The following is a 113,949-nucleotide window of genomic DNA, read 5'->3' on the forward strand; positions in this document are numbered from 1 at the left end:
CGCTATGCCGATGCGAAACCGAGCGAACTCGAATCACTGCGAACACGCCTCGACGACGAGCTCTCGACGATCGCGGGGTTCGGATTCGCCAGCTATTTCCTCACCGTGGCCGAGGTGTCGTCGCTGATGCGCTCCATGAAGGTGCGCAACCAGGCGCGCGGTTCCGGTGCGGGCAGCCTGGTGAACTACCTTCTGCGCATCTCGAATGTCGACCCCGCGCGGCACGATCTGCTGTTCGAGCGCTTTCTCGGCAACGCGAGGTCGACCCTGCCCGACATCGACATCGACGTCGAGTCCGCGCGGCGGCACGACATCTACCGGGCGATCTTCGATCGGTTCGGCCCGAACCGGGTCAGCCTCATGTCGATGCAGAACACCTACCGGGCACGGGGCGCGGCGCGCGACGCCGGGCTGGCCCTCGGGCTCGACGACGCCCAGATCGACCTCGTCGCCACCAACCTGTGGCGGTTCAACGCCCGCGACTTCCGCCAGGTGCTCACCGAGAAACCCGAGCTGCGCGAGATCGCCGCGCTCGTGAAGAACGACGCCCAGATCGACATGCTCGTCGACCTCACCGAACGGCTCGACCGTCTTCCCCGACACATCAGCATGCACCCGTGCGGCGTCATCCTCGGCAACGACGACCTGCTCAGCACGACCCCGGTGCAGCCGAGCGGCATGGGGCTTCCGATGAGCCAGTACGACAAGCACGACATGGATGACGCGGGCCTTCTGAAGCTCGACGTGCTCGGCGTGCGCATGCAGAGCTCCCTCGCCTATGCGGTATCCGAGATCCAGCGCATCCACGGCCGTCGCGCGGCCCATGCCGGCGGCCTTCCGGTCGACGCGCGCTACGTCAGCGCCGACGGCATCATCGAACTCGACGAGATCCCGCTCGACGACGAGCAGACGTTCGAGGCGATCCGAACCACCCGCACCCTCGGCATGTTCCAGATCGAGAGCCCGGGCCAACGCGAACTCATCGGCAAGATGCAGCCCACCGAGTTCGAAGACCTCATCGCCGACATCTCGCTGTTCAGACCCGGGCCGATGAAGGGCAACATGGTGGCCCCGTTCCTCGACGTGAAGCACGGCTTCGCCCAGCCGCAGTATCTGCACCCGTCGTTCAGACCCTTCCTCGAGAGCACCTACGGGGTCGTCATCTACCACGAGCAGATCCTGCGCATCTTCGCCCTGTGCATGCAGGTCACCCTCGCCGAGGGCGACGAGCTGCGGCGAACCATCGAGCATCCCGAGGCGCGGGTGGAGGAGCGGTTCCGGCTCGATACCGCCGCGAACGTCGACGCCACGGGTGTCCGCCGCTACGACGATGCAGCGATCGAACGCATCTGGGCCGTGCTCAAGGGCTTCGGCTCCTTCGGATTCTGCAAGGCCCACGGAGCCGCCTTCGCGCTGCCGACATTTCAGAGCGCCTGGCTGAAGACCCACTACCCGGCCGAATTCGTGGCCGCCCTGCTCACCCATGACCCGGGCATGTACCCGCGCCGGCTGCTGCTCGCCGAAGCCCGACGCATGGGCGTGCCCATCCTGCCCCTCGACGTCAGCGCCTCGCGCGACGTCTACAGGGTCGAGCGCATCGAGCCGCCCCGATCACACGGCGTGCTCGCCGATCCCGACGACGTGATCCTCGGAATCCGGCTGTCGCTCAGTGATGTGCACGGCATCAGCTCCGCAGAGCTCGACCGCATCCTCGCAGGCCAGCCCTACGCGGGCATCGGCGACTTCTACCAGCGGGCCGCGCCGTCGCGCGCGCTCCTCACCCGACTCGCCCTCGTCGGGGCGCTCGACTCGCTCGCAGCGCACGACGGCTCGTCGGGCGGTGCGCAGCCCACCCGCGGAGATGTGATGGCCCGGGTGCGCGAGCTGGTCGCCCGCGCCAGACGCCCGGCGACGCGCAACGCCCAGCCCACGCTGCCGATCTTCGTCGACGACCGCGAGCAGCTCACCGAGGCGAACCCCGAACCGAGCATGGTCGAGCGCGTCGCCACCGAACTCGACGTTCTGCAGATGGAGGTGAGCGAGCACGTGATCGAGAGCTACCGTCCCCTGCTCGACGAGCTGGGCGTGATCCCGGCGAGCGAGCTGCTCGGATGCTGGAACGGCACGACCGTGCTGGTGGCCGGCATCCGCGTGGCCACGCAGACACCGCCGATGCGCAGCGGCAAACGCGTCGTCTTCATCAGCCTCGACGACGGCTCCGGATGCTCGGACTCGACCTTCTTCGAGGAGGCACAAGACCGTGCGGGTGCGCTGCTGTTCGGCACGAAACTCATGGTGATCCAGGGCAAGACGAGGCGAACGGGTGAGCGCGGCATCTCCATCGAGGCGAGCAACGCCTGGGACCTCAAGGCACTCTGGGCGCAGTGGCAGCAGACCCAGCGCCATCAGGCGCGCGAAGCGTCGTAGTGCGGCGGGCGAGCCGAGGCGCACAATAGGCAGATGCGCCGCACAGACCGCACCATGATCGCGAGCCTCCGGCTTGCCGCGCAGCGCCTCTCGGGCAGCACGCTCGCCGAACCCGCCGACGTGGCCACGGCGATGCTCGCCCTGCAGGCACAAGACCTCTCGAGCGCGCAGTGGGCCCTGGCCGTGCGCAGCCCTTCCTCGACACTCGCCGACGTCGACCGGGCCTTCGATACGGGCACGATCGTGCGCTCGTGGCCCTTTCGGGGAACGCTCCACGTGACCCCGGCGGTCGATCTCGGCTGGATGCTCGAGCTCACCCGCGACAGGATCGTGCGGGGTGCCGCCACGAGGCACGCTGGCCTCGGTCTCGACGAGTCGGTCTTCGCCCGCACCACCGACGTCGTGCGCGGGGCCCTGCGGGGCGGCGCCCGGCTGTCGCGGGCCGACCTCTTCGCCGAGCTCGACGCATCCGGGGTCGCCACCGACCATCAGCGAGGCGGCAACCTGCTCTGGTACCTGGCCCACACCGGGCTCATCTGCTTCGGGCCGATGCAGGGCACGGGCCAGGCGGTGGTGCTCACCGACGAGTGGATCCCCGAGCCTCGTCGCCTCTCGCCCGACGAGGCCCTGACCGAGCTGGCCGTGCGCTACTTCACCTCTCACGGACCCGCGACGCTGCGGGATCTGCTGTGGTGGAGCAAGATCCTCGTGCCGGAGGCACGGAGGGCAGTCGAGGGTGCGGGCGACCGACTGCGCCAGATCGTCGTCGACGACACCGTCTACTACCTCGGCGCAGAGCAGACCGAGGCCCGTCCCGCTCCCCCCGTGCTGCTGCTGCCCGGCTTCGACGAGTACCTTCTGGGTTACGCCGATCGCGACGCGGTGCTTCCGCCGGAGCACAGCGAGCGGGTCGTGCCGGGGGCGAACGGCATCTTCCTGCCCATGGTCGTGGCGAACGGGCAGGTCGTGGCCACGTGGCGGCGAACGATCCGTCGCGGCACGGTCGACACGGTGGCGACCGCGTTCGAGCCGATGGCGCGAACGACCGTGGGGCGCGTCGAGAGAGCTGCCGCCGGCTATGCCCGGTATCTCGGCGTGCAGCCCGGGTCGACGACGGTCGTCGACGCGTGATCAGCGACTGACCGACTCCTGATCGGCGCCCGCCGGCCCAGGCGCAATCCGACGCCCGTGCCGCCTACGAATACGGGGAGACATGACCGATCCCGACACCGCCGACGCGCTGTACGCCCCGTTCGGCCTCGACGATGACGCGGCATCCCTGCAGTTGGTGCCGATCACGGTCGACACCCCTCTCGGGCCGGTGCGCGTGCACCGCTCGCCCACGAAGAGCGGATCGACCGCAACCCTCCTGTTGCACGGGGCGGCAGGATCCTGGACGACCTGGGCGCCCCTCATCGAGACCGCCGTCGCCGCAGGCCATCCGCTCACCGACGTCGTCGCCATCGACCTGCCGGGCTGGGGCGCCTCGCCCGGCCCTCGCATCCGGTCGCAGCTCACCCTCGACGCCCTCGCCGACGTCGTGTGGCAGATCGTGCACACGCAGCTCGGCTACGACCGCGCCGACATCACCGGACACTCCCTCGGCGCCTTCATCGCGCTGCACCTGGCAGCGACACGGCCGGCTGAGGTCGAGGCAGTGCGACTGATCTCGGCCACGACATTCTCGGTTCTGGCCAGCGTGGAGCACCCGGTGCGATCGTTCCGGGCGGTGCCCGGCTTCACGATGCTGCTCGCCGTGTTCCGGGCGCTCCGGATGGGAGGCGACCGGGGCATCCGGCTCGTGCAGGCCGTGCGGCGCGCCGGGCTGCTGAGACTCGCCGTGAGCCCCCTGTTCCGTCACCCTCTGCGCGTGCCACGCTCGGTGATCGAGGCGCTGGCCGACGAGGTTCGACCCGACAGCTTCGTGCGCGCCGCCGACGCGACGCGCGGCTACGACCCGATGAGGCGATGGCGGGCCATCTGCTGCGCCGTCTGGGCGGTGCGGGGCGACAAGGACTCGTTCGTGCCGTACCGCGACCTCACGGGCCTGCTCGGAGCGATACCGCAGGCCACGCTCGCCGAGATCGGCGACTGCGGCCATTTCGCCCATGTCGAGCGCCCGCGCGAGACGCTCGAAGCACTCGGCCTGATGGCCGCACGCCGCTAAGGTCGGATTATGGCAGCGGATCTCCCCTCGGACGCACGGCAGCCGGTCTCGACGCGACGGGTCGAGGCCTTCACCGACGGCGTCTTCGCGATCGCGGCGACCCTGCTGGTGCTCGACCTGACGATCGACGGGTTCGACAGGGCCACGACGAACGACCAGCTCTGGCGCGAGCTGCTCGGGCTGCAGCAGAACCTGCTCTCGTTCGTGATCAGCTTCCTGCTGCTGTGCTTTCTCTGGTCGGTTCACGTGCGGCAGTTCGAGTACCTCGAACGCGTCGACAGCACCCTGACCCTGCTCAACACGGTGCGGCTGCTCGGGGTGGTGCTGATCCCCTTCACCACGAGCCTGAACAGCGAGTACTCGGAACTTCTGGCGGGGCGCCTCGCCCTGCCGATCAACTTCCTGTTCGTCGTCGCGATGGGCGTGGCGCAATGGGAATACGCGACCGGCTCGAAGCGCGGACTCGTCGCGGGTCTGTCCGACGAGACCCGGCGCAGATACCGCACGAACGGTTTCGTCGCGGTGGGACTGGGTGTCGTCGTCGTCGTTCTGGCAGTGTTCGTCGGCCCGTGGGCGTTCCTCGCCTACACGCTCAGCGCGATCCTGCAGCGAGTCGTCAACAGGCCGGCACGACGCGCTCGCCCCGCACACGACGAAGCCGCCGACCGGTGATTCCGGGCGACGGCTTCGACAGGCGGACGACCCGCCGGAGAGTGACTACTTCTGGAGCGAGGCCTGAAGGTCGATCGTGATGGTGACCTCGTCGCCGACGAGGACTCCGCCGGTCTCGAGCGGCGCGTTCCAGCTGACACCGAAGTCGTTGCGGTTGATCTTGGTGGTCGCGGTCAGTCCGGCCTTGTAGTTGCCGTACAGGTCGTCCTGGAAGCCGCCGAACTCGAGGTCGAACGTGACCGGCTTGGTGACGCCCTTGATCGTGAGGTCGCCGTCGACGAGGAAGTCGCCGCCCTCGTAGCGGATGCCCGTGGACACGAAGGTCAGCTCGGGGTGCGTGGGGGCGTCGAAGAAGTCGTTGGTGCGCAGGTGACCGTCGCGGTTCTCGTCGTTCGTGTTGATCGAGACGACCTCCGCCTTGGCGGAGACGCTCGAGTCGAGGGGGTTCTCGCCGGTGGTGAACGTGGCGTCGAACTTCTCGAACTTGCCCTTGACCTTGCTGATGAGCAGGTGGCGAACGCTGAACGAGACCTCGGAGTGCGAGGGGTCGATGGTCCAGGTGCCGGCTTTGTAACCCGGGATGGTGATCGTGTCGGTCATGATTTCTCTTTTCGTCTGAGACAGAAGGGAGTGGGAGCAGAACCCACTTCGATACAAATGCATGTACCTCCGGGATTATTCCACGCCGAGGAAACGAGATCCTGAATGCGCGATGAATGTCGTCATGCGGCGACACAGTTGAGAGGATTGCACCATGACCAATGACAGAACACGCGTGGATTTCTGGTTCGACCCCTCCTGCCCCTGGGCATGGATGGCGAGCCGCTGGGTCGATGAGGTCGCGGGACACCGCGACCTCGATGTGCACTGGCACATCATGAGCCTGGCGATCCTCAACGAGAACAACGACGTCGACGAGTCCTACCGCGCGTTCTTCCCGCGCGCCCTGCGCTACGCCCGGGTGGTGGCGACCGCCGAGGCCCTGCACGGCGAGTCCACGCTCAAGCCGCTGTACGACGCACTCGGCACGCGCATCCATCTCGACGAGCGGGCGACCGACGTCGAGGCCGTGATCGTCGAGTCGCTGGCCGAGGCCGGTCTCGATGCGTCGATCGCCGATCGCGCGCTTCCGGATGCCGATGGCCGGTTCGAATTCGAGGCCGAGCTCCGCGCGTCGCACCGCAGCGGCATCGACCTCGTCGGCGACGACGTCGGAACGCCGATCATCGCGGTGAACGGCGTGGCGTTCTTCGGCCCCGTCATCTCGCCGGCACCCCACGGAGACGAGGCGCTCGCCCTCTGGGACGGCGTCGTCGCAGTCGCGTCGTACGACGGATTCTTCGAGCTCAAGCGCAGCCGCACGCGCGACCCGATCTTCTCGTAGTCGCGCTAATCCCGGGATTCCCAGACGGGTCGCCTACCCTTGAATCATGGCCCACCCCGTTCTGCGATTCCTCGGCGTGCTCGCAACGGTCACCGCGCTCGTCGCGGTGCCGTTGACGGGCGCGGCCGCGGGGCCTCTCCGCACCGCCGACTATCCGTCGTGGGACGACGTGCAGGCGGCCAAGCAGAACGAGGCCACCGCCCAGGCGGAGGCCGACCGCATCACCGGGCTGCTCGACGAGCTCGAGGCGACCGCAACCACTCTCAGCAACGAGGCCCTGGAGCGCGGTCAGGAGTACCTCATCGCGACCTACAACAGAGACGCGGCGCAGACCTCGGCCGACGACCTAGAGACCCGAGCCGATCAGGCTGCGGCCACGGCCGAGTCCACGAAGAAGCAGGTCGGCCAGATCGCGGCCCAGCTCTACAAGTCCGGTGGCGACAACGGCACGGTCAATCTGCTGCTCAACGGGGAGAAGTCCGACGAGCTCCTCTACAAGCTCGGCACCATGAGCCAGTTGACGTCGCAGACCGTCGGCCTGCGCGATGCGGCCGAGATCGCCGCGAACAACGCCTCGTCGCTGCGAGCGCAAGCCGACGCCGCGCTCGCCGAGCGCGACCGACTGTCGACCGAGGCGGAGACCGCGCTCGAGGCCGCCGAAGACGCCAAGGCGGCCGCCGACGCCCAGGTCGCTGAGGAGAAGGCGCACAGCGCCACGCTCTACGAGCAGCTGGCCTCGCTCAAGAACACGACCGCGGCCGCCGAGCAGGGCTACCGCGAGGGCCAGGCGAAAGCGGCCGAGGAAGCTGCTCGAAAAGCAGCCGCCGACGCAGAGGCGGCAGCTGCGGCGGCAAACGCCGGAGGAGACGGCAGTTCGTGGGTGCCGGACTCGTCGTCTGTGGCGTCACCGGCAGAGGCCAAGGCCTACGCCTCTTCCGTTCTCGGCAATTACGGCTGGGGTGGCGACCAGTACGGATGCCTGGTCACTCTCTGGAACGGAGAGTCGGGCTGGCGGGTGAACGCCTACAACACCAGCAGCGGCGCCTACGGAATCCCCCAGTCGTTGCCGGCCAACAAGATGGCAAGCGTATCCAGCGACTGGCCGACCAATGCAGCCACCCAGATCACCTGGGGGCTCAACTACATCAGCGGCAGATACGGCAGTCCGTGCAACGCGCTGGCGTTCTGGAACGGGAATTCGCCGCACTGGTATTGATCACCGCGCGACGATAGCCGGACCAGCCGCAGCCAGCAGGATCACGTCGACGACGGCGCTGGCGATGATGAGCTGGAACAGCAGTCGCGTCGGCGGCCTGGTCAGAGCCAGCACGATGCCGGCGACTGCGATGGCCACCCCGGCGACGAGCCCGATCACCGCCACCACGACGAGCGCGGGCGAGGCGGCCGCGATGCCGGTGCACGCCACGATCGAGGCGAGCGCGAGCGACGAGAAGGCGATCACGCTGGATGCTCCGCGCCCGAGGGCGTGAGGCAGTCCCCGCACTCCGGTGCGGGCGTCGTCGGCGAGATCGGGCAGCACATTGGCGAAGTGGGCGCCGAAGCCCAGGAGCGCTCCCACGGCGATCGCCCACCAGGCCGAGGGGCGGGGCTCCGAGAGCGACAGCGTCACGAAGAGCGGAAGCGTTCCGAAGGTCACCAGATAGGGCACTCCCGACGCGAGCGTGCGCTTGAGCCACGCGTTGTAGCTCCAGCCCGACGCGATGCCCACGAGGTTGACGACGGCCGCGAGGGGCCCGAGCAGCAGGGAGAGCGGAACGGCGATCGCTGCGGCGGCAACGGCCGCAGTTCGAACCGCAGAGCGCGTGACCAGACCGGATGCGATCGGCTTGTCCGAGCGGGCGACGGCCGTATCGCGGTCGGCATCGATCCAGTCGTTGCTCCACCCGATCGACAGCTGGCCCGACAGCATCGCCGCACCCACCAGAACCACCCGCAGCGGTTCGACACCCGTTCCGATGGCCAGGACGACGGTGACAAGGGTGACTGCGGCGGCGGGCCCCGGGTGGGACGCACGAATCATCCCCCGGAGCATACGTCGAATTATAGGTACGGAGCAGGCCCGCGCTTCACCCGCGCTCGATACTCGCCAGAAGCAGAACCAGGGAATGCTCGAGGGCCACGCGCTCTTCCATCGTGAGCCCGGCCAGGAGAGCCTCCTCGGCGGAGAGCTGCAGGGGGAACACCTCGTCGGCGAGGGCCCGACCCGAGTCGGTGAGGGCGATCAACGCTCCCCTGCCGTCCGCGGGGTTCGACGACCGCTGCACCAGGCCGCGGCGCTCGAGCCCCTTGAGCCTCTTCGTCGTCGACGGGGCGGTCGCCAGGGAGATCGTGCGCAGTTCCCCCGGCGACCGCGGCGCTCCGGAGCGCCGAAGGGCCGCGAGGATGTCGAATTCTCCCCTGGTGAGGCCGTGGGCGGCGAGCACGTCGTCGCTGTGATGCACGATGCGAGCGGCGCTGCGCAGCACGCGCCCCACGACACCGATGGCGTCGAGGTCGAGATCCGGCCTCAGCCGATGCCATTCGGCCTGGATGTCGTCGACCGCGTCCGCGGGACGGTGCGCGTCGGGCGTGCGTTCGATCATCGTGCCTCCGGGAAGTAATTTACTAGTAAACTATATCCAATGAGCTCCGCCACCCTGCCCCGCGCCCGTCATCTCGTCGCATTCGGCCCGCACAACGGGGCCCACACCGTGGCCCTCCGCGCCGGCATCTCCATGGCCGTCCCCCTGCTCGCGCTCTGGTTCACCGGCCACCTCGAGTTGTCGCTGTATGCCACCTTCGGCGCGTTCGCCTCGCTCTACGGGCGCAGCCACAGCCACCTGGCCCGGTTCCGCATGCAGTCCGTGGCGGCCGCCATGATGGTCTCGGCCGTCGTTGTCGGAACAGCCGTGGGCATCTCCGACGCGCGCGAGTGGATCGTCGTGCCCGTCGTCGCGGCCGCCGCCGCGCTCGCCACACTGCTGTCGAACGCCGTCGCGCTCCACCCGCCCGGCGCCCTGTTCGTGGCCTTCGCCGTCGCGGCGTGCGCGTCGGTGCCGAGCTCGCCCGCCACGATCGGTCTCGCCCTGGCCGTCGCATCCGCCAGCGCCGCCCTGTCGCTGGCCGTCGGCGCCATCGGCGCGATCCGGCCGTCCGCGCGGCATCGCCCTCGTTCGACCTTCGCCGTGTCGTTCCGAGACGCCCTCGCCAGGCCGGGCGAAGCATCCGCCGTCGCGCGCCTGGTCACGGGAGTCCTGGTCGCCGGAGCCGTGCCCACCCTGGCGGGCATCGGGCATCCGTACTGGGCGATGGTCGCGGTGGTCGCCGCCCTGTCGGGGCCGGATGCGACGGCGCGGCTCGTGCGCGCCGGCCACCGCATCCTGGGAACGGTCGTCGGAATCGGCCTCGCAGCCGTTCTCTTCGCACTCGACCTGCCCGCCCTCGGCACGATCGCCGTCGTGATCGCGCTGCAGGTGGCGGCCGAACTGTTCGTCGGCCGCAACTACGGCCTGACGATGGTGTTCGTCACACCCCTCGCCCTGTGCATGATCGAACTCGCGCACGCGGCCGACGGCGGCGCGCTGATCGCCGATCGGCTCGTGGAGACGATCTTCGGCGCCGCCGTCGGCATCGTGCTCACGCTGGTCTGGCGGCCGCGGTCAGCTGCGGTCGTCGGCGTGTGACCTCTCGGGAACATCCGTGGTGACCGACGAGGCTGCTCCGGCTGAGCGCTCCTCGGCCTCGAGGCGTTCGGCTTCCTCTCCCCCGACCGCCTCGCCGCGGGCCACGAGGCCGGCGACGTCGGACAGCGGGATCTGCTTGAGGAACAGCGACAGCAGGAACGCGAGTCCGATGAACGGCAGCAGGTACCAGAACACGGGCGCCAACGCGTCGGCGTAGGCCGTGACGATGCCGTCGCGCACGCTGTCGGGCAGCTGCGAGAGCGTCTGCGGGTCGAGCGTGGATGTCGAGGCCGCTGCATCCGAGGCACTGGCGCCGGCGTTCGTGAACACCGTCGTGAGGTTCTCCGAGAGGCGCGTGGTGAAGATCGTGCCGAACACGGCCACACCCAGCGAGGCACCGACCTCGCGGAAGTAGTTGTTCGTGCTCGTCGCGGTTCCGACCATCGACGGGTTCACCGAGTTCTGCGCAACGAGAACGACGACCTGCATGATGAGGCCCAGGCCTGCGCCGAAGACGAACAGGAACACGCAGATCAGCCAGATGGGCGTCTCGGCGGTCAGCGTCGTCATGGCGACCATCGCGGCGGCCGTCAGCAGCGTGCCCACGATCGGAAAGAGCTTGTAGCGGCCCGTGCGGGTGATCGCGATTCCCGAGACGATCGACGTGCCGATGAGGCCCGCCATCATGGGCAGCATCAGCAGTCCGGATGCCGCGGCGGAGGTTCCCGAGGACATCTGCAGGAACGTGGGGATGAATCCGATGGCCGAGAACATGCCGAGGCCGAGTGTGAGCCCGATCAGGGTCGCGTTGACGAAGGTGCGGTTCTTGAAGAGCGCCAGCGGGATGACCGGGTCCTTCGCGCGCGCCTCGACGATGACGAAGAGGATGGCGGCGACCAGCATGCCGCCTCCGAACATCCACGTCTCGGGGGCTGCCCATCCGTGGTCGGTCTTGTCGCCGCCGAAGTCGGTGAAGAAGATGAGGCAGGTCGTGAAGGCGGAGAGCAGGATCACGCCGAGGATGTCGATCGGCTGCGTGGCCTTCTTGCTCGGCAGGCGCAGGGCGAACCAGGCGATGGCGAACGCCGCGATGCCCACGGGGATGTTGATGTAGAACGCCCACTGCCAGGTGAGGTGGTCGACGAAGAAGCCTCCGAGCAGGGGGCCGCCGACAGCGGAGAGGCCGAAGATCGCACCCAGCGGTCCGAGGTACTTGCCGCGCTCGGAGGCGGGGACGATGTCGGCGATGATGGCCTGCGACAGGATCATGAGTCCGCCGCCGCCGAGGCCCTGCATGGCGCGGAAGACGATGAGCTGGGTGAAGTCGCCCGCGAACGCGCAGCCGACCGAGGCGATCGTGAACAGGGCGATGGCGATGAGGAACAGGTTGCGGCGGCCGAGCACGTCTCCGAATTTGCCGTAGACGGGCATCACAATGGTGGTCGCGAGCAGGTACGCCGTCGTCAGCCAGACCTGGTGCTCGACCCCGCCGAGCTGCCCGACGATGGTGGGCATGGCGGTGGACACGATCGTCTGGTCGAGGCTCGACAGGAGCATGCCGGCGATGAGTGCGCCGAAGATGATCCAGATGCGCCTCTTCGTGAGGAGCATGGGCCTCTCGGCGGTGGAAGCAGTGGTCACGGCTGGGCCTTTCGAGGAGTGGGAGCGGCCATCACGGTGCGTGCGGCGGCGAGGGATTCGGTGAGGAGTGAGGCGAGGTCGGTCGGACCGGCGAGGCCGTGCAGGCGGTCGCCCACGCTGCGTAGAAGGCTGAACAGGATGTGCACGACGGCCTGCGCCCGCAGGTCGTCGGTCGTGACACCCTCGCGTTCGGCGACGAGGGCGATCACCTGCTTCTCACGTTCGATGTTCATGCCGATGAAGCGCTTGAGAAGACGCGGTTCGCGGTCGAGGGCGGCGAAGAAATGGGCGTGCTCCTCGGCCGTGCCCTCCATGGCACCGAAATGCTGGATGGCCAGCTCGAGCAGGTCGTCGATCACCACGGGCCAGCCGCGCGACCCCCGGGCCCGGAACTGCTCGGCGAAGACCTGCGACTCGGCCTCGGGATCGGCACCGATGACGGCGTCTTCCTTCGTGGGGAAGTAGTTGAAGAAGGTGCGCCGAGAGACGCCGACCTCATCGCAGAGTTCTTCGATCGTGAAGCCGCCGAGCCCGTGTTCCGCCGTGAGCCGACGCGAGATCGAGGTGAGGCGGGATGCCGTCTCGACCATGCGCCGCTGACGCCGATCGATCGTTGCACTTTCATTCATAGAGTGCATTGTTGCACTCTTAAGCCTCTGGTGCAATTTCGTGGGCTGCCGCTACTTCCGATCGGTCAGTCGTGACTACTCGCGATCTCGTTCCCGCCGAGCAATACACCCACCGACTTTATTAACACCGGCACGAAGGGAACATCCGGATCAGTGAGCCACTGGAGTTGCAGGCCATCCCACACGGCGATCACCGCGGCCGCCGCCATGTCTGGATCGACCGACGAGTCAGTCCTGCCGAGCGCCTGATCGCGCCGAACGGCCGCCGCCATCTCGCTTCGAAGCGTGACGTACCGCCGGTGAAACCATGCATGAGCGGCATGCCCCGACGTCGATGCCTCGGCGCCCAGAACAGCGAGAAGTCGCAGAAGCTCCGGATGACCCAGGTTGTACTCGGCCAACCAAGCGATGCCGCCGAGCAGCCCCTCCGACTCTGTCCGCGACTGAAACTCTTCGCGTGCACCCTCGTCGGCGTTCTCGAGAACCGCTTCCAGCAGAATCACCTTGCTCGGAAAGTGATGCATCACGCTGGTGATGCTCAGATCGAGGTCTTTCGCGACCTGCCGAAGGGAGCCGCCCGTATAGCCCTTCGTCGCAAACACGAGCGTGGTGGCATCGATGATCTGCTGCCGCCGAGCCTCGGTATTGGCGTACTGGCCTCTCACGCTGCCGGGGGCAGGATCCTGAACGGTCATGCACGCCATGCTAGCCGCCCGCCGCTGGCTTCCTGGAGCCGTCATCACCAAACCCGAGCACGTGTAACAATTTCGTGCTACGGTCATCCTCAGCTCGATCTACGAGAGATCGTCATATCTGAAAAGGACCAAGGATGTTCCACTGGAAAAGAGCCGCGATCGCGACGATCGCTGTCGGCGCGCTGGTCGCAGGACTCGCGGCATGCGCCAGCGAAACCGATTCGTCCACCGACTCATCGACACTGACCCTGGGCATGCTCGGACCGGCGACCACATTCGCCGCCGCAGACGCATCGTGGGCGAACGAGACGCCATACCTTCAGGCCGTCTACGACACGGTTCTCAGAGCCGAACCCGACGGAACGATCATTCCCGGTCTCGCAACCGCGTGGAGCTACAACGATGACAACACCACGCTGACGCTCACTTTGCGCGACGACGTCACATTCACTGACGGCACGGCGATGACCGCCGACATCGTCGGGCAGAATCTCCTGCGTTTCCGCGACGGAACCTCGCCGAACAGCTCTCGCCTTGCCGCCGTGCAGAAAGTATCCGCTGTCACTGACACCACCCTCGAGGTGACGCTCAGCGCGCCGGATCCGGCGCTGCTCGGCTACCTGGCCCAGAATGCCGGTCTCGTCGAGAGCCCTTCCGCGTTCGACTCGGCCGACATCCAGACGGAGCCGGTCGGATCGGGGCCTTACATTCTCGACGAAGCGAAAACGGTCGTCGGCTCGAGCTACGTCTTCTCGAAGAATCCCGACTACTGGGATCCGGAGTCGGTGCACTACGACAACCTCGTGCTGAACGTGTACGCGGATCCGACGTCGCTGCTGAATGCGATCAAGGGGGGCCAGGTCAATGCGAGCCAGACCATCGACGACAATACGCTGCCCGAGATCGAAGCCGCCGGATTCACGCTCACCGCTCTGGAGCTCGACTGGACCGGCCTCATCCTCTTCGACCGCGCCGGTGAGCAGACGCCCGCGCTTGCAGACGTGAGTGTACGACAGGCGCTCAATTACGCCTTCGACAAAGAGTCGCTGCTGAAGACCGTGGGGCAGGGCCGCGGCACCGTCACGTCGCAGGTCTTCCCCGAGAACTCCTCCGGCTTCGTGCCCGAACTCGACGACGCCTATCCCTACGACCCCGCCAAGGCAAGGGAACTTCTCGCGGAAGCCGGCTATCCGGATGGCCTCACGATCTCCATGCCCACAACCGCGGCGCTGGGATCCTCTCTGTGGACGTTGATCGATCAGCAATTGAAGGACGTGGGGGTCACCGTGCAGAGCACCGACGCCGGCAACAACTTCATCGCCGATCTTCTGTCCGCGAAGTACTCCGCCTCGTGGATGCGCCTGCAGCAGGACCCCGACTGGGCACTCATCAATTTCCAGCTGACCCCGGACGCCGCCTGGAACCCGTTCCACTACGACGACCCCACGGCCGACGCCCTTATCGCGACTGTGCGCACAGCATCCGGAGACGACTACGACGCCGCCGTACAGGCAGTGAACGAGTACGTCGTCGACCAGGCCTGGTTCGCGCCGTGGTACCGCCCGGAGTCGACATTCGTGACCGACGCCAACACCTCGGTCGAGCTCCAGACGGGCAACTCCTATCCGTCGCTCTGGAACATCCGGCCGAAGGAGTAGCCGCATGCACACCCGCGAAATCGAGACATCATGACGCACCTCTCACCACGGCCTCCACGGCTGACTGCAACCGGCCTCGTCGTCGACGGGAAGCCATTCACCGTTCTCGGCGCAGAAATTCATAACTCGAGTTCAAGCACGATCAATGCCATCACCGAGTCGTTCGAGAGAGTTCGGCGGCTCGGAGCCAACACGGTCCTGGCTCCGATTGCGTGGGACCTCTTCGAACCTGAAGAGGGCACCTTCGACACCACCCTGATCGACGCCATGCTCGATCAAGCCGAGCGTCATGGACTGCGCCTGATCCCTCTCTGGTTCGGTTCATGGAAGAACGGCCAGTCCAGTTACGTGCCCGCGTGGGTCAAGCAGGACAGCGTGCGCTTCTCCCGCGCCGAATCCCTGTCGGAAGGACGAGTCGAGCACCTCTCGCCATACTGTTTGCAGTCACGTGCCGCCGATGCGCGAGCCTTCCTCGCTCTGATGGAACACTGTGCCGCCGCCGACTCGCATGGCACGATCATCATGGTGCAGGTGGAGAACGAAGTGGGCCTTCTCGGAGACTCCCGGGATCGCAGCGCTTTGGCAGAAGCCGCGTGGGAGTCGGCGGTGCCCGGGCGCGTCCTCGATGCCCTGGCCGATGCAGCCGGCACGCCGGTGCACACGGACTGGCGGAGCAGAGGCTCCTCGACAGAAGGGTCGTGGAGCGAACTGTTCGGGGACACCCCGCAGTCCCACGAGGCCTTCATGGCCCATGCTTATGCGGGTTACATCGAGGCCGTTGCGTCAGCCGGTCGATCGGCCTTCGACGTTCCTCTCTTCGTCAATGCCTGGCTCGACAACTCGGCATCAGATTCGCCACAGCCGGCGCTCTCCCGTATCGATCCGTCGGACGCCACAACCGAGGTGGCCTTCGCAGGTGGAGCCCTTCCGGGCTCCTACCCGAGCGGAGGCCCGCTCCCCCGGGTCTCATCTATCTGGCGCACCCTCGCACCGACGCTGGACATCCTCGCCCCCGACTACTATTTCGGGGACCCTCACACGATCTTCTCCGACTTCACCAGGGCGAGCGGGCATCTCCTCATCCCGGAGATGCGTCGATCGACTCTCGGTGTGGGCCACATGTTCCTGGCGATCGGCGAGTACGACGCAATCGGAGTCTCACCGTTCGGGGTCGACTCCATTCAGCACGGCGACACCGACGAAGCAGCCCTCACCGACGGCTACGCGCTGCTCTCGCACGCGATCGCGCTGCGCGACGAGGCAAAGTCGACTGAGACGCACGCGTTCGTTCTGACCGAGGATCGTCATCAGGTCTCGTTCTCGCTCGGATCGTATGTTGTGGACGTGAGCAGCAAGGACAGCTTCGGACTCTTCGAGCCGACGTGGCCGGCTTATGGCATAGTCCTCCATGAATCCGACGGGCAGCTCGTGGCAATCGGTCGAGGATTCACGTTGTCGTTCGCGGCAGCCGAGGGCAGCGACTTGAAGGCGGGGATCCTGTCTGCGGACGAGCTCTCGCAGCGACCGACAGGCGAGACGGTCGTGGCGCGTCGATGGAACGGGGACGAGACCGCATCCGGTCACGGAATCCGGGTGCCCCCACTCAGGCCGCCGGCCAGATCCGAGTTTCCGATTCCGCTGATGCACGCGAGCACCGGAGCGGTGAGGATCCGGTTGTACCACTACTAGGCATCATCGATTCGCCTAGATGTGGCTCGCGACGTTGATCGTCTGTCCCGCCGGGTCGCGGACGAAGAATCGACGTATCCCCCACGGCTCGTCGCGGAGTTCGCGGACGATCTCGAGATCCGAGTTTCGGGCGAGCGCGTAAGCCGCATCGATGTCGGCCACCTCGATGGAGACGTCGACAGAGAGCAGCTGCGGGTCGACCGCCGTCTCACTCGGCCACGCCACGATCACCTGCGTCGTGGGCGTGCTCGTCGAGGCGAGCATCAGCATTCCGTCCTCCTCCATCGCGACACGGAAGCCAAGGAACCCCTCGTAGAAACGGCGCCCTTCGGCTGGCCGCTCCGTCTTGATCACGGGCATGGCTCTACGAATCTCCATACCGGCATCCTGCCATTCGTCCTCGCGCACGGCACCTGCGGGGCAAAAGAAAAAGAACCGCCCTTTCGGGCGGTTCCTCTGGTGGAGCTGAGGGGATTCGAACCCCTGACCCCCTGCATGCCATGCAGGTGCGCTACCAACTGCGCCACAGCCCCGTTCATGTCTCCGTCTGGGCTTTCACCCGGGCCGAAACAACTTGCCTAGCTTACAACACAGATCCCGCTCAAGAAAAATCGAGAGGCGATCAGAGTGTCGTCACGCTCAGGCACTGGCCTCTGTCGAGGCGACCTCGATCGGAACGACCGGGCAGTCCTTCCAGAGGCGCTCGAGCGAGTAGTACATGCGGTCCTCCTCGTGGAAGACGTGCACCACCAGGTCGCCGAAGTCGAGGAGGGCCCAGCGGCCCTCGGAGAGGCCTTCGCGGCGCTGGATCTTGACGCCCTGCTCGGCGAGGCGGTCGATGATCTCCTCGCCGATGGCCACGACATTGCGCTCATTGCGGCCTGAGGCGAGGAAGAAGACGTCGGCAAGGGGAAGCGGACCGGAGACGTCGAGGGCGACGAGATCGGATGCCTGCTTCGAATCTGCGGCCGAGGCCGCGATCTGGGTGAGCTCGATGGAGCGTGCTGAGGCTGTCAATTGAATTTAGAAGATCCTGAAGACGAAGGCGGCGAGCAGAAGGCCCACGACGCCGATCGCGAGTACACCCGCGGTGATCGCGAGGACGACGGGCACGTTGGCCCTGCCCCGCTTGGGAGGAGCGACGAGGGCGTTGTTGGATGCGCCCGTGCTCACGGCTCGGCTGGCGCTGACAGGCGCGACGTCGTCGCCGCTCTGCTCGGTCTCGCCGACCTCGAGGAGGGCGTCAAGGTCTTTCGACTCGATGCCCGCTGCGGGAGCGCCGCTGGCGCCCATGCTCGACGGCAGGTCGATCGATCCGGTGATGATGACCTCACCGGTCTCGTCGAGCGCCGTGCCCATGTCCATGCTGCTCGGAACGGCCGGCAGCACGAGGGCGCTGGTCTGCGACGAGTTGGTCGATCCGACGGTTCGCGACGAGATGAGGTCGTCGAACGATGCGTCGGCGTCGTCGATCTTGGCGGGCGCCTGCTCGTCGGGAACGACGGCGGGCGGCTGGAAGATCGGCGCGAGAATGGGGCCGCTCGAGAGCGATTCGACCGTGATCTCGGTGACGGAGTCGCCGTCATCGGGATCGTCGTCGATCGGCACGTCGTCGGTGCGCGGGTCATCGATACGCGGTTCATCAATGACCAGCTCTTCGACGATGGGCTGCTGCTCGGCCGCCTCGGGCGCGAAGCTCGAGATCGGGTCGGATGCGCCGCGGGCTCCGACGGGAGAAGGCGTCTGCAGGGCGTCGTCGCCCTCGTCTGCCGGCACCGTCTCGGAAGGCTCGTCGACGACGACCGCGTCTTCGACGACCTCGGTCACGTCCGATGTCTGGGTGGCCTCGGCCGTAGGCTCGGCGTCGGGCGCGGCATCTGGGCTCGCAGCAGCGGGCGCCTCGGCCGAATCGTTCTCGGAGGCGCGTCGTGCAGCTTCTTCCTGCACCTTCGCGGGGTCTTGCCGGTCTTTCTTCGGCATGGTGCGCTCGAGTTCGCGCAACTGGCGCCGAGTCAGCGGCTGCTCGTCGGGAGACAACGTCATTCAATACTCCGATATAGATGGTGCTTGGTGATGTACTGTACGACACCGTCGGGTACCAAGTACCACACCGGAAAACCCCGGCCCACCCGGCCGCGTATGTCAGTGGACGATATCGCTAGAGCCGGAACTTCCAAATAGCTTACGTCTTCATGCGGCAAAGCGGAAATGGAGAGCGGATGTCCGGGCCGCGAGACGGCGACGAAGTGCGCCAGCGACCACAGTTCCTCGGCGTTCTTCCACCCCAGGATCTGCGCGATCGCGTCGGCTCCCGAGATGAAGAACAGGTCTGCGTCGGGCCTCTGCTCGTGCAGGTCGCGCAGGGTGTCGATCGTGTACGTGTCGCCGACCCGGTCGATGTCGACGCGGCTGACGGTGAAGCGCGGGTTCGACGCCGTGGCGATCACCGTCATGAGGTAGCGGTGCTCGGCCGGCGTTACCACCTTCTTCTGCCACGGCTGGCCGGTGGGAACGAAGACGACCTCGTCGAGGTCGAACGACTGGGCCACCTCGCTGGCGGCCACCAGGTGCCCGTGGTGAATGGGGTCGAAGGTTCCACCCATGACACCGATCCGGGCACGCCGGCCGTTCGTGGAGGTCACGTTCTTCGGTGCCTAGTGGTCTGCGCCCGTGCGGTCTGCGTGGCCGTGAGGGTCGTGCGTGGCGGCGTAGGCCGCGGACTTGCGCGGGTGGCGGTTGGCCACGTCGCGGTAGCTCCACATGACGGCGGCGAGGGCGGCGAAGATGACGAAGGCGATGAGTCCGAAGACGATAGCGGGGAACGGCAGCTCCACGTGGGCTTCAACTTCGGCCAGGAGGCTTGTCACAACTGACATGGTTCTCTTTCGTCGTCGGTGGCGCGCAGAACATCACGCGGTCGATCAAGGATACCGCTAAGCGCGCACCTGCCCGGTTCCCCGCACCAGCCACTTGGTGCTCGTGAGCTCCGGCAGCCCCATCGGCCCGCGCGCGTGGAGCTTCTGGGTCGAGATGCCGACCTCGGCGCCGAACCCGAACTCGCCGCCATCGGTGAACCGCGTCGACGCGTTCACCATGACCGCCGCCGAATCGACCTCGCCGAGGAACCGTTCGGCGTTCGCCAGATCGTTCGTGACGATCGACTCGGTGTGATGGGTCGAGTACCGGCGGATGTGCTCCATCGCCTCGTCGACATCGGCCACGACCCGCACGCCGAGGTCGAGCGTCATGTACTCGGTGCTCCAGTCGTCTTCGGTGGCCTCGACGGCGTCGGGGAACAGGGCGAGGGCACGCGCGTCGGCGTGAATCGTGACACCGGATGCGCGCAGCGCGGCGAGCACGCCCGGCAGCAGGCGGGCCGCCGCATCTTCGTGCACCAGCAGGGTCTCGAGCGCATTGCATACGCTCGGCCGCTGCACCTTGGAGTTGTGCACGATCGCGGTCGCCATATCGAGGTCCGCGCTGGAGTCGAGGAACACGTGCACGACGCCGGCGCCCGTCTCGATGACGGGAACGGTGGACTCGGAGACGACCGTGTTGATCAGGGCCGCGCTGCCTCGGGGAATCAGGACGTCGATGTAACCGCGGGCCGTCATGAGCGCGGTGGCGCCGTCGCGGCCGAATTCGTCGATGGTCTGGGCGGCCTCGCGAGGCAGTCCCACCGACTCGAGCGCACGCTGGATGAGATCGACGAGCACGCGGTTGGTGTTTTCAGCGGCGGATCCGCCGCGGAGAACCACGGCGTTGCCGCTCTTGATGGCCAGGGCGGCGATGTCGATCGTGACGTTCGGCCGCGCCTCGTAGATGGCCCCCACCACGCCGAAGGGAACCCGCACCTGCTCGATGCGCACGCCGTTGGGAAGCGAGCGCCCCCGCACCGTCTCGCCCACCGGGTCGACCAGGCCGACGAGCTCGAGCGTCGCCGCGGCCAGCGCGTCGATGCGCCGCTCGTCGAGCGTCAGCCGGTCGAGGAGACCGGATGCCAGACCGTTCTCCCTGCCGTTGGCCAGGTCGAGGTCGTTGGCCGAGACGATGGCCGGCACGTTGGCCCTCAGCTGCTCGGCGATGGCCGACAGGGCGCCGTTCTTGATGTCGGTGGTCGCCCGCGCGAGGCTGCGCGCCGACGTGCGCGCGGCATCCAGTTTGTCGGTGAATGCGGTGGCGGCCAGTGTCGAAGTGGGCATGACGCCCAGTTTACGACGCCGGAGCCGCGTCGAACCAGGTTCCGACGGGCTCGCCGGCCAGCGCCTGGGCGGCCTGCGGAGTCGAGGTCAGGATGACCGCCGTGCCGTTGCTGGCCGCATACCGCGCGGCAGAGACCTTCGTGGTCGCTCCCCCGGTTCCGAGACCGGTTCCGACATCGCCGACGACCACACCGTCGAGCTCGTCGCCGTAGGGAACGTGCGAGATCAGGATGGCGCCGGGCTCGAGGGGCGGGCGCGTGTAGAGCGCGTCGACGTCGGAGAGGAGCACGAGCAGGTCGGCCTGCACGAGTTCTGCCACGAGGGAGGCGAGCCGGTCGTTGTCGCCGAAGCGGATCTCGTGCGTCGCGACCGTGTCGTTCTCGTTCACGATCGGCAGGATGCGCAGCCCGAGCAGGCGCTCCATGGCGCGTTGCGCGTTCGACCGGGGCGTCGGGTTCTCGAGGTCTCCGGCCGTGAGCAGCACCTGGCCGGCCACGATGTCGAAGCGGTCGAGGCTGTCCTGGTAGCGGTAGATGAGCACGTTCTGGCCGACCGCGGCCGCCGCCTGCTGCGTCGCCAGGTCGGTGGGCCGGTTCTCGAGCTGCAGATACGGCATTCCGGTGGCGATGGCGCCCGACGACACGAGCATGATCTCGACGCCCCGGCGGTGCGCCGTGGCGAGGGCGTCGACGAGCGGAGCGATCTGGCCTGCGTTGTCGCCGGAGATCGACGACGAGCCCACCTTCACGACGATGCGTCTCGCGCGCCCGATGTCGCTGCGATCCGCCAGCCTGACGCGGGTCACTCCTCGTCGGAGCTGTCTTCGCGCCAGAGCCCCGCCTCTTTCTCGCGCACGAGCTCGGCACGCGCCTCGGCCTTGGCGTCCATGCGCTCGAAGTACTCCTCGCGGCGCTGGTTGCTCGTGCGTCGACCGTCTTTGAGCAGTCGGGGATCGAGACCACGCGGGGCGGTCACGAGTTCGGCGGTCGACGTCATGGTGGGCTCCCAGTCGAAGACCACGCCGTTGTCGAGGCCGATGATCACCGTCGAGCCCGCCTGGGCGCCCTTCTTGAAGAGCTGGTCCTCGACGCCGAGCTTGGCCAGGCGGTCGGCCAGGAAGCCGATCGCTTCCTCGTTCGTGAAGTCGGTCTGCTGCACCCAGCGCTCGGGCTTGGTGCCCAGCACGCGGTAGATGTTGCCGCCAGAGCCGCCCTCGACGCGCACGGTGAAACCGGCCTCGTCGACGGCGCGGGGGCGCATCACGAGACGCGGCTTCGGCGGAGCGTCGATGAGAGCCTGGCGACCGTCTTCGACGAGCTGCCCGAGCGCGAACGACAGGGGGCGGAGGCCCTCGTGGCTGACGGTGGAGATCTCGAAGACGCGGTAGCCGCGGGCCTCGAGTTCGGGCGTGACGAAGTCGGCGAGCTCGCGCCCCTCTGGCACATCGATCTTGTTCAGCGCGATCAGCTGCGGGCGTTCGAGCAGCGGGATCTGGCCCTCGGGAACCGGGTAGGCGGCCAGCTCGGCGAGGATGATGTCGAGGTCTGAGATGGGGTCGCGACCAGGCTCGAGGGTGGCGCAGTCGAGCACGTGCAGCAGCGCGGTGCAGCGTTCGACGTGACGCAGGAACTCGAGGCCCAGCCCCTTGCCCTCGCTGGCGCCCTCGATGAGACCGGGAACGTCGGCGATCGTGTAGCGGGTCTCCCCCGCCTGGACGACGCCGAGGTTGGGGTGGAGAGTGGTGAAGGGGTAGTCGGCGATCTTCGGCTTGGCGGCCGAGAGAGCGGCGACGAGGCTCGACTTGCCGGCGGACGGGTAGCCCACGAGCGCGACGTCTGCGACGACCTTGAGCTCGAGGCGCACATCGCCCTCGAAGCCCAGCGTTCCGAGCAGGGCGAAGCCCGGTGCCTTGCGCTTGGTGTTCGCCAGCGCGGCGTTGCCCAGCCCGCCCTGGCCGGCCTCGGCGACGACGACGCGCATGCCGGGGTCGGTCATGTCGGCGAGCTCCGTGCCGTCGGCGTCTTTGACGAGCGTGCCGATGGGAACGCTCAGCACGAGTTCGTCGGCGTTCGTGCCGCTGCGGTGGTCTCCCATGCCGGGACCGCCGTTCTCGCTGCGGCGGTGCGGCGAGCGGTGGAATCCGAGGAGAGTGGTCACGCCGGGGTCGGCGACGAGAACGATGTCTCCGCCGTTGCCGCCGGTTCCGCCGTCGGGGCCGGCGAGAGGCTTGAACTTCTCGCGCTTCACCGACACGCAGCCATTGCCGCCGTTGCCTGCGCGGAGGTGGAGTGTCACATGGTCAACAAACGTTGCCATCTGCTCTCCTTACGTTGATGTTTCTGTGAAAAACGAAGAATGGCAGGAGCGGGCCGAAGCCCGCCCCTGCCATCTGTGCGTGCGAGGTGGTGCTACTCGCCCGCCACTATGTTGATGACCTTGCGGCCGCCCTTGTGACCGAACTCGACCGAACCGGCGGCGAGTGCGAACAGGGTGTCGTCTCCGCCACGGCCGACGTTCACGCCGGGGTGGAAGTGGGTGCCGCGCTGGCGGACGATGATCTCGCCCGCTCCGACGACCTGGCCACCGAAGCGCTTGACGCCCAGACGCTGTGCGTTGGAGTCACGACCGTTGCGAGTGGAACTCGCGCCCTTTTTATGTGCCATTAGCTCTTCCTGCCCTACTTGATTCCGGTGACCTTGACGCGGGTCAGGTCTTGACGGTGACCCTGGCGCTTCTTGTACCCGGTCTTGTTCTTGAACTTCTGGATGACGATCTTCGGGCCGCGGAGGTCTTCGAGGACCTCGGCGGTGACGGTGACATTGGCGAGCGATGCGGCGTCGAAGGTGATCTTGTCACCGTCGACGAGCAGCACGGCGGCCAACTCGATGTTGCCGTCTTTGTCGGCCTTGATGCGGTCGAGGGTGACGATCGTGCCGACCTCTACCTTTTCTTGCCGACCACCGGCGCGCACAACTGCGTAAACCACTTCAGTACCTATTCTCTAGAGAGCGAATGCCCACAAAACTCGATTGACACGCGGGCTGAGCCAAGCGCGCGCCAACGGACAACTTTACGTCACACTCGAGCCCCGGTCAAACCCGGAGCACGATGATAAGCGCCTTCCCCCGAGGGTTCGGTCGGAGTCTTTGCGCTCTCGACAGCATAACAGCCTCTTGCGCCGACTACGGCCAGGTGATGCGCAGCCCCGCCAGCGTGCGCACGACGGCGCCGCTCGACCGGTCGACAAGCGAGGTGACGACGTCGGTCTGGGCCCCCGCCGCCACGGCGATCGCGAGGTACTGCGCATTCGGCGACTGTGTGATCGACACGATGCGCGCATCCTGCGACCCCGTGTCGAAGACGACCGTCGCGCCGGAGGCGTCGCTCCGCACCACGACCTGCCTCGATCCGCCGGCCGCGTCGTCGAGTGCCGCGACCGTGACGGTCGACGAGCCGTCGGCGCCCAGAACAGGAAGCCCCAGAGCCGTCGCACCGTCGGGAAGGGCGACGTCGAGGGGCGACACCTGCCCCGAGAGGAGGTCGAGCACCTTCGCCGAGCCCGGTGATCCGATCACCGACTGCGTGCCCGCGGGGGCCACCTCTCCGAGACCGTCGTAGTCGCCGATCACGGCGCCCTGCTGCAGAGCGGAGTCGTAGATCGACAGCACACCGTCGGCGACGGTCTCGACGAGGGTGCTGTCGGGGATGAATCGCCACTGGTCGACCGCGAGGGGCTGGCCGATCACCGTTCCGGGCAGCGTGAACGAGGTGTGCTTGGCGAGGAGGTCGAACAGCAGCAGAGTGTTCGAGTACCCGGCGGACGGATCCTGGCTGGTGAAGCGCAGGCCGAGCATCGCCTGCTTCACCGACGAGCCGAGCTGCGTGATCGTGCCACGCCCGGGCAACGGCAGGGTCTCGACGGCCGTCTGCCCGGGAACGATCAGCACGAGCTGCGACATGCCGTCGTCGGCCGTCGTCGACACCGCCAGACTCGAGCCGACCACGGCGAAGTCCTGGATGCCCGGGGCCGAGTACACGACGTCGCGTGCGGTGCCCTCGACCGTGGTGCGCACGATCGCGTCGTCGGCCCGGCCCGACGCATCCGGCGCACCCGGCTGCAGGTAGTAGACCGGCGGCGAGCCGGTGGTGAAGGCGTAGTCGAACGTCGACGTCGCATCCTGGAACGGGCTCGTGACCCCCGACACCGACACGACGTAGTCGGTGTCGTACAGGAGCCGCTGGTCGAAGGTGATCGAGAGGGTGCTGCCGTCTGTGGCGACCGCCAGGGGCACGCTCGGCGACACGCTGACCTGCTCGGCGTCGACCTCGGCCAGCGCCTCGTTCGAGTGCATCAGCAGCCTCTGCTGTGCCAGCTGCACGACGCTGTCGGTGTCGATGTCGGCGCGGGCCAGCCGCGGCCCCTGGCCCAGCGTCAGCGCCGCGAGTCCGCAGCAGGCCATGACCAGCACGACGATCAGCGTGATGAGGGTGCGTGCGAACGACCGGCCGCCGGTCGGCGCGGCTGCCTGCGTCTCAGTAGACATAGGGATCGCTCGGCTCATCGACCGCGGTGACCTGCTGCGGTACGAGCACCATGGGCTGGCGGCTCTTCACGCTCGGGTTGAGGTCGAATGCCCCCGACACCTCGACCCACTCGTCGAGCGTCACCGACGACTTCCAGTCGGGCTGGTAGACCGGCACGCCCACGGGCTGCGCATCGGCGGCACAGCACGTGACGAAGAAGCGGGTGACGAAGAACACGTTCTCCGGGTCGTCGGGATCGGCGCTGACGAACCCCGTGAGGTTCGCCGAGCTGCCGGCGATACCCTGCAGATCGGTGCTCTGGCGCAGCGCGGTGGCCCACTCCTTGACCCCGTAGTCCGCCGTGTCGCCCGTCGCCTGCGCCGCTCCGGAGCCCACGACCGTTCCGCTGTTCACGCTGCGCTGGTCGGCAGTGGCCGAGGTGAGCGTGGCGGGCGGAAGCAGCATGAGCGCACCCGCGCCGAAGACGCATGCGACCACGACACCGAACGACACGACCCTGCGCCAGGCTCGTCGCGCCGCACCTGTTTCGGACGCGTCGTCTGTCGGCACGCGCACGACGAAGCTCGCGACCACCACCAGGATGCCCACGATCGCGGCGATCACGGTGAAGACGAAGTAGCGCGGGTGCACATAGAGCCCCAGGTCGCCGTTCGCCCAGAACCACACGGTGGCCACGCACGCGGCGAGGGTCAGGACGACCCCGATCCAGCGCTGCTTCATCGCGTCAAACAAGGACGTTCACCGCCAGACCCAGGGCTGCCGACATCAGCCCGACGAGCACCGAGACCTGCACCAGCGTCTTAGTCGTGAACGTCGTGCGCATCAGGGCGAGCATCTTCACGTCGATCATCGGCCCGAACGTCAGGAACGACACGATCGCGCCGGTGCTGAAGATGCCCCCGAACGACAGGATGAAGAACGCGTCGACGTTCGAGCAGACCGACACGACGAAGGCCAGTGCCATGAGGGCGAGCACCGACCAGACCGGGTTGCTGCCGAGCGCCACGAGCACGTCGCGCGGCACGATGGTCTGGATGCCGCCGGCCACGAGCGATCCGATGATCAGCGCAGGCATGATTCCCGTGGTCTCCCGCACGAACATGGCCAGGCTCCGCACCGTCCGGGAGCCGGATTCGTGGTGCGCCACCTCGCATTCCCGGGCGAAACCGGGCGTCAGCAGCGCATCCGGAGCGGGATGGCGGGAGTAGAGCCAGCCGATCGTGTTGGCGATGACGAAGCCGCCCACGAGGCGAGCGACGAGGATGATCGGGTCGCCGCCGAAGGCCTGCTGCGTGGTGATGATCGTGATCGGGTTGAGGATCGGCGCCGCGAGCAGGAAGGTGAGCGACTCGGGAACGGTGAAACCGCGGATGATGAGGCCGCGGGCGAGGGGAACGTTGCCGCACTCGCACACCGGCAGGAGCATGCCGATCAGCGATATGCACGCGCGGCGAGCCGTCGGGTTCCTCGGCAGGATGCGGTCGAAGAAGCCGGCGGGAAGCCAGACCTGCACGATGACGGCGAGCACGATGCCCAGCAGTACGAACGGCAGCGACTCGACGATCACGCTGATCGAGAGAGTGACGAAGTCCTGCATGCGGTTCGGCAGGCTCACGCCGAGGCCCGGAATGAATGCACGTACGGCGAAGAGAGCGCCGACGATACCGGCACCGATGCCTATGCGCACCAGCAACTGCCTGCCGGTCACCGTCGCCGAATGGGTGTGGCCGTCGTGCTCGTCATGGCCCGCGTGCGCTCCGCGCTCCTGGTGCTCGAGCCGAGGGGAAGTCATCGCGCACCAGAGTACAAGTCGAGCGGCCCGGCGAAGCTGGGAAGCGCCGCACAGACGTACACTCGTGCACTATGACCGTGCTGATCGACTGGCCCATCTGGCCCGCCCACGACACGGTCTGGGGACACCTCGTCAGCGATTCATCGCTCGACGAGCTGCATGCCTTCGCGCGAGCCGCAGGACTGCCGCGGCGCAGCTTCGACCTCGACCACTACGACGTGCCCATCGCTCGGCACGCAGAGCTCGTGGCGGCAGGAGCCCTGCCTGTGAGCTATCACGACCTCGTGCGCCGACTCGAGCGCAGCGGACTTCGTGTGAAAGGCCGCGACCGCCCCGGGCGGGGACGGTAGCGGCCTCTCACATCTGCAGCGGCGCTGGCGCCTACTGCTGCTCGGGCGTGGGCGCCGACAGTGCGGCCGTGCTCACCCGGCGGCTGCGCGAGCGACCCTGTCCGGGCTGCTTCGGCTCCGGCAGTGCTCCGAGCACCGAGTCGAGGAGAACCTCTGCATCGTGGGTCGAGATGCGACGCTGGGCCGCCGGCGCCTTCGCGACGGGGATGTCGAGAATGTCGATCGCCGGCAGCACGTCGGCTGCCGGAGCGACCGAGGCAGGGGCGTCGGACGCGTCGGATGCATGCTCGGTCTCGACCTCGGGGGTCTCGAGCACCGGGGTATCGACCACGGGCTTGGCCTGACGTGCGCGACGGTTGCCCTTGCGCCCGCGCGACGGTGCCTGCGATTCGGCTCCCCCGGCATCCGGAGCAGCCTGCACGCTCTCGTCGCGCTCGCTCGACGCGACGGCCGGAGTCTCGACCGGCGTCGCCGTGGCGGCCTTCGCCGCCTCGGACTGCTCCTGGGTGATGATGTTCACCGCGCCGGTGTGCGTGGCGATGGTCGATGCCGCGATCTTGGCCAGGGCGTTCTTCGCGTCGTCCGTGATTCCGTGGGGCTTGGTGGCCGGTGTCGAATACGACGAGGATCCGGTGCTCGACGATGAGTTCGCGCCGTTGCCGCCGTTCGACGACCCGGTGCCGTTCGACGATCCGTTGCCGCCGTTGCCGTTCTGGCCGTTGCCCCGGCCCGAACGTCGACGCTCCTGCTGCGGAACTCCCGACGAGGCGGGCGCGTTGCCGGACGAGCGATGCTTGACGACGGGGTCGTGGTGCACGATCACGCCGCGGCCGGCGCAGACCTCGCACGCCTCGCTGAACGACTCGAGCAGGCCGAGACCCAGCTTCTTGCGGGTCATCTGCACGAGTCCGAGCGAGGTGACCTCGGCGACCTGGTGCTTGGTGCGGTCGCGGCTGAGGCACTCGACCATGCGCCGCAGAACGAGATCGCGGTTCGACTCGAGCACCATGTCGATGAAGTCGACGACGATGATGCCGCCGATGTCGCGCAGGCGCAGCTGGCGCACGATCTCCTCGGCGGCCTCGAGGTTGTTCTTGGTGACGGTCTCCTCGAGGTTTCCGCCCGAGCCCACGAACTTTCCGGTGTTGACGTCGACGACGGTCATGGCCTCGGTGCGGTCGATCACGAGCGATCCACCCGACGGCAGCCACACCTTGCGGTCGAGCGCCTTCTCGATCTGCTCCGACACTCGGAACTCGTCGAACGCGTCGCGCTCGCCCTCGTAGCGCTCCACGCGGTCGAGCAGATCGGGGGCGACCTGGCCCAGGTAGGTCTCGATCGTGGCCCGGGCGTCGTCGCCCGAGATCACGAGGCGCTGGAAGTCCTCGTTGAACACGTCGCGCACGATCTTGATGAGCAGATCGGGTTCGGAGTGCAGCAGGGCGGGAGACTGCTGCTTCTGTACGGCAGCCGAGATCTCGGACCACTGCGTGGTCAGGCGGCTGACATCGAGGGTGAGCTGCTCCTCCGTGGCGCCCTCCGACGCCGTGCGCACGATGACGCCGACGTTCTCGGGCAGCACCTCTTTGAGGATCTTCTTGAGGCGCGACCGCTCGACATCGGGGAGCTTGCGTGAGATGCCGTTCATCGATCCGTTCGGCACGTACACGAGGTAGCGGCCCGGGAGGGAGATCTGGCTCGTGAGGCGCGCGCCCTTGTGACCCACCGGGTCTTTCGTGACCTGCACCAGAACGGTTGCACCAGGCTTGAGTGCGAGCTCGATCTTGCGCGCCTGGTTGCCGCCGTTGGGGTTCTCCGCCGCCGCGGCGTCCCAGTCGACCTCGCCCGAATACAGCACGGCGTTGCGACCGCGCCCGATGTCGACGAAGGCGGCCTCCATGCTGGGAAGCACGTTCTGCACCTTGCCGAGGTAGACGTTGCCGATCAGCGAGGCGTCCTGCGCCTTGGCCACGTAGTGCTCGACCAGCACGCCATCTTCGAGAACGCCGATCTGGATCTTGTTGTCCTTGGCCCGCACGACCATGACGCGGTCGACGGACTCGCGGCGGGCGAGGAACTCGGCCTCGGTGACGACGGGGCGACGGCGACCCGCATCCCGACCGTCGCGACGGCGCTGCTTCTTGGCCTCGAGACGCGTCGAGCCCTTGATGCGCTGGGGCTCGGTGATGAGCTCCGGCTCGGGGCGAGGCGTGCGCACCTTGACGACGGTGTTCGCGGGATCGTTGTCGCCCGGCCGGTTGTCTTCACCCGAGCGTCGACGTGATCTGCGCCGCACCGAGGTGTCGGGGCGGTCGTCGTCGGCCTGATCGTCGTCGTCGCGCGCGGGCAACGGCTGGATGTCGGGGGCCTGGAAGATCAGCGACGTCGTGGGCCGGAGCACCGGCGCCTGGGCCGGAGCCTCGGACTGAGCCGCGGGCTCGAGGGGCGCGAGCCCCGGGTGCTCCTCGTCGAAGGGGGATGCGACTCCGGTCGAGCCGTTACCCGACGCGACGACGGGAGCGGCCTGCTTCTGGGGCTCCGCCACCGTCGGCGGAGTCACGGGAGCTTCGGCAGCGGGCGGCTCGACGGCCTTCTTCGCCGACTTGCGACCCCCGAAGAGGCGTTTGCGCGGTGCTGATTCTGTGTTCGATGAACCTGTGTTGTTGTTGTCTTCCACCATTGCTGGTGCACTCCTTGCCGAACCGGTGGCCGCGCCACCTGTCGGTACTCTCCAGAGCGAGCCTTCCGCGTGAGCGAAAACCTCGCCAATCCTTTACACGGACAGCCGGCGACATAGGCTCTGGCTGCCTTCACGTGTACTTCTTTTATGACTGTAGTTCTGTGTTCGGATGAGGCGGGCGGCCACTGTGGTTGCGCCTGCTTTCGCTCCGACAAGCCTTCTTTGGCGTCTTCCCGGACGCGGCCAGAAAGACTGAGACCAATTATCGCATGCATTCCCAGAATGCGTATTTCACCCCGTGCGATAATCCGACCGTGGTGAATACGACGCTCGAGACCAGACGACCCTTCATTTTCGCGATCTTCCTGATCGTGGCAGGCGTGATCGGATGGTTCGCGGCCTTCGACCTCACCATCGAGAAGATCGAGACACTCGTCGATCCCGACTACAACCCGAGCTGCGACATCTCGCCCCTCGTGCAGTGCGGCGTGAACATGGCGAGCGCCCAGGGGTCGGTCTTCGGCTTCCCGAATCCGATCATCGGCGTGGCCGCATTCATCGCGCCCATCATCGTGGGGGTCGCAATCCTCGCGGGCGCCCGGTTCGCGTCGTGGTTCTGGATCGCCTTCAACGCGGGCGTCCTCGGCGGAATCGTGTTCGTCGCCTGGCTCATCTCGCAGAGCATCTTCGTGCTGGGAACCCTCTGCCCCTACTGCATGGTCGTGTGGACCGTGATGATCCCGATGTTCTTCTACGTGACGGTGTTCAACCTCAAAGAAGGACATTTCGGCAACTCGGGCGCGTCGCGGCGCATCTTCGCCCGCATCTACTCGTTCACCTGGCTGCTCGTTCTGCTCGGGTACCTGGCGATCGTCGTGATGGCGCAGCTTCGACTCGACGCCATCACGACGATCATCCTCTACAGCTGATCTAGCCGAACCAGATCGCGAGTTCGCGCTGGGCAGACTCGGGCGAGTCGCTGCCGTGCACGAGGTTCTGCTGGACCTTCAGACCCCAGTCGCGGCCCAGGTCGCCGCGGATCGTGCCGGGAGCCGCCGTGGTGGGATCGGTGGTGCCGGCGAGCGAGCGGAAGCCCTCGATGACGCGGTTGCCGGCGATGCGGATCGCGACGATCGGGCCGGATTCCATGAACTCGATGAGCGGCTCGTAGAAAGGCTTGCCCTCGTGCTCTGCGTAGTGGGCCGCGAGCAGGCTTCGCTCGGGCTCGATGAGCTTGATGTCGACCAGCTGGTAGCCCTTGCCCTCGATGCGGGAGAGGATCTCCCCCGTGAGGTTGCGGGCCACGCCGTCGGGCTTGATGAGAACGAGGGATTCTTCGCTCGTGATGGTCACAGGGCTGTCCTTCCAGACAAAGGGGAAACGTACCGTTTCACTGTACCGAGCGGCGATGAGAGATCAGGGCTGAACGGCGGCTGCGGCGGCCTTCTCGCGATCGATTCGCGAGCCGACGACCATGCAGTAGGTCCAGAGGCCCACGAAGAGAACCCCGACGATCCACATCACCGGCACGAGGAAGGCCGACGCGATGATGGCGGCCTGCAGCACCCAGCCGAACACGTAGCCCCAGCGGAAGCGCAGGAGTCCCGCACCGGCGACCAGCGCGACGCAGAGCAGGGCGCCGCCGCCGAGGGCCGGCAGGGCGGGCAGCGCCTTGAGCCCGAAGGCGACGAGTGCCGCGAGGAACATCACGACGCTCTCGAAGCCGAGCACGATCGACCCGAGCGATCGTCGCACCGACGGGGGTCGCCCGGCGCGCGCCGGGCGCTGGGGCTCGGCTTCGTCGGGCGAGGGCTGGATGTCTGTCACGGCTTCCATTTCTCGGCTGCGGCCAGGGTGATGGCCTCGCCCACGAGCGTGATCGATCCGGTGACGAGCACCGCGCCCCGCTCGGCCTCCTCGGCGCTGTCGCGAGCGACCTCGAGGGCGCGGGCGAGCTCCGGCTCCACCGTGACTCGGTCGCGCCCGACGATGCCGACGACGATCGCCGCCAGGGAATCCGCATCGATCGCCCTGTCGCTCGGCGCATCCGTGACGACGAACTCGGTGACGACGGGCTCGAGGGCACGCACGATGCCCTCGACGTCCTTGTCGGCGAGAACACCGAAGACCGCCACGACCTTGTCGAAGGTGAAGTACTCGGTGATGGCCACCGCGAGCACCTCGGCTCCGCCCGGGTTGTGCGCCGCGTCGACGAGCACGGTGGGCTCGATGCCCACGAGCTGCAGCCGACCGGGAGACGTGACGGTGGCGAAGCCCTCGTTCACGACGTCGACGGCGAGTTCGTGCGTTCCGCCGCCGAGGAACGACTCCACCGCAGCGACGGCCACGGCCGCATTCTGGGCCTGGTGCGCGCCGTACAGAGGCAGGAACAGGTCGGAATACGTGCCTGCCAGACCCTGGATCGACACGACCTGCCCTCCGACGCCCACGGCGCTGGAGATGAGGCGGAACTGGTCTCCCTGCACCGCGAGGCTCGACTCCGTGAGCTCGACCGCGCGCTGCAGCTCGGCCAGCGCGCCGGCGGGCTGCAGTGCGGTCACGACGTTCGAGACAGGCTTGATGATGCCCGACTTGGTGCGGGCGATCTCCTCGACGGTGTTGCCCAGACGGTTCGTGTGATCGAGCGAGATGGGCGTGATGACCGCGACCTGGCCGTCTGCGACGTTCGTGGAATCCCATTCACCGCCCATGCCCACCTCGATCACGGCGACATCGACGGGCGCGTCGGCGAACGACGCGAACGCCAGCACCGACAGGGCTTCGAAGAAGGTGATGCGTGGCTCGCCCGCAGTCTCGAGCTCGCCGTCGACGATCTGCAGGAAGGGGTCGATGTCGGCCCAGTTGGCCGCGAGCGCCTCGTTGCTGATCGGCTCGCCGTCGATCACGATGCGCTCGTTGAGACGCTCCAGGTGAGGGCTCGTGAAGAGCCCGGTGCGCAGGCCGTAGGCGCGCAGGATGCTCTCGGTGATGCGGCTCGTGCTGGTCTTGCCGTTCGTGCCCGTGATGTGGATGACGGGGTAGGCGCGCTGCGGGTCTCCGAGCAGCTCGACGACCCGCCGGGTGGCCGAGAGCCTCGGCTGGGGCGCGGCCTCGCCCAGACGCTCGAGGAGGGCAGCGTAGACGGCGTCTCCCGCAGCGACGAACTCGTCGGGATCGGTATCGTCGAGCGGGCCGATGTAGCCCGACTTCTCTGGTTCGGGGGACTCGAGATCAGACATTGCGGATTCCTGACTGTCGGCTCACCGCGACGATGAGGTCGTCGGTGTTCGCGTACTTGGCGCCGCCGATACGAACGACGTGCTCGGGTGACGTGGCCACCGCGTCGCCGATCCACTCGGTGACCAGACTTTCACGGTACCCCTCGAGGGCGGGGGTGTCACGGGGGCCGGAGATCGTGAAGCCGGTGGCGAGGGTCTCCCCCGCGACGTCGACGGCGGAAGCCTGTCGCAGCGCATCCGCGTCGGCGTCGGAGAAGAAGACCAGGTCGAGCACGATGCGATCGCTGACCTCGAACCCGGCGGACTTGCGCGCGTCCTGCACCGCTCGGATCATGTCTCTCGCAAGACCCTCCGCCTCGAGCTCCGGCGTGGTCGCGGTGTCGAGCAGCGCGAAGCCGCCGCCCGGGAGCAGCGCGAGGGCCGCGTGGGAGCCGTCCCCGGCATCCTGCGCCTCGAGCACGAGCTCGTATTCGCCCTCGACCAGGTCGATACCGCCCGCCGTGACGACGCCGTTGCTCTCCGACCAGTCGCCGCCCCGGGCAGCCTTGATGACCTGCTGCACCTGCTTGCCCAGACGAGGGCCGGCTGCCCGCGCGTTGACCGTGAGCTTCGACGTGATGCCGAACTCCACGGCGCTGTTCGTGCGCTGCTCGACGAGGGTGACGCTCTTCACGTTGAGCTCGTCGGAGAGGATGCCCTCGAAGGGCCGCAAGGCCTCGACGTTCGAGCTCACGATGGTCAGATTTGCCAGCGGAAGGCGCACGCGAAGACCGTTCTGCTTTCGCAGCGACAGCACGGTGGAGGAGATCTCCCGCACCTGGTCCATGGCGTGCACCAGGCCGGGATCGGCCGGGAAGCGGTTCTCGTCGGGCCAGTCGGTGAGGTGCACGCTCCGCCCTCCGGTGAGACCCTTCCAGATGCGCTCCGTGACGAGGGGCAGCAGGGGTGCGGCCACACGGGTCACGGCCTCGAGCACCGTGAAGAGGGTGTCGAAGGCCGCGGTGTCGGTTCCCGACCAGAAGCGGTCGCGGCTGCGACGCACGTACCAGTTGGTGAGCACGTCGGCGAAGTCGCGCAGCTTGGCGGTGGCGAGCGTCGAGTCGTAGGCGTCGAGGTCTGCGGCCACGTCGTGGATGAGTTCGCGCGTCTTGGCCAGCAGGTACCGGTCGAGCACGTCGGTCGACGAGGTGCTCAGCTGCGCTTCGTAGCCTCCGGCCCCTTCGACAGGCTCAGGGGACGGCTTGGCGGAATTCGCGTAGAGCGTGAAGAAGTAGTACGTGCTCCACAGGGGCAGCAGCACCTGCCTCGTCGCCTCGCGGATCGCCTCCTCGGTCACCACGAGGTTGCCGCCGCGCAGAACGGGCGAGCTCATGAGGAACCAGCGCATCGCATCCGAGCCGTCGCGGTCGAGCACCTCGGAGACATCGGGGTAGTTGCGCAGGCTCTTCGACATCTTCTGCCCGTCGCTGCCGAGCACGATGCCGTGGCTCACGACATTGCGGAAGGCGGGCCTGTCGAACAGCGCCGTCGAGAGAGTGTGCAGCGTGTAGAACCAGCCGCGGGTCTGCCCGATGTACTCGACGATGAAGTCGGCCGGGTTGTGGCTGTCGAACCAGTCCTGGTTCTCGAACGGGTAGTGCACCTGGGCGAACGGCATCGAACCCGAGTCGAACCACACGTCGAGCACGTCTTCGATGCGGCGCATCGTGGACTGGCCGGTGGGGTCGTCGGGGTTGGGGCGGGTGAGCTCATCGATGTAGGGCCGGTGCAGGTCGATGGGGCGCACACCGAAGTCGGCCTCGAGCTCGTCGAGCGATCCGTAGACGTCGACCCTCGGGTACTCGGGGTTGTCGCTCTTCCACACCGGGATCGGCGATCCCCAGTAGCGGTTGCGCGAGATCGACCAGTCGCGGGCGTTCGACACCCACTTGCCGAACTGGCCGTCCTTCACGTTCTCGGGGATCCAGTTGATCTCCTGGTTGAGCGTCTCCATGCGGTCGCGGAACTCGGTGACGCGCACGAACCAGCTCGACACGGCCTTGTAGATCAGCGGGTTGCGGCAACGCCAGCAGTGCGGGTAGGAGTGCTCGTAGCTGGCCTGGCGCAGCAGACGGCCGTTGGCGCGCAGCAGCTGGGTGAGCGGCTTGTTCGCCTCGAAGACCTGCAGGCCGACCACGTCGGCGACGGCGGGCAGGAACCGCGCGCCCTCGTCGACCGAGATCACCACCGGGATTCCGGCGGCCTCGCAGATCTTCTGGTCTTCCTCACCGTAGGCAGGAGCCTGGTGGACGATGCCGGTTCCGTCGGTGGTCGACACGTAATCGGCAACGAGGATGCGCCACGCGTTCTGCGTTCCCCACGTCTCGGTGTCGGCGTAGTAGTCCCAGAGGCGGTCGTAGGTCACGCCCTCGAGCTCGGCCCCCAGGTGGGTGCGCGAGATCGCGGCGATGGCGTCGTCGGCGGACTCGTAGCCCAGGTCCTTCGCGTAGTTGCCCACGAGGTCGCTCGCGATGAGGTACTCGTGCGACTCCCCCTCGAGCCTGTCCTCATGCACGTCGGCGGCGCCGTTCGGCCCGCCGGGCACGACGGCATACTGGATGCCCGGGCCGACCGCGAGCGCGAGGTTCGTCGGCAGGGTCCACGGTGTCGTCGTCCAGGCCAGGGCGCGCACGGCGGTGAGGCCGAGCGCCTCCGCCTTGGCGCCGGTGAGCGGGAACGTCACGGTGACCGTCTGGTCCTGGCGCATCTTGTAGACGTCGTCGTCCATGCGCAGCTCGTGGTTGGACAGGGGCGTCTCGTCGTGCCAGCAGTAGGGCAGCACGCGGAAGCCCTCGTAGGCGAGCCCCTTCGTGTGCAGCTGCTTGAACGCCCAGATCACGCTCTCCATGAAGGTGATGTCGAGCGTCTTGTAGTCGTTCTCGAAGTCGACCCAGCGGGCCTGCCGGGTCACGTACTCCTGCCATTCGCCGGTGTAGCGCAGCACGGAGTCGCGGGACGCCTGGTTGAAGACGCCGATTCCCATCTCCTCGATCTGGCTCTTCTCGGTGATGCCGAGCTGGCGCATGGCCTCGAGCTCGGCGGGCAGTCCGTGGGTGTCCCAGCCGAAGCGGCGCTCCACCTTCTTGCCGCGCATGGTCTGGAACCGCGGGAAGAGGTCTTTGGCATAGCCGGTGAGCAGGTGACCGTAGTGCGGCAGGCCGTTCGCGAACGGCGGGCCGTCGTAGAAGACCCATTCGTCGGCGTCCGCACGGTTCTCGATCGAGGCCCGGAACGTGTCGTCGGCCTTCCAGAAGCCGAGGACCTCTTCTTCGATCGCGGGGAAGTTGGGGCTCGGCGTGACGGCGGGCGCCGCGTGGCGGTGCTGCTCGCCGGCGTTCTCTTCAGAGTTCTTGGGGTACGACATGCTTCTCCTGGACGGGCTGAATCGTTGCCTGTTCCACGAGGACGCCTGGTACGGAAACGCTCCGACCCGCGTGGTACCACCTCGCTTGCCGACCGAGGGTGTTCGCCTCGAACGGCCGCTTGTTCTTTGGCTGTGACGGGCCAGACCCGTTCGGTTCTACTCGGCCCGCTCTCGCGTGCCTTTCTTCCGAAGACTCACCGGTGATTGCCGGATCACTGTCATGCTGCTCCCAATTCTACCCGACGCTCGCGGCGGTTCGCCGCGAAGTCCGGCGAAACGGGCTGTCGCCACACGATGGGCACGTCGCGCATCACGAGAACACTGTCGAGCACGGCCGCACCCTCGGGCAGCGCGTCGAAGAAGGACGACTCGACGTGCAGCAGTCGACCCGGCTCGACGCTCCACTGCTCGGTCTCGAGCGTCAGCCCGTCGAGCCCGGCCGAGCCCCGGCGCGGCGACCACCCCGTCGACCCGGCCCGGAAGAACGCCGAGGCGTCATCGATCGTCGGGAAGAGCCCGCTCCGCCATTCGGAGACCACGGCCACATCGGCCGACACCCGGAGGTCGGACGCCTCGAGTTCGACCCGGATGCGATGGGCCGTCTCGGACCCGGTGAATCGCGCGTGCCGGTGGACACCGGGAAAGAGACGCCCTCCGACGAGAACGGGAAGACGAGACGCACTGTGCCGCACGGGGATGTACACGCCGCGCTGAACCCCGGACTCGTCGTCCCATTCGACGGCGATGCGATGGGCCGCGTTCTCCGCTCCCCAGCCGAGAGCCGCCGGCATCCACGATGCGCGCAGGCCGCCGAGCCTGATCAGGCAGACTCCCGCGACGGCGTCGCCCTGAACGAGCTGCGGGCGCAGCCCCTCGGGCAGCATGTCGGCGGCGACCGAGGCATCGAGCCTGTAGTTGATCAGCAGTCGCCGTTCGATCACGGCCGACAGGGCCGGAAGGAGGTAGCTCATGCGGTCGCCTCGATCTCGGTCGTCGCCGCGGCCTTCTGGATGCCACGCAGCACCATCTGCTCGGGACAGACGGCCGAGAGGAAGTCTCCGACCGACAGGGCGAGCCTGTCCCCCACCAGCGAGTACAGGATGCGGTTCGCATCGCGCCGCTCGGTGACCAGCCCGGCGCCGCGCAGCACCGACAGGTGTCGCGAGATCGTCGGGCCCGACACCGGGAAGCGGCCGGCGATGTCGCCCGCCGCCAGCTCGCCGTCGCGCAGTTCCTGCAGGATCTGCCGCCGCACAGGCGAGCTCAGCGCCGTGAAGACGTCGGAGGTCGAATCGTCGTTTCGCATATTCGCACTATAGCACCGGTGCTAATTAGCTCAAGTGCTAAATATGGACGGACGTCACGGCATCCGCGGCACCGCATCGACGAGCGCCCGCGTGAACGGGTGCCGCGGGTGCGCGAACACCTCGCCGATCGCGCCGCTCTCCACCACGCGGCCGTCCCTCATCACGAGCACGTCATCGCACAGCGTCGCGACGACCGCGAGGTCGTGCGACACGAACACGAGCGCGACACCCAGGTCGCGCCGCAGGCCGGCGAGCAGGTCAATGATCGTGGCCTGGATCGACACGTCGAGCGCCGACACCGGCTCGTCGCAGACCAGGATGCGCGGTTCCGACGCGATGGCGCGAGCGATCGCGACCCGCTGCCGCTGTCCGCCCGACAGCTCGTGCGGCCGCCTGCCCGCGAGCGACGCGTCGAGACCCACACTGTCGAGCAGGGTTCGGATGCGCGCGGCACGGGTGCGGGACGACAGGCGGGAGCCGCCGCGCAGCCCCTCCGCCACGATGCGCGAGACGGTGTAGCGCGGATCGAAGGATCCGAGCGGATCCTGGCTGATGTACTGGATATCGCCGCGCCGCGACCGCCTGCGGCCCTCGGTGATGCCGCTCCAGGGCTGTCCGTCGAGGGTCACGGAGCCCCGGTCGGGCGCGTCGAAGCCGAGAAGCAGGCGCGCGAGGGTGGTCTTGCCCGAGCCCGACTCCCCCACGATGCCGATCGCTGCGGCGGGGAGTACGTCGAACGACACGTCGTCGACGGCAGAGCGCACACCCCCGTCGGGGCGGCGGAAGTCGCGCCCCAGGCCGGTGGCACGCAGCACCGGATCGCCCCCTGAGCTTGTCGAAGGGCGACTCCCTTCGACAGGCTCAGGGAACGAAGACTCAGGGAACGAAGCATCAGGCAGGCGCGGTGCCGCCGCCAGCAGCATCCGCGTGTACGGGTGCCGCGGGTTCGAGAGAACCTCTACCGTCGCACCCACCTCGACGATGCGCCCGCTGCGCATCACGGCAACCCGGTCGGCGATCCCTGCGACGACGGCGAGATCGTGGCTGATCACGATGATTCCCAGACCGTCGTCGCGCAGCCCCGACAGCAGGTCGAGCACCTGGGCCTGCACGGTGACGTCGAGAGCCGTCGTCGGCTCGTCGGCGATGAGCACACCCGGCTTCCCGGCCAGCGCCGACGCGATCAGCGCGCGCTGGCGCAGGCCTCCGGACAACTCATGGGGGTACTGTCGCGCGCGTTCCTCCGGCTCCGGCATGGCGACCCGGCCGAGCTGGGTCGTGACCGTCTCGTCGAGCGCGGCCCAAGGCATCCGGTGACCCGATACCGGGTCGCCATGGATCTCGAGCACCTCGGCGACCTCGCGACCGACCCGGCGCAGCGGGTCGAGCGAGACCAGCGCATCCTGGCTCACGAGGCCCACGCGGGCACCCCGGATGCGCCGCCAGTCGGCCTCGGAGTTGCGGCGCACATCGGCGCCGTCGATCAGCAGCTCGTCGGCGGAGAGCACGGCGCCGTCGGGCAGCAGGCCCAGGAGCGCCCGCGCGGTCAGGGTCTTGCCCGACCCGGACTCCCCGACGATCGCCAGGCACTCGCCGGCGGCCAAGGAGAGCGACACGGAGTCGACGACGACGGTCGACCCGAAGCGCACCGTCAGCCCGGCCGCGCGCACGAGAACATGGGCATCCGTCATGATCGCCTGCCCTCGCCGGCGCGGCGCAGGCGACGCCCCACGACGGTCGCCGACACGACCGTGCCCGTGATCAGCACGCCGGGGAAGAACGCGACCCACCACGCCTGGGCGAGCAGATTTCGGCCGCCCGAGAGCAGGAGTCCCCATTCCGGAGTCGGGTCCTGCGGGCCGAGTCCGAGAAAGCTGAGGCCCGCCGCCGCGACGATCGTCGTTCCGATGCCGATGGTGGCGATAACGCCCAGCGGGCGAAGGGTGTTCGGCACGACGTGCGAGACGGCCACCCTGAGGGGGTGCACCCCGAGCCCGCGGGCCGCCTCCACATACCCCGAGCGCCGCACGACGAGCGTCTCCGCACGGGCGACCCTGATGTAGGCCGGCAGGGCGGCGACACCGACGGCGGTGGCCACGTTCACAGGACCCGGTCCGAGAACGGCGATGGCGAAGAGCGCGATGAGGAACTCGGGAAAGGCGAGCAGGATCTCGACGCCGCGCATCGCCACGCCGTCGACGATCCGGGGCGCGAGGCCCACGAGCGTGCCGACGACCACCCCGATGACCAGTGCTGCGGCCGTGGCGCCCGCGCCCACGCCGAGGGAGTACGACGCACCGTGGACGACCCGGGCGAACATGTCCCGCCCGGTCTGGTCTGTGCCGAAAGGATGACCCCAGCCCGGCGGCTGCAGTACTCGGTCGGTGTCCGTGGCGAGCGGGTCGAGGGGCGTGAAGAGCCCCGGGGCGACGGCCATGAGCGTGACGGCGACGAGGAAGAGCGCCGCCACGACCAGCCCCGCCCGTGCCGCGAAGCGGCCCCTCATCGCGCACCCCGGATCGCGGCGGTCGGCGCGGCGATGCGCGGGTCGATGGCCCGATAGGCCAGGTCGACCACGAGATTGACCAGAACGAAGACGATCGCGGTGAACACGATGATGCCCATCACCACGGGAAGGTCGCGGTTCGTGATCGCCGCGAGCGCCACCCTTCCGAGCCCGGGCCGAGCGAAGACCGACTCCACGATCACGGCTCCCCCGAGGAGGGAGCCGACGATGTAGCCGGCCAGTGTCAGGGCCGGGATCGCCGCGTGGCGCAGGGTGTGCCTCAGCACGAGCCGGGCGGGCCCGGCTCCCCTCGCCCTGGCCGTGGTGGCGAAGGGCTGCTGCTCGGCGTCCTCGAGCCCGGTACGCAGAACCTGCCCGAGAATTCCGGCCACGGGCAGCGCGATGGTGAGGGCGGGCAGAACGAGGCCCTGGATGCCGTCTGCGCCGGCCACCGGAAACCAGCCGAGCCCGAACGCGAACACGCTGAGCAGCACCAGGCCGATCCAGAAAGGAGGCGAGCTGATGGCCAGCAGCTCGAGCACGGAGACGATCCCGCGCGCTGCTCGCCCATGCACCACGACCGCGCCGACGAGGGCGATCGCGAGCGCCAGGGCCAGGGAGGCTGCGGCGAGCTGCAGTGTGTAGCCGAGCTGCTGGCCGATGACGTCGGTCACCGGCAGCCTCAACTGGTAGCTGGTGCCGAAGTCGCCCCGCACCAGTCGCGACAGGTACGACACGTACTGCACGGGGAGCGGCTGGTCGAGGCCCAGATCGGCCCGGATCGACTGCTTGAGCTCGGGCGAGGCCTGCGCGGAGACGCCGAGCATCACGTCGACCGGGTCGCCGGGAACCAGTTTCAGCACGAGGAACGCCGCCGTGGCCGCGCCCCACACGACCACGAGCATCCCCGCGAGGCGCGCGAGAATGCGCCGGAATACCATGCCCGAACTCTATGCCAGCCGCTGCTACTTCGTGACGTAGGCCCCGGAGAAGAGCGGCCAGCCGTGGATGTCGACCTCGATGCCGCCGACCTTCTTGCTGGAGGCCAGGATGTACTCCGGCACGTAGAGCGGAACGATCACCGCGTTCTCGGCGTTCCACTGCTGCAGCTGCGTGTACAGCTCGGCCCGCTGCGAGGCATCAGTCGTGGCGACCGCCGACGCGAGCGTGGCATCGATCTCCGGATCGCTGAGGTGCGAGGCGTTCTGGTAGCCGCCCGTTCCCAGGTGGCTGCGCAGCACGTCGGCGTCGGCCGAGAGGAAGCCCCAGTCGGTGAGGTCGTAGTCGCCCGCGAGGTACGCGTCGAGGTAGGCGCCGGGTTCGAGCTGGTCGTGTACGACCTCGAAGCCGATCTTCTTCAGCCCGTCCTGAATGAGGTTCGCGAGGTTCGCGTTGTCCTCGTTGACGGGCGTGTACGAGATCCATCGGGCACTGAGGCGCTCGCCGTTCTTCGTGCGGTACCCGTCGGAGTCGCGCTCGGACCAGCCCGCGGCATCCAGAGCGTCGTTCGCCGCGTCGGCGTCGAACGACGCGCTCGTCTCGAGGGCCGCGTCGTAGGAGTCGGGGGTCGTGGGTCCGAGGATCGAGTAGGCCCTCTGGTAGCTGTCGGAGAAGACGGCCTTCACAGCGGCGTCGAGGTCGAAGCCGCCGGCGAAGGCCTTGCGCACCTCGACGTCGGAGAAGACAGGTCGGGTGACGTTGAGGTAGAGCGAGTACGGCACTCCCGGCGACTCGGTGGAGGTGACCGTGAACCCGTCGCCGATCTGGTCGAGGCTCGAGGGCGCGGTATCGCCGATCACGTCGACCTGTCCCGAGGTGAGGGCGCTCGTGCGAACGGAGCTCTCGGGCAGGATCTTCACGTCGAGCTCGTCTATCGTCGCGGGGCCCTGGGCGGTCGCGCCCTCCGGAGCCCAGTCGTAGTCGGGGTTCCTGGTGTAGACGAGCTCGCTGCCCGGTGTGTACTCCGAGAGGATGAACGGTCCCGAGCCGACGGAGATGCCGGGCCCGCCGGCCTTCAGTTCGTCGGCGTGCTCCGCGAGAACCTTGGGCGAGTAGAAGCCGAGCTCCACCGAGGCGGCGTTCGCGAGGAACGGGGCGTAGGGCTGCGAGAAGTTCACCCGCACGGTGGTGTCGTCGATCACCTCGGTGCCGGCGTAGTACTCGCCGCCGATGAGACTGGATGCCTGGGCCGACTCGGTGGCCGGGTCGACGATGTGGTCGAAGTTCGCCTTGACGGCCGCCGCGTCGAACTTCTCGCCATCGGAGAACGTGACGTCGTCTCGCAGGTCGAACGTGTACTGCAGCCCGTCGTCGGAGACCTGCCACGAGGTCGCCAGCCAGGGCACGATGGTGCCGTCTGCGTTCTGCGACACCAGTGAGTCGAAGACGGGCCGCTGCAGGATGGCGTTGATGTCGAGCTGCGACGAGTGCACGTCGAGGTGGCCCACCGGATCGACGTCGACGCCGAACGTGATGGTGCCGCCCTCGGTCTTCTCGCCCGAGCCGGCGGGCGTCGAGCATCCGGCGAGCACGAGAGCGGCCGCGGTGACGAGTGCAAGGGAACCCGCGATGCGGAGCGGGCGAGGGCGCGAAAACATGGTGGACTTCTCTCGGGTGGGGGCGCCTCGATCGCGAGGCACGGGTTCCAGCCTAGGCGCTTTTAAATAGACTCAGCCCAATAAAGCGAAGAACGAGAGGACATGCCGTGACCGATGCGCCGCGACCCACCCGGGGGCGACCGCGACTCGGATCCGCCTCGCTGCTCGAGGAGGCCGCCTTCGAACTGTTCCTGGAGAACGGCTTCGCCGGCACCACCGTCGAGCAGATCAGCACGCGGGCCGGCGTGAGCCGCAATACCTTCTTCAACTATTTCACGGCGAAGAGCGACGTGTTCTGGGTGGGGCTCGACGCGAGCATAGACCGCGTCGAGGCAGCGCTCGAGGCGCCGCCGGAGGGCTCGCCGACGATCGACACCCTCCACGACGCCCTCCTCGGAGCCGCCTCCCTGCTCGGCCCGTCGGACGTGCCGTGGGCGCTCACCCACTTCGAACTGATCGGAAGCACCCACGAGGTCATGGCCAGCGTCATCGGGAGGGCGACACGGCTGTCGCATCTCATCGAGCGCGCGGCCTCCGCATCCGCCGAACCCGCGCTCGCCCGCAGCCTGTCGTTCGCGTGCGTGGGGGCGGTGGTCGCCGCGATGATGAGCTGGGCCGAGGCAGGTCCGGAGCGGGGTCTCCTTGCACCCCACCTCGAGAGAGCACTCTCACCTCTGCTGGCGGGATTCGCTGACGTATAGCAGAGCGCGGGTTGCCTGTGCCGAATTCAATCACTTGATCAGGTAACACAACCGAAATACGCAGGAAACCCGCGGCGCACTGCCGCTGGATAGCTTCTCTCTGGGGGCGCCGATCGTGCGAGCCCGACTCCAACGAGAAGCGAGAAGAATGAACTCCATCGCGCGTACAGGGCTGCGCAATCCCGAAGACCGCCCTCATCAGCGACGCCGCAGAACCGGCCTCGGATTCGTCATCGGAACGGCCGTCGTGCTCGGAGCGCTGGCACAGGGGCCCGCCGCTCTCGCCGTCACCTCGGTTCCGCCGACGCCCTCGGCTCCGGCGACGTCCGTGCCGCAGTGGCAGATCCAGGATGCCGTGCGCCCCGCTGTCGACACCGGAAGCATCAGGGGGGTCACCAACTCCCGCATCGACGGCTTCGGCAACATCTTCGTACGGGTGTCGAGCACACCGGAGCCGCGCCTGAACGGCGAGATGATGCGCGGCTTCGGACTGACCCTCACCGGCGACACCTTCGAGACAACCGCGGCCGTCGAGCTCGGGGCGATCGACATCACCCGGGAGGTGCGGGTCGATCCGACCCAGAACAGCGCCCGGTTCTTCGACACCTTCACGAACACATCCGACGAGCCCGTGACGGTCGACGTCTCGTTCGGCGGCAGCCTCGGCTACGGCAATCCCACCACGAGCACGTTCTCTCCGATCACCGCCACCGCGAGCGGCGACACGACCATCGGCGCCGACGACGCGTGGACCCTCTCGGCCACGTCCGCCACGAACCAGCGGCCCGTGGGCGTCGTGCTCGGCAGCCCCGCTCCCTTCGCCGGCGCGCTGACCTCGGTGGGCGACCAGCAGCTCGGGCCGTTCGACAACGCCTACGACCCCACCACGAACGCCGCGAGCTTCTACGGCTACATCCACACGGTGATCGTGCCCGCGGGCGAGACGAAGTCGCTGGCGCGATTCGTCACGGTCGGAGCGGCGGCAGCAGACTCGCAGCCCGCGGAGGCGACCAGGCTGGCCGCCCTCGCCCTCGCCCCCGACTTCACGGGCCTCGACGCCGCCGAGATCTGCAGCCTGAGCAACTGGGACCTGGCGCTCGTTCCGGGAGTCGACGCGGCCGCCTGCGTGCCCGGCGCCCTGCCGATTCCCGACTCGCCCGCCGTCGAGCAGCACTTCACGACCTCGAGCTACGACGTCGTGAACAAGTCGATCGCCGAACTGCAGGCCGACATGGTCTCGGGCGTCACGACGAGCGAGCAGATCACCCAGGCCTACCTCGACCGCATCTCCGCCTACGACGGCGGACAGCTCGGCCTCAACTCCTTCCTCCACGTGTCGGAGACCGCACTCGAGCAGGCGAGAACGGCCGACGCGGAGCGCGCGGGCGGCCGCACGGGCGACCTGCTCGGCGTGCCGATCGCGCTGAAGGACCTGTACGACACCAAGGACATGCCGACGACAGGCGGGACCCTGGCACTCGAGGGCTACCAGCCGACCACGGACGCATTCCAGGTGGCGAAGCTGCGCGAGGCGGGCGCCGTGCTGATCGGCAAGACCAACCTCTCGGAGTTCGCGAACTCGGGCAGCTTCAGCGACAGCGGATACGGACAGGTCTGGAACGTGCTCTACCCGTCGAAGACCTCGTTCGGGTCGAGTGGCGGATCGGCCGTATCGGTCGCCGCCAGCTTCACCGCGGCCGCCCTCGGCACGCAGACCGGCGTCTCGCTCTACGCTCCGACCACCGGCTCGAGCCTCGCCGCCTTCCGAGGCACCGACGGAATGGCCAGCGCGGCGGGTGTCATGCCCCTCAGCTACATCCAGGACTACGCCGGGCCGATCGCCCGCGACGTCACCGACCTGGCGTCGCTGCTCAACGCGACGGCCGGAACGAACCCGGCCGACGCGCTCACGGCCGAGGCGGACACGCGCAAGCCGGCGGACTGGAAGACGGCGCTCGACACCGCCGCGTTGCAGGGCGCTCGGATCGGCTACCTGCCGAGCGCGTTCGGCGATGCCGGTGTGCTCACGACCGAAGACGACGGCACACCCGAGGCGGCGCTCGCGAAGCTTTCCGAGTTCGAGGCCGCGGGTGCCACTCTCGTGAGGATGCCGAACGCACCCACCGCGAGCCGAGCACCCGGCGGCAGCCTGAACGCGGAGGGGTGGGCACGCTACATCGCCGACCAGGCGGCGTTCCCGTACGCCGACGGCAACGCCCTTCTCTCGTCGCCGCTCGTGCTGCCGTACAACCTGCCGTCGCAGCCGGGCACGGCGCAGCGCATGACGCCGGAGCAGGTGACCGCGTACATCCAGTGGCGCACCGACTACAAGGCGCTCATCGCCACGTGGATGGACACCAACGACGTCGACGCGGTCGTCTACCCCGGCTTCCTCAGCGACGTGTACAACAACGACGCGGCGTCCGCCGCATTGAGCTCCGACCGAGGAACGGGCGTGCTGACGTCGACTGTCGGCCTGCCGACGGTCATCGTTCCGGTGGGCGTCAACGACCGCGGCTACTCGATGTCGATGCAGATCGTCGGCAGGGCCTGGAGCGATGCCGAGGTTCTCGGCATGGGCTTCGCTCTGGAGCAGCAGGCAGACGCGCAGATCACCCCGACGATCGTTCCGGCGCTCGAGCTGCTGCCCGGCACCGAACCGCCGACGACGCCTACGACACCGGAGACCCCCGCGACGCCGGCCGAGCCGGCCGCGCTGCCCGACAACGCGGGCAAGGTCACCCTCGCGGCGACGGGCACGGACGCGGGCAGCGGCATGCTGTCGGCGCTTGCTCTCGGCGCGCTCGGAGCCGGAGTGTTCGCGCTGGCCCGCATCCGGCGACGCACGGCGCGTCGCTGACCGGCCACAGGCATCCCGGGCGCCCGGCCTCGTCGACCATTCCTGTCGATGAGGCCGGGCGCTCGTCACTGCCCGGCTCGTCACTGCCCGGAGTGCGACTCCAGGAACTCGTAGACCTCGAGGGTGTCGACGCCCGGGAACTCGCCCTGCGGCAGGGGCGACAGGATGTGGGCGTGCAGCCGCGCGCTCGGCCACGCCCTGTCCCTCCACCGCCGGGCGAGAGAGTCGTCGGGCCGACGACAGCATGACTCGTCGGGGCACCGCGACTGCGCCCTCACCGTCGTGTCCCGCCCTCGGAACCATTTCGCCTCGGCGAACGGCACGCCCACACTGATCGAGAACTCGCCCGCCTCGGTCTTGCCCGTCTGCGTCGCGCACCAGAACGTTCCGCCCGGGGTGTCGGTGTACTGGTAGAACTCCGTCGTGCGGTTCGTGCGGTGCAGCGCCGCACGCGACGCCCAGAAGCGGCACACGAGCTGCCCCTCGACCGCACCCGTCACATCCATCGGCAGCGCGAGCCCGTCGTTCTCGTAGGCCTTCTGGATCGCCCCGTCGTCTGCGACCCGCAGGAAGTGCATCTTCAGGCCGAGCTGCTCCGTGCTCAGGTTGGTGAGCCGCAGGGCTGCCGCCTCGTGCGTCACTCCGAACGCGTCGCGGAAGTCCTCCACCGACAGGTCGTGGCGCTCCTTGGCCGCGCGCAGGAAACGCACGGATGCGTCGTGCGGCATCAGGCAGGCGGCGGCGAAGTAGTTGATCTCGAGCCGCTGCTGCAGGAACTCGGCGTAGCTCTCGGGAGCCCGGTGCCCGAGCAGCCTGTGCGCCATCGCCTGCAGAGCCATCGACCTGAGGCCGTGACCACCCGGAATCGACGCCGGCGGAAGGTAGATGCGGCCGTTCTCGAGGTCGATCACCGAGCGCGCGGAGTGGGGAAGGTCGTCGACGTGGATCAGAGTGAAGCCGAGATTCTCGGCCATCAGGCTCACGCTGCGATGGGTGAGCGCGCCGCCCGTGTGACCGACCTCCGCGAGCGCCTCCGTGGCGATCCGCTCGATGTCGGGCAGGTAGTTGTTGCGCTCGCGCATGCGCATGCGCAGCTCGGTGTTGGCGCGTCTGGCCTCCTCGGGCGTCGCGACGGCACGCTTGGCGCGACGGATGAGCTCGCGGTGCAGTCCCACGAGCGACTCGAGGGTCTCGGTGGGCAGGCTTCGCGAGGCGGGCACGACGGGCAGGCCGAGCGAGCGGTAGAGCGGGCCGAGCTGGGCCCGCGACAGCTCGATCTCGAGCGCCGTGCGGGCATCCGGAGCATCGCCCGAGAGCAGATCCGCGAGGGGAACGCCGAGCTCGGCGGCGATGTTCTGCAGGAGGGCGAGCCGGGGCTCCCGTCGGCCATTCTCGACGAGGGAGAGCTGGCTCCCGACGACTCCGACGCGCTCGCCCAGCTGGTCGAGCGTGAGTCCCGCGTTCTTGCGGTGGTGCCGGATGCGACGCCCCAGCGTGATCAGGTCGGTTTCGGCGGCCACATTGCCCTCCTGTCAAGATCGTCGGTTCTTTCCGATCGATTCTTCAGAATCTACGCCGATACGGGCGCACTGTGGAGTTCAGGAGGATATTTCCCCACCGTGCACGCCCCGCCCGACACATTCGAAGGAGAAATCATGACCCTGCTCGCACCCCGACCGACGCCGTCCATGGCACAGGCCCCGTCGGCACAGGCCCTGTCGGCCCAGGCACCGCCGAACGACGACATCTCCGACTGGGTCGCCGACATCGCTCGTCTCACCACCCCCGACGAGGTCGTCTGGGTCGACGGGTCGACCGCCGAGTGGGACAGGCTGACCAAGATGATGGTCGCGCAGGGAACGCTGATCCGACTGAACCCGGAGTGGCGCCCGAACAGTTTCCTCGCGCGAAGCGACCCCGCCGATGTCGCGCGGGTGGAGGATCGCACCTTCATCTGCTCGCTCGACCCGGACGACGCCGGCCCCACCAACAACTGGCGCGATCCCTCGATCATGCGTCTGGAGCTGTCGGACCTGTTCTCGGGAAGCATGCGCGGACGGACGATGTACGTCATCCCGTTCTCGATGGGTCCGATCGGCGGGGCGCTGTCGCAGTACGGAGTGCAGATCACCGACTCGCCCTACGTGGTCGCGAGCATGGCGCTGATGACGCGCATGGGCACGGCGGCGCTCGCCGGGATCACCCCGGGCACCCCGTGGGTTCCCGCCCTGCACAGCGTGGGCGTTCCCCTGGTCGGCGAAGACGGGCTGCGCGTGGAGGACTCGGCCTGGCCGCACAACGACACCAAGTACATCTGCCACTTTCCCGAGAGCCGGGAGATCTGGTCGTTCGGGTCGGGCTACGGCGGCAATGCGCTGCTCGGCAAGAAGTGCTTCGCGCTGCGCATCGCCAGCGTGATGGCCAGGGACGAGGGCTGGCTCGCCGAGCACATGCTCATCGTGCGGGTCACCTCGCCCGAGAACAGGGTCTTCCACCTGGCCGCGGCCTTCCCCTCGGCCTGCGGCAAGACCAACCTGGCGATGCTGGCGCCCACGATCCCTGGGTGGAAGGTCGAGACAGTCGGCGACGACATCGCCTGGATGCGGCCGGGACCGGACGGGAGGCTGCGCGCCATCAACCCGGAGCGCGGATTCTTCGGCGTGGCGCCCGGCACGGGGCCGTCGACCAACCCCACCGCCACGGACACGATCTGGGGCAACACCATCTTCACCAACGTCGCGCTCCGCGACGACGGCGACGTCTGGTGGGAGGGGCTCACGGCTGCGCCACCGGCCCACGCGACGGACTGGCAGGGGAACGACTGGACCCCGGCATCCGGAACCCGCGCCGCGCACCCGAACGGCCGATTCACCGTGGCGGCCGAGCAGTGCCCCTCCATCTCCGACGACTGGAACTCGCCGGAGGGCGTCGTGATCGACGCGATCCTGTTCGGCGGGCGCAGGCCGAGCACGGTTCCCCTCGTGTCGCAGGCCTCATCGTGGCAGCAGGGCGTGTTCAAGGGAGCGACGATGGCGTCGGAGACCACGGCAGCGGCGACCGGAGAGGTCGGCCTGTTGCGCCACGACCCGTTCGCCATGCTGCCCTTCGTCGGCTACAACATGGCCGACTACTTCGCACACTGGATCGCGATGGGCGAGCGGCTCGGCGAGCACGCGCCGCCCGTCTTCTCGGTCAACTGGTTCCGCACCGACTCCGACGGTCGGTTCATCTGGCCCGGATTCTCGGAGAACGCACGGGTCGTCGAGTGGATCGTGCGGCGCCTCGAGGGTGGTGTGGATGCCCGCAGCACGCCGATCGGCGCCCTTCCGCTCGCGGGCGACCTCGACGTCGACGGCCTCGACCTCGATGCGCACGAGCTGGCCGGCATCATCGATCTCGACACGGCGGCGTGGCGGCGTGAGGCGGCGGCGATCGCCGACTACTTCGACACCTTCGACGCCCAGCGGTTTCCGATCGAGCTGCGGCGCGAGCTCGACACCCTCACGCGCGAGCTCGGCGAGGCTGTGGTCGAGGAGGTGCGGGACTGACACCGGCCGGGTGGGAGCGCACGGGTACCGGTATCCTTGGGGAGACAATCAGGCACCTCACCATCGACACGGTGCCGCCCATACGAAAAGGACGTCTCCGCCGTGACCGACACCGTGCCCTCCTCCATCCCCGCGAAGCCCGTGCTCGAGGGGCTCGAGACCAAGTGGGGCGAGGTCTGGGAAGACCGCGGAACGTACCGCTTCGACCGTGACGCCGCCGGCCGCGACGGCGTCTACTCCATCGACACTCCCCCGCCGACCGCCTCCGGTTCGCTGCACATCGGGCATGTGTTCTCGTACACCCACACCGACGTCATCGCGCGGTTCCAGCGCATGCGCGGCAAGAGCGTGTTCTACCCCATCGGCTGGGACGACAACGGTCTGCCCACCGAGCGTCGGGTGCAGAACTACTACGGCGTGCGCTGCGACCCGTCGCTGCCCTACGACGCCGACTTCACCCCGCCCTTCGAGGGCGGCGACAACAAGAGCACCAAGGCCGCCGATCAGAAGCCGGTCTCGCGTCGCAACTTCATCGAGCTCTGCGAGCGTCTGACGGTCGAGGACGAGAAGCAGTTCGAGGCCCTGTGGCGCGAGCTCGGCCTCTCGGTCGACTGGACCCAGACCTACCGCACCATCGGCGACGAGTCGCTGCGCGCCAGCCAGCTCGCGTTCCTCGGCAACGTCGAGCGGGGAGAGGCCTACCAGGCCATGGCGCCCACGCTGTGGGACGTGACCTTCCGCACTGCGGTCGCGCAGGCCGAGCTCGAAGACAAGGAGCAGCCCGGCGCGTACCACCGCCTCGCGTTCCACGGCCCGGCCGGCGACATCTTCATCGAGACGACCCGCCCCGAACTGCTGCCGGCCTGCGTGGCGCTCGTCGCGCATCCGGATGACCCGCGCTACGCCGATCTCGTCGGCACGACGGTGCGCTCGCCCCTCTTCGACGTCGAGATCCCCGTGGTCGCCCACCACCTGGCCCAGCAAGACAAAGGGTCGGGAATCGCCATGATCTGCACCTTCGGCGACCTGACCGACGTGATCTGGTGGCGCGACCTCGACCTGCCCATCCGCGCCGTCATCGGCTTCGACGGCCGCCTCATCTCCGAGGCGCCGGATGCCATCACCTCCGAGGCAGGACGGGACGCCTACGCCCAGCTCGCCGGCAAGACCGTCTTCTCCGCCAAGCAGACCATCGTCGAGCTCCTGCGCTCGACCGGCGAGATGATCGGCGAACCCAAGCCCATCACGCACCCCGTCAAGTTCTTCGAGAAGGGCGACAAGCCGCTCGAGATCGTGTCGACGCGCCAGTGGTACATCACGAACGGCGCGCGCAACGAAGAGCTCCGCTCACGCCTGCTCGAGCTCGGCAGCGAGATCTCCTGGCACCCCGAATTCATGAAGGTGCGCTTCGACAACTGGGTCGGCGGTCTCACCGGCGACTGGCTGATCTCGCGCCAGCGCTTCTTCGGAGTGCCGCTGCCCGTGTGGTACCCGCTCGACGCCGACGGCAACCCCGTCTTCGACCAGCCCATCTTCCCCTCCGCCGAGTCCCTGCCCGTCGACCCGTCGTCGGATGCGGCGCCGGGCTACGACGAGAGCCAGCGCGGCGTGCCCGGCGGGTTCCAGGGCGAGGTCGACGTGATGGACACCTGGGCCACCTCGTCGCTCACCCCGCAGCTTGCCGGTGGATGGAAGCGCGACGAAGACCTCTTCGAGCGCGTCTACCCGTTCGACCTGCGCCCCCAGGGCCAGGACATCATCCGCACGTGGCTGTTCTCGACCCTGCTTCGAGCCACTCTCGAAGACAATGAGAAGCCATGGCGGCACGCGGCCCTCTCGGGCTTCATCGTCGACCCCGACCGCAAGAAGATGTCGAAGTCGAAGGGCAACGTCGTCACACCCGCCGACGTGCTCGCCCAGCACGGCTCCGACGCGGTCCGCTACTGGGCCGCATCCAGTCGCCTCGGAACCGACGCCGCGTTCGACCCGCAGAACCCCACCCAGATCAAGATCGGCCGCCGTCTGGCGATCAAGATCTTGAACGCGGCCAAGTTCGTCTACGGATTCGAGCTGCCCGAGGGCGACCACCAGGTCACCCACCCCATCGACCTGTCGATGCTCACCGCCCTCGACTCGGTCATCGTCACCGCGACGGAGGCGTTCTCGAACTACGACCACGCCCGCGCACTGGAGACCACCGAGTCGTTCTTCTGGACCTTCTGCGACGACTACCTCGAGCTCGTCAAGGAGCGCGCCTACAGTGAGGCGACCGAGCCCGCGGCCCGCGCGTCGGCGGTGCTCGCCCTGCGCGCGGCGACCGACGTGATGCTGCGGCTGTTCGCCCCGTTCCTGCCGTTCGCGACCGAGGAGGTCTGGTCGTGGACCCACGACGGCTCGGTGCACCTCGCACCGTGGCCCACCACCACGCGCGACGCCCCGGGCGTACCGGCCGACGGCATCCCCTCGAACGACACTCTGCTGAACCTCGCGGGGCAGGCGCTGATCGGCATCCGCCGCGCCAAGACAGATGCGAAGGCGTCGCAGAAGGCTCCCGTCGCCTCCGCTGCGATCGCCGCGCCCGCCGAGGTCCTCGAGGTCCTCGAGAAGGCCTCCGACGATCTGCGCGCGGTGGGAAAGATCGAGAATCTCACCTTCCGCGTCGGCACTGAGCTTGTCGTCGAGGAGATCGTCTTCGCGCCCGATAGTCTCAGCTGAGACAGCGTTGTCGCACACCCTAGGAGCAGCAGTGGCATTCACCATCAGACCCGTCGTCGATCGCGACTTCTTCGCCTGGCACGAACTCTTCGAGGGATACTGCGACTTCTACGAGGCTCCCCTTCACGATGAGAAGGCGGTGCGCGCCTGGTCGTGGTTCACGTCGGAGAGGCGTCTCGCCGAGGCCCTCGTGGCCGTCGACGACGAGACCGGCGCGCTGCTCGGCCTCGCACACTTCCGCGAGTTCGTCGACGCTCTCGCGGGCGGCACGGGCCTCTACCTCGACGACCTCTACGTGCGCCCGGATGCGCGGGGCCAGGGAGTCGGGTCGGCCCTGATCGAGCGGGTGCACGAGATCGGCACCGAACGCCGCGCATTCGTCGTGCGCTGGATCACCGCCGAGAACAACGAAGCCGCCAGGCGCCTGTACGACCGGGTCGCGCAGAAGACCGAGTGGGTCACGTACGATCTGAAGGTGTGAACCGACGGCGTGAACGAACCGACCCGAAAGGCCCGAGCATCGTGAAGAGACCTGCAGTGCTCGCCCTCGCGGCCGTCGCGGTGATGCTCGCCCTCACCTCATGCGCCTCATCGGCAGACTCCCCGACACCGTCGCCCAGCTCGTCGCCGGGCGACATCCAGGGCGGCACCCAGCCCACCAGCACGGTTCCTCTCGTCGCGTTCCCCGACTCGCAGGAGCTCGCCGCGTGGTGCCCGCTCGACGTCGAAGCCGTGCACCTTCACCAGCTGACGGCCACCGTGTCGAGCGCCGCGGTCTGCTCCACCGAGCTCGGCGACGACGGCTTCCCCACCACCACGGTCAGCGCGGTGAGCGGCGGCCTCGATGAACTCCTCGCGGCCTACGCGGCGCCCAATGCCCCTCTCGACCCGACCGTCATCTGCACGCTGCAGTTGGAGGACCCCCTCCTCGTCTGGCTCACGTACCCCGGCGAACGCAGCTATCCCGTCTACGCCCCCGTCGGCCCCTGCGGCTTCCCGACCGACGAGGCGAAGGCCGCGTTCACGGCCCTCGAACTCACGCCGGTCGTGTCGTTCACCCAGACGGCCACCGGCGTCACCACGACCGACATCGGTCTCGGCGCGCCCGAGGCCACAGCCAAGGAGACCACATGATTCAGCTCGGAACCCGATGGGCCGTGGGCGACGAGACCCCGTCGCGACTCCCCCAGGTCGTCAGCGACGCCATCGAAGAGGTCGAGGCCGCCCTGGCGGAAGGCGACACCGACACGTCGGGCTGGAACTGGACGCTCACGTGGCTCGAGGGAAAGCCGGTCTGCGAGCTCGACGACGGAACTCTCGTCGAGTACGACCCCGACACCGACGAGGCGATCGTGACGCCCTACGACGACGAGGACTGACCCTGTTCGATCAGTCCCCCACCTCCCCCTTCCATCTCCACACCTGCCGGGTCTCGCGGATAACCGATCTGTCGCCCAGCTTTCGTCGTTTCGCTCTCACCGGCGACCGGCTCGACTCGTTCGCCGACAACGGCTTCGACCAGCGCATCAAGCTGATCCTCCCCCTCGACGGGCACGGCCTCTCGGCGATGCCGATGACCGACGACTGGTACTCCGCGTGGCGCGCACTCCCCGACGAGCTGCGCAACCCGATCCGCACCTACACGGTGCGCTCGGTGCGCGCCTCGTCGCGTCAGATCGACGTCGACGTGGTCGTGCACCCCGTCGACGGACCGGCATCGATCTGGGCCGAGACCGCGGTCGTCGGGGACGAGCTCGTCGTTCTCGGGCCGAACGCCCACCACGACGGGTTCCACGGCGGCGTCGACTTCCTGCCGCCTCCGCACGCGGAGCGCATCCTGCTCGCCGGCGACGAGACGGCGCTTCCCGCCATCGCGGCCATCCTCGAGCGGCTTCCGCCCACGGCATCCGGCCACGCGATCGTCGAGGTGCCCCACGCCGACGACGCCGTCTGCGTGTCGGCCCACCCCGGCTTCACCGTCGACGTGCTTGCGCGCACCGGCCGCGCGCACGGTGACCTGCTCGTGCCGGCCGTGCGGGCCGTGGCGCCCTCGCTGCTGCGCTCGACACGCTCATCCCCGGCCGACCGGAGCGAGCTCGTCGACGTGGACGTGGATCACGACCTGCTGTGGGAGGTCCCCTCCGACGACCACGGCGGACCCGCCCGACAGGATGCACCGCTCTACGCCTGGCTCGCCGGCGAGGCGGGCGTCATCAAGACGCTGCGCCGCCACCTCGTGAGCGAGCTGGGCATCGACCGCAAGAGCGTCGCCTTTATGGGGTACTGGCGTCTCGGTCGGGCCGAGGGCTGACCTTCGGCCGACCGATCGTGGTCACGATCATGACGATCGCGCCCACGAGCAGGCCCCAGAACGCCGAGCCGACGCCCACGATCGACACACCCGATGCGGTGACCAGGAAGGTGGCGATCGCGGGGATTCGACGGTCTGTCTCGTCGAGCGCGCTGACCACGCTCGTGACGAGAGCGCCGAGCAGCGCCAGGCCGGCGACCGCCGTGATGAGGATGGGCGGGGCCGCAGAGATGAGAGTCGTCGCCACGCCTGCCGCCAGCCCGAACAGCACGTAGAGCGCCCCGGCGGTGACCGACGCGGGCCACCGCTTCGTCGAATCGGGATGCGAGTCGGGGCCGGCCATGATGGCCGCCGTGATCGCGGCGAGGTTGATGGCATGGCCGCCGAAGAACGCACCGATCAACGAGCCGATGCCCGAGCTCACGAGCGCGGGACGCGGAGGAACCGTGTAGCCGAAGGTCGACATGACCGCGAAGCCCGGCACATTCTGGCCCGCCATCGTGACGATGAACAGCGGCAGCCCGAGGCTCACGATCACCACCGGGTCGAAAGACGGAACCACGAACTGCAGGGTGGGCGCGAGCGAGGCGCCCTCGAGCATGGAGCTGCCGGCGGTGACGGCGATGCCGATGGCGGCCACGAGCATGGCGGCGGGAACGGCCCACCTCGGCGCGAGCCGGTAGAGCACGAGCCAGGTGATGATCACGGGAAGCGCGAGCCATGGGATCTCGACCGCCGCGGTGATGGGCGCGAGGCAGATGGGAAACAGGATGCCGGCCAGCATCGCGCTGGCTATCGGGCGAGGGATGCTCGTGATGGCTCTGCCCAGGGCGGGCCACAGGCCGCAGAGAACGATCAGCGCGCCGCACACGAGGAAAGCTCCGACGGCGGCCCCGAAGTCGTCTGTCACTCCGGCGGCGGCCACCAGGAGCGCGGCGCCCGGCGTGGACCACGCGAACGAGATGGGCATCCTGTAATGCCACGCGAGCAGGATGCAGCAGAGCCCGCTTGTGACACACACCGCCAGAAGCCCCGAAGAGGCTTGCGCCTCGGTGGCACCGACGGCCCTCAGGCCCGCCACCACGAGCACGAACGAGCTCGCGAACCCGGTGATCGCCGAGACGACGCCCGCCGAGACGGGTTGGATCACCCCAACGGCGTCGCTGTCGCTACGCCGACTTTTCGGCACGGACGGGCTTGCGCGGAACGATCGTGGGGGCCGCGTTGTCGTTCACGGACTCACGGGTGACCACGACACGCGCCACCTCGTCGGTCGAGGGGACCTCGAACATGATCGGGCCGAGCACCTCTTCCATGATCGAGCGGAGCCCGCGGGCACCCGTCTTGCGCAGCACGGCGAGGTCGGCGATGGCCTCCAGCGCCTCGCGGTCGAACTCGAGCTCGACCCCGTCGAGCTCGAACATGCGCTGATACTGCTTGACGATCGCGTTGCGCGGCTCGGTGAGGATCTGCATCAGTGCGGTCTGGTCGAGCGGCGTCACCGTGGTGACCACGGGGAGGCGACCGATGAACTCGGGGATCAGCCCGAACTTGTGCAGGTCTTCGGGCAGCACATCGGAGAAGAAGTTCACGTCTTCGCGCTTCGAGTGCAGAGGTGCATTGAAGCCGATGCCCCGCTTGCCCGCGCGCTCGGCGATGATCTCCTCGAGCCCGGCGAATGCGCCGGCGACGATGAAGAGCACGTTCGTCGTGTCGATCTGGATGAACTCCTGGTGCGGGTGCTTGCGACCACCCTGCGGCGGAACGGACGCGACCGTGCCCTCGAGTATCTTGAGCAGCGCCTGCTGCACGCCCTCACCCGAGACGTCTCGCGTGATCGACGGGTTCTCTGCCTTGCGGGCGATCTTGTCGACCTCATCGATGTAGATGATGCCCGTCTCGGCCCGCTTGACGTCGTAGTCGGCGGCCTGGATGAGCTTGAGGAGGATGTTCTCGACGTCTTCGCCGACGTAGCCCGCCTCGGTGAGCGCCGTCGCGTCGGCGACGGCGAAGGGCACGTTGAGCCGCTTCGCGAGGGTCTGTGCAAGGTAGGTCTTGCCGCAGCCGGTCGGGCCGATCAGCAGGATGTTGCTCTTGGCCAGCTCGATCTGATCGCCCTGCGTCTCTGCCGGGCCGATCGTGGTGCGCGCCTTGGTGCGCTTGTAGTGGTTGTAGACGGCGACGGAGAGGGCCTTCTTGGCGGCCACCTGACCGATCACATACTCTTCGAGGAAGTTGAAGATCTCTTTCGGCTTCGGCAGCTCGAACTCGCCCGCCGCCTCGTCGCCCGCCTCGGACAGGCGCTCCTCGATGATCTCGTTGCAGAGCTCGACGCACTCATCGCAGATGTACACGCCGGGACCGGCGATGAGTTGCTGCACCTGCTTCTGGCTCTTTCCGCAGAAAGAACACTTGAGCAGGTCGGCGCTTTCTCCGATGCGAGCCATGCCGGCCTCCTGTCGATGACGATTGATTCGAGCCTAACCCGTGCCACCGACATCCGGGGCGCGGCACCGCCAGAAGCGGCTCATGTCGTAACAAAAAGGGCCCCTCGACAGGCTCGGGGAACGATCATCTCGTTCCCTGAGCCCGTCGAAGGGCCTCTCGATGCAGAGCTACTTGACGAGCGCCGGAAGGTTCTTGCGCGAGGTCAGGACCTGGTCGATCAAGCCGTACTCGAGGGCGTCGGCCGCGCTCATGATGTTGTCGCGGTCGATGTCCTTGTTCACCTGCTCGCTCGTCTTGCCCGAGTGGTGAGCCAGGGTGTCCTCGAGCCAGGTGCGCATGCGCAGGATCTCGGCGGCCTGGATCTCGATGTCGGATGCCTGGCCGCCGCCCTCGCCGCCGCCCGCGGAGGGCTGGTGGATGAGGATGCGCGCGTTCGGCAGTGCGAGACGCTTGCCGGGCGAGCCCGCCGCGAGGAGCACGGCCGCGGCCGAGGCCGCCTGGCCGAGGCAGACGGTCTGGATCTGCGGGCGGATGTACTGCATCGTGTCGTAGATCGCGGTCATCGCGGTGAACGATCCACCGGGAGAGTTGATGTACATCTCGATGTCGCGGTCGGGGTCCTGGCTCTCGAGGACGAGGAGCTGGGCCATGATGTCGTCGGCCGACGCGTCGTCGACCTGCACGCCGAGGAAGATGATGCGGTCCTCGAAGAGCTTCGCGTAGGGGTCCTGGCGCTTGTAGCCGTAGGCCGTGCGCTCTTCGAAGGTGGGGAGGATGTACCGGTTCGACGGCGACGTGCCGTTGCCGTAGGGCGAGCTGTACGCCGCGCCGAATGCTGGAGTGTTCATTCTTCTTCTCTGTTCGTCTTGTCTCGGCGGAACTTACTTGGACTCACTGGGCACGACGTCGGCCTCTTCGGTGCCGCCACCGCCGGCGACGTCGGACGCGAATTCGCGCACGTGGTCGACGAAGCCGTACTCGAGGGCCTGCTGGGCGGTGAACCAGTTGTCGCGGTCGCCGTCCTTGATGACCTGCTCGATGCTCTTGCCGGTCTGCTCGCTGGTGAGCTCCGCCATGCGGCGCTTCATGTCGAGGATGAGCTTCGCCTGGGTCTGGATGTCGGCGCTCGTGCCACCGAATCCGCCGGACGGCTGGTGCAGCAGAACGCGGGCGTTGGGCGTGATGTAGCGCTTGCCCTTCGTACCCGACGACAGCAGGAACTGGCCCATCGACGCGGCCATGCCGATGCCGACGGTGACGATGTCGTTCGAGACGAACTTCATCGTGTCGTAGATGGCCATGCCCGCGGTGATCGATCCGCCGGGAGAGTTGATGTAGAGGTAGATGTCGCGATTGGGGTCTTCGGCGGCGAGCAGAAGGATCTTCGCGCAGATCTCGTTCGCATTGTCGTCGCGGACGGCACTGCCCAACCAGATGATGCGGTCCTTGAGTAGTCGGTCAAAAACACTGGATACCAGAGCCGGTTCGGCCATGTGATTGCTCCTCTATTACTTGCGTGATCTCGAATCTACTGGAGGCCGCCGCAGCCGGTGCCGTTGTTCGCCGTAGGCAAAGAATGGCGCTGTTGCCGTAGGCAAAGATTGTCGGCGAACCCGCCTTACGATGAAGCCATGGCCACCCCGCTCGCCGCGCCCGTCGCATCCACCCCTCTTCTCTCTCAGCGCGACCTCGAGAAGCTCGCCGCCCTGCGCGGCATGAAGCGTCTCGCCACCGGCCTGCTCGTGATCATGGCCGTCATCTTCGTGGTGGCGTTCGCGCTGCAGGAGCGCTACGAGTGGCTGCAGTACGTGCGCGCCGCGGCGGAGGGCGGCATGGTCGGCGCCCTCGCCGACTGGTTCGCCGTCACGGCGCTGTTCCGGCATCCGCTCGGCCTGCGCATCCCGCACACCGCGATCATCCCCACGGAGAAGGATCGCATCGGCGTGACACTCGGCGAGTTCGTCGAGACGAACTTCCTCTCGCGAGAGGTGATCACCACGAAGCTGCGCTCGCTCGGCGTCTCGCACGCCGTCGGAACGTGGCTCGTCGATCCGGCCCACGCCACGCGGCTCACCTCGGAGGCCGCCAACGCCGCGCGCGGATTCCTCTCCCTCGTCGACGACGACACCATGCGGGAGGTCATCGAGGAGATCGGGCGGCGACAGCTGATCGAGCCCGCCTGGGGGCCACCGCTCGGTCGCATGACCTCGACCTTCGTCGACGGTGGACACCAGGGCCAGGTCGTCGACCTGCTCGTCGAGCGGCTGTACGAGTGGCTCGAGCGCAACCCGGATGCCTTCGGCCAGGCCGTGAGCGAACGGCTGCCCAGTTGGATGCCCTCCTTCGTCGACCGGGTCGTCGACGACCGTGCGCATCGGGAGGCCCTGAAGTTCATCTCCGCGGTCAGGGACGACCCGCACCACCAGTTGCGGATCGCCATCGACGAGTACCTGCGCAGGCTCAGCGACGATCTCCAGCACGACGAGGTCACCATGGCCAAGGTCGAGGAGCTGAAGGCCCAGGTGTTCGACAGCCCGCAGGTGCGCGACCTCGCCGGCCAGGCCTGGAACGCGGCGCGCACCGCCCTCGTGTCGTCGCTCGAGAACCCGGCGAGCGAGCTCCGCACGCGCCTCAGCGAGGCGGTCATGCAGTTCGGACATTCGCTTCTCGAGGATCCCGTGCTGGGCGAGAAGGTCGACCGGTGGGTCGAGGATGCGGCGGGTTACCTGGTCGAGACATACCGCCACGACCTCGCCGCGATCATCTCCGACACGGTGCGCGGATGGAACGCCGAGGACACGGGACGCAAGATCGAGGTGGAGGTCGGCCGCGACCTGCAGTTCATCCGCATCAACGGAACCGTCGTCGGCTCCCTGGCCGGCCTCGCGATCTTCACGATCGCCCACGCGATCTTCGGCGGCTGACGCGCCGCCTCGGTCACACCGCCGTCATCATCGAGTCGGCGGGAAAGTACCGAACGGCCCGATCATGGGTGCACCTGCGACGACTCGATGACGGCGTTGGTGCATATGCGCCTAGTGGATGGCCGTGCAGGGATTCACGGGCGCCAACCGGCGTCGCGAAGGGCTCCTTCGACCCGGGCGACCGCGGCTGCCGGGTCGCCGAAGAGCTGCCCTTTGCGCACACGGATGGGCGTCCACTTGTTGCGAACGAAACCCTCGATCCGGAGCATGTCCTTGTTGTACTGGACGGAGTCGGTGCGATGCTGCTCGCCGTCGTATTCGGCAATGACACGAAACCCTCGAAAAAGACTGTCGGCTCGGCCGAGGAACGCGCCTGACGCACTGAAGATGTCGACGTTGAGTTCGGGCTCGGGCAGGCCCGCCCGCATCATGTGCAGCCGAAGGATGGTCTCCGGACGAGACTCCGCTCCCTGCCTGATGTCGAGAAGTGCACGCCGAGCCGACCGCGCATGCCTCCCGGAATACGACCTCACACGATCGGTGAGTTGCTCGATCGTCGCGTATGGACGAACCTCACCCGGCTGAACCTTCTTCGGCACGAGAATGAGATGGTCCCCGGCGGCGACGAGGTCGTCGTGCGAGAGCACACCGGCCAGATGGCACCACGTGGAGGCGGCGTCCGTGACACGGAGTCCATATCTTCTCTCGACTCTGATGCCGGTGTCGGAGAACTCTCGCCCTCGAACGCCGCGCGCTCGACTCGCCCGGTTCGGCGACATCCGCCCGACGTGCACGCCCTCCGACCGGCGGAACTCATCGGGCAGAGGTATGCGCCACATCCGAGCTGCTGTCAGGCCGCAGAAGAATTCGTCTTCACGCATGCGCACAAGATAGGCCAGGCACAGGCCGTACAGCCCGTGGATGCCACCCCGCCGGACGCGAACCCCGTGGAATGGCCGCTCGAGGTCTCGTCCCCGCATCCGTTGGCGGCCGACGCCCGCGTGCCGCCCTTCCGCGACAGAGAATGATCGCCCCGTCAGCTGGGGTGGAAGGGCTACTCGACGAGGCATCCCGACATGCTGCCCCGTCTTCGCCGCTGCTTGTGCGTCTCTCCCCAGGGCAGCACGATGCGTCGACTCGTCACAGAAGCACTGAAAACCAGAGTCATGCACGCCTCTACGCCGATTCGATGACACCGGGCCTATCGAATCGGCGGAAATGCACCGAATGAGCGCGGGGTGAGTGAATCCCTGCCGAGTGGATGCGCCGGGCTGGGGAGGAGGAGTGCCGCGACGGTCAGGTGGCGGCCCAGAGAGCCCGGTAGTACGTCAGTCGTTCCTCGTCGCGGGCGATTCCGTACGCGTCGAGCAGCTCCGACTCCAGGCGCTCTCCTCCGTCGTAGTTCCACTCCAGGCTCCACGTGGCCACGGCCAGGTCGGCCCAGCGATCGGCGACCCCGAGCGACCCGAGGTCGACGTGCCCGGCGAACGATCCGTCGTCCGCGACGAGCGTGTTCGGGGCGCACGCATCTCCATGACAGACGACCAGCCGATCGACGGGCGGGGCGGCATCCAGGGCCGCGGGCAGATCGAGGCCCGCCGCCCTCGCTCGCGCGATGCGGCCCGTCGCGGACCACGAGGACGGGCACCCCTGCACCGGCAGTCGATCGTGCAGCTCGCGAAGTCCGGCACCGATGGCGCGAGCCGCTACGCGTGAGGCCGCATCGTTCGTCACGAAGCGTGCGTCGACCGCACTGTCGCCCGGCAAGGCGGCCGTCAGCATCCACGAGCCGGTCGAATCATCACCTGAATCCACGACCCGAGGCACCCGAGCGAACGAGCCCGCCCAGCCGAGCCGCGCGACCTCGGCGTCGACACGGGGCGTGCCCGTCGGCATCCATTTGACGAAGCGAGCGGATGCGCCGGACGAGAGCCTGAACGTGAGACCGCCGAGCGTGTTGCGCCAGACCGGGGTGATCGAGTCACCCCCGGCGAGGTGCTCGACAATGGCCGGAACCGGAACCGGTCCGGTGGGCACCGCGGCAATCTCCACCACTCGAGTCTGCACCACGCGTGTCAGTCGATGACGTCGAGTCAGTCGATGACGTCGAGGCCCGTGAGGTCCGGCACCCGCAGAACGCCGTCGACCCGCTCGATGGCAAGGGTCGCCACGATCACGGCGTCGTCCATGGGAAGGATGCCCTCGATCCGGGTCGAGTGCCGAGCGGTGTTCTGGTCGGCGACCCGTCGCACAGCGACTCCGGCCGCTTCCAGCGCGGCCACGTCGATAACCACGAGAAGCAGTGGCAGCCGAAGGTCTCCGTAGATCGACTGCAGGACGTCGTCGATGCCTCCTGCCGTGGTCGCTCGTATATAACCGGCGTCGAAGAATCCCACGCCCCGCGTCGACACCTCGTATTCGCCGAAGTTTCCCGAGGCGCCCCAGTCGTCGGCGATGGCGACATGCAGTATCCGTGAACCCATTCCAGCTCTCCTTCGTGTGTCGTGAACAATCATTAATGATACGAGCAAGTACTATTAGTGGATGACCACAGCTCGAGGACGTATTCCGGATTCGCAGAGGTCGGAACGTCGTGCGCGAATGCTCGACGATGCCGTCGCCCTCTTCCTGGCGGAGGGCTATGCGTCGACCAGCCTCGATCTCGTCGCGCAGCGAAGTTCGGCGAGCAAACGCACCGTCTACGCCTACTTCACCGACAAGGCGGGACTCTTCACCGCGGCCGTCGGACGGTTGCACGACAGGATCGCCGAGACCGCGGAGCAGTCCGCCCCGCTGCTCGAGCTCTGCACGTCACTGGTCGAGACGCTGCATTCCGATGAGGCCGTCGCCCTGCATCGAATCGTCGTCGGCGAATCGACGAGGTTTCCCGAGCTTGCACGGTCGTTCTACGTCGCCGGACCCGCCCGGTCGACACAGATGCTGCTCGCGGCCCTGCGTGCGGCCGATTCGGGTCCCGATAGACCGGGAACCTCGGACGCCTCGGACGCCTCGGACGCCGAGCGGCTCTATGCCCTGCTTCTCGGCGAGCCGCATCGTCGGCGCCTGCTCGGCCTGACCCCTGCCCCGACGTCGGAGGATTCCGCCCGCCATGCTGCGGAGACCCTGCGCGCCCTCGGGCACGTGCCGGCCGACTGACCACGCACATCCGGCCGCGGGAACGACGAAGGGCCCGGCATGCGTGCGCATGCCGGGCCCTTCGTGTGAAACGACTAGTGCGAGTGACCCTCGTGGTCGTCGTGGTCGTGACCGGCGTGCTCGTCGATGGCGTCATCGGGCTCGGACACGACGGCCGCGAACTCCTTGAGGTCGATCGTCTTGCCGTCGGTGTCGACGACCTTCGCCTTGCCCAGCAGGATGGCGAGAGCCTTGTTGCGGGCGACCTCGCCGACCATGGCGGGGATCTGGCCGCTCTGGTCGAGGGCCTGAACGAACTCGTTCGGCTCCATGCCGTACTGGGCAGCGCTCTGCACGAGGTACTGCGTCAGCTCGTCCTGGCCGACCTTGACCTTCTCCTGCTCCGCGACGGCGTCGAGCAGGATCTGGGTACGGAAGGTGCTCTCGCTCGAGGCGGTGACCTCGGCGCGGTGCTCGTCGTCTTCGAGGCGGTTCTCGTTCTCGAGGTGACGGTGCACCTCGTCTTCGATGAGCGCGGGGGGAACCGCGACGTCGACCTTCTCGAGGAGGGTCTCGACGAGCTTGGTGCGGGCGGCGGATGCCTGGCCGAACGCCTTCTGCTTGGCGACCGTGTTCTTCAGGTCGGCCTTCAGCTCGTCGAGCGTGTCGAACTCGCTGGCGATCTGGGCGAAGTCGTCGTCGGCCTCGGGAAGCTCGCGCTCCTTGACCGCGAGCAGCGACACCGACACGAGCGCATCGGAACCGGCGTGGTCTCCGCCGAGCAGCGGCGCCTCGAACGTGGTGGACTCGCCGGCCGAGAGGGAGTCGAGCGCCTCGTCGATGCCCTCGAGCAGCTCGCCGGAGCCGACCTCGTAGGAGATGCCGGTCGCCTTGTCGACCTCGGCGCCGTCGATGGTGGCGACCAGGTCGAGCTGGGCGAAGTCGCCCGTCTTGGCCGGACGGTCGACGGTGACGAGCGTGCCGAAGCGGCTGCGCAGGTTCTCGAGCTCGGTGGCGATGTCGTCGTCGGACACCTCGACGGCGTCGACGGTGACCTCGAGGTCGTTGTAGTCGGGGAGCGTGATCTCGGGGCGCACATCGACCTCGATGGCGAGTTCGAGGTCGCCGGAGAAGTCCTTGTTGCTGGGCCACTCGACGATGTCGGCCGACGGCTTGCCCAGGGGGCGCAGCTCGTTCTCGGTGATGGCTTGACGGTAGAAGCCGTCGAGGCCGTCGTTGACGGCGTGCTCCAGCACGGCCTCCTTGCCGACGCGCTGGTCGATCAGGGGCGGCGGAACCTTGCCCTTGCGGAAGCCGGGGATGTTGATCGACTCGGCGATGTGGCCGTAGGCGTGATCAATGCTGGGCTTCAGCTCGTCGGGGGTGACCGAGATGGCGATTTTCACGCGTGTCGGGGTGAGCTGTTCGACCGTGGTCTTCACGTTTGGCTTCTCCTGAGGGTTAGTACTGTGCTGCACCGTGTGGCTGGATCAAGTGTTGCTGGGAACTCGCGCTGTGGTCGGGGCGACAGGATTCGAACCTGCGACCTCCCGCCCCCAAAACGGGCGCTCTAGCCAAGCTGAGCTACGCCCCGGTTCTCGTCACAAGTCCCGCGAGGCCAGTCACCGGGTGACGCACAGGGCGTCTGGCACGAGGGTAGTGCCGGGCGAATTGGCCTCGGCAAGTCTACTGCACAGGCTGGGCGGCTGCTGAGCAGTTTCCGATGCCCGGTTACGCGCTCGGGGAAACTGTGTACTACGATGTTCCAGTGCCGCTTGCGGCGCACCCACCCCTTTCGGGGCTGTAGCTTAGTGGTAAAGCCTCTGTCTTCCAAACAGATGATGCGAGTTCGATTCTCGTCAGCCCCTCCATTTTACGAGGCCCCCGGTAGTCGATACCGGGGGCCTTCCTCGTCTCCGCACACATATCGGCATTGTCCACAGACCTCACGCACGCGCCACGGTGGCCGCGGGTTCTCTGACACGCTGTGCTCATGACAGACCTCGTGCCTGCCCCCGCTCCCGTGCCCGGCGCCTCCTGGCCGACGACGCCTCGAGCGTTCACCGACACCGCACTGTGTCCGCGCTGCTTCTCCGTTCTGCCCAGCAGCCGCTGCGCAGCGTGCGGCCTCGAGCTCGCCGTGCCACGCGCCGCCCGGTTGATCGCCCTCTCGACTGAGCTCGTCGAAGCAGAGCAGCGCCGCCGCGAGCTGATCGATCTCCTGTGGAGCGAACAGCTGGCCGCCCAGGCGGAGGCGCTCGCCCAGACTCGCGCGGTCGCGCCGCCCCTGCACGCATTCGCTCCGGATGCCGCTGTCGCGGCCGCCGCGGGTGTGCCCTCCGCTCCGGCGGCCACTCCCCCGTTCCCTTCGTCGCAGACCGCTCGGCCGGCCGTGCCGGCAGCACCCGCCGGGCCAACAGCACCGGCCGCACCTCGGCGCTCCGGCGTTCAGGTCTTCCTCCTCGTCACGGGAATCGTCCTCCTCTCGGTCTTCGCCCTGTTCTTCCTGACCGTCGCCTACCTGTTCGCCACCGTCGAGGTGCGCGTCATCGTCACAGCCCTCGCCGGTCTCGTCGTGTTCGCCGTCGCGTGGCTTCTCGCACGCCGTCGCCTCCCCGCGACGGGCGAGGGCGTCGGGGTGGCCGGCGCCGCGATCCTGATCGGAACACTCGGCTTCATTCGCGGAGCAGAGGTGTTCGGCTCGGCCACGGTCTCGCCCACTCTGTTCTGGGGCGTCGGGCTCCTCGTTCTGGCAGCTCTTCTCGTCGCGCTCCATCGCCTCACCTCCCTTCGCTTCGCGCGCATCGGCAGCCTGATCCTGATGCCGACGGGCATCGCACTCGCGGTCATCGGCGCGGTGGCCCCGATGGACACGGGTCTGGCGTGGTGGACGGGACTGTCGGCAGCGGGCGCCTCCGCTCTGCTCGTACGACGCCTCACGGGTCGAGGCGCAGAGGCCGCACTCGTGCGGTCGCTCGCCTTCACCTTCTCGACAGCGGCACTCATCCCCGCCGCCCTGCTGCTCCCCGACGTCCCGGGCATCCCGGCTGCGACGTATGCGATCTGCGCGCTCGTCTGGGGTGCCTTCAGCGCCCGGCTCCGTCGAGAGTCCGACGCTGCAGCGTGGAGCAACGCGGCATCGGTGCTCCTGGGCCTGTCAGTCGCGCTCGCTCCGGCCGTCGCCACGCTCCGAGAGGCGTCGACCGGGTTCGCACTGTGGGCTCCCGGCGCCGCGGCCGGCCTCGTGGCGACGGTCTTCGTCGTCCTGGCGCGCAGATCGACGAACGTCGCCGCGAGACGCACCCTCACCTGGGCGCAGGGCCCCGCACTGGTCGTGGCAGCGATAGGCCTGTTCCCGAGTGTGGTCATCGCGTCGGTGCACGTCCTCGGCTCCCTCGTGCCGCAGTACTCCCTCTGGGGTGCGAACCCGGATGACCCGATCGTCGTGGTCTTCGAGGTCGGGGCGTGGGCGGCGGTGCTCGGGCCGGCCGTCGCCGCCACCCTCGGCGCTGTCGCCATCCGGCTCGGGAATCTGCCGAATGCTGCCCGGGCCATCGTGGGCGGTCTGTCAGCTCTCGCCCTGCTCGCCGCGGCCAGTCATGGCGGCACCGTCCTTCTCGTGCTGTCGGGGTATCTGGTCGTCGCAGGCGCCTGCCTCGCTGTGCTCCTGTTCACACGCCGACGCAGCGCTTCCGCGGCGCAGGTTCCGGCGGCGGTTGCGCTGGGCATGGCGACGCTCGCCCTCGTCGTGCTCTCCCACGCCAGTGCGGCCCTCTGGCTGCCGGCGGTTCTCGCAGCAGCCCTCCTCGTCGTCGCCACGCGACACGGAGTCGCGACCGACGGTCCCGCGCGGCGACCCGTTCGCGCGGCGCTCACAGCCCTGGCCGTCGCCCTGATTCTCGCCGAGGCGAGCCTCGTGGCCCCGTGGCTCTCCGGCCTGCCCACGGGCGCCTTCGTCGTCGAGCTCGTCGCCTCGAGTCCGATCGACTTCGTCGGAATCCCCGGCATCCTCTCGGCACTCCTGCTGGTGGCAGCACCGTTCCTTGTGCGCCGCTCCGTCGACGGTCGAGCGACATCGAACGCCGCAGATGTGCGGGCAGCCGCCATTGTCGCCCTTGCCGTCGCGACCATCTGCTCGATCGTCGCCTTCGCGACGTCCGCATCGACCGCGACGACGCCGGGAGAGCGCGTCACCCGCATCGCGATCCCCCTGCTCCTCGCGGTCGCCGGTGCCCTCTGGCAGCGTCGGGCTTCCGTCGAGGGCTTCGTCGAGCGCGTCGTTCTCGCATGGCTGGCGCCCCTGGCCATCGCGTGCGCACTCGTGGCCGTCGCATCGCTCGTCGAGCCATCGCCGGAGCTGTCGGGCGACTACCTCGGCGGGCCCATCGCCGCCATCCTGACAGCGGCAGCAGGTCTCCTGCTCTTCGCCCGGGCGTCGACAGGACTGCAGGGCGCCGCCCGCATCGCATGGCAGAGCGCCACGGCCCTTGTGGTCGTGGCGGCCGTCGCCCGCACCATGACGAACGTCGGCGAAGCGACCTGGCTCATCCTCATGCTCCTGGCCGTGGCGCCGCTCATCGTCGCCGTCGGCGCCGGAAATCCGTTCACCAGTGCGGCCCCTCGGCGCCACTTCGTCATCGCGTCGTGCATCCTCGCGGTTGCGGCGCTGTGGCAGTTCCTCGTCTATCGCGGCGTATCCGACATCGAGCCCTATTCGCTTCCGGTCGCCGGTCTGCTGCTCGGCATCGCCGTGGCCAGTGCCGTATTCGGGCGACGCTCAGCGACCCCGGTCGCAGGTCGCTCCACCCTGTTCGCGGTCGGCCTCCTCGTCGCGCTCGGGCCCTCGGCACTGCCCGCGATCGTCGGATCGCCCGTGCGCGGAGCCGTGCTCCTTGTCATCGCCACCGCCCTCGTGGCGACAGCGCTGATCGCACCCCGGGTCATCCGCGCAATCCTGGTGCGCGACAGCGTCCTCATCGTGGCGATCGCCATCCTCGTCGTCGTCGGTTCGGCGGGCACCGTCCGCGACGCCGTCGACAGCGCCGTCATCGTGCCCGAACTCTGGGTTGTTCCCGCCGCGCTCGCACTCGTCGCGACATCGATCGTCTGGACACGACGCCGTGCGGTGCCGTTCCGAGTCGCCCAGCTCGGTGTGCCTGCCGCTGTCGTCGTCGTCGGCCTGGCCACGCTCGTCTGCCTGGTGGCCATGCCCGAGGCGTATACGGCCGTGCGACTCGTGCTCGCGAGCATCGCACTCGCCGTCGTGAGCGTCGTCGCGGCGGTGCGCCGGCAGGTTCCCACCGATCGCGCAACGTGGGCGACCGCGATCTCCCTTCTCGTGATCCTCGGCATCACCGGTCTCGCGACCTCGGCCGCCCGTCCATTCGAGCTATCGACCGCGCCCCTCGCCCTCGCCCTCATCGTGTGCGGCGTCGTGACCCTGCACCGCGACGCGCAGGCGAGGTCGTGGCCGCACCTCGGCGTGGGGGTCGCCGTGCTTCTGGTGCCCTCACTGCTCGCCGACTTCGGCAGCACCGACCTCGTTCGTGTGATCACCCTGGGCGTGCTGTCGGTCATCGTCGTCGTGGCTGCCGTCGCGCTGCGGTGGCAGGCACCCCTCGTCGTCGGATCGGTCGTGCTGATCGCGCATGCCCTCGCCCAGTCCTGGCCTTGGATACAGGGGCTCTATTCGGCGGCGCCCTGGTGGATCTGGCTCGGAGTCGGCGGCATCGTGCTGATCGCCGTGGCCGCCCGGTACGAGCACCGCGTGCGCAACCTCAGGTCGTTCGTAGGGTCGATCAGGGCGCTGCGCTGAGCCCGTCGACCGCGAGCGCGATCGACTGCTCGCGCATGACTCAGGATGCGCGCAGCCAGGCGAGAACCGCGAGCACGCGGCGATGGTCGGTTCCCGAGTCGTCGAGCTCGAGCTTGGAGAAGATGCTCGAGACGTGCTTCTCGACCGCGCCCGTTCCCACCACGAGCTGGGCCGCGATCCCCGCGTTCGTGCGGCCCTCGGCCATGAGAGAGATCACGTCGCGCTCCCGCGCGGTGAGCGTCGCCAGAGGGTCGCGTCGTCGTCCCAGCAGGTGCCGCACCACCTGCTCGTCGAGCACCGTGCCGCCGCCGGCGATGCGCGTGACGGCATCCTGCAACTCGTCGAGCGACGCCAGCCTGTCTTTGAGCAGATAGCCGATTCCCCCGTCGCCGGCCGCCAGCAGCTCGACGGCGTAGGTCTCCTCGACGTACTGGCTCAGCAGCAGGATGCCGATGTCGGGATGCCGTCGGCGCAACTCGAGCGCCGCGCGCACGCCCTCGTCTCGGAATGTCGGCGGCATCCGCACGTCGAGCACCGCGACGTCGGGTCGCACCGCCGCGATGTCCGACAGCAGGGCGTCGGCGTCCCCGTAGGCGGCGGCCGTCTCGAATCCGGCCTCGTCGAACAGTCGCACGAGCCCCTCGCGGAGCAGAAGCGAGTCCTCGGCGAGAACGAGACGGATCCTGCCGCTCGGCTGCGGCCTCTCGTCCCGATCGCTCACCCCCTCAGGATAGGGGGATGCGGGTCGTGATCATCGTCGGTCCACCCTCGGGCGACGTGATCGAGATCTCCCCGCGCAGCCCGCTCACCCGTTCGGCAAGACCTTCCAGCCCGTGGCCCGAGACCATCGTCGCGCCGCCGTGGCCGTCGTCGAGCACGGTAAGCGCAAGGAGTCGCTCCCCCGAGTCCGATTCGAGAGTCGACGCAGACACCGTCGCCGCGGTCGCGCCCGCATGCTTGGCGACATTCGCGAGCAGCTCGGCCGCGATGAAATAGGCACTTCGCTCGATCATCGGCGCGATGCGCTCCTGCCCCACAGCCAGCCGGATGTCTGTGGGAACGGTGCTGCGTGCGGCCAGCGACTCGAGGGCGGCCGCCAGACCTCTGTCCTGCAGCAGCGGCGGTGCGAAACCTCGCGACAGGTCGCGGAGCTCCTCGAGGGTCTCACGCGACTGCTCCCTGGCGCCTTCGAGCAGGGCCCGTGCGGCGGCGGGATCGGAGTCGAGGGCGCGCTCCGCACTGGCGAGATCGAACTGCAGGCGCACGAGGCGCTGCTGCGGTCCGTCGTGGATGTCGCGCTCGAGTCTGCGCAGACCGTGATCCTCGGCCGAGACGGCCGCGTCCCGCGATGCGCCCAGGGCCGCCACCTCGCGCTTCAGCTCGTCCGACGAGAAGCGTCCGAGCATGCCGCGGGCGATCACGTCGTGCAGCCGCACCAGGCCATGCGTGACGAAGGGAAGCACGGCGAGCATCGCGAGGCCGAACAGCGTGTAGAGGATGGTCTCATTGCGCTGGAGGCCGTCGGGGTCGTTGCCGATCTGCACCGAGGGCACCACGAATTCGATGATCACCTTGTTCAACCAGAGGTTCTCCGATCCGTGCTCGGGAAGGAACCGCTCCCAGATGCCGTAGCTGAGGCCGCCGAGCCCACTCACGAGCCAGGTGAACGCGATGCACCAGCTCGCGATCCCGACGGCGAAGTTCACGAGTCCGCCGTGGAGCAGATAGAGCCAGTGGTGTGCGCTCCCGAGATAGTGGCGAAGCAGCCCCATGACGCCCGGCGTGCGCTCCGTATTCCACAGGGGGCGAACGATCCGGGGCATCCCCGCGGCCTCGAGGCGCACCAGCTCGACGGTGCCGAACCACCGGGCGGCGATCAGGGCCGCGACGAGAACGAACGCGCCACCCACGAGGATGACGGTCGAGATGCCGAGCGTGAACAAGGTCACGAGCACGACGAAACCGAAGGTGACGACGGGCAGGGTGCCGAGAAGGAAGCCCAGTTCGCGGGGTGTGCGGGACCACCGTCGACGGAAGCGGCCGCGCACCGGCGCCTTGTCGTCGTTGTCGATCATCGTGCCCAGAGTGGCAGAGTCCTGGGTGAGTGTCATGTCGGGTGCCTGTGTCGTCGTGTCTGTCGTCGTGTCTATCGACGTGTTTGTTGTCATGCCCCAACCCTGACCGTCACGTCGCCTCGGCGACAGGCGACCGGCATCCGGATTCGACCGGGGGTTAACCCCCGGTCAGACCTGAGTTAGCCCAGCCTCAGCTTGCTTGCGGAACAATCTGTGCTGAGTACGGTTGTACGTGTCAGACACGATAGGAGTCACACAATGACCAACACCACCGTCACCGTTCCCACCAGCTCGACGAGCCCCGACGTCGCAGCCGCCACGGCCCAGTTCCTCGCACCGATCGTCGTCGACCTTCAGGCCCTCGCCATCAACGGCAAGCAGGCGCACTGGCACGTTCGCGGCGCGAACTTCATCGGCGTGCACGAGCTTCTCGACAACGTCGTGAGCCACGCGCAGGACTGGGCCGACCTCGCCGCCGAGCGGGTCGTCGCTCTCGGCCTGCCCCTCGATGCGCGCATCGAGACCGTCGCCTCGAAGACCGTCATTCCCACGATGGAGCCCGGCTTCCAGCGTTCCGAATACATGATCGCCGCGATGGTGGCGCAGATCGACGCCACGCTCGTCGGCATTCGCAAGGCCATCATCGAGCTCAACGACATCGACCTCACCAGCCAGGACGTCGTGCTCGAGATCGCCCGCGGCCTCGAGAAGTCGCGTTGGTTCCTCTCGGCCCACATCGCCGAGTAGAGCCTCTCGCACCTCAGCCCTTCGACGGGCCGGCATATCGTGCCGGATCCGTCGGAGGGCTGTGCCGGTTAACCGGGCGTCCACCTGGTGGACACCGGCGGGATGCCACCGGGCGGTAGCGTCTGGCGCTATGACGCAGCTCGTGAGCCACTATGCACTGCCGCCCGACCTCGAAGACGTGTCGGGCTACACCGTTCTCGACGATGACGACGACGACCCGGTGCTCATCTCCCATGACGGCACACGCATCGACACCTGGCGTGAGGGCTACCCCTACGCCGAGCGCATGGAGAGAAACGAGTACGAGCTCTCTAAGCGGCTGCTGCAGATCGAACTTCTCAAACTGCAGAACTGGATCAAGGCGTCGGACCGCCGACTCGTCGTGGTCTTCGAGGGCCGTGACGCCGCCGGCAAGGGCGGAACGATCAAGCGGTTCACCGAGCACCTCAATCCGCGGGGCGCGCGAACCGTGGCACTCGAGAAGCCATCGGAGCGCGAGAGCAGCCAGTGGTACTTCCAGCGCTACGTGAAGCACCTCCCCGCGGCCGGCGAGATCGTGCTGTTCGACCGGTCCTGGTACAACCGCGCGGGCGTCGAACGGGTGATGGGCTTCTGCACCCCCGAGCAGTACGACGAGTTCATGCGACAGACCCCGAGGTTCGAGGAGATGCTCGTCGGCGACGGCATCGACCTGGTGAAGTTCTGGTTCTCCGTCTCGTCCGACGAGCAGCGCACCCGGTTCGCGATCCGGCAGGTCGATCCGGTGCGTCAGTGGAAGCTCTCCCCCATGGACATCGCCTCGCTCGACAAATGGGGCGACTACACGGCCGCGAAGGAGGCCATGTTCGCGCACACCGACACGTCGAATGCGCCGTGGACCGTGGTGAAGAGCAACGACAAGAAGCGCGCCCGCCTAGAGGCGATGCGTCACGTGCTGAGCCTGTTCGAATACGACAACAAGGACCACGAGATCGTCGGCCAGCCCGACGAGAACATCGTCGGATCGGCCGCTCGCATCTACGAGCGCGGGGAGAACGCCGGCATCGTCGCGTAGCCTTGTCGGGTGGAAAAAGATCTGCTCGCCCTGGCGCAGCTCCGGCAGGAGGCCCGCGACGTTCTCGATGCGGGAATCGAGGCCCGCTGCCGGGAGGGCGAAGATCCGTGGGACTTCCTTCCCGACCTGCCGACGGTCGACCAGTGTGTCGTCATAGGCCTGCGCACCGCCCACGTCGAACAGCGCGACCCCTCTGAGCCGCGGCTGTCTAACTTCGAGATCCTGAGGTCGATCGCGTTCGACTACCCCGAGCTCCGCCGCGCCGCGTGGTCTCTCGTCACCCGCCGCTGAGTACTGCCCGCCACGACGGCTCGGCATCCCGTTCCCTGAGCCTGTAGAAGGGCACCCCCACACCACTCCGCGCCGGTCGAGTGGGCCACCCGCGGCCGTATCGAGACCCCGTTCCCTGAGCCTGTCGAAGGGCACCCCCATCAGGCCACGACTCCTCCTCCACAGCCCACCGCTCGTGGCACTTATCCACAGCTCTTTCCCCTGATCAAGCATTGAATGCTCGCTCCGACCCAGTGTCGGTGGTCACTGTTTGACTTTCCCCATGACATTCGAAAGCCCACCCCTCGAGCCTGACCCGTACCTGGTCGCGCTCGATGAGGTCGCCGCCCTCGACACGCAGATAGCCCGCCTATCCGCGGTCAGGGCCAGACGCGTCACCGCGGCAAGAAACCACCTCGACCGGCAGGCGCCGGTCGACACGTCCACCGCCGGACCGCAATGGTCCACGGCCCGGGTCGAGCGCGTCGAGCTCATCACAGAACTCGCGCTGCTGACGCGCCGCACCGAATACCGCGCTGCCACGTTGATCGACACGAGTACGGCCCTCGTCGATCGGCTCCCCGCGACCCTCGCGGCGGTCGCTGCTGGCACGGTGTCGTGGGAGCACGCTGAGGTCATCGCGAAACACGCCGACGGGTTAGAGGGCGACGCCCTCGCCACGTACGACGCTCGCTTGGCGGTGATCGCTGTCGAGGTGAACCCGAAGCAGCTCGAGAAGAAAGCCCGCCACGAGGTCGAACTCGCCCAACCGACCACCGCGGTCGAACGTGCGGAGAAAGCCGCGGCGACTCGGCGCATCTATGTCGATCCGGCAGCGGATGGCATGGCCAGCCTCACCTTGTTCGCCCCGGCGCCGGAGATCCACGCGATCGCGGACAGGGCCGTGCGATTGGCGGCCGGACTGAAAACAGGTGGTGACCCTCGCAGCATGGGGCACCTGAAAGTCGACGTCCTCACCGACCTGCTCCTCAACGGAGAAACCTCCATCCCCGGCGCGACCCGGGGTATTCGCGGACGGGTGCATGTGATGGTTCCCGCGATGACGCTCCTCGGTATCGGTGAGGAGGCGGCGATCCTCCGCGGCTACGGACCTATCGACCCCGCCACCGCCGCCCAACTCACCGCAGACGCGACATCCTGGCGGCGCATCCTCACCGACCCCATCACGGGCCGCATCCTCGCCACCGACCCCCGCGACTACCGGCCGACCGCAGCGATGATCGATCACGCCCGGCTTGTGCACCCGGAGTGTGTGTTCCCGGGATGCACGGTTCCATCGGAGCAGGCGGACATGGACCACACCGAAGACCATGCCTACGGTGGCGACACCATCCCCGAGAACCTGGCACCACTGAGTGCGGGGCATCATCGGGTGAAGCACCACACGAGGTGGCAGTTCATCCAGAACGGAGACGACACCCTCACGGCGACGTCTCCGGCCGGCCACGTTTACACGGTCCGGCCGGAAGGCCGGATGCAGCCCGCACCACAAGCCCTCATCAAAGCAACAGCAGCAGTCGCGGCCGCAGCGACGACGATCACGGAAGAGGAGGACCTCGCCGACTGCCCCTTCTAACCCGTCACGTTGGGTCTCGAAACGGCCACAAGCGGCTTACTCGACCAGCGCAAAGGAGACGAGAACAGCTGCCCCGTTCCCTGAGCTTGTCGAAGGGTGGCTCACTCGACCAACGCAGAAAGTGTGGCCGCGTCGTTCCCTGAGCTTGTCGAAGGGCTACCACCCGCTCGGCCAACGCCAGGTCGGCGAGAGCGCATCCGCCGAGCGTTGGCAATGCAGCGCGCCCGGCTTCCACACAGTGCCGCCCAAGGAGCAGAACCCACCCCCACCCCGGCGACGCCGGAACGGGCTCCGGGCAGCGCTCCGAACTTCGGCGCGCCCGCAATCAGAGCGCGTTGTGTGTGAAGCGGCCGGCGAGCAGCGTGGCGGCCACGGGCATCCGGCGCAGCTCGTCTGTCGTTGCGGCGAGCGGGTCGATCTCGAGCACGGCGATGTCGGCCGGTCCTCCCGCCTCGAGCGAACGGCGGCCGTCAGCCGACGCGATGAGTGCGTCCTCGACGGAGATGGCCTGCTCCGGATGCCACGGCGCCCTGTCGTCACCCGTTCGAGCGACGGCGGCCGCGATGGTGATCCACGGATCGAGCGGCGCGACCGGCGCGTCGGAGCCGAGGGCCAGTTCGGCCCCAGCCGCGAGCAGCGAGGCCAAGGCGAACGCCCGCCCGGTACGACCCGGCCAGTACTTGTCGGCCACGTCACGATCGTCCATGGCGTGCTCGGGCTGCACGCCGGCGACGACTCCGAGGCGGGCGAACCGCTCGAAGTCCGCGTCGGCGACGAGCTGGGCGTGTTCGATGCTTCCGCTCACGCCGAGCCGTTCGAAGGCGTCGAGAGCGAGCCGGTTCGCGTGATCGCCGATGGCGTGCACGGCCGGAACGAGCCCCGCCTGGGTCGCCCGTCGGAGGAGGGGTACGAGCTCGTCGTGCGGGATGGTGAGCAGCCCCCGCGAATTGCGCTGCCCCTCGAGGCCGGGATACTCGTCGAAGCAGAAGGCGGTGCGCGTGTTCAGCGAGCCATCGGTGATGACCTTGAACGGGCCGACCTGAAGCAGTCCCTGCGTGCCCGCGACGAGCGCGCCCGTGACCAGGCCCGCGTCGATCGCCCGGTCGAGATGCTGCGGATAGATGCCGAACCGCACCCGCAGCTCGGTCGACCCCGAGCGGATGCGACGGGTCCAGTCGTCGACGTTCCACGACATCTCGAGATCGACGACTCCCACGACTCCGCGGGCGGCGGCCGCTTTCGCCGTATCGCGCACCCAGCCGTCCAGCGTCTGCGTCTCGACGGCGCCCAAGGTGCGGGTGACGGCGAAGCAGTCGTCCTCGCGCAGCAGCCCCGTCGCATGATCGGCTCGGCCGTGCTGCGCCAGCGCGGCCGAGTTCAGCCAGCAGCAGTGCAGGTCGGCACTGACGAGGATCACCGGACGCGAGCCCGACACGACGTCGAGCAGCGCGCGGTGCGGAGCATCGGGCCAGAGCCCGTCGCGGAAGCCGTAGCCGACCAGGGGGCCGACGTCCGTCTCGGCCGTCGCATCCTCGTGCCGGAGCCGCGCAGCGACGATCGCCACGGCATCCGCCGCCGACTCTGCCGCCGCGAGATCGAGTCGCCGCGACACGAGTGCCCACTGGGTGGCATGGACGTGCTTGTCCCACAGGCCGGGGATCACGAACCGTCCGTCGAGATCGACGACGCGCGCGGACTGATCGCGCGACAGCTCGCCGGCCTCGCCCACGGCGTCGATGCGACCGTCCGCCACCCGCACATCGACAGGTGCTCCGCCCGGCAGCCTGCCACCGGCCAGGAGCAGCGATCCGGTCACTTCTCGGCTCGCACTCGTCGCATCTCGGCCGCGAGCGCGTCGCTGGCGTAGGGCCCGACGCCCTCGAGCTCGGAGATGATGCGATCGACCGTCTCGGTCGGCTTGTTCTGGCTCAGCTTGCTCTTGGCCTCGATGCGCGTCGGAACCAGGCGGAATCCCACGGTGCCGGCACTGATGGCATCGGCGTATGCCGAGTCCTCGGCGGTGCCCCGCATCAGCCGGGGTGCATCGACGTGCTGCTCGAAGTGCTCGACGAGCCGATCGAGAACGCGCAGGTTCTCGGCGGCATCGAGGATCTCGGGGACGCCGGAGAGGTGGGCGGCGGTGAAGTTCCAGGTGGGGACCGCAGGGTCGGCGTCGTACCACGACGGTGAGATGTACCCGTGGGGCCCCTGCACGATCACCATGATCTCGTGCTCGCCGAGCTCGTGGAGCCTCTCGTCGGGGCGACCCACATGGCCGACGATGGCCAGCTCGTCACGCGAGTCGTCGAGAAGCACGGCATAGTGCGATGCGACGAGACCCTTCGTTGTGTGGCTGACCAGGGTGATCCACGGGTTCTGCTCGATGAGTCGGCGCAGTTCGGCCTCGTCGGTGAGGGTGAAGACGGGCGTTCTTCTCATGTCAGGCCTGGTCCTTCGGGCACCAGTACAGTTTCCTGCCGCCCATGATCTCGACGACGATGTTCGTTCCGCAGACGCGGCACGGCAACCCGTCTCGTTTGTACACCCAGTGCCGATCGTCGCGCTTGGCGAGCGCCTTCTCGTAATCGGCCTTGGAGAGCTTGTCCATCGTCATCATCTGGCCGGTCTCGACGCCGATGGTGAGGAGCTTCGTCCAGTCCTTCCACAGCGCTCGAACCGTGTCCTCGGGAACGAGCTTGCCCGGGGTGTGCGGGTTGAGCCGGGCGCGGAACAGGAGCTCGGCGCGGTAGACGTTGCCGATGCCGCTGACGACCGACTGGTCCATCAGAAGCAGACCGATGGGGGTCTGCTTCTTGCGCACCGCCGCCGTGAAGCGGTCCTCCGCTGCCCTGCGCGCCTTCGGCGTGGTCTCCAGGAGCGGATCCGGCCCGGCCTTGGCGATCACGGCGGCGACCTGTGCCGCATCCAGAATCTCGCACGCGGTCGGGCCGCGCAGGTCGGCGACCGCGGTGTCGGTCAGCAGGCGCACCCGCACCGCTCCCACGGGCGCCGGCGGCCACTCGGTGATGTCGTCTCCGAGCTGCTCCTGCTCCGACATGCGCAGGCGGGCACGCCTCGGCGCACCGATGCTCGAGATCGAGTCCTCGCCGTCTTCGTCGACCACGGTGCCCCGCTGGTTCGTCTGGCCCATGCGACCGTTCGCCGAGGCGATGGTGGCGTCACGCGTGATGTCGCCGGCGAAGTCCCACGCGCCGTAGATGCCGAGGTGCACGCGCAACCAGACCTCGCCGTCGAACTCGAGGAACATCTGCTTGCCGACCGCCTTCGCGTCGGTCATGGTGCGCCCGTCGAGGATCGCCGCGCCCTCGGCGAAGCGGCCCTGGGGCGACCACGACTCGATGCGGCGACCGACGAAGTTGCGCGTGAACTGTCGGGTGATGCGATGTACGGAGTGTCCTTCTGGCATGGATCAGGCCGGATCGACGACGTGCCCGGCGATGGCCCCCGTGGCCTCGTACTCCGCGAGCTGCGCGATGCGGCGCACGTGCCTCTCCTCGAACGAGAAGGGCTCGGCGACGAAGGCGTCGATCAGGCTCATCGCCTCGTCGACGGTGTGCTGGCGCGCACCGATCGAGATGACGTTCGCGTCGTTGTGCTGCCGGGCGAGCACCGCGGTCGACAGGTTCCACACGAGTGCGGCCCGCACGCCGGTCACCTTGTTCGCCGCGATCTGCTCTCCGTTGCCGGACCCGCCGAAGACGACGCCGAGCGCCTCGACGCCCGCGTGCTGGTCGCGCACCACGGCCTGCGCCGCGTTGATGCAGAACGAGGGGTAGTCGTCGATGGGGTCGTAGCTGGTCGGCCCGTGGTCGACCACGTCGTGACCGAGCGATGCGAGATGCTGCTGAATGGTCTGGGAGAAATCGAGTCCGGCATGATCCGTGGCGATATGGATGCGCATGGGATGAGTTTACTGAGGCCGCCCGGTGGCGAAGATAGGCTGGGTGGGTCACGCGCCGCGGGCCACGAGCCCGCGCGCCGCAAACTCACACGAGTACGAAAGAAGTCATCAGTGCCTGGAGAAAACCTCACCCGCATCGAGGCGCAGGAGCGCGCCGGAATCGTCAGCGTCTCGAGCTACGAGGTGGTGCTCGACCTCACGCAGGGCGCCGAGACGTTCCGGTCGACGACGACCGTGCGCTTCTCCGCGACCGCGGGTGCGTCGACGTTCATCGATTCGATCACCCGCTCCGTGCACTCGGTGACCCTGAACGGCCGGTCGCTCGACGTCGCGGCCGTGAACGACGGTGTGCGCATCCAGCTCGACGAGCTCGCCGACGACAACGTGCTCGTCGTCGATGCCGACGCCGAGTACACGAACACCGGCGAGGGCCTGCACCGCTTCGTCGACCCCGTCGACGGCGAGGTCTACCTGTACAGCCAGTTCGAGGTGCCCGACTCGCGTCGTATGTTCGCCGTGTTCGAGCAGCCCGACCTCAAGGCGACGTTCTCGTTCACCGTCACCGCCCCCGCCTACTGGCAGATGGTCTCCAACCAGCCGACGCCGGAGCCTGTCGCCATCGACGGCACCGACAACGCCACCTGGACGTTCGAGCCCACCCCGCGCATCTCCTCGTACATCACCGCCCTCATCGCCGGCCCCTACGTGGTCGAACGCAGCGAGCTCACCTCCAGCGACGGTCGAGTGATCCCGCTGGGCGTGTTCTCCCGCGCGTCGCTCTCGCAGTACATGGACGCCGACTACATCTTCGAGAAGACCCGCCAGGGCTTCGAGTTCTACGAGAAGCAGTTCGCCTACCCCTACCCGTTCGACAAGTACGACCAGCTCTTCGTTCCCGAGTTCAACGCGGGCGCCATGGAGAACGCGGGCGCGGTCACGTTCACCGAGACCTACGTCTTCCGCTCGAAGGTCACCGACGCGGTGCGCGAGCGCCGGGTCGTCACCGTGCTGCACGAGCTCGCGCACATGTGGTTCGGCGACCTCGTGACCATGCGCTGGTGGAACGACCTCTGGCTGAACGAGTCGTTCGCCGAGTACATGTCGACCCTCGCCACCGCCGACGCGACGGAGTGGACCGAGGCCTGGGCCACCTTCGCCTCGACCGAGAAGAGCTGGGCCTACCGCCAGGACCAGCTGCCGTCGACGCACCCCATCGTCGCGACCATCAACGACCTCGAAGACGTGCAGGTCAACTTCGACGGCATCACCTACGCGAAGGGCGCCTCCGTGCTCAAGCAGCTCGTGGCGTGGGTGGGCCAGACGGAGTTCATGGCCGGTGTGGCCCGATACTTCGACGCGCACGCGTTCGGCAACACCGAGCTCGTCGACCTGCTGACCGAGCTCGAGACCACCAGCGGCCGCGACCTCGGCGAGTGGTCGAAGCTCTGGCTCGAGACGGCCGGGGTCAACACCCTCCGACCCGACATCGCCACAGACGAGAACGGCACGATCACCTCGTTCTCCGTTCTGCAGACGGCGATCGCCGAGTACCCCACTATTCGCCCGCACCGTCTCGCGATCGGCTTCTACTCGTTCGACGGCGACGCACTCGTTCGCACGAAGCGCGTCGAGCTCGACGTCGACGGCGAGCGCACCGAGGTCTCCGAGCTGGTCGGCGAGAGCCGCCCCGACCTCGTGCTGCTCAACGACGACGACCTGGCCTACGCGAAGGTGCGTCTCGACGACGCATCGCTCGCCGTCGCGGCCGAGAGTCTCGCCGCCGTCACGAGCCCGCTGGCCCGTGCCATCCTGTGGGGGTCTGCCTGGGACTCGACCCGCGACGCCGAGACCCGCGGACGCGACTTCGTGCGCCTCGTACTCGCCAACGTCGCCACCGAGACCGAGAGCACCACGCTGCGCACCGCGCTGAACCAGCTCGTGCTCACCAGCACGAACTTCATCGCTCCGGATGCCCGCACCGAGGTCATCGAGGTCGCGGCCGACGAGCTGTGGTCGCTCGCGCAGGCCGCCGAGGCGGGCAGCGACGCGCAGTTCCAGTTCGTGCGCTTCTTCGCCGCACTCGCCTCGACCGACGAGCAGCTCGCGCTCGTCGCGTCGCTGCGAAACGGGGAGACTGCGCTCGACGGGCTCGAGATCGACACCGATCTGCGCTGGGAACTCCTCATCGCCCTCGTCGCCGGTGCGAAGGCCGGCCAGACCGAGATCGACGCCGCCCTCGCCGACGACAACACGGCATCCGGCGCCCAGTCGGCCGCACACGCGGCCGCCGCGATCCCGACCGCCGAGGGCAAGAACGCCGCGTGGTCCTCGCTGGTCGACACCGACGAGGCCCCGAACGCCATCGTGCGCGCCACGGCCCTCGGCTTCCAGCGCGCGCATGACACGGCTCTCCTCGAGCCGTTCGTCGGCCGCTACTTCGACTCCCTCGTCACCATCTGGGAGACCCGGAGCTACGGCATCGCCTCGTCGCTGATCAACGGCCTCTACCCCGCGGCGCTGGCGAACACCGAGCTCCGCGACGCCACGCGCGCCTGGCTCGACGCCAACACCGATCAGCCGCCCGCGCTGCGTCGCCTCGTCGTCGAGAACCTGGCCGGCGTGGATCGCGCGATCGCGGCGCAGGCCCGCGACGCCGACTAGTCCGGCGCGTTCCCTGGGCCTGTCCCCTTCGACAGGCTCGGGGAGCGGTCAGGCTCAGGGAGCGGGACGGCGCACAGACAGCGCTGAACCTCGATCGGTAGAGTGACGTGAATATGGATTGGAACGCATTCTGGGCCGGCTTCAACGACTTCATGGTCGTGTGGGGCAAACCGATCAACATCGCGATCATCATCGTGCTCGCCTTCGTCATCCGGGCGCTCATGATCTTCGTCATCAAACGCGTCGTGCAGCAGGTCGTCTCCGGCGTCAAGAAGAAGCAGAACGTACAGGACACGCAGGCGCTTCTCGCCTCGCCCCTGGCCGCGGTGCGTGTGGTGCAGCGCACGCGCACCCTCGGCACCGTTCTCACGAACATCGTGAACGTCACGGTCGTCGTGGTGACGTTGATCCTGATCGTCACCACGATCGATCCCAACATCATCGGCTCCCTCGCGATTCTCACGGCGGCCCTCGGTGCGGGACTCGGCTTCGGCGCGCAGAACATCGTGAAGGACGTGCTCAACGGACTCTTCATGGTGATGGAGGACCAGCTCGGCGTCGGTGACGTCGTCGACCTCGGGCCCGCCACCGGCGTGGTCGAGGCCGTGGGCATCCGGGTCACCCAGGTGCGCGACGTGAACGGCACGCTCTGGTTCGTGCGCAATGGAGAGATCCTGCGCGTCGGCAACATGTCGCAGGGCTGGGCCCGGGTCATCATCGACCTCGCCGTGCCCTACGACACCGACGTCGATGCCGTGCAGCAGAAGATGCTCGATACCGCCGTCGAGCTGGCCGCGAACCCGAAGTACCGCAGCCTCATCATGGAGAAGCCGGAGATCTGGGGTCTGGAGTCGATCTCGGCCGAGGCCCTCGTCATCCGGCTGGTCGTGAAGACCCGCACGTCGTCGAAGGACACGGTCGCCCGCGAACTGCGGATGCGCCTCAAGCGCGCGCTCGACGAGATGGACGTGCGGCTGCCGGCCCTCAACAGCATCGTCCTCTCGGGTTTCGAGGGCGCGGCCAGCGTCACCGGCGCCCGCACCCCGAAGACCAAGCCGGTTCCCCTCACGACCAGCGTCGACGAGAACACCACGAAGTCCGGCGAGACGGGCACGCGCCCTCCGCGAGCACCCCGGGCGCCCAAGAGCACGGAGAACTGACATGTCGATCCCCTCTGAACCATCGCCGATCACCCTGCGGGTGTCGCAGAACGGCGACTCGGCGCTCTCCCGGTCGTTCTACGACGAGGTCGGGGGCCGGCCCACGTTCGAGAAGCTCGTGCGGGCGTTCTACGCCGGCGTCGCCACCGATCCGGTGCTGGTCGAGATGTACCCGGAAGAGGACCACGAAGGCGCGATCCAACGCCTGACGGGGTTCCTCGAGCAGTACTGGGGCGGCCCGGGAACCTACAGCGAGGAGCGCGGGCACCCGAGGCTGCGCATGCGCCACATGCCGTTCAAGGTCAACCCCGACGCCCGCGACCGCTGGCTCGCCCACATGCGCGTCGCGGTCGATTCGCTCGAGCTTCCTCCCCTGCAGGACGCTACGCTCTGGGGATACCTCGACAGGGCGGCGCACGCCATGGTCAACACCTTCGAGGAGTAGCGGGGCGCGCACCGGCCCCGAGCACGACACGCGAGCATACGAGACGAAGGAGTCTTTGTGTCATCGATCAGAAGCGACGCGATCATCGTCGGGGCGGGCCTCGCCGGCCTCGTCACGGCGTCCGAGCTCATCACCGCCGGCAAGCGGGTGACCATCGTCGAGCAGGAGCCCGCCGCATCGCTCGGTGGACAGGCCTGGTGGTCGTTCGGCGGACTGTTCCTCGTGGATTCGCCCGAGCAGCGCAGGCTCGGCGTGCACGACTCCCCCGAGCTGGCCCGCCAGGACTGGTTCGGCAGCGCCGACTTCGACCGTGAGGAGGACGCGTGGCCGAGAAAGTGGGCCGAGGCCTACCTCGATTTCGCGGCCGCGGAGAAACGCGCCTGGCTCCACTCCCTGGGCGTGCGGTTCTTCCCCGTAGTCGGCTGGGCCGAACGCGGGGGCTACACGGCCAACGGCCACGGCAACAGCGTGCCCCGGTTCCACATCGTCTGGGGAACCGGTCCGGGCGTGCTCGCTCCCTTCCTGCGCATCCTCGACGACGGAATCGCGCGCGGCCTCGTGATGATGCTGCACCGGCATCGCGTCGACGAACTCATCACGAGCGACGGCTCGGTCGTGGGCGTCCGCGGCTCCGTGCTGGTCGACGACGACGCGGCACGCGGCGCATCCAGTTCGCGGCAGGTGGCCGGCCACTTCGAGCTCGAGGCACAGGCCGTCATCGTGACGAGCGGCGGAATCGGGGGCAACCACGACCTGGTGCGTGCGAACTGGCCCGAACGGCTGGGCTCTCCCCCGGCGACGATGCTCTCCGGAGTTCCAGCGCACGTCGATGGGCGCATGCTCGGAATCTCCGAATCGGCCGGCGCCCACCTGATCAACGGCGACCGCATGTGGCACTACACCGAGGGCATCACCAATTGGGATCCGGTCTGGCCGTCGCACGGCATCCGGATTCTGCCGGGGCCGTCGTCACTGTGGCTGGATGCGACCGGACGGCGGCTGCCCGTACCCCTCTTCCCCGGATTCGACACGCTGGGCACCCTCGAGCACCTGCGCACGACCGGATACGACCACAGCTGGTTCGTGCTCACGCAGAAGATCATCGAGAAGGAGTTCGCCCTGTCGGGCAGCGAGCAGAATCCCGACCTCACCGACAAGAACCTGCGCCTGCTCGCCAAGCGAGTGGCGCCGGGTGCTCCCGGGCCCGTCGAGGCATTCAAGAGCAAGGGCGTCGACTTCGCCGTGGCACGGACCCTGCCCGAGCTCATCGAGTCGATGCAGGCCCTGTCGCCGGCCGGAGTGCTCGACGGCGCCCAGGTCGAGAGCGAGGTTCGCGGTCGCGACAGGGAGATGGCGAACGACTTCACGAAAGACGCTCAGATCAACGCGATCCGCGGTGCCCGCCGCTACAGAGGAGACAGGCTGATCCGAGTCGCGACACCGCACCGGCTGCTCGACGCCAAGGCCGGCCCGCTGATCGCGGTGAAGCTGCACGTGCTCACCCGCAAGAGCCTGGGCGGCATCGAGACGAACCTGCAGGGCCAGGCCATGGATGCGCAGGGCCGGGCGATTCCCGGCCTCTATGCGGCGGGCGAGGCGAGCGGGTTCGGCGGCGGCGGCATGCACGGTTATCGCTCACTCGAGGGAACCTTCCTCGGCGGATGCCTGTTCTCCGGACGCCAGGCCGGTCGCGCGGTGGCGGCACGGCTCTGAGTGCCGCTCAGGACGACCTGGCCTCTCAGCGTGTGAGCACAGGGTCAGCGGGAAAGGACGTGTCCGCGCCGGGTCGACACGCGCGTCCAGGCACCCGACACGAGGATGCGGGCGGGCTCGTCGGTGCGCAGAAAGCCCAAGCTGTCGGCGGCGAGACCGACGCCCGCGGGAATCGGCGGGACGACATCCGGGATCGCCCGACCCCACACCTCGGCCCGCACCTTGTGCACGAGCTGCTCGCCGGTGTCGGGCGGCAACGCGGCGGCGACCTCGGCCACCCCGGCTCTGGCCGCGGCCTCGAGCACCGGTGCCTGCACTTCGCCGACCGGCAGCCAGCCACCCCGGGGCGGAGAGATGCCGACCCACGCCGGCGAGGATTCGGGCGGCGGAATGAGCACGCCGATCGGACCGTCGTCGGCGTTGACGGTGACCGAGAGCAGGGCGAGCCGATCGAGCAGCTGGCGGGCCGACACGACCACGTCGAACGACGCGGTCTCGGCCAGGGCGAACGTGCGGAGCCCGAGCACGGTGGGAGCGTCGTCGAGGAGCCCCCGCGGGTGCAGCACGGGCGCGTACACGGCGAGCACACCGGATCCGCCGATGAGACGCACCCCGCCCTGGTCGAGCCTGGCCGCACGACCGAGGAACACTTTGAGGTCGCCGAGCGACGGCGAATCGACGAGCGCGAATGACTGAACCATCTCGCTGTCTAAACTACTTCACTGGGAACCCTGATATTGGAGGCCGCATGACCGACGAAATCCGTGCTACGCCGTTGGAAGGGCTCCTCACTGCCCTCGACCTCACCGACACCGGCGCGCGCACGAACGAAGACATCTTCACGGGCCCGTCGCAGTGGATGCCGCAGGGTCGCGTCTTCGGCGGACAGGTGCTCGCGCAGTCGATCACGGCGGCCATGCGCACGGTCGACGAGGAACGCGTCGTGCACTCGATGCACGGGTACTTCCTGCGCCCGGGCGACATCGACAAGCCCATCACCTTCGCCGTCGACCGCATCCACGACGGACGCTCGTTCGCGACGCGGCGCACGCAGGCGTACCAGGACGGCATCCCGATCCTGTCGCTCATCGCGTCGTTCCAGACCGAAGACGAGGGACTCGACCACCAGATCGACATGCCCGCCGGCATCCCGCAGCCCGAGGACATCCCCAGCACGGCGGAGCGGCTGGCGGGCATCGATCACCCCGTGGCCCGGTTCTGGGCAACGGAGCGCCCCTTCGACATGCGCCACGTCGATTCGCCGATCTACCTCTCGGTCGAGGGCGAACCCGTCGGTCACCAGGCGGTCTGGATGAAGACGCTGGGCGCCCTGCCCGACGACCCGAACCTGCACCGCGCAGCACTCGCCTACGCGAGCGACTACACGATCCTCGAGCCGATCTACCGTCGGCACGGCATCGCGTGGGTGACCCCGGGCCTCAAGACCGCGAGCCTCGACCACGCCATGTGGTGGCACCGCTTCGGTCGCGTCGACGAGTGGATGCTGTACGTGCAGGAATCGCCGAGCGGTCACGGCGGGCGCGGGCTCTCACTGGGACGCATCTACTCGCGCGACGGGGTGCTGCTCGCGAGCGTCGCCCAGGAGGGCATGGTGCGCGTTCCTGCTAGCGGGCGCGCTTCGTGAACTCGACCGGCGCGTCGAGATAGGGCTCCCACGCCGCACGCTCGACGTCGTTGATGCGCCGGGGCCGCTGGGTCGTGGCGTCGACAAGCACGATCGTCGTCGCGGCCCGGGTGAACAGCACATGCGGTTCGACTCCGACCGGGCTGCACACCTCGTAGCAGACCTCGAGGCTCGCCCCGCCGAGACGTCCGATCCAGAGCTGGATGTCGACGGGCTGGCGTAGATACGGCACGGGCGCCAGGTACTCGATCTCCTGGCGGGCGATCAGCGTGAGCGTGTCCGAGCCGGGACGCCCGTCGAGCACCGCGGTGGACGCGCCGACGGCGGACTCGACCGCTCCCGGGTCCGGGGTCCAGAACGCCTCGATGCGCGCCTCCTCGAGGAGGCGCAGCATCTCGGCGTTGTTGACGTGCCCGTAGGCGTCGAGATCGGACCAGCGCAGGCGGATCGGAACGTGCAGGCGCATCGGGACCGTGCTCAGTCGCGGGTGAGCTTGCGGTACGCAGACCGGTTCGGCTTCGCCGCATCCGGACCGAGGCGCTCGATCTTGTTCTGCTCGTAGGATTCGAAGTTGCCCTCGAACCAGTGCCAGTTCGACGGCGCCTCTTCTGTGCCCTCGTACGCGAGGATGTGCGTGGCGATGCGGTCGAGGAACCACCGGTCGTGTGTGATGACCACAGCGCAGCCGGGGAACTCGAGGAGTGCGTTCTCGAGGCTCGACAGTGTTTCGACGTCGAGGTCGTTCGTCGGCTCGTCGAGGAGCAGGAGGTTTCCGCCCTGCTTCAGCGTGAGCGCCAGGTTCAGGCGGTTGCGCTCTCCACCCGAGAGCACGCCGGCCTTCTTCTGCTGATCGGGGCCCTTGAAACCGAACTGCGACACGTAGCCGCGCGAGGGGATCTCGGTCTTGCCGACCTGGATGTAGTCCTGCCCGTCGGACACGACCTCCCACAGCGTCTTCTGCGGGTCGATTCCGCCTCTGTCTTGGTCGACGTAGGAGATGTCGACCGTCTCGCCGATCTTGAGGTTTCCGGAGTCAAGGGGCTCGATGCCCGTGATCGTCTTGAAGAGCGTGGACTTGCCGACGCCGTTCGGGCCGATGACGCCGACGATGCCGTTGCGCGGAAGGGTGAAGCTGAGGCCGTCGATCAGCACTCGGTCGCCGAAGCCCTTCTTGAGGTCTTTGGCGTCGATGACCTGCGAACCCAGTCGCGGGCCGACGGGGATGACGAGTTCTTCGAAGTCGAGTTTGCGCGTCTTCTCGGCCTCCGCCGCCATCTCCTCGTAGCGGGCCAGACGGGCCTTCGACTTGACCTGGCGGCCCTTCGCGTTCGATCGCACCCACTCGAGCTCGCTCGAGAGCCGCTTGGCGAGCTTGGCGTCTTTCTTGCCCTGCACCTGCAGGCGCTCCTGCTTCTTCTCGAGGTAGGTCGAGTAGTTGCCCTCGTAGGGGTAGAGCTTGCCTCGGTCGACCTCGGCGATCCATTCGGCGACGTGATCGAGGAAGTACCGGTCGTGTGTGACGGCGAGCACGGCGCCCGGGTACTTCGCGAGGTGCTGCTCGAGCCAGAGCACGCTCTCGGCGTCGAGGTGGTTGGTGGGCTCGTCGAGAAGAAGGAGGTCTGGCTTCTGGAGGAGCAGCTTGGTGAGGGCCACGCGGCGCTTCTCACCACCGGAGAGGTTGGCGACGCTGTAGTCACCGGGCGGAGTGCGGAGCGCATCCATCGCCTGCTCGAGCTGGGAGTCGAGATCCCATGCGTCGGCGGCGTCGATCTCCTCCTGCAACGTGCCCATCTCGGCGAGAAGGGCGTCGAAGTCGGCGTCGGGCTCGGCCATCGCGAGACCGATCTCGTTGAAGCGGTCGACCTTCTGCTTGATCGGGCCGACTCCCTCCTGCACGTTCTCGAGCACCGTCTTGGTCTCGTCGAGCTCGGGCTCCTGCATCAGGATTCCGACACTGAAGCCGGGGGTCAGGCGGGCCTCGCCGTTCGACGGCGTGTCGAGTCCGGCCATGATCTTGAGGATCGTGGATTTTCCGGCTCCGTTGGGGCCGACGACACCGATCTTCGCCCCCGGCAGGAACGCCATCGTGACGTCGTCGAGGATGAGCTTGTCTCCCACGGCCTTGCGGGCGCGGACCATCGAGTAGATATATTCGGCCATTCGACCAGTCTATGGTCTCTTAGCGTCGACCGAATCGGGTCAGAAGTCGATGGGGCGCGTCTGGCCGATGAAGCATTTGCCCGTCGAGAGCGGCGCGGCGATGATGCTGGTGTATCCGCCGACGGTGCCCCACTGGCCGATGAGGCAGGCATCCGACGCATGCACCGAGAACTGCACGGAGTCGGCCTTGACGCCGACCGTGGTGATGTCGGGAGTCAGCTCCATGGCTTCGACGGCGAAGCCGCCGGCGCGAAGCGAGTTGATGAAGGCCGGGCCGTCGGGCTGGCCGCCCGCCGCAGTGATGGCCTGGTTGTTCAGGTAGTCGAAGAACGGCTTGTTCTCGGCGGCTGTTCCGTTCGGCACGAGCGCGGGCGGCGGCGCATCGGATGCCGTGGGTGTCGGAGTCTCGGACACCGTGGGTGCACTCGACGTGGCCGCGGTCGTCGGCGTGGACTCCGGCACGCACCCCGTGAGGACGAGAGCAAGGGCCCCCGCCGCCAGGACGGCGGCCACTGCTGCCGCGCCTCGTCGTCGTGTGCCGGTGCTGCCGGTCGCCGTGCGCGTCACTATGCCCTCTTTCGCTGTGTCCCCCGTATGCCCCCACCGATTCTAGGTGAGGGCTTCCGGGAGGCTGCAACGGCACGGCGGATTCACCGGTTCGTCGCACGAATCAGAAAGGAACCTTCTCGGCGTCGTTCCTCTCGGCGACCGAATCATCGTTCTCCTCCGCGGCGGGCGTCTCGTATGACGAATCGCCGCCGGTGATCGGTGCCGACCAGACGTCGTTGCCGGCATCGTGCCCGGAGTACGACGAGTCCGCGGCCGACGGATCGGGTTCCGGACCCGCATCGGCGACGGAGCCGCCCGACTCGCCGGCCGGGGCGGCGGCCTTCAGTCGAGTGAAGTGAGACACGCCGAACGCGAGGTCGTGGCCGATGGAGTCGACGTCGACCTCGATCGCGGTGCCGCGCTTGTCGCCGCTGGTCCAGTTGCGCACGCGGAGGCGCCCTGTCAGCACGACGTGGTTGCCGACCTGCAGCGAGTTGGCGACGTTGTTCGCCATCCACCGGTAGGCGTTGACGGTGTACCAGTTGGTGTCGCCGTCGACCCAGGTCGAGGTGGCCCGGTCGAATCGTCTCTGGCTCGAGGCCAGACGGAAGTTGGTGACCGTGAGGCCGGTGCTGGTTCGAACGTTCTCGGGTTTCGTTGCCACGACGCCTGTCAGCGTCACCGTGTCTGTCACGTCTTTCTCCTTGTCTCGATGGATGGGCCGGCGCGAGACCGGCACTCGTGCCAGTTGATTCCGGCCTCGCACCGGTCGCACCAGACTCGCTCCCCCACGCCTCGCCCGGCAGCGGGATCCGTGATCTGTGCACAGCTCGCGGTTCTCCCGGTCGGAGGAGGAGAGGTGGACTCGTGCCACCCGCGCGCGTGCCCTACGGTGGATCCGTGACCTACAACGCCGAGCACAGCCGCTACGACTCGATGCAGTACAACCGCACGGGGCGCAGCGGCCTGAAACTGCCCGCCCTCTCACTGGGCCTCTGGCACAACTTCGGAGACACCAGGCCCCGGCAGACGCAGCGCGACATCGTTCACCGGGCCTTCGATCGCGGCGTCACGCACTTCGACCTCGCGAACAACTACGGGCCGCCCTACGGCTCCGCCGAGGCCAACTTCGGGCGCATCCTCGCCGACGACCTCGCCGCCTACCGCGACGAGCTCGTGATCTCGTCGAAGGCCGGATACGACATGTGGCCGGGTCCGTACGGCGATTTCGGATCGCGCAAGTATCTGCTCGCGTCCCTCGACCAGAGCCTCGGCCGTCTCGGGCTCGACTACGTCGACATCTTCTACCACCACCGGCCCGACCCCGAGACGCCGATCGAGGAGACCGCCGCCGCCCTCGCCACCGCGGTGGCCCAGGGCAAGGCGCTCTATGTCGGCGTATCCAACTACTCCCCCGACGACACGCGTCGCATGCACGCGGCCCTGGCCGAGCATCGTGTGCCCCTCCTCATCCATCAGCCCCGCTACTCCATGTTCGACCGTCATATCGAGAACGAGGGACTCCTCCCTGTGCTCGATGAGCTCGGAGTCGGAGGCATCGTCTTCTCGCCGCTGGCGCAGGGACTGCTGACGAATCGCTACCTCACCGGATCGGTTCCCGAGGGATCACGGGCGGCTACCAGCCGGTTCCTGCCCGAGTCGCGGATCGACGAGGGCTACCTGTCGAGGGCGCGGGCGCTCGACGCCGTCGCGCGGGACCGCGGCCAGACCCTCGCCCAGCTCGCACTCACCTGGGTGCTCCGCCAGCCCCAGGTGACCAGTGCGATCATCGGCGCATCCAGCGTCGACCAGCTCGACCAGAATCTCGACGCCCTGCAGGCCGAGCCGCTCAGTGCTGCCGAGCTGGAGCTCATCGAGCCGCACGCGGTGCACGGCACCGGTCTCTGACGCGGCACTGTCGGTGGCTGGTCCTAGCCTCTTCTCATCACGAGAATGCCGGGCCGGCGCGAAGACAGGAGCAGCAATGATCACCACATCCACCACCACCGCGACCTCCACCACCGCGACATCGCTCATCGCCCTGCGCCCGGGTTTCTGGCGCGTGGTGCACCCCGCCGGTCATGTGCTGGGGTACATCGAGGAGGTGGGCTCGGGCGCAGCACACCAGTTCTCCGCGCGCCGCCTCGTGGCGAACACCACGCGGCTTGTCGACATCGGCGATTTCTGGTCGTTCGACAGCGCTCGAGCCTGCTTCGCCTGATCGATGCATCACGAATCGATCTCTCCTCGGCTCGTCGCGACGGCCTGCCCACGATCTTCGACGTAGTCTTCGCCTCATGGAATGGTGGAACGACTTCGCAGACTGGTTCACTTCGAGCGACGGACGCTTCGTCATATCGGGCATCGTGCTGCCCGCGGTGGCGATCATCGTGGCCGCGCTTCTCGGGGCGTGGATCGCCAGCGGCTCGATCAAACGTCTGCTCGCCAAGCACGACCGCGAGATCAAGGTGGCAGCGATCGCCTCGTTGATCGACGCGGCGCAGCAGGCCTCCGTGTGGAACTCGCTGACCCCGCAGGAGCAGATCATGTCCGACCGCGCCGTCGGGCAGGCCGACATCCAGATCCGGCTTCTCCCGATCAAGGGATCCGCAGTCGCTGCCGACTGGGCGGCCCACTCGCTCGCCGACATGCGTCGCAACTCCGCAACATTCGGCTACCAGGTAGAACCCGCGGTTATCGAGTTCCGAGACCGTCTCATCGAATGGCAGGAACGCCCGGGCCGCAGCCGCAAGGTCTTCCAGTCCGACCTCGACCGGTGGAGAGCCGAAGACGACGACGCCGAGAGGCAGCTCCTCCGCCAGCAGGAGGAGTGGGTCGCCCAGCAGCACCACGAGCAGCACAGCCGTCCCGAGGCCGAGGCGACGACCGTCATCACGCCGACGGCCCCAGCAGCGCCCGCGCGCATCGAGGCGCCGATCGAGACCCCGGAGCAGCAGGCCGCGCGCGACGAGACGAAGCGCGTTCTCGAGAATCTGAACGCGGTGGAGCGCCACGTCGAGTCCCGAGACGACGGCGCGACGCCCCCTCCGGTCAACGCCTTCCCTCCGCGTCGGGCGTCAGAGACCGACTAGCCGCCGACTGAACGAAACGTGCGTCAGTATCCCGAGAAGGCGTCGGTGACGATACGGCGCACTTTCAGCCGACGCAGGGCTGTGCGAACCGCACCCACGAGCCGCGGCGGGCCGGAGACGAACGCGATCCGCTCGCGCACGTCGGGCACCTGCTGCTCGATCAGCTCGCCCGTGAGACGACCCGAGCCTGCGTAGGTCCAGCCTCCGGCGAGATCGTCCGGCTCCCGCGGCGCAACGAGAACGACCCGAACGCCCAGTCGCTGCAGCGCCTCGGAGTACGCGAACTCCTCGTGCGCCCTGATGGCGTAGACGAGAACCAGGTCGCGGGACACGCCCGCGGCGGCGTCGTGCTCCAGCTGGCTGATGAACGGCGTGATGCCGATGCCGCCGGCGACGAGCAGTACCGGTTTGGATGCATCGCCGGGCAGCAGGAAGTCGCCCGCGACGAGGTTCGCCCGCACCGACTGCGATGGCTTCAGCGACGCCAGTGCGCGTTTGAAGCTCGACGGCGATTCGCCCATGCGCACTCCGACGCGGACCTCGTGCGGATTGCTCGGAGCGGACGCGATGCTGAACACCCGTCGAGTTCCCGACGAGTCGGCGCCGGAGTGGGGAATCGACAGTTCGATGTACTGCCCCGCCCGGAACGACACGGGCCGCTTCGACGAGAACACGAACTCCGTCGTCGAGGGGGTGAGCTTCGTCGCCCTCTCGAACGACAGCGACAGTCCGCGGCGCTGCCCGACGAGGAACGCCAGGAGGTTTCCGACGACCAGCGCCAGCTCGGGGCTGCTGTACAGCGGGCCCACGGAGAAGGGAATGGAGAAGAGCAGCGCGACGATGCCGGCGAGCACGAGCCTCTGCCACAGGCGCGGCGGCAGAGTCAGCGGCTCGCTGAGCATGAACCCGGCGAGGAAGACGAGCGGGGTCGAGCCGATCGCATAGACGAGGGCGTCGGGCAGGGCGAGACCGTAGGAGGACTGCACGATCGTCACGACGATGGCGGCCAGCACGATGAAGGTCAGGCCCATCGGCAGCTGGCGGGTGCGGTAGAGCACGAGAAGGGCGCCGATCACGACGGCGGGCAGCAGCACGGGCGTACCGACCCACCAGACGGATGCGTTGAGCCCGGTCAGCGTGATGATGACGGCTCCGATGGCGGCCGGGTTGAAGATGTGGCGGCCGCGCCAGGCGAGCACGTACTTCGAGGCCACCGCGATCGCCGCCACCAGCGCGACGGTCAGCAGCTCCTGGCCGTCTGTCGTGGGAAAGAACAGGAAGAACAGCAGGAGTCCGGTGATGATCGACGACTCCGTGTGCGGCCGCACTCGGAAGAGGAGGGCCATGACGCGATTGGCGACGACGCAGGCGACCAGAACGGTGGCCAGGGTCGCCAGCAACGCGAGCGGCTCGAAGCCGAGAACGCCGACGAGGCTCTCGACGATCGCCACGAGTGCGATCGCGGCCAGCACGAGACTGACGAGCCGGTACATCTGAACCTTGCCCAGCAGGGCATCCAGTCGAGCCATCAGGAGAAGACCTCTCCCCGCAGAGTGCGGGATCGTTCGGCGACTCCGTTCGAGTGCATGCGCACCCAGTCGAAGTCGAAGTGGGGGGCCAGCCGGGCTGGCGGAACGAAGAACAGGGCGGTGGCGAGGCCGTCGGCCAGGAGTCCGTTCTTCGCGATCGCCCAGGTGGCGATGATGTCGGATGTCGGTGCGCCCGTGCGCCCGTCGAGGATGTGATGCAGACCCTCGCCCCACACGCGGCGGTTCGAGCCGGATGCGCACAAGGACTCGTTCTCGAGAGTCACGACCCCGATCGCCTTGCTCGGATCGAAGGGATGCTCGAGGCCCACGCGCAGGGGCTCACCCCTGTTCACGAGGTCTCCGCTCGCGTCGATCACGAAACCCTCCACGCCGGATTCGACGAGCACCGCGGCGACGAGGTCGATGAGGTATCCCTTGCCGGCCGCGCCCACGTCGATGACGGTGGGAGCGGTCGTGGTGACGCTCGCGCCTTCTCGGCTGACCGCATCCGCCCATCGCGCAGGAACGACCCGACCGGGCCCGGCCGTGAGACTGTAGGCGCTGTCGTAGCCCAGGTGCTCGAGCGACCGGCCGACGAGCGGCGTCACCGCTCCCTCGCTGACCTCGTCGAGCAGGTCGTAGAGGTCGAACAGCTCGCCCGCGTCGTCGGGAAAGTCGACCGTGCCCGGCGCCTCGGCCAGCCTGGCGACGAGGGAGTCTGAGCGGAAACGCGAGTACGCACGGTCGAAGGCCTCGACACGGCCTCGCACCCGATCCGCGACGACCTCGGAGAGCTCGTCGCGGGTATCGATCTGCCAGGCCGTGCCGATTCCTTCGAAACGGAGACTAGACGGCGGCATCGGCCTTGATCTGGTCGACGGCATCGTTGAAGCCGCCGCTCGTCAGAGATGACCCGGCCACCTTCGACACGGAGATGTCGTCGATGCTCTTGCCGACGACGACGGCGGCGATACCGTCGGCGAATTCGCCCTGGTACTTCTTGCCGTTGGGGTTGGTGGATTCGGGGGTGACCGTGACGGCCGTGATGACGTCGTCGGCGAGGGTCAGCGAGACGGCGACGGTCTCCTTGCCGCCCGGCGAGGTGTACTCGCCCTCGGCGGAGTACTCGCCGTCGGCGTAGACCGACGACCCTGCTGCAGCGTCGGTGGACTCGGCCGCATCGGTGGTCGCCTCGGTCGTGCTCGTGGGTGTGGCGACCGGCGTGCTCGCGGAATCGGTGGTGGCGGCCTCGGTCGAGCAACCGGTGACGACACCGAGGAGCGAGAGTCCGGCAAGGGCGGTGACAGCGGTTTTCTGGTGGCGGGTGATCATTGTTCTCTCCATCAGTCGGGATGTACACGGCAAGTACGTACGTCTTCGACCCTAGGGGCGTGACTCTTGCGACTTCTTTGTGGGGACTGTGGAAATCCTGAGAATAGTTGAAGCGACAACTATTGAGGCGAACTCACGGATGTCGCCTAACGCCGAAAAGGTGCCCCCGGTAGGAATCGAACCTACGACCAAGAGATTAGAAGGCTCTTGCTCTATCCACTGAGCTACGGAGGCGTGCGCGCCACGACGGCGAGGCGCTTCTACGATAGCGCGTCAGGCGCTGACGAGCGCGATGATCGCCACCACGAGGGAGACTGCCGCGAGGAGCAGCGAGACGCCGATCAGCACGGCGTGCACCCTGAGGAAGGTCGTCGCCCTGCCCGAGGAGTCCCGCGCCCGGGGGTCCTTGCTGATGCGTGCGTAGAACCGCGGCCACACCAGCGCGTTCCAGAGGGCGTTGACCAGAAGCAGGACGGAGAGAGTGATGATCATCGCATCCATCCTACGATTCATGCACCCGGATAGGATTGCGCATATGGCTTCACTCACGGATCGTCTCGTCTGGATCGACTGCGAAATGACGGGACTCGACCTCAGCGTCGATGAGCTCGTCGAAGTGGCCGTCGTCATCACCGATTTCGACCTCAACATCATCGATCCGGGGTTCGCGATCGTGATCAGGCCCGACGACTCGGCGCTGCAGAACATGAACGACTTCGTGCGCGACATGCACGCGTCGAGCGGTCTGGACAAGGAGATACCGAACGGCGTGAGCCTGGCCGAGGCCGAGTTCCAGGTGCTCGAGTACATCCTCAAGTACGTGCCCACCGGCCAGCAGGCGCCGCTCGCCGGAAACACCATCGGCACCGACCGCGCATTCCTCGCCAAGTACATGCCGCGCGTCGACGGTCACCTGCACTACCGCAGCGTCGATGTGTCGAGCATCAAGGAGCTCGTGCACCGGTGGTTCCCCCGGGTGTACTACAACGCGCCGAAGAAAGACGGCGGCCACCGCGCCCTCGCAGACATCCTCGAATCGATCCGCGAGCTCGGCTACTACCGCAAGGGCGCCTTCGTCGCCGAGCCGGGACCGGCCACCGACGACCTGAAGGAGCTTTCCTCGACGATTGTGCGCGAGTTCGCCGCCGGTCTGTAGTAGAGTCTTCTTCTGTCGCTTCGATGAGTTCTCATCGGGTGGCACATGGTGGATATAGCTCAGTTGGTAGAGCGCTGGCTTGTGGAGCCGGATGTCGCGGGTTCGAGCCCCGTTATTCACCCCAGAGAGAAAGGCCCGGGTCGATCACGATCCGGGCCTTTGTCGTATCCCGCGCGTATCAGTCCGAAGGAGAGCCCTCCGTGCACGACATCGATGCCGAGCAGTTCGAGTCGCTCGTCGTGGCCGAACTCGATCTGCTGCCCGACGACATGATCGACGGACTCGAGAACGTGGTCTTCGTGGTCGAGGACAGGCCGGAGGACGGCTCCCTCGACCTGCTGGGCCTCTACGACGGCGTGGCCCTCACGGAGAGGGGCCAGTACGGATTCGGCGAGATGCCCGATCGCATCGTGCTCTATCGCGAGCCGCTGCTCGAGATCGTCGACGACCTCGACGAGCTGAAGGAGCAGATCCACGTGACCCTGGTTCACGAGATCGCCCACTTCTACGGCATCGACGACACCAGACTTCACGAACTCGGCTGGGGCTGACCGGCGATCCCCCGCCACCCGGTTAGCCTTGGCCCATGGCTCGATCAGCGGCATCACGAATCAACCGGGCACTGGGCATCGCGCTCGTGGCCATCCTGATCCTCGCCATCGGGTTGTACGGACCGGCCACGCTCGTGGGTCCGCTCCCCCGCACGGAGGCCGTGGTCGACGACGCCTCCGACATCGTTCCGACCCGCGGAGCCCCGACCGTCTCGCAGAACGGCGCGAGCGCGATAGCCACGGCAGACGGCGCGGTGCTGGCCTCCGGGGGCGACACCGCTCCTGTTCCCCTGGGAGGCGTCACGAAGGTGATCACCGCTCTCGTCGTTCTCGACGCGAAGCCGATCGAGGCCGGCAAGCCGGGGCCGTCGATTGTCGTGACCGCCGAGGATTATGCGGGCTACGTGACCTACATCTCCGAAGCGGCGCGTTCGATCTCGCTCATCGCTGGCGAGACCTGGACCGAGCAGCAGTACCTGCAGGCGATGCTGCTGGGTTCGAGCAACACCCACGCCGACGCGCTCGCGCGGTGGGCTTTCGGGTCGGTCGACGACTACGTGGTGGCCGCGAATGCCTGGCTGGCCGCGAACGGATACCCGGGCACGACCGTGGTCGACGCGACCGGACTGGCCGAGGGGTCGGAGGGCACGGCATCCGAACTCGCCGCCCTGGCGTCACGCGCCTTCGGAGACCCCGTGATCGCCGACATCATGAGCCATGACAGCGTGGTCGTCGCGGGCAATCGGCCGGTCGACAACGTCGCGGCCTACCGAGCCGACGACGGCATAACCGGCCTGTCCCGCAGCTTCACCGACGCGGCGGGACTGTGCTTCCTGTTCCGGTTGACCGTCGGCACGGGCGACGATGCCGTTCCTCTCTACGGCGCCTTCCTGCGCGAACCCGATTACGAGACGCTGGATGGCGACCTGACGACGCTCGTCTCGAGCGCGGCCGAGACTCTCACCGAGACGGTGCTCGTCGCCGAGGGCGACGAGCTGGTGACATACACGACCCCGTGGGGCGACGTGGCCCATGGTGTGGCCGTGACCACCAGATCCGAACTGATCTGGTTGACGTCGCCGATCACCAAGACGATCACGGTGGAGCCGGTGACGACCGCGGCGAAGGGAACGCGCGTCGGTCAGGTGACGTTCCACACGCCCACGGGAGACGTGTCGGTGCTGCTCGAGCTCGACAGACGCATCGCCGATCCGGGGCCGGTCTGGCGGATGACCCATCCGGCTCCCGTGATCGACGCATTCATCCGGTCTCGAACCGACTCCGAGTAGAGACCGATTGCGGGCGGTGCGACCCTAGTGGTCGTCGCCGATGTCGCCGGTGCGAACGGTGGGGTCGGAGTCGGCCGCGTCGAAGGAGTACTTCACCGTGAGGTGGCCTTCGACCTCCTCGGTGTCTCCCGCCTCGTACCAGAACGTCGACTCGAGGCCGCCGACGGCGCCGAGCGCGGGGAACCGCGTGTCGAACTCGCCGTCGATGAACGCGCGCTCCTCGGTCTGGCCTTCGAGGGGGCCGTCGAGGTACAGGGCTGTGTAGGTTTTCTCAGTCATGGCTCCACCGTAAACCGTCAGGCTGCATTCAGCTCCCAGCCGCGGCCGTGCTGGGAAGTCTGCTAGGACCCGTCGAGCCTGAGGTCGGCCCAGGACTCCGGAGACTCGCGTTCGACGAACGACTCCCACTGCCGCTGCCAGTCGTCCCAGTGCGGGGCGTAGTTCTCCCCGTCGCGCTCCAGCGCCCGTCGCTTGCGCACCTCGTCCGGCGCATCCAGCCAGATCCGCACGTCTGCGAGCCGCGCGTTGGCCCGGGTGAGCACTCCGCACCCCTCGATCAGAAGCGGGCGCTCCGGGTCGACCTCGTGCCATTCGGCCGGAGCATCGGCGCTCCAGTCGAATCGCTGCCAGCGTGCCTCCCGGTGCGCGGCACGAGGTTCGAGGATGAACCGCTGCACGTGCTCGCCCGCCGCCCGGAGGCCGCCCCACCCCGGGTAGATGTCGTCGAGCCGCACCAGCTGCGGACGCGCAATGCCCGGCCATCCGGCCACGAGCCGATCGGCGAGAGTGCTCTTTCCGGCTCCGCTGGGGCCGTCGAGCAGAACGACGTTGCGAGTACTCATCCGACGATGAAGTTCCATGTTCCGAAGACCACCGCGACGGTGATCGCGACGGCGGCGATCGCGCCGCCGATGGCGATCAGGGCGATCTCGCGCCACCCGAACACCGACTCCCGCGCCCAGGTGCGCGGAGTATCTCCGCCGAAACCGCGGGCTTCCATCGCGGTGGCGAGCTTGCTGCCGCGCCTGATCGACAGCACGAGGAGGGCGAAGGCCTGCGACAGTAGCCGACGGATGCGCCCGCGGTCGCCCACTCCCCGGGCCCGACGGGCGAGCTCGAGCGAGCGCCAGTCGTCGAGGAAGAGCCCCACGAGCCGCAGGCCCGCGAGCGCGCCGAGCACGAAACGGCTGGGCAGGTGCCACACCTGCGCGAGCCCGTCGGCGAGGTCGGTCGGGTCGATGGTCACGAAGAGCACGATGGCGGGAAGGCCGATCGCCAGCACACGCAACGCGGTGGCGATGGCCAGCGATATGGACCCGTCTGTGACGTGGATCAGGCCGAACTCGACGTGGGTCTGGCCCGAAGGCTGTCCGTAGAGAAGCGTCGTGAAACCGGCGGTCGGTGCGGCGATCCACACGGGGATCGTGCGGAGCAGGAACTGGCGGGCACTGAGGCCGGCCCACACGAGCAGCACGCTCTCGAGCACGAGCGCGGTGGCGGCGGAGAGCCAGTCGATGGTGAGGATGAGCGCGAAGCCCAGCAGGAACGCGGTCGCGAGCTTGGCCACCGGGTTGATCCGGTAGATCGCCTGGGGTCCCGCCGTCGGGGTGAGGATGCTCATGTCAGGCGAACCTCGTCATCCGCCAGAGCGGCCACGAAGTCGGCGTCGTGGGTAACGGCGACGATCGACTGGCCCTCGTCGAGGAGTCCGGCGAGAAGGGAGACGAGCTCGCTCCACGTTCGCGAATCCTGGCCGAAGGTCGGCTCGTCGAGCACGAGCAGTTTCGGCCTGGTCGCGAGCACGGTGGCGACCGACAGCCTGCGTTTCTCTCCACCCGACAGCGTGAAGGGATTCGCGAGGGCCAGGTGGTCGAGCCTCAGGCGCTCGAGCAGCTCGTCGACGCGGGCGTCGACCTCCTCGACGCCCAGCTCGAGGGCTCTCGGGCCCACCGACAGCTCGTCGCGGACGGTCGACGAGAGGAACTGGTGCTCCGGGTCCTGGAACACGGTGCCGATGCGGGTGAGCAGGTCCTTCGAGCGCCAGGCGATCGGGGAGGCGGACTTCAGCGGGCCGGCCAGAGCGGGCGTCGCAGACACGGCTCCGGCATCGGGACGGAGGAGACCCGCCAGGGTCAGGGCCAGAGTCGACTTGCCGGCTCCGTTGGGTCCGACAATGGCCACGGCCCGGCCCTCGTCGAGGCCGATGTCGAGGCCGTCGGCGATGCGCGAACCGCGCACGCGTGCGATGCCCAGCCCCGTGGCATCCAGCAGGCGCCCGCCCGAAGAGGGCACCCGACGCTCGGTGAACCGAGGGGGGAACTCGGGAATCCAGACCCCCGACGCGCTCAGCTCGGCGCCGCGGTCCCGCAGGACCGAGCGCGGATCCCCATCGGCCAGCACTCCCCCGCCGGGCGCGAGAACCACGACCCTGTCGACGATATCGCGCCACACCTCTACCCGGTGCTCGATCACGACGAGGGTCGCGCCGGTCGATTCCGCGACCCTCGCCACGGCGTCGCGCACCTCGGCGACGCCCTCGGGGTCGAGGTTGGCCGTGGGCTCGTCGAGCAGGATCAGGCCGGGCCGCATGGCCAGCACGCCCGCGAGCGCGAGCCGCTGCTTCTGCCCGCCCGAGAGAGCCGAGGTCGGGTGATCGAGCGGAAGGTCGAGCCCCACCTCGTCGAGTGACTGCGCGACGCGCCGCCAGATCTCGTCGCGGGGCACGCCGAGGTTCTCGCAGCCGAAGGCCACATCGTCGCCGACCCGGGCGAGGATCACCTGCGAGTCCGGATCCTGCAGAACGAGGCCGGCGATGCCACGGGCGCTCGTGGCCCGCTGCCCCGACACGAGAAGCTCGCCTTTCTGCTCGCCCTCGTCGTCTCCGCCGATCACGCCGGCGAGGGCATGCATGACCGTGCTCTTGCCGGCTCCCGATGCGCCGAGCAGGAGGACGCGCTCTCCGGGGTCGATCTCGAGGTCGAGCCCGTCGACCGCCCAGGCCTTGCGCGACGCGTGCCGCCAACCCCAGCCGCGCGCCGAGACGGCGGCGGGGGCCTGGGGGGCGAGCGTCATGTCGTGAATCCGGATGCCCGTCAGACCCGCGCCGAGACCTCTCGTCCCGAGGCGAAACGGCTGAGCGCGCCCGTCCGCGCGAGGCCGCGCGCCGCCAGCCAGGAGAGCAGTCCGGCGAGCAGAGCACCCGAGATCAGGGAGCAGACGGTGTAGATGATGGCGAATTCGACCTTGGCCCCGGCGTACCAGAGCACGAGGTCGTTGATCGCCAGCGCGAGACCGGCGCCGATTCCAGCGAGCACGGCCACGTATGCGCGCCAGTTCGCGTAGAGGAAGAGGGCGAACACGAGCTCGGCCCCGAGGCCCTGAACCAGCCCGGAGACGAGCGTGAGCGCGGCCCACTGCGTTCCCACGATCGCCGAGACGACGGCGGCGACCAGTTCCGTGAAGAGCGCGGCGCCGGGCTTGCGGATGATCAGGCCTCCGAGCACGCCGGCGAAGAGCCAGCCGCCGCCGAGGAGCGCCTGAAGTCCGGGGAGGGCCGCTTCGAGGGGTGCGGAGAGCGGGTTGTAGGCCTGGCCCCACAGCCAGAAGACGAGGCCCGAGGCCACGCCGATGACGCTGGCGACGACGATGTCGACGACCCGCCACCTGAAGCGATCGGGCCGGTTCGAGCCGACGGCGGTAGTTGCGGATTCCGTGGAGGGTGTTGAAGTGCGCACTGAACGTGCCCTTTCGTCGTAAGCGAATGTCAGGGCACGGGTGGGGCCGCCGCAGGAAGACCCTGCAGACGACACCGTGAGATGTCCTCCCTGCGCTGGCATGATCCAGATCAGGTTCGACGGTCGAAGGTTGGAGAACCTTCCTCTCAGCCCGGCTCACCGGACTCCCGTGTTGCGACCCAGTATAGGGCTGCGACTACTTCTTCAGCGCGCGGATGATGCGCGCGAAAGCCTTGCCGGTCACCCAGATGGTGGGAATCGACACCGCGAGCAGGGAGATCAGATTGGGTTCGAACGCGACCCGCCCGTTCTCCTGAGTGACATAGGCGCCCACGGGAATGGCGGCACCGCCGCCGCCTCCGCCCGCGAGCCCCGAGGCCGTGTCGTCGGAGCCAGAGCCGCCGAATCCGAACCAGCTGATGGCGACAGGCACGAGGGTCTGCCCCTCGATCTCGACGGGATCGCCGTAGACGGCTCCCACTCCGAACGATCGAACGGTCTCTGCGAGCTTCACGGCGATGTTTGTCATGAGGTCACGGTACCGCCAGCGCAACCGTGCCACCAGAGTGCCGGGGGTGTGACACGCTGGGGGTGTGGACCTACGCATCTTCACCGAACCGCAGCAGGGCGCGAGCTATGACGACCTGCTGACCATCGCACAGGCGACCGAGAGACTCGGTTTCGACGCCTTCTTCCGCTCCGACCACTACCTTCGCATGGGCGACGATCCCGCAGCCGGACTCCCCGGGCCGACGGATGCATGGACGACCCTCGCGGGACTGGCACGGGAGACGACGCGCATCAAGCTGGGCACGCTCGTGTCGAGTGTCACCTACCGGCAGCCGGGCATCCTCGCCATCCAGGTAGCCCAGGTCGACGCCATGTCGGGAGGCCGGGTCGAACTCGGCCTCGGCACGGGCTGGTTCGAGCAGGAGCACCTCGCCTACGGCATCCCGTTCCCTGCCAAGCGATTCGGCCTGCTCGAGGAGCAGCTCGAGGTGATCACCGGCCTGTGGGGAACCCCTGTCGGCGAGACCTATTCGTTCGAGGGCGAGCACTACACCCTGGTCGACTCCCCCGCCCTTCCCAAACCCGTGCAGCATCCGGTGCCGATCATCGTCGGCGGCAGCGGCCCCACGCGCACCCCGAAGCTCGCAGCACGATTCGCCGCCGAGTTCAACGTGCCGTTCGCCGAATTCGCCGACATCCCCCTGCGGTTCAGGGGCGTGCGCGAGGCGTGCGAGACCATCGGGCGCGACCCGTCGGAGCTCGTCTATTCGGCCGCCCTCGTCGCCGCCGTCGGCTCGACCACCTCGGAGTTCGAGCGCAGGGCCGCCGCAATCGGCCGTGAGCCGGGCGAACTCCGCGAGCACGGGCTCGCCGGCTCGCCCGCCGAGGTCGTCGATCGCATCGGCGCCCTCCGCGAAGACGGCGTCGAACGCCTCTATCTTCAGATTCTCGACATCCACGACCTCGACCACCTCGAACTCATCGCGGCCGAGGTCATGTCCGCCATCGACTGACTCTTCACCGCACCCTCCGAGCATCCCGCTCGACCCGACTCATCACGCCCTATTCACGTCTCAGGAGAACTCCATGGAAAGCTGGCCCGGATCGGCCTACCCGCTCGGCGCGACCTTCGACGGGAGCGGCACCAACTTCGCGATCTTCAGCGAGGCCGCCGAGCGCGTCGTGCTCTGCCTCTTCGGCGAGAAGGGCGCGGAGACGCGCATCGAACTCACCGAGGTCGACGCCTACGTGTGGCACTGCTATCTGCCCCAGGTGCAGCCGGGACAGCGCTACGGCTATCGCGTCTACGGCCCATACGACCCCGAGAACGGCTGCCGGTTCAACCCGAACAAGCTGCTGCTCGACCCCTACGCCAAGGCCACCAGCGGAACGATCGACTGGGATCAGTCGCTCTTCTCCTACAACTTCGGCGACCCCGACTCCCGCAACGACGACGACTCGGCCAAGCACATGATGACCGGCGTCGTCATCAACCCCTTCTTCGACTGGTCCGGCGACCGCGTCCTCGACATCCCCTACAACGAGACCGTCATCTACGAGGCCCACGTGAAGGGCCTCACCCAGCTGAATCCCGACGTGCCCCGCGAGCAGCGCGGAACCTACGCGGGCGTCGCGCATCCGGCCGTCATCGAGCACCTCAAGAAGCTCGGCGTCACGGCCATCGAGCTGATGCCGGTGCACCAGTTCGTTCAGGACAGCACGCTGCTCGAGAAGGGCCTGTCGAACTACTGGGGCTACAACACGATCGGCTTCTTCGCGCCGCAGTCGAGCTACTCCTCAGCGGGTGAGCGCGGACAGCAGGTGCAGGAGTTCAAGGGCATGGTCAAGTCGCTTCACGCGGCGGGCATCGAAGTGATCCTCGACGTGGTCTACAACCACACGGCGGAGGGCAACCACCTCGGTCCGACCATCTCGTTCCGAGGCATCGACAACGCGGCCTACTACCGGCTCATGGACGACGACAAGCGTTACTACATGGACTACACGGGCACCGGCAACACGTTGAACGTGCGCCACCCGCACTCCCTGCAGCTCATCATGGACTCGCTGCGCTACTGGGCCACCGAGATGCATGTCGACGGCTTCCGCTTCGACCTCGCCTCGGCCCTGGCCCGCGAGTTCTACGACGTCGACAAGCTCTCGACGTTCTTCGAGCTCGTGCAGCAGGACCCGGTGATCTCGCAGGTCAAGCTCATCGCCGAGCCGTGGGATGTCGGCCCCGGCGGATACCAGGTCGGCAACTTCCCCGCCCAGTGGACGGAATGGAACGGCAAGTACCGCGACACGGTGCGCGATTTCTGGCGCGGAGAACCCGCGAGCCTCGGCGAGTTCGCCTCGCGTTTCACGGGGTCTGCGGACCTGTACGAGCACTCGGGTCGCCGGCCCGTCGCATCCATCAACTTCGTCACGGCGCACGACGGCTTCACGATCCGCGACCTCGTGTCGTACAACGAGAAGCACAACGAGGCCAACGGCGAGAACAACAACGACGGCGAATCGCACAACCGCTCCTGGAACTCCGGCGTCGAAGGCCCCACGAACGACCCGGTGATCCTCGAGCTGCGCGCGCGCCAGCAGCGCAACTTCCTGGCCACCCTGCTGCTCTCGCAGGGCGTGCCGATGCTGCTGCACGGCGACGAGATCGGACGCACCCAGCAGGGCAACAACAACACCTACGCCCAGGACTCGGAGATCAGCTGGATCCACTGGGATCACGCCGATGTGCCGCTCAACGAGTTCACCGCGGCCGTCTCGCGGCTGCGCAAGGAGCACCCCACGTTCCGCCGCAGCCGGTTCTTCGACGGCCGCCCCGTCAGGCGAGGCAAGGGCGAGCCGCTGCCCGACATCGTGTGGCTCAACTCGGATGCCAGGGAGATGGAACCCGAGGAATGGGACGCTCCGCTGAGCCGTTCGGTGGGCGTCTTCCTCAACGGGCAGGGCATCCGCGGGCGCGACCAGCGCGGTCAGCGCATCACCGACGTGAACTTCCTTGTCTATTTCAACGCCGAACCGCAAGACGTTGACTTCGTTCTTCCTCCCGGCGAATACTCGCAGTCGTGGGACGTGGTCATCGACTCGGCCGGCCAGGCTGCGGACGGACCACTCCGCAGCGCGAATGAGAAGGTCAAGGTGCTGGCGAAATCGCTCGTCGTGCTCCGCGCCCACCAGGAAGCTGTGACCGAGGCCGACCATTCGGTGGCCGCATCCCTCACCGCCATGACCGGCACCATCGACACCATCCCCCTGACCAAGCCGTCCAACGGCTAGCGAGGAACCATGCGCGAACCCCTCTCCACCTACCGACTCCAGATCTCGTCGTCGTTCACGCTCGACGCGGCCTCCGAGCTGATCGACTACCTCGCAGACCTCGGAGCGGACTGGGTCTACCTGTCGCCGATCCTCGAGGCGGAGCCGGGAAGCAACCACGGCTACGACGTGATCGACCACTCCCGGGTCGACCCGGAGCGGGGCGGAGCCGAGGGGCTGGAGCGGCTCGCCGAGGCCGCGCACTCCCGCGGCATCGGCGTGCTCGTCGACATCGTGCCGAATCACGTCGGCGTGGCGACTCCGCCCCTGAGCGTGTGGTGGTGGGATCTGCTGACGCACGGGCGCGACTCGCGCTACGCCGAGGCCTTCGACGTGGACTGGGAGTTCGGTCACGGCAAGGTGCGGCTGCCCATGCTCGGCGACGACTCGCTCGACGCCCTCGAGCTCGCGACCGCACCAGACGGAACGCGCGAGCTGCACTACTACGACAACCGCTTCCCCGTCGCACCCGGCACGGCCGACGACGGCGCCGACGCGATCACGGTGCACTCGCGCCAGCACTACGAGCTCATGAACTGGCGGCGCGCCGATTCCGAGCTGAACTACCGGCGGTTCTTCGCCGTCACGACGCTCGCCGGCGTCAAGGTCGAGGTGCCCTGGGTGTTCCAGGAGTCGCACGCCGAGATCGGGCGCTGGTTCGCCGACGGACTCGCCGACGGTCTGCGGGTCGACCATCCCGACGGTCTCGCCGATCCGGAGGACTACCTCGAGCACCTCGCCGAGCTCACGGGCGGCGCCTACGTGCTGGTCGAGAAGATCCTCGAGGGGCGCGAGAAGCTGCCGGTCTCGTGGAAGACGGCCGGCACCACCGGCTACGACGCGCTGGGCGACATCGATCGCGTGCTCGTGGATGCCTCGGGCGAGCCGTTCCTGAACGTCGCGCTGGGCCTGGGCGACGACGAGAGCGCGCACGACAGCTGGACGTCGCTCATCCACGACACGAAGCGCGCGATCGCCGACGGCATCCTGCGCTCGGAGGTGCTGCGAATCCAGCGCGACCTCGACCGCGAGGACGCGCTCGACGGATCGACGTGGCGGGGCTCCCCCGCCATCGCCGATGCGATCGCCGAGCTGCTGACCTGCTTCCCCGTCTATCGCTCCTACCTGCCGTCCGGCATCGAAAAGCTCGAGGAGGCCCACCGCGATGCTCTCGCTGCCCGTCCCGACCTCGCGGCAGAGCTCGAGGTCGTGACCGCAGCACTCTCGCACCCGAGCAACGCGGCGGCCATCCGCTTCCAGCAGACCTCGGGCATGGTCATGGCCAAGGGTGTCGAGGACACGGCGTTCTACCGCTGGAACAGGCTCGTCTCGCTCAACGAGGTCGGCGGCGAGCCGGCCGAGTTCGCCATCGAGCCCGCGGAGTTCCACGCCCGCCAGTGGCAGCGCATGGCCTCGCTCCCCCGAACCATGACCACCCTCTCCACCCACGACACCAAGCGCGGCGAAGACGTGCGCGCCCGCATCGACGTGCTGAGCGAGCTGCCGCACACCTGGCTCGAGACGCTCGCGAATCTGCGCGAGTCGGCGCCCATCGGAGACGAGACCTTCGACTCGCTCCTGTGGCAGACGGCCGTCGGAGCCTGGCCGATCGAGCGCGAGCGGCTTCACGCCTACGCCGAGAAGGCGTCCCGCGAGGCCGGAGCGTCCACCACCTGGAACGCCCCCGACGAGGAGTTCGAGAAGGCGATGCACGCGGCGGTCGACGCGGCCTACGACGACCCGCGCACTCACGAGCTCATCGACTCGCTGGCCACGCGCATCCGGCCCGCGGGCTGGTCGAACTCGCTCGCCGCCAAGCTGCTGCAACTCACCATGGTGGGGGTGCCCGACGTCTACCAGGGCACGGAGCTGTGGGACAACTCCCTGGTCGACCCCGACAACCGCCGACCCGTCGACTTCGACGAGAGGCGCCGTCTTCTCGAGATCCTCGACACGGGAGAGCTGCCGAGCGTCGACGAGACCGGCGCAGCCAAGCTGCTCGTCACCTCGCGCGCGCTTCGGCTGCGGCACGAGCATCCGGAGCTCTTCACGGGGTACGCGCCCGTCGAGGCGCACGGCGACGCCGCCAGTCACGTCATCGCCTTCGACAGGGGTGGCGCGATCACGATCGCGACTCGCCTGCCCTGGTCGCTCGCTCAGGCCGACGGCTGGGGCTCCACCCAGATCACCATCGATCGCGACAGCGTCGATGTGCTCACGGGGCGGCAGATCGATGCCGGCCCGGTCTCGCTGTCAGAACTGCTCTCCGACCTTCCTGTCGCACTCCTTGCCGCCGTCCGAGAGGATCTCTCCGAATGACCGTCCGACACCCCTTCGACGTCTGGGCACCGAAAGCCGCCCGCATGCGCCTGGTCGCCGACGGCCAGACGATCGAGATGACCCGCGCCGACGGCGACTGGTGGACAGCCGGCACCTCGACGCCGCAGGGCGAGGTCGACTACGGCTACCTCGTCGACGACGCGAACGGCGAGACCGTGGGCCCGCTCCCCGATCCCCGCTCCCGCCGGCAGCCCGACGGAGTGCACGGCCTGTCCCGAACCGTCGATCCCGCGAACCATGTCTGGAACGACGACTGGGCGGGGCGGCAGCTCGCGGGCGGCGCGATCTACGAGCTGCACATCGGCACCTTCACGCCCGACGGCACGCTCGACTCCGCCATCGATCGCCTCGATCACCTGGTCGAGCTCGGCATCGACTTCGTCGAGGTCATGCCGGTCAACGCCTTCAACGGCACACACAACTGGGGCTACGACGGCGTGCTCTGGTTCGCGATCCAGGAGACCTACGGCGGCCCGGATGCCTACCGCCGGTTCGTCGACGCGTGTCACCTGCGCGGCCTCGCCGTGATCCAGGACGTGGTCTACAACCACCTGGGCCCGAGCGGCAACTACCTCGGAGTGTACGGACCCTACGAGCACGAGGCCGCGGGAACGACGTGGGGCAAGGCGATCAACCTCGACGGCCACGGCTCGACCGAGGTGCGCCGGTTCATTCTCGACAACGCCCGCATGTGGTTCGAGGAGTACCACGTCGACGGGCTGCGCCTCGACGCCGTGCACGCCCTGCACGACGAGAGCTCGCGTCACCTGCTCAGTGAGCTCGCCGCCGAGACGGATGCCTGGTCGGCGTTCGTCGGACGGCCGCTCAGCCTCATCGCGGAGTCCGACCTCAACGACCCGGTCATGTTCACCCCTCGCGATCACAACGGCTACGGATTGACCGGCCAGTGGAGCGACGATTTCCACCACTCCGTGCACGTGGCGCTCACCCGCGAGGTCTCGGGCTACTACGCCGACTTCGAGCCCCTGAGCGCCCTCGCCAAGGCACTCACCTCCGGCTTCTTCCACAACGGCACCTGGTCGAGCTTCCGCGGTCGCCACCACGGAAAGCGCATCGACACGGCGAACGTCCTCACCTGGCGTCTCGTCGTGGCCAACCAGAACCACGACCAGATCGGCAACCGGGCGATCGGAGATCGTCTGACCGCATCCCTCGACGAAGGACAGCTCGCGATCGCGGCGGCACTGACCCTTCTCGGCCCGTACACGCCGATGCTGTTCATGGGCGAGGAGTGGGGAGCATCCACGCCCTTCCAGTTCTTCACCTCGCACCCAGAGCCCGAGCTGGGCAAGGCCACGGCGGAGGGCCGCATCGCGGAGTTCGAGCGCATGGGCTGGGACGAGTCGCAGGTTCCGAACCCGCAGGATCTGTCGACCTTCACCGACTCGAAGCTCGACTGGAGCGAACCCGTCTCGGAGGGATCCGCGCACGCGCGCCTGCTCGAGTTCTACAGCGCTCTGACGACACTGCGCCGCACGGTTCCCGCCTTCACCGACCCGCGCTGGCCGACGCTGTCGGTCGACTTCTCCGAAGACGAGCGGTGGTTGGAACTGACCCGCGGCGACGTGGCGGTGCTGGTGAACTTCTCTGCCGAGCCGCTGGAGGCTCCGAGCAGCCTGCTGTCGTCGAGCGACGTCCTCCTCGAGTCGAGCCCGCGGGGCGACTCCGCCCGCGTCGCCGGCCACTCCGTGACGGTCTACCGCCCCGGCACCTGACGACCCGCGCTGGTCGAGCAGCCGGCTCACACCGGTGAGATGTCGCAGATGGCGACGTGTCGGCTGCGGCACCGGCAATCTGCGACACCTCACCATCAACAACCCGAGCGCCGATGCACTGAGATGTCGCACATGGTGAGTTTTCTCCGCAGGAAGCCGCCATCTGCGACATCTCAGCACCGTGCAGCATCCTCTGTGCGCCACGGAGGAGGGCTCCTCAGATATGCGACGACGCCACGCGCTGATTGAGTAGCCCCGCGAGGAACGAGCCGGCGTACCTAGGTCACCCGCGGTGGTCTCGATACGCTCGTCCCTCGCTACTCGACCAACGCAGCCGAGACGCGCAGTTCCTCTACTGCGGCGCAGGCCCGGGGTTCTTCTTGCGCAGAAGCGACGCAGGACCGACTGCGCCTGAGCCGAAGCGCGCGGCCAGCTTGTCGATGGTGCGCTCGGCGTCGCGCCATCCGTCGGCCTGCGATTCGGCCTCGTCGGCCCAGAGCGACGGCTGATGCACGATCGAACCGGCTTCGGCGAGCTGCTCGACCCGCACGCCGATGAGCCGCACGCGCTGGTCGTCGCGCAGGTCGAGCGCGTCGAAGATGGCCTTGGCCTCGTCGTAGATCTGCTTGCCGAGGTCGCTCGGCTCGGCGAGTGTGCGCGAGCGCGTGATGGTGGTGAAGTCGCTGAATCGCAGTTTGAGTGCCACGGTACGACCCTCGAGGCCGGCCCTGCGCAACCTCACGGCCACCTGGTTGGCCTGCTTGAGCAGTTCGCGATGGAGCACCCGATGGTCGCCCACGTCGAACTCGAAGGTGTTCTCGTGCCCGATGCTCTTCTCCTGGCGCTCGAGTACGATGCCTCGCGGGTCTATGCCCGACGCCAGGGCATGCAGTTTCTGGCCTGACGCCTCTCCGACCGCACGAGTGAGTACGGCAAGCGGCATCTCGGCGAGTTCGCGCACCGTCTTGATGCCGATGCGTGCCAGCGCGGCCTCGGTGCTCGCCCCCACGCCCCAGAGCGCCTTGATGGGAAGCGGGTGCAGAAAGTTCAGGATCTCGGACTCGGGAACGACGAGCATGCCGTCGGGCTTTGCTCGCTGCGACGCCATCTTCGCGACGAACTTCGTCGACGACGCTCCGACCGAGCAGGTGAGCCCTGTCTCGTCGAACACCCGCGCGCGCACAAGCGCCCCGATGGTGCTGGGACCGCCGAGAAGCCGCCGCGCACCGGAGACGTCGAGGAAGGCCTCGTCGATGCTGAGCGGCTCGACGAGGGGCGTGACGTCTCGGAAGATGCGCATCACCTCGGCCGAATAGTGCTTGTACAGGTGCATGTGCGGGGCGAGGATGTGCGCTCTCGGCGCGAGTCGCATGGCCACCGAGACCGGCATGGCCGAGTGCACGCCGAGACGCCGAGCCTCGTAGGTGGCGCTGGTGACGACGCCGCGACCGCCCGCGTGGCCGATGATGACCGGCTGGCCCCGCAGTTCGGGATGATCGAGCAGCTCGACCGACGCGAAGAACGCGTCCATATCGATGTGCAGCATGGTGGCGGTCGAGTCGTCTGCTCCACCCTGCACGATCATTCTTCGAGTCTAGGCAGCACCAGTGACACCAGCTTGTTCGCGGTGTTCGCATTGCGCGTCGTCGCGGCCGGACCGAACTGCTTCCAGAAGCCCGATGGGATCGCCGACTTCGACACTCCATTCGGGCACCACGCGTAGACGGCCCTGCTGCCGAGGCGGATGATCTCGGGCAGCAGGGCGTCGGCGTCGGGAAAGACGAGGGTCGACTCGCGCGGCGCCGCATCGGGCAGGAACGAGATCATCAGGCGCGAGGGATCGTCGGAGACATCGACGAGCGGGTTCTCCCGCACGACGTCCACGAACTCGCTCCCCTCGAGCACGACGAAGCGCGCCGACACTCCGGTGACCTCTGCGAAGCGCGTCTCGAGGTCGACGACGTCGGCCGCCGAGAGCGACGTCGCCGAGTCGAAGACGGCATTGCCGCTGCGCAGCAGCGTCTTCACACCCGTGAACCCCGCCTGCTCCAGCACGCGCTGGAAGTCGGGCATCGGCACCAGCGTGCTCGTACCCACGTTGATGCCGCGCACGAGCGCCACGTACGTCGTCATGGCGACCTCCTTGTTGCTCTCATCCTGTCATCCGGCGTCGCAGGATCAGTCGCTCCACGAAGCTCCAGACCGTGGTCAGCGCGAGGTAGATCGTGGCCGCCAGCGGCACGAAGGCCGCGAAGAGCACGGTGATGTAGGGCAGGTAACTCAGGATGCGCGTGAGCGACTCGGCACCCGGCACGGTCGCGGCGGCGGGCGCCGCCGGGGTGCCCGGCAGCGACACGGGGGGCAGCGGAGCGAGATAGCGCCGCGACAGGGTGGCCACGATCGCGATCGTCGCCAGCAGTACGCCGAACACGATCGCATGCTGCAGGCCGAGGCCCGAACCGAAGACGGACAGCAGGCTCGTGCCGAGTGGCACGCCGAAGACGGTCTGCTCGAGCAGGCCGTTCGAGTGCCCGTTCACGTGCAGCTGGGTGAAGAGCCCGTAGACGAGCGACACGATGGGCAGCTGGATCAGCAGCGGCAGGAAGCCGGCGAACGGCGATGTCTTCTCGGCCGCATACAGGGCCATCAGCTCGCGTTGCATGCGTTCGGGATTCTTCGCGTGCTTCTGGCGGAGCTGGGAGACGAGCGGTGCGAGCCGTCGCCGATCGACCTCAGCCCGCGCCTGGGAGACTCCCACGGGGATGAGTGCACTGCGGACGAGCAGGGTGATGACGACGATGGCTGCGCCGGCGGCGGCAACGGGAAAGAGGGGTTCGAGCAGATGGGCGAGGTGCTGGACGACCGCGTATGCGGCGTCGAGGACGGCCGCGACGGGGCCGAGGGTGTACGGATTCATGGCAGAGAGATCCCAACGTCATGGGCGGAAGATGGATGACGTGTGGTCGCCGGCCGAAGGGCTAGGCGGCGACCGGGATGGAGCGCGCCGGGGCCCTGGTGCGCGGCCGGCCCGCCGCGTTGGGATCGCTCTGCACGACCAGCACGCGCAAGGCGGCGAGGTCGAAACCCGTCTGCTCGATGAGCGAGACGCCGGAGCGGCCGATCAGGCTCACCAGGTACTGCGTGCACAACGCGACGGCGAGAGAGCCGAGGGCCACGACGCCGACGACGGCCGCCGTGTCGAGCGTGCCCGTGCCGAACGACAGCGCGACGGCCAGACCGAGCAGATGATTCATCATCTCGAGCGTGGCGGTCATGAGGTCCTGTCGTATCGGAGGCCTCCCACGCTACCCCCAGCCGCCGTTCAGTGCGAGGAGTAGCGTGATGGACATGGAATTCAGGTACCTCGGCAAGTCCGGGCTCAAAGTCTCGGAAATCACGTACGGAAACTGGCTGACCCACGGATCGCAGGTCGAGAACGACATCGCTGCGCAGTGCGTCGAAGCCGCGTTGACCGCCGGCATCACCACGTTCGACACGGCCGACGCCTACGCGAACACGGCCGCGGAGAAGGTGCTCGGCAAGGCGCTCAAGCACCAGCGCCGCGAATCGCTCGAGATCTTCACCAAGGTCTACTGGCCGACCGGTCCCAAAGGCCCCAACGACGTGGGCCT

General features: G+C 67.9%; 106 protein-coding genes and 5 tRNA genes (2 of these 111 only partly in view). 44 read left to right on the plus strand and 67 right to left on the minus strand.

All coding sequences use genetic code 11. The features are described from left to right. The 4 genes from QCD70_RS07835 to QCD70_RS07850 all read left to right on the plus strand — a co-directional run. Nucleotides 1-2,427 carry the 3' portion of a DNA polymerase III subunit alpha gene (locus QCD70_RS07835; protein WP_301214832.1) on the plus strand. It extends 1,023 nt beyond the left edge of the window, so the window shows 2,427 of its 3,450 coding nt (coding positions 1,024-3,450); the start codon falls outside the window, past its left edge; its stop codon occupies nt 2,425-2,427. Nucleotides 2,428-2,460: 33 nt separating this feature from the next. Further along, nucleotides 2,461-3,558 (plus strand): winged helix DNA-binding domain-containing protein, encoded by a 1,098-nt coding sequence (locus QCD70_RS07840; protein ID WP_301214834.1) that lies wholly within the window; start codon nt 2,461-2,463, stop codon nt 3,556-3,558. 82 nt (nt 3,559-3,640) lie between these two features. Further along, the gene (locus tag QCD70_RS07845; protein ID WP_301214836.1) at nt 3,641-4,594 is read left to right on the plus strand and encodes an alpha/beta fold hydrolase; all 954 of its coding nucleotides are present in this window, start codon (nt 3,641-3,643) and stop codon (nt 4,592-4,594) included. A gap of 9 nt (nt 4,595-4,603) precedes the next feature. After that, entirely contained in the window at nt 4,604-5,266 is a 663-nt protein-coding gene (locus QCD70_RS07850; RefSeq protein WP_301214838.1) for a TMEM175 family protein, read from the plus strand. Nucleotides 5,267-5,311: 45 nt separating this feature from the next. On the opposite strand, the gene QCD70_RS07855 is transcribed toward QCD70_RS07850, so the two are convergent. Continuing rightward, nucleotides 5,312-5,866 (minus strand): YceI family protein, encoded by a 555-nt coding sequence (locus QCD70_RS07855; RefSeq protein WP_055931921.1) that lies wholly within the window; start codon nt 5,864-5,866, stop codon nt 5,312-5,314. A 154-nt stretch (nt 5,867-6,020) separates the two neighbouring features. Here QCD70_RS07855 and QCD70_RS07860 point away from each other — a divergent pair, with 154 nt between their 5' ends. After that, nucleotides 6,021-6,650, plus strand: coding sequence for a mycothiol-dependent nitroreductase Rv2466c family protein (locus QCD70_RS07860; protein WP_301214841.1), 630 nt, complete (start codon nt 6,021-6,023; stop codon nt 6,648-6,650). Nucleotides 6,651-6,696: 46 nt separating this feature from the next. Continuing rightward, a complete protein-coding gene (locus QCD70_RS07865; protein WP_301214843.1) occupies nt 6,697-7,866 on the plus strand; it encodes a coiled-coil domain-containing protein in 1,170 nt (389 codons plus the stop codon). Here QCD70_RS07865 and QCD70_RS07870 read toward each other — a convergent pair whose 3' ends face one another. After that, entirely contained in the window at nt 7,867-8,691 is an 825-nt protein-coding gene (locus QCD70_RS07870) for a UbiA family prenyltransferase (RefSeq protein ID WP_301214846.1), read from the minus strand. Nucleotides 8,692-8,737: 46 nt separating this feature from the next. Continuing rightward, complete coding sequence (locus tag QCD70_RS07875; protein WP_301214848.1) at nt 8,738-9,253, minus strand: MarR family winged helix-turn-helix transcriptional regulator; 516 nt, start codon at nt 9,251-9,253, stop codon at nt 8,738-8,740. Between the two features lie 39 nt (nt 9,254-9,292). Here QCD70_RS07875 and QCD70_RS07880 point away from each other — a divergent pair, with 39 nt between their 5' ends. Continuing rightward, a complete protein-coding gene (locus QCD70_RS07880) occupies nt 9,293-10,333 on the plus strand; it encodes an FUSC family protein (protein ID WP_301214850.1) in 1,041 nt (346 codons plus the stop codon). Here the strand turns inward: QCD70_RS07880 and QCD70_RS07885 are convergent. The 3 genes from QCD70_RS07885 to QCD70_RS07895 form a co-directional block, all read right to left on the minus strand. Further along, on the minus strand, nt 10,310-11,944 hold the full coding sequence (locus QCD70_RS07885; protein WP_301215280.1) for an MDR family MFS transporter: 1,635 nt from the start codon (nt 11,942-11,944) through the stop codon (nt 10,310-10,312). The genes QCD70_RS07880 and QCD70_RS07885 overlap by 24 nt on opposite strands. Before the next feature lie 26 nt (nt 11,945-11,970). Next, nucleotides 11,971-12,603, minus strand: a complete 633-nt coding sequence (locus QCD70_RS07890; protein WP_301214852.1) for a TetR family transcriptional regulator — start codon at nt 12,601-12,603, stop codon at nt 11,971-11,973. Between the two features lie 65 nt (nt 12,604-12,668). Then, nucleotides 12,669-13,298 carry a TetR/AcrR family transcriptional regulator gene (locus tag QCD70_RS07895; RefSeq protein WP_301214854.1) on the minus strand — a complete coding sequence of 210 codons (630 nt, stop codon included), beginning with the start codon at nt 13,296-13,298 and terminating at the stop codon, nt 12,669-12,671. A 134-nt stretch (nt 13,299-13,432) separates the two neighbouring features. Here QCD70_RS07895 and QCD70_RS07900 point away from each other — a divergent pair, with 134 nt between their 5' ends. Beyond that, a complete protein-coding gene (locus QCD70_RS07900; RefSeq protein WP_301214856.1) occupies nt 13,433-14,956 on the plus strand; it encodes an ABC transporter substrate-binding protein in 1,524 nt (507 codons plus the stop codon). 30 nt (nt 14,957-14,986) lie between these two features. Then, the gene (locus QCD70_RS07905; RefSeq protein ID WP_301214858.1) at nt 14,987-16,645 is read left to right on the plus strand and encodes a DUF5597 domain-containing protein; all 1,659 of its coding nucleotides are present in this window, start codon (nt 14,987-14,989) and stop codon (nt 16,643-16,645) included. 15 nt (nt 16,646-16,660) lie between these two features. Here the strand turns inward: QCD70_RS07905 and QCD70_RS07910 are convergent, their stop codons facing one another. From QCD70_RS07910 to QCD70_RS07975, 14 genes are all read right to left on the minus strand, one after another. Then, nucleotides 16,661-17,023, minus strand: coding sequence for a VOC family protein (locus tag QCD70_RS07910; protein ID WP_301214860.1), 363 nt, complete (start codon nt 17,021-17,023; stop codon nt 16,661-16,663). A 79-nt stretch (nt 17,024-17,102) separates the two neighbouring features. Then, a tRNA-Ala gene (locus QCD70_RS07915) sits at nt 17,103-17,178 on the minus strand. Between the two features lie 106 nt (nt 17,179-17,284). Then, nucleotides 17,285-17,662: a ribosome silencing factor gene (rsfS, locus tag QCD70_RS07920; protein ID WP_301214862.1), complete on the minus strand. Its 378-nt coding sequence runs from the start codon at nt 17,660-17,662 to the stop codon at nt 17,285-17,287. 6 nt (nt 17,663-17,668) lie between these two features. Continuing rightward, nucleotides 17,669-18,688 carry a hypothetical protein gene (locus QCD70_RS07925; RefSeq protein WP_301214864.1) on the minus strand — a complete coding sequence of 340 codons (1,020 nt, stop codon included), beginning with the start codon at nt 18,686-18,688 and terminating at the stop codon, nt 17,669-17,671. Further along, nucleotides 18,685-19,287 carry a nicotinate-nucleotide adenylyltransferase gene (nadD, locus tag QCD70_RS07930; protein ID WP_082480193.1) on the minus strand — a complete coding sequence of 201 codons (603 nt, stop codon included), beginning with the start codon at nt 19,285-19,287 and terminating at the stop codon, nt 18,685-18,687. Before nadD ends, QCD70_RS07925 begins: the two co-directional genes overlap by 4 nt. 12 nt (nt 19,288-19,299) lie before the next feature. Next, a complete protein-coding gene (locus QCD70_RS07935; protein WP_301214868.1) occupies nt 19,300-19,521 on the minus strand; it encodes a hypothetical protein in 222 nt (73 codons plus the stop codon). Nucleotides 19,522-19,578: 57 nt separating this feature from the next. After that, the gene (locus QCD70_RS07940; protein WP_301214869.1) at nt 19,579-20,847 is read right to left on the minus strand and encodes a glutamate-5-semialdehyde dehydrogenase; all 1,269 of its coding nucleotides are present in this window, start codon (nt 20,845-20,847) and stop codon (nt 19,579-19,581) included. Between the two features lie 10 nt (nt 20,848-20,857). Beyond that, on the minus strand, nt 20,858-21,637 hold the full coding sequence (proB, locus tag QCD70_RS07945) for a glutamate 5-kinase (RefSeq protein ID WP_301215283.1): 780 nt from the start codon (nt 21,635-21,637) through the stop codon (nt 20,858-20,860). An 11-nt stretch (nt 21,638-21,648) separates the two neighbouring features. Next, nucleotides 21,649-23,163 (minus strand): GTPase ObgE, encoded by a 1,515-nt coding sequence (gene obgE, locus QCD70_RS07950; RefSeq protein ID WP_301214870.1) that lies wholly within the window; start codon nt 23,161-23,163, stop codon nt 21,649-21,651. Between the two features lie 92 nt (nt 23,164-23,255). Then, nucleotides 23,256-23,510: a 50S ribosomal protein L27 gene (rpmA, locus tag QCD70_RS07955; RefSeq protein WP_044442950.1), complete on the minus strand. Its 255-nt coding sequence runs from the start codon at nt 23,508-23,510 to the stop codon at nt 23,256-23,258. 14 nt (nt 23,511-23,524) lie between these two features. After that, nucleotides 23,525-23,833, minus strand: a complete 309-nt coding sequence (gene rplU, locus QCD70_RS07960) for a 50S ribosomal protein L21 (RefSeq protein ID WP_301214877.1) — start codon at nt 23,831-23,833, stop codon at nt 23,525-23,527. A 196-nt stretch (nt 23,834-24,029) separates the two neighbouring features. After that, nucleotides 24,030-25,391, minus strand: a complete 1,362-nt coding sequence (locus QCD70_RS07965; RefSeq protein WP_301214879.1) for a hypothetical protein — start codon at nt 25,389-25,391, stop codon at nt 24,030-24,032. Continuing rightward, nucleotides 25,381-26,112: a TIGR03943 family putative permease subunit gene (locus QCD70_RS07970; protein ID WP_301214881.1), complete on the minus strand. Its 732-nt coding sequence runs from the start codon at nt 26,110-26,112 to the stop codon at nt 25,381-25,383. The genes QCD70_RS07965 and QCD70_RS07970 overlap by 11 nt, the downstream gene beginning before the upstream one ends. Before the next feature lie 4 nt (nt 26,113-26,116). Beyond that, nucleotides 26,117-27,184, minus strand: a complete 1,068-nt coding sequence (locus QCD70_RS07975) for a permease (protein ID WP_301214883.1) — start codon at nt 27,182-27,184, stop codon at nt 26,117-26,119. Between the two features lie 71 nt (nt 27,185-27,255). On the opposite strand from QCD70_RS07975, the gene QCD70_RS07980 reads away from it, so the two are divergent. After that, nucleotides 27,256-27,534, plus strand: a complete 279-nt coding sequence (locus tag QCD70_RS07980; protein WP_301214885.1) for a DUF4031 domain-containing protein — start codon at nt 27,256-27,258, stop codon at nt 27,532-27,534. A 31-nt stretch (nt 27,535-27,565) separates the two neighbouring features. Here the strand turns inward: QCD70_RS07980 and QCD70_RS07985 are convergent, their stop codons facing one another. Continuing rightward, complete coding sequence (locus QCD70_RS07985) at nt 27,566-30,214, minus strand: Rne/Rng family ribonuclease (RefSeq protein ID WP_301214887.1); 2,649 nt, start codon at nt 30,212-30,214, stop codon at nt 27,566-27,568. A gap of 314 nt (nt 30,215-30,528) precedes the next feature. Here QCD70_RS07985 and QCD70_RS07990 point away from each other — a divergent pair, with 314 nt between their 5' ends. After that, on the plus strand, nt 30,529-31,143 hold the full coding sequence (locus tag QCD70_RS07990; protein WP_301214889.1) for a vitamin K epoxide reductase family protein: 615 nt from the start codon (nt 30,529-30,531) through the stop codon (nt 31,141-31,143). 1 nt (nt 31,144) lies between these two features. On the opposite strand, the gene ndk is transcribed toward QCD70_RS07990, so the two are convergent. From ndk to QCD70_RS08040, 10 genes are all read right to left on the minus strand, one after another. Then, nucleotides 31,145-31,561 carry a nucleoside-diphosphate kinase gene (gene ndk / locus QCD70_RS07995; RefSeq protein WP_301215285.1) on the minus strand — a complete coding sequence of 139 codons (417 nt, stop codon included), beginning with the start codon at nt 31,559-31,561 and terminating at the stop codon, nt 31,145-31,147. 69 nt (nt 31,562-31,630) lie between these two features. After that, nucleotides 31,631-32,041, minus strand: a complete 411-nt coding sequence (locus QCD70_RS08000) for a DUF4233 domain-containing protein (protein ID WP_301214891.1) — start codon at nt 32,039-32,041, stop codon at nt 31,631-31,633. Next, nucleotides 32,038-33,453: a bifunctional folylpolyglutamate synthase/dihydrofolate synthase gene (locus tag QCD70_RS08005; protein WP_301214893.1), complete on the minus strand. Its 1,416-nt coding sequence runs from the start codon at nt 33,451-33,453 to the stop codon at nt 32,038-32,040. The genes QCD70_RS08000 and QCD70_RS08005 overlap by 4 nt, the downstream gene beginning before the upstream one ends. Continuing rightward, nucleotides 33,446-36,856, minus strand: a complete 3,411-nt coding sequence (ileS, locus tag QCD70_RS08010) for an isoleucine--tRNA ligase (RefSeq protein ID WP_301214895.1) — start codon at nt 36,854-36,856, stop codon at nt 33,446-33,448. The genes QCD70_RS08005 and ileS overlap by 8 nt, the downstream gene beginning before the upstream one ends. 218 nt (nt 36,857-37,074) lie before the next feature. Beyond that, complete coding sequence (locus tag QCD70_RS08015) at nt 37,075-37,827, minus strand: DUF2071 domain-containing protein (RefSeq protein ID WP_301214897.1); 753 nt, start codon at nt 37,825-37,827, stop codon at nt 37,075-37,077. Continuing rightward, nucleotides 37,824-38,162, minus strand: coding sequence for a metalloregulator ArsR/SmtB family transcription factor (locus tag QCD70_RS08020; RefSeq protein WP_301214899.1), 339 nt, complete (start codon nt 38,160-38,162; stop codon nt 37,824-37,826). The genes QCD70_RS08015 and QCD70_RS08020 overlap by 4 nt, the downstream gene beginning before the upstream one ends. A gap of 54 nt (nt 38,163-38,216) precedes the next feature. After that, nucleotides 38,217-39,854, minus strand: coding sequence for a dipeptide ABC transporter ATP-binding protein (locus tag QCD70_RS08025; RefSeq protein WP_301214901.1), 1,638 nt, complete (start codon nt 39,852-39,854; stop codon nt 38,217-38,219). Further along, on the minus strand, nt 39,851-40,669 hold the full coding sequence (locus QCD70_RS08030; protein ID WP_301214903.1) for an ABC transporter permease: 819 nt from the start codon (nt 40,667-40,669) through the stop codon (nt 39,851-39,853). The genes QCD70_RS08025 and QCD70_RS08030 overlap by 4 nt, the downstream gene beginning before the upstream one ends. Continuing rightward, nucleotides 40,666-41,610, minus strand: a complete 945-nt coding sequence (locus QCD70_RS08035) for an ABC transporter permease (RefSeq protein ID WP_301214905.1) — start codon at nt 41,608-41,610, stop codon at nt 40,666-40,668. Before QCD70_RS08035 ends, QCD70_RS08030 begins: the two co-directional genes overlap by 4 nt. Nucleotides 41,611-41,634: 24 nt before the next feature. Then, entirely contained in the window at nt 41,635-43,266 is a 1,632-nt protein-coding gene (locus tag QCD70_RS08040; protein ID WP_301214907.1) for an ABC transporter substrate-binding protein, read from the minus strand. A gap of 107 nt (nt 43,267-43,373) precedes the next feature. Here QCD70_RS08040 and QCD70_RS08045 point away from each other — a divergent pair, with 107 nt between their 5' ends. After that, on the plus strand, nt 43,374-43,967 hold the full coding sequence (locus QCD70_RS08045) for a TetR/AcrR family transcriptional regulator (protein WP_301214909.1): 594 nt from the start codon (nt 43,374-43,376) through the stop codon (nt 43,965-43,967). Between the two features lie 148 nt (nt 43,968-44,115). Continuing rightward, nucleotides 44,116-46,827, plus strand: coding sequence for an amidase (locus QCD70_RS08050; RefSeq protein WP_301214911.1), 2,712 nt, complete (start codon nt 44,116-44,118; stop codon nt 46,825-46,827). 80 nt (nt 46,828-46,907) lie between these two features. Here the strand turns inward: QCD70_RS08050 and QCD70_RS08055 are convergent, their stop codons facing one another. After that, nucleotides 46,908-48,347: a helix-turn-helix transcriptional regulator gene (locus QCD70_RS08055; protein WP_301214913.1), complete on the minus strand. Its 1,440-nt coding sequence runs from the start codon at nt 48,345-48,347 to the stop codon at nt 46,908-46,910. Nucleotides 48,348-48,482: 135 nt separating this feature from the next. Between QCD70_RS08055 and QCD70_RS08060 the strand changes: the two genes are divergently transcribed. The 6 genes from QCD70_RS08060 (at nt 48,483) to QCD70_RS08085 (ending at nt 55,401) form a co-directional block, all read left to right on the plus strand. Further along, complete coding sequence (locus tag QCD70_RS08060) at nt 48,483-50,375, plus strand: phosphoenolpyruvate carboxykinase (GTP) (RefSeq protein ID WP_441004927.1); 1,893 nt, start codon at nt 48,483-48,485, stop codon at nt 50,373-50,375. A gap of 102 nt (nt 50,376-50,477) precedes the next feature. Beyond that, on the plus strand, nt 50,478-53,090 hold the full coding sequence (gene valS / locus QCD70_RS08065; RefSeq protein WP_301214915.1) for a valine--tRNA ligase: 2,613 nt from the start codon (nt 50,478-50,480) through the stop codon (nt 53,088-53,090). A 31-nt stretch (nt 53,091-53,121) separates the two neighbouring features. Continuing rightward, nucleotides 53,122-53,571 carry a GNAT family N-acetyltransferase gene (locus tag QCD70_RS08070; RefSeq protein ID WP_301214917.1) on the plus strand — a complete coding sequence of 150 codons (450 nt, stop codon included), beginning with the start codon at nt 53,122-53,124 and terminating at the stop codon, nt 53,569-53,571. A 41-nt stretch (nt 53,572-53,612) separates the two neighbouring features. Then, complete coding sequence (locus tag QCD70_RS08075; RefSeq protein ID WP_301214919.1) at nt 53,613-54,224, plus strand: hypothetical protein; 612 nt, start codon at nt 53,613-53,615, stop codon at nt 54,222-54,224. Further along, nucleotides 54,221-54,469, plus strand: coding sequence for a hypothetical protein (locus QCD70_RS08080; RefSeq protein ID WP_235497281.1), 249 nt, complete (start codon nt 54,221-54,223; stop codon nt 54,467-54,469). Before QCD70_RS08075 ends, QCD70_RS08080 begins: the two co-directional genes overlap by 4 nt. A 68-nt stretch (nt 54,470-54,537) precedes the next feature. Next, the gene (locus tag QCD70_RS08085; RefSeq protein WP_367316710.1) at nt 54,538-55,401 is read left to right on the plus strand and encodes a siderophore-interacting protein; all 864 of its coding nucleotides are present in this window, start codon (nt 54,538-54,540) and stop codon (nt 55,399-55,401) included. Here the strand turns inward: QCD70_RS08085 and QCD70_RS08090 are convergent. The 4 genes from QCD70_RS08090 to QCD70_RS08105 form a co-directional block, all read right to left on the minus strand. Beyond that, nucleotides 55,364-56,551: a benzoate/H(+) symporter BenE family transporter gene (locus tag QCD70_RS08090; protein WP_301214921.1), complete on the minus strand. Its 1,188-nt coding sequence runs from the start codon at nt 56,549-56,551 to the stop codon at nt 55,364-55,366. The two genes, QCD70_RS08085 and QCD70_RS08090, sit on opposite strands and share 38 nt — an antisense overlap. Nucleotides 56,552-56,570: 19 nt before the next feature. Beyond that, the gene (gene clpX / locus QCD70_RS08095) at nt 56,571-57,848 is read right to left on the minus strand and encodes an ATP-dependent Clp protease ATP-binding subunit ClpX (protein WP_055931783.1); all 1,278 of its coding nucleotides are present in this window, start codon (nt 57,846-57,848) and stop codon (nt 56,571-56,573) included. A gap of 168 nt (nt 57,849-58,016) precedes the next feature. Further along, nucleotides 58,017-58,697: an ATP-dependent Clp protease proteolytic subunit gene (locus QCD70_RS08100; protein ID WP_055931780.1), complete on the minus strand. Its 681-nt coding sequence runs from the start codon at nt 58,695-58,697 to the stop codon at nt 58,017-58,019. 33 nt (nt 58,698-58,730) lie between these two features. Further along, the gene (locus QCD70_RS08105; RefSeq protein ID WP_055931777.1) at nt 58,731-59,342 is read right to left on the minus strand and encodes an ATP-dependent Clp protease proteolytic subunit; all 612 of its coding nucleotides are present in this window, start codon (nt 59,340-59,342) and stop codon (nt 58,731-58,733) included. Between the two features lie 138 nt (nt 59,343-59,480). Between QCD70_RS08105 and QCD70_RS08110 the strand changes: the two genes are divergently transcribed. Further along, nucleotides 59,481-60,773 (plus strand): DUF445 domain-containing protein, encoded by a 1,293-nt coding sequence (locus QCD70_RS08110; RefSeq protein WP_301214924.1) that lies wholly within the window; start codon nt 59,481-59,483, stop codon nt 60,771-60,773. Nucleotides 60,774-60,907: 134 nt separating this feature from the next. On the opposite strand, the gene QCD70_RS08115 is transcribed toward QCD70_RS08110, so the two are convergent. The 3 genes from QCD70_RS08115 to QCD70_RS08125 form a co-directional block, all read right to left on the minus strand. Beyond that, nucleotides 60,908-61,654 carry a hypothetical protein gene (locus QCD70_RS08115; RefSeq protein WP_301214925.1) on the minus strand — a complete coding sequence of 249 codons (747 nt, stop codon included), beginning with the start codon at nt 61,652-61,654 and terminating at the stop codon, nt 60,908-60,910. A gap of 415 nt (nt 61,655-62,069) precedes the next feature. Continuing rightward, nucleotides 62,070-62,843 carry an aminoglycoside 3'-phosphotransferase gene (locus QCD70_RS08120; RefSeq protein WP_301214927.1) on the minus strand — a complete coding sequence of 258 codons (774 nt, stop codon included), beginning with the start codon at nt 62,841-62,843 and terminating at the stop codon, nt 62,070-62,072. A gap of 23 nt (nt 62,844-62,866) precedes the next feature. After that, on the minus strand, nt 62,867-63,256 hold the full coding sequence (locus QCD70_RS08125; protein ID WP_301214929.1) for a hypothetical protein: 390 nt from the start codon (nt 63,254-63,256) through the stop codon (nt 62,867-62,869). A gap of 61 nt (nt 63,257-63,317) precedes the next feature. Here QCD70_RS08125 and QCD70_RS08130 point away from each other — a divergent pair, with 61 nt between their 5' ends. Then, nucleotides 63,318-63,929, plus strand: coding sequence for a TetR/AcrR family transcriptional regulator (locus QCD70_RS08130; protein ID WP_301214931.1), 612 nt, complete (start codon nt 63,318-63,320; stop codon nt 63,927-63,929). Between the two features lie 74 nt (nt 63,930-64,003). Here QCD70_RS08130 and tig read toward each other — a convergent pair whose 3' ends face one another. Beyond that, the gene (tig, locus tag QCD70_RS08135; RefSeq protein ID WP_301214933.1) at nt 64,004-65,350 is read right to left on the minus strand and encodes a trigger factor; all 1,347 of its coding nucleotides are present in this window, start codon (nt 65,348-65,350) and stop codon (nt 64,004-64,006) included. A gap of 74 nt (nt 65,351-65,424) precedes the next feature. After that, a tRNA-Pro gene (locus tag QCD70_RS08140) sits at nt 65,425-65,502 on the minus strand. A 203-nt stretch (nt 65,503-65,705) separates the two neighbouring features. Between QCD70_RS08140 and QCD70_RS08145 the strand changes: the two genes are divergently transcribed. Next, nucleotides 65,706-65,779: transfer RNA gene (locus tag QCD70_RS08145), tRNA-Gly, on the plus strand. Between the two features lie 122 nt (nt 65,780-65,901). Next, nucleotides 65,902-69,723 (plus strand): SCO7613 C-terminal domain-containing membrane protein, encoded by a 3,822-nt coding sequence (locus QCD70_RS08150; protein WP_301214935.1) that lies wholly within the window; start codon nt 65,902-65,904, stop codon nt 69,721-69,723. 40 nt (nt 69,724-69,763) lie between these two features. Here the strand turns inward: QCD70_RS08150 and QCD70_RS08155 are convergent, their stop codons facing one another. Next, a complete protein-coding gene (locus QCD70_RS08155; protein ID WP_301214937.1) occupies nt 69,764-70,444 on the minus strand; it encodes a response regulator transcription factor in 681 nt (226 codons plus the stop codon). A gap of 4 nt (nt 70,445-70,448) precedes the next feature. Then, nucleotides 70,449-71,891 carry a sensor histidine kinase gene (locus QCD70_RS08160; RefSeq protein ID WP_301214939.1) on the minus strand — a complete coding sequence of 481 codons (1,443 nt, stop codon included), beginning with the start codon at nt 71,889-71,891 and terminating at the stop codon, nt 70,449-70,451. A 165-nt stretch (nt 71,892-72,056) separates the two neighbouring features. On the opposite strand from QCD70_RS08160, the gene QCD70_RS08165 reads away from it, so the two are divergent. The 4 genes from QCD70_RS08165 to QCD70_RS08180 all read left to right on the plus strand — a co-directional run bounded on the left by QCD70_RS08165 (nt 72,057) and on the right by QCD70_RS08180 (nt 75,466). After that, complete coding sequence (locus tag QCD70_RS08165; protein ID WP_055931756.1) at nt 72,057-72,545, plus strand: Dps family protein; 489 nt, start codon at nt 72,057-72,059, stop codon at nt 72,543-72,545. A gap of 130 nt (nt 72,546-72,675) precedes the next feature. After that, entirely contained in the window at nt 72,676-73,599 is a 924-nt protein-coding gene (gene ppk2 / locus QCD70_RS08170) for a polyphosphate kinase 2 (RefSeq protein ID WP_301214943.1), read from the plus strand. A gap of 9 nt (nt 73,600-73,608) precedes the next feature. Next, complete coding sequence (locus QCD70_RS08175; protein ID WP_055931750.1) at nt 73,609-73,890, plus strand: hypothetical protein; 282 nt, start codon at nt 73,609-73,611, stop codon at nt 73,888-73,890. A 262-nt stretch (nt 73,891-74,152) separates the two neighbouring features. Then, the gene (locus QCD70_RS08180) at nt 74,153-75,466 is read left to right on the plus strand and encodes an HNH endonuclease signature motif containing protein (RefSeq protein WP_301214946.1); all 1,314 of its coding nucleotides are present in this window, start codon (nt 74,153-74,155) and stop codon (nt 75,464-75,466) included. 325 nt (nt 75,467-75,791) lie between these two features. Here QCD70_RS08180 and QCD70_RS08185 read toward each other — a convergent pair whose 3' ends face one another. From QCD70_RS08185 to QCD70_RS08200, 4 genes are read right to left on the minus strand one after another with little or no spacing between them, the layout of a single operon-like run. After that, nucleotides 75,792-77,282 carry an amidohydrolase gene (locus QCD70_RS08185; RefSeq protein ID WP_301214948.1) on the minus strand — a complete coding sequence of 497 codons (1,491 nt, stop codon included), beginning with the start codon at nt 77,280-77,282 and terminating at the stop codon, nt 75,792-75,794. After that, nucleotides 77,279-77,905: an FMN-binding negative transcriptional regulator gene (locus QCD70_RS08190; RefSeq protein ID WP_301214950.1), complete on the minus strand. Its 627-nt coding sequence runs from the start codon at nt 77,903-77,905 to the stop codon at nt 77,279-77,281. Before QCD70_RS08190 ends, QCD70_RS08185 begins: the two co-directional genes overlap by 4 nt. 1 nt (nt 77,906) lies before the next feature. Then, nucleotides 77,907-78,893 (minus strand): Fpg/Nei family DNA glycosylase, encoded by a 987-nt coding sequence (locus QCD70_RS08195; RefSeq protein ID WP_301214952.1) that lies wholly within the window; start codon nt 78,891-78,893, stop codon nt 77,907-77,909. A gap of 3 nt (nt 78,894-78,896) precedes the next feature. Next, nucleotides 78,897-79,388 (minus strand): ribose-5-phosphate isomerase, encoded by a 492-nt coding sequence (locus tag QCD70_RS08200; RefSeq protein WP_301214954.1) that lies wholly within the window; start codon nt 79,386-79,388, stop codon nt 78,897-78,899. A 111-nt stretch (nt 79,389-79,499) separates the two neighbouring features. On the opposite strand from QCD70_RS08200, the gene pepN reads away from it, so the two are divergent. The 4 genes from pepN to QCD70_RS08220 all read left to right on the plus strand — a co-directional run bounded on the left by pepN (nt 79,500) and on the right by QCD70_RS08220 (nt 85,367). Further along, nucleotides 79,500-82,049 (plus strand): aminopeptidase N, encoded by a 2,550-nt coding sequence (gene pepN / locus QCD70_RS08205; RefSeq protein ID WP_301214956.1) that lies wholly within the window; start codon nt 79,500-79,502, stop codon nt 82,047-82,049. A gap of 113 nt (nt 82,050-82,162) precedes the next feature. Further along, entirely contained in the window at nt 82,163-83,209 is a 1,047-nt protein-coding gene (locus tag QCD70_RS08210; protein WP_441004928.1) for a mechanosensitive ion channel family protein, read from the plus strand. A gap of 1 nt (nt 83,210) precedes the next feature. Further along, on the plus strand, nt 83,211-83,654 hold the full coding sequence (locus QCD70_RS08215) for a globin (RefSeq protein ID WP_301214957.1): 444 nt from the start codon (nt 83,211-83,213) through the stop codon (nt 83,652-83,654). Between the two features lie 57 nt (nt 83,655-83,711). Then, a complete protein-coding gene (locus QCD70_RS08220) occupies nt 83,712-85,367 on the plus strand; it encodes an FAD-binding dehydrogenase (protein WP_301214958.1) in 1,656 nt (551 codons plus the stop codon). Between the two features lie 44 nt (nt 85,368-85,411). Here the strand turns inward: QCD70_RS08220 and QCD70_RS08225 are convergent, their stop codons facing one another. Then, nucleotides 85,412-86,068 carry a hypothetical protein gene (locus QCD70_RS08225; protein WP_301214960.1) on the minus strand — a complete coding sequence of 219 codons (657 nt, stop codon included), beginning with the start codon at nt 86,066-86,068 and terminating at the stop codon, nt 85,412-85,414. 47 nt (nt 86,069-86,115) lie between these two features. On the opposite strand from QCD70_RS08225, the gene QCD70_RS08230 reads away from it, so the two are divergent. After that, on the plus strand, nt 86,116-87,012 hold the full coding sequence (locus QCD70_RS08230; RefSeq protein ID WP_055946583.1) for an acyl-CoA thioesterase: 897 nt from the start codon (nt 86,116-86,118) through the stop codon (nt 87,010-87,012). On the opposite strand, the gene QCD70_RS08235 is transcribed toward QCD70_RS08230, so the two are convergent. The 4 genes from QCD70_RS08235 to QCD70_RS08250 form a co-directional block, all read right to left on the minus strand. Next, complete coding sequence (locus QCD70_RS08235; RefSeq protein WP_301214963.1) at nt 86,993-87,478, minus strand: acyl-CoA thioesterase; 486 nt, start codon at nt 87,476-87,478, stop codon at nt 86,993-86,995. The two genes, QCD70_RS08230 and QCD70_RS08235, sit on opposite strands and share 20 nt — an antisense overlap. 11 nt (nt 87,479-87,489) lie before the next feature. After that, complete coding sequence (ettA, locus tag QCD70_RS08240) at nt 87,490-89,172, minus strand: energy-dependent translational throttle protein EttA (protein ID WP_055931718.1); 1,683 nt, start codon at nt 89,170-89,172, stop codon at nt 87,490-87,492. Between the two features lie 39 nt (nt 89,173-89,211). After that, nucleotides 89,212-89,739 (minus strand): DUF6993 domain-containing protein, encoded by a 528-nt coding sequence (locus QCD70_RS08245; RefSeq protein ID WP_301214966.1) that lies wholly within the window; start codon nt 89,737-89,739, stop codon nt 89,212-89,214. A 103-nt stretch (nt 89,740-89,842) separates the two neighbouring features. After that, the gene (locus tag QCD70_RS08250; protein WP_301214968.1) at nt 89,843-90,415 is read right to left on the minus strand and encodes a single-stranded DNA-binding protein; all 573 of its coding nucleotides are present in this window, start codon (nt 90,413-90,415) and stop codon (nt 89,843-89,845) included. 206 nt (nt 90,416-90,621) lie between these two features. Between QCD70_RS08250 and QCD70_RS08255 the strand changes: the two genes are divergently transcribed. The 3 genes from QCD70_RS08255 to QCD70_RS08265 all read left to right on the plus strand — a co-directional run bounded on the left by QCD70_RS08255 (nt 90,622) and on the right by QCD70_RS08265 (nt 92,813). Further along, nucleotides 90,622-91,629, plus strand: a complete 1,008-nt coding sequence (locus QCD70_RS08255) for an aldo/keto reductase (RefSeq protein ID WP_301214970.1) — start codon at nt 90,622-90,624, stop codon at nt 91,627-91,629. 76 nt (nt 91,630-91,705) lie between these two features. Then, a complete protein-coding gene (locus QCD70_RS08260) occupies nt 91,706-91,942 on the plus strand; it encodes a hypothetical protein (protein ID WP_301214972.1) in 237 nt (78 codons plus the stop codon). Between the two features lie 76 nt (nt 91,943-92,018). Further along, on the plus strand, nt 92,019-92,813 hold the full coding sequence (locus tag QCD70_RS08265; protein ID WP_301214974.1) for a hypothetical protein: 795 nt from the start codon (nt 92,019-92,021) through the stop codon (nt 92,811-92,813). A 23-nt stretch (nt 92,814-92,836) separates the two neighbouring features. On the opposite strand, the gene QCD70_RS08270 is transcribed toward QCD70_RS08265, so the two are convergent. The 5 genes from QCD70_RS08270 to QCD70_RS08290 all read right to left on the minus strand — a co-directional run bounded on the left by QCD70_RS08270 (nt 92,837) and on the right by QCD70_RS08290 (nt 96,166). After that, nucleotides 92,837-94,342: an FAD-dependent oxidoreductase gene (locus tag QCD70_RS08270; RefSeq protein ID WP_301214975.1), complete on the minus strand. Its 1,506-nt coding sequence runs from the start codon at nt 94,340-94,342 to the stop codon at nt 92,837-92,839. Further along, complete coding sequence (locus QCD70_RS08275) at nt 94,342-95,202, minus strand: FAD:protein FMN transferase (protein WP_301214976.1); 861 nt, start codon at nt 95,200-95,202, stop codon at nt 94,342-94,344. The genes QCD70_RS08270 and QCD70_RS08275 overlap by 1 nt, the downstream gene beginning before the upstream one ends. Further along, nucleotides 95,189-95,674, minus strand: coding sequence for a hypothetical protein (locus QCD70_RS08280; protein ID WP_301214978.1), 486 nt, complete (start codon nt 95,672-95,674; stop codon nt 95,189-95,191). The genes QCD70_RS08275 and QCD70_RS08280 overlap by 14 nt, the downstream gene beginning before the upstream one ends. Before the next feature lie 161 nt (nt 95,675-95,835). After that, a tRNA-Arg gene (locus QCD70_RS08285) sits at nt 95,836-95,908 on the minus strand. A gap of 39 nt (nt 95,909-95,947) precedes the next feature. Then, nucleotides 95,948-96,166 (minus strand): SCO4848 family membrane protein, encoded by a 219-nt coding sequence (locus QCD70_RS08290; RefSeq protein ID WP_301214980.1) that lies wholly within the window; start codon nt 96,164-96,166, stop codon nt 95,948-95,950. A 43-nt stretch (nt 96,167-96,209) separates the two neighbouring features. Between QCD70_RS08290 and orn the strand changes: the two genes are divergently transcribed. The 4 genes from orn (at nt 96,210) to QCD70_RS08310 (ending at nt 98,670) form a co-directional block, all read left to right on the plus strand. Next, the gene (gene orn, locus QCD70_RS08295) at nt 96,210-96,830 is read left to right on the plus strand and encodes an oligoribonuclease (protein WP_301214982.1); all 621 of its coding nucleotides are present in this window, start codon (nt 96,210-96,212) and stop codon (nt 96,828-96,830) included. Between the two features lie 48 nt (nt 96,831-96,878). Then, nucleotides 96,879-96,954: transfer RNA gene (locus QCD70_RS08300), tRNA-His, on the plus strand. A 76-nt stretch (nt 96,955-97,030) separates the two neighbouring features. Then, entirely contained in the window at nt 97,031-97,381 is a 351-nt protein-coding gene (locus QCD70_RS08305) for a metallopeptidase family protein (protein ID WP_301214984.1), read from the plus strand. A gap of 35 nt (nt 97,382-97,416) precedes the next feature. After that, the gene (locus QCD70_RS08310) at nt 97,417-98,670 is read left to right on the plus strand and encodes a D-alanyl-D-alanine carboxypeptidase family protein (protein WP_301214986.1); all 1,254 of its coding nucleotides are present in this window, start codon (nt 97,417-97,419) and stop codon (nt 98,668-98,670) included. A gap of 24 nt (nt 98,671-98,694) precedes the next feature. On the opposite strand, the gene QCD70_RS08315 is transcribed toward QCD70_RS08310, so the two are convergent. The 6 genes from QCD70_RS08315 to QCD70_RS08340 all read right to left on the minus strand — a co-directional run bounded on the left by QCD70_RS08315 (nt 98,695) and on the right by QCD70_RS08340 (nt 102,933). Further along, nucleotides 98,695-98,949, minus strand: a complete 255-nt coding sequence (locus QCD70_RS08315) for a hypothetical protein (protein WP_301214988.1) — start codon at nt 98,947-98,949, stop codon at nt 98,695-98,697. 62 nt (nt 98,950-99,011) lie between these two features. Then, a complete protein-coding gene (locus tag QCD70_RS08320; RefSeq protein ID WP_301214990.1) occupies nt 99,012-99,512 on the minus strand; it encodes an AAA family ATPase in 501 nt (166 codons plus the stop codon). Continuing rightward, nucleotides 99,509-100,291: an energy-coupling factor transporter transmembrane component T family protein gene (locus QCD70_RS08325; protein WP_301214992.1), complete on the minus strand. Its 783-nt coding sequence runs from the start codon at nt 100,289-100,291 to the stop codon at nt 99,509-99,511. The genes QCD70_RS08320 and QCD70_RS08325 overlap by 4 nt, the downstream gene beginning before the upstream one ends. Continuing rightward, nucleotides 100,288-101,742, minus strand: coding sequence for an ABC transporter ATP-binding protein (locus QCD70_RS08330; protein ID WP_301214994.1), 1,455 nt, complete (start codon nt 101,740-101,742; stop codon nt 100,288-100,290). Before QCD70_RS08330 ends, QCD70_RS08325 begins: the two co-directional genes overlap by 4 nt. 20 nt (nt 101,743-101,762) lie before the next feature. Next, complete coding sequence (locus QCD70_RS08335; protein ID WP_301214996.1) at nt 101,763-102,404, minus strand: ECF transporter S component; 642 nt, start codon at nt 102,402-102,404, stop codon at nt 101,763-101,765. A 196-nt stretch (nt 102,405-102,600) separates the two neighbouring features. After that, entirely contained in the window at nt 102,601-102,933 is a 333-nt protein-coding gene (locus tag QCD70_RS08340) for a hypothetical protein (protein ID WP_301214998.1), read from the minus strand. Between the two features lie 64 nt (nt 102,934-102,997). Between QCD70_RS08340 and QCD70_RS08345 the strand changes: the two genes are divergently transcribed. From QCD70_RS08345 to treZ, 4 genes are all read left to right on the plus strand, one after another. After that, a complete protein-coding gene (locus QCD70_RS08345) occupies nt 102,998-103,927 on the plus strand; it encodes an LLM class F420-dependent oxidoreductase (protein WP_301215000.1) in 930 nt (309 codons plus the stop codon). A gap of 73 nt (nt 103,928-104,000) precedes the next feature. Beyond that, complete coding sequence (gene glgX, locus QCD70_RS08350; RefSeq protein ID WP_301215002.1) at nt 104,001-106,202, plus strand: glycogen debranching protein GlgX; 2,202 nt, start codon at nt 104,001-104,003, stop codon at nt 106,200-106,202. A 9-nt stretch (nt 106,203-106,211) separates the two neighbouring features. Next, entirely contained in the window at nt 106,212-108,560 is a 2,349-nt protein-coding gene (gene treY, locus QCD70_RS08355; RefSeq protein WP_301215004.1) for a malto-oligosyltrehalose synthase, read from the plus strand. Next, complete coding sequence (gene treZ, locus QCD70_RS08360; RefSeq protein ID WP_301215006.1) at nt 108,557-110,317, plus strand: malto-oligosyltrehalose trehalohydrolase; 1,761 nt, start codon at nt 108,557-108,559, stop codon at nt 110,315-110,317. Before treY ends, treZ begins: the two co-directional genes overlap by 4 nt. 352 nt (nt 110,318-110,669) lie before the next feature. Here the strand turns inward: treZ and dinB are convergent, their stop codons facing one another. The 4 genes from dinB to QCD70_RS08380 form a co-directional block, all read right to left on the minus strand. Next, nucleotides 110,670-111,902 carry a DNA polymerase IV gene (gene dinB, locus QCD70_RS08365; RefSeq protein ID WP_301215008.1) on the minus strand — a complete coding sequence of 411 codons (1,233 nt, stop codon included), beginning with the start codon at nt 111,900-111,902 and terminating at the stop codon, nt 110,670-110,672. Further along, nucleotides 111,899-112,450, minus strand: coding sequence for a DUF1697 domain-containing protein (locus QCD70_RS08370; protein WP_301215010.1), 552 nt, complete (start codon nt 112,448-112,450; stop codon nt 111,899-111,901). The genes dinB and QCD70_RS08370 overlap by 4 nt, the downstream gene beginning before the upstream one ends. Before the next feature lie 19 nt (nt 112,451-112,469). Continuing rightward, complete coding sequence (locus QCD70_RS08375; protein WP_301215012.1) at nt 112,470-113,234, minus strand: YidC/Oxa1 family membrane protein insertase; 765 nt, start codon at nt 113,232-113,234, stop codon at nt 112,470-112,472. 61 nt (nt 113,235-113,295) lie between these two features. Then, complete coding sequence (locus QCD70_RS08380; protein WP_055931655.1) at nt 113,296-113,592, minus strand: DUF6412 domain-containing protein; 297 nt, start codon at nt 113,590-113,592, stop codon at nt 113,296-113,298. A gap of 73 nt (nt 113,593-113,665) precedes the next feature. Here QCD70_RS08380 and QCD70_RS08385 point away from each other — a divergent pair, with 73 nt between their 5' ends. Then, nucleotides 113,666-113,949, plus strand: partial view of an aldo/keto reductase family protein gene (locus tag QCD70_RS08385; RefSeq protein WP_301215015.1) — the beginning only. Its footprint extends 721 nt past the window's final position; 284 of the gene's 1,005 nt are visible here — the first part of the coding sequence; its start codon is at nt 113,666-113,668; its stop codon lies off the right edge, out of view.

It is taken from the genome of Agreia sp. PsM10 (genome assembly GCF_030433855.1).
Taxonomy (GTDB): domain Bacteria; phylum Actinomycetota; class Actinomycetes; order Actinomycetales; family Microbacteriaceae; genus Agreia.

Excerpts from the sequence above, each read along its gene's own strand:
- QCD70_RS07840 (WP_301214834.1), top strand. The coding sequence starts at position 2,461 with ATGCGCCGCACAGACCGCACCATGATCGCGAGCCTCCGGCTTGCCGCG.
- QCD70_RS07845 (WP_301214836.1), top strand. The coding sequence starts at position 3,641 with ATGACCGATCCCGACACCGCCGACGCGCTGTACGCCCCGTTCGGCCTC.
- QCD70_RS07850 (WP_301214838.1), top strand. The coding sequence starts at position 4,604 with ATGGCAGCGGATCTCCCCTCGGACGCACGGCAGCCGGTCTCGACGCGA.
- QCD70_RS07855 (WP_055931921.1), bottom strand. The coding sequence starts at position 5,866 with ATGACCGACACGATCACCATCCCGGGTTACAAAGCCGGCACCTGGACC.
- QCD70_RS07860 (WP_301214841.1), top strand. The coding sequence starts at position 6,021 with ATGACCAATGACAGAACACGCGTGGATTTCTGGTTCGACCCCTCCTGC.
- QCD70_RS07865 (WP_301214843.1), top strand. The coding sequence starts at position 6,697 with ATGGCCCACCCCGTTCTGCGATTCCTCGGCGTGCTCGCAACGGTCACC.
- QCD70_RS07870 (WP_301214846.1), bottom strand. The coding sequence starts at position 8,691 with ATGATTCGTGCGTCCCACCCGGGGCCCGCCGCCGCAGTCACCCTTGTC.
- QCD70_RS07875 (WP_301214848.1), bottom strand. The coding sequence starts at position 9,253 with ATGATCGAACGCACGCCCGACGCGCACCGTCCCGCGGACGCGGTCGAC.
- QCD70_RS07880 (WP_301214850.1), top strand. The coding sequence starts at position 9,293 with ATGAGCTCCGCCACCCTGCCCCGCGCCCGTCATCTCGTCGCATTCGGC.
- QCD70_RS07885 (WP_301215280.1), bottom strand. The coding sequence starts at position 11,944 with ATGCTCCTCACGAAGAGGCGCATCTGGATCATCTTCGGCGCACTCATC.
- QCD70_RS07890 (WP_301214852.1), bottom strand. The coding sequence starts at position 12,603 with ATGAATGAAAGTGCAACGATCGATCGGCGTCAGCGGCGCATGGTCGAG.
- QCD70_RS07895 (WP_301214854.1), bottom strand. The coding sequence starts at position 13,298 with ATGACCGTTCAGGATCCTGCCCCCGGCAGCGTGAGAGGCCAGTACGCC.
- QCD70_RS07900 (WP_301214856.1), top strand. The coding sequence starts at position 13,433 with ATGTTCCACTGGAAAAGAGCCGCGATCGCGACGATCGCTGTCGGCGCG.
- QCD70_RS07905 (WP_301214858.1), top strand. The coding sequence starts at position 14,987 with ATGACGCACCTCTCACCACGGCCTCCACGGCTGACTGCAACCGGCCTC.
- QCD70_RS07910 (WP_301214860.1), bottom strand. The coding sequence starts at position 17,023 with ATGGAGATTCGTAGAGCCATGCCCGTGATCAAGACGGAGCGGCCAGCC.
- QCD70_RS07925 (WP_301214864.1), bottom strand. The coding sequence starts at position 18,688 with ATGACGTTGTCTCCCGACGAGCAGCCGCTGACTCGGCGCCAGTTGCGC.
- QCD70_RS07935 (WP_301214868.1), bottom strand. The coding sequence starts at position 19,521 with ATGTCAGTTGTGACAAGCCTCCTGGCCGAAGTTGAAGCCCACGTGGAG.
- QCD70_RS07940 (WP_301214869.1), bottom strand. The coding sequence starts at position 20,847 with ATGCCCACTTCGACACTGGCCGCCACCGCATTCACCGACAAACTGGAT.
- obgE (WP_301214870.1), bottom strand. The coding sequence starts at position 23,163 with ATGGCAACGTTTGTTGACCATGTGACACTCCACCTCCGCGCAGGCAAC.
- rpmA (WP_044442950.1), bottom strand. The coding sequence starts at position 23,510 with ATGGCACATAAAAAGGGCGCGAGTTCCACTCGCAACGGTCGTGACTCC.
- QCD70_RS07965 (WP_301214879.1), bottom strand. The coding sequence starts at position 25,391 with ATGTCTACTGAGACGCAGGCAGCCGCGCCGACCGGCGGCCGGTCGTTC.
- QCD70_RS07970 (WP_301214881.1), bottom strand. The coding sequence starts at position 26,112 with ATGAAGCAGCGCTGGATCGGGGTCGTCCTGACCCTCGCCGCGTGCGTG.
- QCD70_RS07975 (WP_301214883.1), bottom strand. The coding sequence starts at position 27,184 with ATGACTTCCCCTCGGCTCGAGCACCAGGAGCGCGGAGCGCACGCGGGC.
- QCD70_RS07980 (WP_301214885.1), top strand. The coding sequence starts at position 27,256 with ATGACCGTGCTGATCGACTGGCCCATCTGGCCCGCCCACGACACGGTC.
- QCD70_RS07985 (WP_301214887.1), bottom strand. The coding sequence starts at position 30,214 with ATGGTGGAAGACAACAACAACACAGGTTCATCGAACACAGAATCAGCA.
- QCD70_RS08005 (WP_301214893.1), bottom strand. The coding sequence starts at position 33,453 with ATGTCTGATCTCGAGTCCCCCGAACCAGAGAAGTCGGGCTACATCGGC.
- ileS (WP_301214895.1), bottom strand. The coding sequence starts at position 36,856 with ATGTCGTACCCCAAGAACTCTGAAGAGAACGCCGGCGAGCAGCACCGC.
- QCD70_RS08015 (WP_301214897.1), bottom strand. The coding sequence starts at position 37,827 with ATGAGCTACCTCCTTCCGGCCCTGTCGGCCGTGATCGAACGGCGACTG.
- QCD70_RS08020 (WP_301214899.1), bottom strand. The coding sequence starts at position 38,162 with ATGCGAAACGACGATTCGACCTCCGACGTCTTCACGGCGCTGAGCTCG.
- QCD70_RS08025 (WP_301214901.1), bottom strand. The coding sequence starts at position 39,854 with ATGACGGATGCCCATGTTCTCGTGCGCGCGGCCGGGCTGACGGTGCGC.
- QCD70_RS08030 (WP_301214903.1), bottom strand. The coding sequence starts at position 40,669 with ATGAGGGGCCGCTTCGCGGCACGGGCGGGGCTGGTCGTGGCGGCGCTC.
- QCD70_RS08035 (WP_301214905.1), bottom strand. The coding sequence starts at position 41,610 with ATGGTATTCCGGCGCATTCTCGCGCGCCTCGCGGGGATGCTCGTGGTC.
- QCD70_RS08040 (WP_301214907.1), bottom strand. The coding sequence starts at position 43,266 with ATGTTTTCGCGCCCTCGCCCGCTCCGCATCGCGGGTTCCCTTGCACTC.
- QCD70_RS08050 (WP_301214911.1), top strand. The coding sequence starts at position 44,116 with ATGAACTCCATCGCGCGTACAGGGCTGCGCAATCCCGAAGACCGCCCT.
- QCD70_RS08060 (WP_441004927.1), top strand. The coding sequence starts at position 48,483 with ATGACCCTGCTCGCACCCCGACCGACGCCGTCCATGGCACAGGCCCCG.
- QCD70_RS08080 (WP_235497281.1), top strand. The coding sequence starts at position 54,221 with ATGATTCAGCTCGGAACCCGATGGGCCGTGGGCGACGAGACCCCGTCG.
- clpX (WP_055931783.1), bottom strand. The coding sequence starts at position 57,848 with ATGGCTCGCATCGGAGAAAGCGCCGACCTGCTCAAGTGTTCTTTCTGC.
- QCD70_RS08100 (WP_055931780.1), bottom strand. The coding sequence starts at position 58,697 with ATGAACACTCCAGCATTCGGCGCGGCGTACAGCTCGCCCTACGGCAAC.
- QCD70_RS08105 (WP_055931777.1), bottom strand. The coding sequence starts at position 59,342 with ATGGCCGAACCGGCTCTGGTATCCAGTGTTTTTGACCGACTACTCAAG.
- QCD70_RS08110 (WP_301214924.1), top strand. The coding sequence starts at position 59,481 with ATGGCCACCCCGCTCGCCGCGCCCGTCGCATCCACCCCTCTTCTCTCT.
- QCD70_RS08115 (WP_301214925.1), bottom strand. The coding sequence starts at position 61,654 with ATGCGTGAAGACGAATTCTTCTGCGGCCTGACAGCAGCTCGGATGTGG.
- QCD70_RS08125 (WP_301214929.1), bottom strand. The coding sequence starts at position 63,256 with ATGGGTTCACGGATACTGCATGTCGCCATCGCCGACGACTGGGGCGCC.
- QCD70_RS08130 (WP_301214931.1), top strand. The coding sequence starts at position 63,318 with ATGACCACAGCTCGAGGACGTATTCCGGATTCGCAGAGGTCGGAACGT.
- QCD70_RS08150 (WP_301214935.1), top strand. The coding sequence starts at position 65,902 with ATGACAGACCTCGTGCCTGCCCCCGCTCCCGTGCCCGGCGCCTCCTGG.
- QCD70_RS08160 (WP_301214939.1), bottom strand. The coding sequence starts at position 71,891 with ATGACAACAAACACGTCGATAGACACGACGACAGACACGACGACACAG.
- QCD70_RS08165 (WP_055931756.1), top strand. The coding sequence starts at position 72,057 with ATGACCAACACCACCGTCACCGTTCCCACCAGCTCGACGAGCCCCGAC.
- ppk2 (WP_301214943.1), top strand. The coding sequence starts at position 72,676 with ATGACGCAGCTCGTGAGCCACTATGCACTGCCGCCCGACCTCGAAGAC.
- QCD70_RS08180 (WP_301214946.1), top strand. The coding sequence starts at position 74,153 with ATGACATTCGAAAGCCCACCCCTCGAGCCTGACCCGTACCTGGTCGCG.
- QCD70_RS08190 (WP_301214950.1), bottom strand. The coding sequence starts at position 77,905 with ATGAGAAGAACGCCCGTCTTCACCCTCACCGACGAGGCCGAACTGCGC.
- QCD70_RS08195 (WP_301214952.1), bottom strand. The coding sequence starts at position 78,893 with ATGCCAGAAGGACACTCCGTACATCGCATCACCCGACAGTTCACGCGC.
- QCD70_RS08200 (WP_301214954.1), bottom strand. The coding sequence starts at position 79,388 with ATGCGCATCCATATCGCCACGGATCATGCCGGACTCGATTTCTCCCAG.
- QCD70_RS08210 (WP_441004928.1), top strand. The coding sequence starts at position 82,163 with ATGGATTGGAACGCATTCTGGGCCGGCTTCAACGACTTCATGGTCGTG.
- QCD70_RS08215 (WP_301214957.1), top strand. The coding sequence starts at position 83,211 with ATGTCGATCCCCTCTGAACCATCGCCGATCACCCTGCGGGTGTCGCAG.
- QCD70_RS08225 (WP_301214960.1), bottom strand. The coding sequence starts at position 86,068 with ATGGTTCAGTCATTCGCGCTCGTCGATTCGCCGTCGCTCGGCGACCTC.
- QCD70_RS08230 (WP_055946583.1), top strand. The coding sequence starts at position 86,116 with ATGACCGACGAAATCCGTGCTACGCCGTTGGAAGGGCTCCTCACTGCC.
- QCD70_RS08235 (WP_301214963.1), bottom strand. The coding sequence starts at position 87,478 with ATGCGCCTGCACGTTCCGATCCGCCTGCGCTGGTCCGATCTCGACGCC.
- ettA (WP_055931718.1), bottom strand. The coding sequence starts at position 89,172 with ATGGCCGAATATATCTACTCGATGGTCCGCGCCCGCAAGGCCGTGGGA.
- QCD70_RS08260 (WP_301214972.1), top strand. The coding sequence starts at position 91,706 with ATGATCACCACATCCACCACCACCGCGACCTCCACCACCGCGACATCG.
- QCD70_RS08265 (WP_301214974.1), top strand. The coding sequence starts at position 92,019 with ATGGAATGGTGGAACGACTTCGCAGACTGGTTCACTTCGAGCGACGGA.
- QCD70_RS08270 (WP_301214975.1), bottom strand. The coding sequence starts at position 94,342 with ATGGCTCGACTGGATGCCCTGCTGGGCAAGGTTCAGATGTACCGGCTC.
- QCD70_RS08275 (WP_301214976.1), bottom strand. The coding sequence starts at position 95,202 with ATGCCGCCGTCTAGTCTCCGTTTCGAAGGAATCGGCACGGCCTGGCAG.
- QCD70_RS08280 (WP_301214978.1), bottom strand. The coding sequence starts at position 95,674 with ATGATCACCCGCCACCAGAAAACCGCTGTCACCGCCCTTGCCGGACTC.
- QCD70_RS08290 (WP_301214980.1), bottom strand. The coding sequence starts at position 96,166 with ATGATCATCACTCTCTCCGTCCTGCTTCTGGTCAACGCCCTCTGGAAC.
- orn (WP_301214982.1), top strand. The coding sequence starts at position 96,210 with ATGGCTTCACTCACGGATCGTCTCGTCTGGATCGACTGCGAAATGACG.
- QCD70_RS08310 (WP_301214986.1), top strand. The coding sequence starts at position 97,417 with ATGGCTCGATCAGCGGCATCACGAATCAACCGGGCACTGGGCATCGCG.
- QCD70_RS08315 (WP_301214988.1), bottom strand. The coding sequence starts at position 98,949 with ATGACTGAGAAAACCTACACAGCCCTGTACCTCGACGGCCCCCTCGAA.
- QCD70_RS08320 (WP_301214990.1), bottom strand. The coding sequence starts at position 99,512 with ATGAGTACTCGCAACGTCGTTCTGCTCGACGGCCCCAGCGGAGCCGGA.
- QCD70_RS08325 (WP_301214992.1), bottom strand. The coding sequence starts at position 100,291 with ATGAGCATCCTCACCCCGACGGCGGGACCCCAGGCGATCTACCGGATC.
- QCD70_RS08330 (WP_301214994.1), bottom strand. The coding sequence starts at position 101,742 with ATGACGCTCGCCCCCCAGGCCCCCGCCGCCGTCTCGGCGCGCGGCTGG.
- QCD70_RS08340 (WP_301214998.1), bottom strand. The coding sequence starts at position 102,933 with ATGACAAACATCGCCGTGAAGCTCGCAGAGACCGTTCGATCGTTCGGA.
- glgX (WP_301215002.1), top strand. The coding sequence starts at position 104,001 with ATGGAAAGCTGGCCCGGATCGGCCTACCCGCTCGGCGCGACCTTCGAC.
- treY (WP_301215004.1), top strand. The coding sequence starts at position 106,212 with ATGCGCGAACCCCTCTCCACCTACCGACTCCAGATCTCGTCGTCGTTC.
- treZ (WP_301215006.1), top strand. The coding sequence starts at position 108,557 with ATGACCGTCCGACACCCCTTCGACGTCTGGGCACCGAAAGCCGCCCGC.
- dinB (WP_301215008.1), bottom strand. The coding sequence starts at position 111,902 with ATGATCGTGCAGGGTGGAGCAGACGACTCGACCGCCACCATGCTGCAC.
- QCD70_RS08370 (WP_301215010.1), bottom strand. The coding sequence starts at position 112,450 with ATGACGACGTACGTGGCGCTCGTGCGCGGCATCAACGTGGGTACGAGC.
- QCD70_RS08375 (WP_301215012.1), bottom strand. The coding sequence starts at position 113,234 with ATGAATCCGTACACCCTCGGCCCCGTCGCGGCCGTCCTCGACGCCGCA.
- QCD70_RS08380 (WP_055931655.1), bottom strand. The coding sequence starts at position 113,592 with ATGACCGCCACGCTCGAGATGATGAATCATCTGCTCGGTCTGGCCGTC.